Source organism: Neorhizobium phenanthreniclasticum (genome assembly GCF_040066075.1).
GTDB classification, from domain to species: Bacteria; Pseudomonadota; Alphaproteobacteria; order Rhizobiales; family Rhizobiaceae; genus Neorhizobium; species Neorhizobium petrolearium.
In genome coordinates this window covers 1-115,343 of record NZ_JBEAAL010000018.1, presented here as the reverse complement: position 1 = coordinate 115,343, position 115,343 = coordinate 1, and the positions used below count along the sequence as shown (strand labels likewise).

The window sequence follows — 115,343 nt, the reverse complement described above, 5'->3', positions numbered from 1 at the left end:
TCCGCCCATGTGGATGGTAGACGGTATGCCGGATTTCCCACTCGGCACTGACGACCAGGGTCGCAACCTCCTGACCGCCATGGCCTATGGCATGCGGACTTCGATCATCGTCGGCTTCCTGTCCGTCATCATCGGTCTCGTGCTTGGCGGCAGTCTCGGCCTGATAGCCGGCTTCGTCGGTGGCAAGGTGGATGCTTTCATCATGCGCTTCGCCGACGTTCAGCTCGCCTATCCAGCCTTGCTGCTCGCGATGATCATCGACGGGGCAGCTCGCGCCGCGCTTGGACAGGAGCGGAGCGTCATGACGGCGATCGCCATCGTCGTGCTCTCGATCGGCATCGCCTTCTGGGTCCAGTATGCGCGCACGATCCGTTCATCCGTGATGATCGAACGAGACCAGGATTATGTCTCGGCCGCCCGCATCACCGGCCGCAGCAGCCTGTCGATCATCATCCTGCACATCCTGCCGAACGTCATGGCACCGGTTCTGGTCATCGCAACCATCAATCTTGGCATCGCCATCATCACCGAGGCAACGCTCTCCTTCCTCGGCATCGGAATCCCGGTCACCTCGCCGTCTCTCGGCACGCTGATCCGCAATGGCAACAATTTTCTGCAATCCGGCGAATGGTGGATCTCCGTCTGGCCCTGCCTCGTGCTCGTCGCCTTCGTCGTGTCGGTCAACATCCTCGGCGACCACCTGCGTGACGTTTATAATCCGCGACTAAGGGGACGCTCGTGACGACACCGCTTCTCGACGTCCGCGACCTGACGGTCACCATCAACCGCGACGGCCGTCTGATCACAGCGCTCGACAAGGTCTCCTTCTCCGTGGATCCGGGAGAGGTGCTCGGCATCGTCGGCGAATCCGGTGCCGGCAAATCGATAACGGGGGCTGCGATCATCGACCTTCTCGTGCCGCCCCTGAAACGCACCGGCGGCACCATTACGCTTGCCGGGGAGCGTCTCGACCAGTTGTCACCGAAGGCGATGCGTCGCGTGCGCGGCGGCAGGATCGGCTTCATCTTCCAGGACCCTATGACCAGCCTCAACCCGGTCATCACTATCGGCCGGCAGCTCTGCGATACAATCGAGGCGCATCTGAAGATCGGCGGCGATCGGGCGAAGAAAAAGGCGCTCGAATGGATCGAACGAGTCGGCCTGCCGAACCCTGACACGCAATTCAAGCGTTATCCGCACCAGCTTTCCGGCGGCATGCGGCAACGTATTGTCATTGCGCTGGCACTTTGCGCCAATCCGGCGCTCGTGATCGCCGACGAACCGACGACCGCGCTCGATGTATCGGTCCAGGCCCATATCCTGCAGTTGATGCGCGACTTGCATCGCGAAAGCAAGACTAGCATGATGCTGATCACCCATGACCTCGGCGTCATCGCCAAGATGGCCGACCGCGTCGCTGTGCTTTACGCCGGCCGCGTTGCCGAGATCAGCCCTGTCGGCGAACTCTTCAACGCGCCGAAACACCCCTATACCCACGGACTGATCCGCGCGACGCCGATGCCATCGGCCAATGGCGAGGTGCGGCTCGATCAGATTCCCGGCGCCATGCCGGGGCTCGGCGCGGTTCCGCCCGGCTGCGCCTTCAATCCGCGTTGTTTCAAGGCCGAAGGCGATTGTTGCTCGGCAGCACCACCGCTGACCATGAAGGAAAGCGTTGCGTTTTCCTGTTTCCACCCGCTGGAAAAGGAGATTGCATGAGCGCCCGGGATTTCCTTACTCTCAACCACGTCAGCAAGGTCTATCGCCGCAATCAGAGCCTTCTGGAACGGCTGAAGAAGAACGACACTAGCGGCACCAAAGCGGTCAGCGACGTCAGCCTCGCTGTCCGGCATGGAGAAACTCTGGGCCTCGTCGGGGAGAGTGGCTGCGGCAAGTCGACGCTGGCCCGCCTCGTCTCCGGCCTCATGGAGCCGACCTCCGGCGCGATCGCCTTCCGCAGGGATGCAGCCGGCAAGACGCCACGCCTCCAGATGATCTTTCAGGACCCCTATTCGTCACTGAACGGCCGCTGGACGATCGAGGATATCATCGCCGAACCGATCCGCGTCCATAAGCTGCGCCGGGGCCGGGCGGCGATCCGCGCCCGCGTCGACGAACTGCTCGTTCAGGTCGGCCTGTCGCCGGCGGATGCCGAAAAATACCCTCAGGAATTTTCCGGCGGCCAGCGGCAGCGCATCTGCATCGCCCGCGCGCTTGCCGGCGAACCGGAATTCCTGATCCTCGACGAGCCGACTTCGGCGCTAGACGTGTCAGTCCAGGCACAGATTCTCAACCTTTTGCGCGACCTGCAGAAGAACTTGGCACTCACCAGCCTGTTCATCACCCACAACCTCTCGGTCGTGCGGATCATGGCCGATAGGATCGGCGTCATGTATCTCGGTGAACTGGTGGAGGCAGCACCGTCGGAAGAGCTGTTCCTCAGGCCTCGCCATCCCTATACGCGCCTCTTGATCGATGCCGCCCCGGATATGGATACTGGCGACCGCACGCTACATCCGATTGCTGGCGAACTGCCCAACCCGGCCTTTCCGCCCTCCGGATGCCGTTTTCACACGCGTTGTCCCTTCACGAAGGATATCTGTCGCAGCACGGTGCCGCCGAAGAAAACGACCGGAGCCGACAGCATGTTCCGCTGCCATTTCGATCTCGATCTGTCGAACGGGCAGGCGATCCTGCCGATCGCCAAAGCCAGAACCGCCTGAAATCCCGAGGATGCCCCAATGACGACTGCCCCTTCCCGCCAGGCGACGATCGAAAAGGCTGTGGGTTATCTCAACGACGGCTCCTTCGAAGCGGCGCTCCGCAAGCGCGTCGCGATCCCGTCGGCAAGTCGTGTCGCGGCCAACAGGCTGGACCTTTGGCGCTATGTAACTGGGGACATGCAGCCCTTCTTCGAACGCCTCGGCTTCGCGACGAAGATCTACCAGAACGACCTGGCTCCAGGCCCCTTCCTGATCGCCGAGCGGGTTGAGAACCCCAACTACACCACCATCCTGCAATACGGCCATGGCGACGTTGTCGCCGGTTTGGATGGTCAGTGGGAGGAAGGTCTATCCCCCTTCGAGATGGCGGAAAAAAACGGCGCCTGGTATGGCCGCGGCACGGCCGATAACAAGGGTCAGCACACGATTAACCTTGCCGCGATCGAGGCTCTGCTGGCAGTCAAAGGCTCGCTTGGCTTCAATCTCAAATATCTGATTGAGATGGGAGAAGAGTCCGGTTCGCTCGGTCTGGAAGAGATGTGCGCTGCCCACAAGGACGAGCTCAAGGCCGACGTCTTCATCGCTTCCGATGGTCCTCGCCTGGCACTGGAACGGCCGACGATCTTTCTCGGCGCCCGCGGCGGCATGTCCTTTCATCTGGAGATCAATGCGCGCGAAAGTTTTCAGCATTCCGGCAACTGGGGCGGCATCCTCTCCAATCCCGGCATAGAGCTCTGCCATGCGATTACGGCGCTGGTGGATCGGACAGGTAGGATCAAGGTCCGCGAGATGACACCTGGGAACATCCCGGAAAACGTCCGCGCGGCGCTGAAGGATTGCGAGATCACCCCGGCCGCCGACGATCCGCCGATCGAGCCGTGGTGGGGCGAGCCGGGCCTCACGCCCGAGGAAAAAGTCTTCGCCTGGAGCTCCTTCGAGGTCATGGAGATGGAATGCGGCAACCTCGCCCAGCCGCTTTACGCCATCCCGCCCAAAGCCCGCGCCCGCGTGCAGCTCCGCTTTCCGGTCGGCGTCGATCCGGATGAGGTCGTTCCGGCCGTTCGCAAGGCTTTGATCGATGCCGGTTACGACCGCGTCGTCGTCAAGGATCCCACCGACGCGATCTTCCTCGCCAGCCGCCTCGATCCCGACCATCCCTGGGTCAGACGTATCGTCGCCTCGACCGAGAAGACGTTGGGCGCTCCGCCGGCCATCCTGCCCAATCTCGGCGGTTCACTGCCGAACAACATCTTCTCCGATTTGCTCGGCCTGCCGACCATCTGGATTCCGCATTCCTATCCCGGCTGCCTGCAACATGCTCCAAACGAGCACCTGCCGGTCAGCATCGTTCGCGAGGGACTTGCCATGATGGCCGGTCTTTATTGGGATATCGGTGAAACAGCCGCTGACCGGCAGGCCGGTTAGATTGACAAAACGACCCGGTTTCGGCCGCTCGTTTTCGCCTTGTAGAGATTTGCGTCCGCAGCCTTGAGGCATTCCTGAGGATCAAAGCCAGGAACGCAATAAAATGCTCCGATGCTCGCCGATACGGAGATAATTGATCCGGAGGCTGAACGAAAATCCATGCAGTCGATCAATCCGCGAATTTCCTCACATCTTCGCAACATCGCTTCAGCCGTCAAATCACTCTGAAAAAGCGCAAACTCCTCTCCTCCAAGGCGGCCTGCAATGTCGAATTCTCCTTGATAGGCCGCAAGTATTTGTCCTGTCCGACGGAGAGCTTCGTCGCCCGTTGCATGTCCATGCCCATCATTGATCGACTTGAAATAATCGAGATCCAGGAACAGTAGGCCACCCGCCACGCCTTTGCGGCTGAAGGTTTCCAATTCTTCAAGGAATGCATTTCTGTTGAGAAGCCCGGTTAACCCATCCCGGCGTGATTGTAGGCGAAGCTCTTCATATGCGATCGCCAGCTTCTGGAGTGCCTCCGAGGCTGCCACTTCTGCGCGCCGAAGTTTTTCAGCCTGTCGGAAATGCACGGCCGAAGCTGGAATGGAGATAACCAGCGGGCAAACGATGGTCATTATGAGACCGGCTCCGGCCACCTCTCCACCGAGCATCGGAACGATGCTGAATGAGAGAATGAGGGAGGCAAGCAGCGACAGCAGACCGGTCAGCAATGACTTGGCGAGGACGATGCGCATCGAAAGAGCCGCGAGGAATGAATATCGGGGCCTCTCTTAAGCTTGCTGACTTTAACATAGGCTGAACCAATCCCGAAACATCCTAGGTTTTGACATGTCTTTAGGCGTCCTGAAGCGTCAGATAAGCGGTCGGCCAATGACAATATGGCTCGCCATGTGCCCAAACATCATTCGTCGCCCTGCCTGACGAATCCTTTTAGGATCTTGACGGACTCGCGATAAGTCATCAGTCGATGCAACGTTGCCGCTGACGGGTGGTCAGCAGTATACTCAACATCGGCAAGTTCGGGAAAGCGCCGCTCCAGGTCGTGGATCAGCGACTTATAAATCATGATCTGTTCGTGAGTGAATTGAGCATCAGGTGCACGAGACATTCTTTTGGTCCTTTTCTTACGGGACCTTACTTGCACGGCATCTAAATTGCTTTGAGGGAAATCAACGCTCGAAGCGCCGTACCGGCACATCCGACATCATAGGCGTGTCAGGATTTCGCCCGAAAGGACGACCTGAAAGTTTCCATCCGAAAGCGGTTCCACCAGATAGCCATCGGAGGTGTAGTAAACGAAGCGGGTGACGGTGCCAGTTTCTCTGCTCTCCCGATGCCCATCGCCGCGGCTCCGGATGGCCTTGAATACTGACACAGAGTTTCCCCTTTCATCCAGGCAATCGATACGCGCGCGCTCTTCACCGGACATTCTTACCGCCCCATCCATGACGTTCTGCAACAATATGAACGGCGAGCAAGGCAGGCAAGGGATTTGGTCGCAGGTTCGAGTGCACGCCAAACATCAAGGGCCAGGCGCACTACCCATCCCGATCGCTTTCGATCCTGCCAGCGGTCTTCGCAACATCCGCCGAAGCCTCCCGGAACGGCGCCCGGCTGAGTTCGTTACCGGCGGCGATCGCCTTGCGTAAAAGCCGCAGGAGTTCCTCCGACTCGTCTGCATTCAGGCCTCGCAGCATCATGCGCTGCGCCGCCTCAACCGCCGGCATGATACCGGAAAGCGTTTCCCGCCCTGCCTCCGTGATCTCCAGTTCGCGCGCACGCCTGTCCCTTTTGCTCGCACGGCGCTCGAGGAAGCCCTTCTGCACCAGTCGATCCACAACGCCGGTAATGGTCGTCCGGTCGTAGGCTATCAACCCGGCGAGCGTCACCTGATCAATGCCCGGATTCGCGCTGATCGCAGCCAGCGCCGCGTATTGAACGGGTGTCAGGTCATAGCCGGCGGCCTCTGCTTCCGCATGGAAGACGGCAACGGCAATCTGCTGGAACCGGCGGGCCAAGTGCCCCGGCATGTCATTGTTGTCTTTCACCGATCTCTCCATGACCGATCCTCGCCTTGACAGCATACATATAATCAGCATACTGATTAATTATCGTAACGACCCAGGCTCATCGTTCTGACATCGTCGCAACAACTTAAACCACGAGGCGGTTCAACCGTCGATACTGGCAGCCAGCAAACCGAAGCCTATGGCAGCCGCGGGGTACGGTTGCAGCCAGGATCAGACGGATACCCAGCAAGACACGCGGAGGAGGTACATCCATGCAATTTCACCTCAACGGGTTCCGGACCGGAGATCCGGCAATTTCGGAGCCATCCGGCCAGCACACGACGTCATCCGGTTCGGATCCGCTTCCCGAAGAAGTCGATGTTCTGATTATCGGCTGCGGGCCGGCCGGATTGACGCTCGCCGCCCAACTGGCGGCCTTTCCCGACATCAAGACTTGCATCGTCGATCAGAAATCCGGTCCCCTGCAACTCGGGCAAGCCGACGGCATTGCCTGTCGCACTCTGGAAATGTTCGAGGCCTTCGGCTTTGCCGAGCGCGTGCTGAAGGAAGCCTATTGGGTCAACGAGACGTCATTCTGGAAACCGGACGATGCCGAACGGGAAAAGATCGTTCGCCACGGCAGGATTCAGGACGTCGAGGACGGTCTCTCCGAGTTTCCCCATGTGATCCTGAATCAGGCGCGTGTGCATGATTTCTATCTGGATGTCATGCGCAGATCGCCAAACCCGCTGGAGCCGCACTACGCGCGGCGACTCCTCGACCTTCAGATTGATCCGCCGTCAGCCTCCCGCGATCAGCCTCCCGGCCATCCCGTGACGGCCAGGCTCGAGCGACTCGATCCTTCGCATGAAGGGCGGGGGGAGACCATCAGGGCCCGCTACGTGGTCGGCTGTGACGGGGCGCGCAGCGTCGTCAGGAAGTCACTCGGGCGGGAACTCAAGGGCGATTCGGCCAATCAGGCCTGGGGGGTCATGGATGTGCTGGCCGTCACAGACTTTCCCGATATTCGCCTCAAGGCGCTGATCCAATCCGCCAATGAAGGCAGCATCGTGCTCATCCCGCGGGAAGGCGGCTATCTGGTCCGCATCTATGTCGAACTCGACAAACTCAACGAAAACGAACGGGTGGCCAATCGAAACATCACCGTCGACCACCTGATTGCCGCTGCACAGCGGATTCTAAAGCCCTATACGCTCGAGGTGAAGGAAGTCGCGTGGTGGTCCGTCTATGAGATAGGCCAGCGGCTCTGCGACAAGTTCGATGACGTGCCCGAAGGGAAAATCGAGACGCGTCTGCCTCATGTGTTCATCGCCGGCGACGCCTGCCATACCCACAGTCCCAAGGCAGGCCAGGGTATGAACGTCTCCATGCAGGACGCGCTCAATCTGGGCTGGAAGCTTGCAGCCGTCCTTCAGGGTCGCTGCTCGCCCGAACTTCTGCACAGCTACTCGGCGGAACGACAGGCTATCGCCAAAGAACTGATCGATTTCGACCGCGAATGGGCCAAGATGTTGAGTGCCCCCCTGAAATCCTCACCGGATGGCGAAGGCGTCGATCCGGCGGAGGTCCGGGAATATTTCGTCAGGCACGGACGTTATACGGCGGGAACGGCGACCCATTACCGCCCGTCCATCCTCACAGGCGAATCGACCCATCAATATCTGGCGAAGGGGTTTACGATCGGCACACGCTTTCATTCCGCGCCGGTCATTCGCCTCGCGGATGCCAAGCCGGTTCAGCTCGGCCACGCCGCGAAGGCGGACGGCCGCTGGCGCCTCTATGCTTTCGCCGGCACCGGAGATCCCATTGCCGCCGGCTCCGGCATTCGGTCCCTATGCGAGTTCCTCGCCGACGCGCACGAATCCCCCGTCGGGAAATATACGCCGGCTGGCACGGACATCGATGCCGTTATCGATGTCCGCGCGGTCTTTCAGCATGGCCATCGCGAACTCGCCGTCGAGGCCATGCATTCCCTCCTCCTTCCGGCAAAGGGACGCCTGGGGCTTCGCGATTACGAGAAGATGTTCTGCCCCGACCTGAAAAGCGGCAATGATATTTTCGACATGCGCGGTATCGATCGGGAACAGGGATGTTTGCTAGTCGTGCGGCCGGACCAATACGTCGCGCATGTTCTCCCTCTCGGCGCGCATATCGAACTTGCCGCCTTCTTCGACGGCTTCATGATGCAGAAGAACTGAACGAAGTCTCAATGGGAGTGCCTACACCGACGTACGAAATGGTTCCGAGATCGGCAGAACCAACGGCACCAACGGCCCTCTCCTACCAGCGAAGCCAGCGCCGCCCTGAAATATAACCTAAGGAGGTCATGATAGCGATTGCTATCATATACCAACTCCCCACAAACAGGGGGCTGTCATCAGGACAATGCCAGGCATAAATGGCAGCCCCGATCCCTCCCGCTGCCAAACCCGCGACTGCTCCGGCGAGACCTGGGTTTTCCGGGGCGCCATGCTTCAACGCCCAAAAGAATGCCATGAAGGGTGCCAGCGACAGAAGCGGGATGAAGATCAGGCAGACGTTTGGATAACGTCCGATCATGCTCGCCTTCCAGGCATCCATGGGCAGAACGAACAGTTCGACAAGGATACCGGCCACAAGCAGGATAAGTGGCAGGAAAAATGCAAGCACGTGCGCCTTGATGTCAACGCCAGGTCTGCCGATCCTGAAGACCAGGTTGCACCCGACTATCGCAAGGATCAACGTCAAGGCGATCTTGAAATCGACGCGGCTCGTTTGAAGCGCCTCCACCATATTCGCGCGAATCCCGACGGTCGAGACGAGAACAATCGCGGACACCGAAGCTCCGATCACCAGCGCCGCCATCAACGCTCGCCCAAGGCGAACGCGGACTGGAGCATCCTGCGCCAGGAGATTGATCAAATCATCGGTATTCAATCCATTCACTCCACTCTGCCTCGTTATCAACGAACGACTTGATGCGCTCACAGCGGTCAAGATCCGCACCAGCTTCTTCTCACAACGCCGCAGCCAATCAGCAACAATGTAGCCAATCAGCGCCACAAGAGCCATGGCCCGATTGGGCGCGCGGATATCGTCATTCGATATATCCCTCTGCAGAACAATGCTCCGGCTATTGCTGGCAATGCTGAAGTGCAATTTCAAGCCTGAGACGTCTGATCATCTGCTGATATTCTTCGAGCCGACGCGCCGTCTGCCGCGCTTCGGCAGAGCCTGCCGGCCAAACCTGCCAGAGGATCAGGGCGAACCGCAGGTCCCTGGCCGGACTGGGTCGAAACCGCCCCCATAACTGAATGACGCGGCTTCCGCGATGACACTGCAAGACAGCAGCCCCTTGGAAATCCTCCACGGGATCGAGGGCATGGGAAGGACTGAGGAGTAAAGCCTTTCCGCCATCCGCTCCAAGAAGGACAAGTTTTCTCGCGGAATGACCGTCACCGGTGCCGGCAGGATCGCGCAGCCGCGCCTCCAAGGTCGTTCCGACGGGCAGCAGGATGGACAGTTCCGGCGTGATCATCTCATCCCATACCACGTCGTGCCCGCCGGAACGATGTTGCGTGTCGTCAACTCGGCGAAACGGAAAGTGCTCATCATTCTTCCTGACATCCATCCGATCGGCTCCTGTTGTTGATGCATGCGGCCGGAAGTCCGTTGAGCCTAGTTCGCCCAGGATAACCGCTTCGTTACATCCGCGTTCAAATTTTCCCTGGAGGGCCCGGCCGCGATCGCCCCAGCAGAAAAATCATCGCCTGATGTAACGAACTCGGTGGCCAACCCGTAAAGGCCGTTATCGGTGCCAATCCGACAGCCGTTGTTTCCGGAAATCCTCCCGTCCGCCGGCTTCCCCAAGGAGTCTGACATGAACTGCGATGCCTATGATCTGATCACCAGCAGCGACAGCGCCGAAGCCCGGCGAGCTTTCGAGCAAGCTGTCTATGGTCTTGCAACGCACCGTCCGAGTACGGGCGCATCGCTGCAGGCAACGCTTGCCGCCGATCCCGATCATGTTGCCGCACACGCGCTTACCGGTTTTGCAAACCTCATCCTTGCTCGCTCGGAACTGGCCGCCGGCGCCGAAGCAGCGCTCGCCGAGGCCCGAGCAGCACTGACGAGGAAGAACGGTGGAACGGCAGACGAACAGGTACTCGTGAAGGCCTTGGCTGCAGCCAGCGGGGGCTCATTTTCCGGCGCCATCGACACGCTTGATCGCGGCTTTGCCGATCGCCCGGCGACTTTCCTCCCTTTCAAGCTCTCACACGCCCTTCGCTTCATGCTCGGTGATGCCGCCGGAATGCTGACGGCGAGTTCACGAGCGGTAGATGGTCTTGATTCAGCAAGCCTTTCCGCCGGCTTCGCATTCGGCTGTTATGCCTTTTCGCTGGAAGAAACCGGTCGCTATGAGGAGGCCATGAAAGCGGGGCGGAAGGCGGTCGCCTTGCAGCCGGATGATTCCTGGGGCCTGCATGCGGTTTCGCATGTCTTCGAGATGCGCGGACAGACCCGGGAGGGCGTCGATTGGCTCGAGAACAGTCGAAGCGCCTGGTCACGTTGCAACAATTTCTCCTTTCACATGGCCTGGCATCTCGCTTTGCTGCACCTCGAACGCGGCGACCATGAGCGTGTCCTTCAGCTCTACGACGATGAAGTGCGTCCCCAGCAGACGGATGATTTCAGGGATATGGCAAATGCTGTCTCGCTCCTGTGGCGATTGAACCAGATGGGTGTCCATGTGGGATCGCGCTGGCATGACCTCGCCGGCATCGCCCGGGCAAGGCGGCGGGACACGACCCTCATCTTCGCAGCTCTCCACAATCTCGCGGCACTGGTCGCGATCGGAGATCGGGCTGGCGCAGCCGAACTCGTCACGGAGATAGAGGAGAAAGCCATGGGTATCGGCGACCAGGCACGGGTCGCAGCCGAAATCGGCGTTCCGATGGCACGCATGCTTGCGGGACTCGGCGCCCCGGCGGACAGGCAGATGCTCGATCGGGTGATTGTCAATCTACCAAAGATCGGCGGCAGCAACGCACAACGCGATTTCTTCGTCCTTGCGCTTGCAAAGGCGGTCGGCAGCCGCGGCGACAACGCAGGCATCTCCCGAATCCGTCATATGCGCAGGCATCTGAAAGCGGAGGACCGCCTGATCCGCTCGATCGAACAATCTGCCGGCATGAAGCTGTCGGCCTGACCTCAACGCAACATATGAGGGTGAATGAAATGACCATGATGGAAATGCAGAAACCGAGCATATTCCCGACAATCGAGCCCGGCCTTGGAAAAACTATCATCGTGTCCGGCCTTGCCGCGGACATTGCTTGGGAAATATGGGCGCGCCTGATTACGCCTTTGCTCGTCGGCGGCCCCCTGGAGCCCGCGGCACTTGTGCAAACGGTCTTCGGCTTCAACAATCTGCTTCTGGCCGAGGCGATCCATGCCACGGTCGGCATCGTGTTTTATCCGATCGGCTATCTTTTCATCGCCCGGCCTCTGCAACGAATCGTCTTCCCGCAGTTGCCTTTGCTCCTGACCGGCATCGGCTTCGGCGCCGGGCTATGGGTGTTTGCGCTCTTCGTGATGGCCCATCTTGTCGCCGGACTGCCGCCTTTTCTTGGTTTCATTCCGCTGACCTGGGCTTCGCTCGCCGGGCATATCATCTTCGGCGTCACAGTCGCCTATACCATCCGGGCGTTTGGAAGGTGACGGGACGCTTGCTCGATCTTTGCGCATCGATCTCGGGGAGACCGATGTTCCAGCGCTTGCTCGCGGCAGCCCTCTGTCTCGGCGCAGATCCGGGGCTTGCCGGCTCCTATTGCGGCGGAGACGTCGCATGCACGGTGGACGGCGGCAACTACCGCATCGAACTGCCGCAAGATGGCGACGTAAGGGGCGCCTACGTTTACTTCCACGGCTTCAAGAGTTCTGCGGAATTGCAGATGCGACAGCGCGCTCTCGTGGATACGACGCTTGCTCATCATCTTGCCTATGTCGCCGTCGATGGGCTTGCCGGCGGCTGGTCGTATCCAGGCGCACCACGGCGCGACCGCGACGAAAGGCGCTTCATCGGAAATGTTTTGAACGACCTCCAGAACCGACATGGCTTCGCGCCGGAAAAAGTGATCGTCGGCGGCTTCTCCGTCGGAGCTTCCATGGCGTGGTACACCGCCTGTGAACAGGGAGGCCGGGTGGCCGCCATGGTAACGTTTTCCGGTGTGTTCTGGGACCCTCTGCCCAAGGCAGCGGACTGTACCGGCAATCTGCCGCCGATGATCCACTTTCACGGAACGGCGGATAGAACATTTCCGTTAGCCGGCAGACCAATCGGCAGGACTTTCCATCAGGGCGACGCACTCAAGAGTGTCGCCATTTACCGTGAGAGGGCGCGATGCGACCTGCCCGCCGCTCACAAGAGCACGATCGACGGTATCGTCTGCGACGACGTTCCCGGCTGTCTGCGCGGCGAAAGCATTCTTTGCATTCATGACGGCGGGCATGAGGCCCGGCCCGATCTTCTCGATGCCGGGCTGACCGCCCTCGGCTACCCGAAATGAGCAACCTGCTCCGGGAAAGGCAAACAGTTTCGGGGCGAGGCCAATCCATTAAGCGTGAGATAGAGATGTCCGATAATCAGGCGAAAGGTGGTAGCACGAGGGTGGCGGACACCATCGCCCGCACCTTGCATAATCATGGCGTCAGGCACGCTTTCGGCATGCCGGGCGGAGAGGTTGTGACGCTGATAGACGGATTGCAGAAAGCCGGCATCGCGTTCCATCTTGCTCGCCACGAAACGGCGGCTGCGATCATGGCCTCCGGGGCGAGCGTGATTTCCGGCAAACCGCAGATGCTGGTGACGACGATCGGCCCGGGTCTTGCCAATGCGGTCAACGGCATTGCCGACTCCAACCAGGAGCGTGTCCCGTTGATCGTGATCTCCGGCATCGTCGATCGTGCCACGCGGGCTCGCTACACACATCAGGTCATCAATCACGCCCAATTGCTGCAGCCTCTGGTGAAGGCATCCTTCGAGGTCGAGCCGGAAAGCGCCGCCTCGACGGTCGCCCGCGCCATTGCGCTCGCAATGGCCGACCCCATGGGGCCGGTCCACCTGGATCTTTCTCCGGCCGTCGCGGAAATGGAAGCATTGGAATCGCCTCTGGTTGCACCTCCTCAGGTGCTGCGGCCGATGGTGACGACAACTGATCCTTCCATCATGGCGCTTTCAGACCGCTTCAAACGCGCCGAACGCCCCTTGATCGTCGCCGGCTTTGAAGCTGCCCGCAGTGGTGCGGGCACCGCCGTGCTTGCCTTGGCGGAGGCAACCGGGGCGCCGGTGATCACGACCTACAAGGCAAAGGGACTGATACCGGAAAATCACCACCTTTCGCTTGGTGGCGCAGGGCTCTCGCCACGGGCCGATGCCATTCTGTTACCGCTTGTGGCGAGCGCCGATCTCGTGCTTGCCATCGGCTACGATCCGATCGAGATGCGTCTCGGCTGGCTGGATTTCGTCAAGGATGCGACGACGCTCGTGGAAATCACCGGAACGGCACCCGATCATGCCATGCACCATGCCGGTACACGCGTGGTCGCGGATATCGCGCCGTTCGTTGGCATACTGGCGCATTCTGCGACGCGGCGGAGGACATGGGTACGGGACGAGCCGGCTTTCGCCAAAGCAAAGCTTCGTAGTCTCTTTGCAGCAAGGGACGACTGGGGTCCTCATGCGATCATTGAAACGCTGCAATCCGAAATCCGGGATGACACCGTCGTCACCGTCGACAGCGGCGCCCATCGCATCCTGCTCTCCCAGCAATGGGTGGCGCGTCGGCCGCTGACGCTGCTCCAATCGGCGGGTTTCTGCACCATGGCGGCGGCACTGCCACTCGCGATCGGAGCGAAGGTTGCTGATCCGGATCGTCGCGTGTTTGCCGTCATGGGCGACGGCGGGCTTGAGATGGGAATAGGAGAGCTCGCGACCCTGCGTGACCTCGGTCAGCCGATCACCATCGTGCTTTTCCAGGATCAGAGCCTTGCGCTCATCGCCCAGAAACAGGCCGCAGCAGGTTTGGCCCCCGCGGGCGTAGCTCTGGGGCTTACGGATTTTGCCGCAGTAACAAAAGGCTTCGGCGGATACGGTATCAATGTGGAGACTATCGATGACTTCCGTAACGAGCTTACGGCGGCAAGAACCCGCGCAGGCTTCACCCTCATTTGCTGCCGCTTCGCCGCAAGCGCATATGAGGACGCCTTCTAAGATCGCTTCTGCCGGTACGGCAGCGCCTCCGGTCAAGCGTGAGCGCGACCTGCGGCTGGATTTCTTCCGCGGCGTCGGCATGCTGATCATCCTGATAGCCCATATCCCCTACGATGGCTGGGCATTGTGGATTCCTGCCCGCTTCGGCTTTTCCGACGCAACCGAGATGTTCGTCTTCCAGTCTGGAATGGCCTCCGCGATCGCTTTCGGCACCACCTTTGATCGGGCCGGGACCATGGCTCTCATGGCAAGGGTCGCGCGACGCCTGTGGCAGATCTATTGGGCGCATATTTCGGTTTTCGTCACCGTTGTCGCATTGATGGCAATAGCGGGAACGCGCCCGGATGGCGTTTCCTATCTGGGCAGCCTGAATTTGCTGCCCTTCATCCAGGATCCGGGTTCCCTTCTGGCGGCGCTGCTGACCCTGCGCTACGTGCCGAACTACTTCGACATCCTGCCGATGTATATGGTCGTTCTGGCGCTCCTGCCGGTAATGCTGCTGGCAAGTCGTATCAACAAGATCCTTCCATTCGTGCTGATGATCGGGCTTTGGCTGGCATCGCAGTTTGGCTACGCCAGCCTTTCTGCCGAACCGTGGTCCGACCGTCCCTGGTTCTTCGATCCGTTTGGCTGGCAACTCATCTTCTTCACCGGCTTTTTTCTGATGCGCGGCACATTGCCCGCGCCCGGTTATGATCGGCGCCTCATGGTTTTGGCCGCAGCGATCGTCCTCATCACGATACCTTTCGCCTGGGTACATTTTTTGGAGATGCATCCCTTTTTCCGCAGCGTTGCGGACCTCATCACCCCTCTCACCGACAAGACCCGCTTCGGCATTCTGCGGTTCGTACACTTCCTGGCGCTCTGTTACATCGCAGTTCACATCGTTGGTGAACGAGGATCGCGGCTGCACGGTCCGGCCGTGCGTATTCTTGTCGTCGTCGGCCAGCAGTCACTTGCCGTTTTCGTCACCGGCATGGTCATCGCACAAATAATCGGGATTGCTCTTGATCAGACAGGTCGCACGGTCTTCACAGAAGCCGCCGCGAACCTGTTTGGCTTCAGCCTTCTGATCGCAACCGCCTATCTGGTTCGGTGGTTCAAGAATTCCCCCTGGAAGTCGTAAAAGCCGCATGCCCCCTTACCCATCCCGAAGTCTGACGAAACATCGCGCGCTGTACGACTCCGGCAGTGGCCGGCATCCAGCCGCTTTCGGCAATCATGACGTCGGTTTGAGCCGTTCAGCGCTGACGGTAAGCCCGGAGGAGGCGACAGTCGATCGCCCGGAACTGGCATAACCGGTGCCAGGAATGTTACGGTCTTCTCCCCTATGGCGAGAAAGAACACAGGCGCATTTTTCGCATACTTGCATTCATGTCTTCGAAATGCTGAATGTTGCCGAGGTCCTCAAGCAATCCACCGGAGGTTCCATGGACACGCCCGCGATCCGTCTGACAGAACTCGCCCACGGTGGAGGTTGCGGCTGCAAGCTCGCACCTTCGGTTCTGCAAAGCTTGCTTTCTGCCCAACCGGCCGTCCAACCTTTTGCTCAGCTCCTCGTCGGGAACGAGATGGCTGATGACGCAGCTGTGTGGCAGGTTGACGACAACACCTGTGTGATCGCCACGACCGATTTCTTCATGCCGATGGTCGATGACCCGCGCGATTTCGGCCGGATCGCAGCGACCAACGCCATTTCCGACGTTTACGCAATGGGTGGCAAACCGATTCTGGCATTGGCGATCCTTGGCATGCCGATCAACAAGCTTGCTCCGGAGATCATTGCGAAGGTCCTGGAGGGGGGCGCTTCGGTCTGCGCCGAGGCAGGTATCCCTGTCGCGGGTGGTCATTCCATCGATTCCATTGAGCCGATTTACGGGCTTGCGGTCATTGGCATCTGCCGCCCGGATCAGGTTCGCCGCAATGGTGGAGTAAAACCTGGAGACGCCTTGATCCTGACCAAGGGTATCGGCATCGGCATCTATTCGGCGGCTATCAAGAAGAACGCCCTGCCGCCCGGCAGCTATGAGGAAATGATCGGTTCCACAACACTCCTCAACCGCATCGGCGCGGACCTCGCCACCGACCCTGACGTCCACGCAATCACGGATGTGACCGGTTTCGGCATCCTTGGCCACGGGCTTGAAATGGCGCGTGCTTCCAACCTGTCCTTGGTCCTGAAGCTTTCCTCAATTCCTTTCCTGTCGCAGGCGAAGGCGCTCGCAGAACAGGGTTTCATCACAGGTGCCTCCGGCCGCAACTGGACAAGTTACGGCGTCGATATCGCACTTCCCGAGGGCCTGCCCGACTGGCAACGCCTGCTACTTGCCGATCCGCAGACCTCAGGCGGTCTTCTGGTCGCATGCGCGCCGGAAAAGGCTGAGGCACTGGTCGACAAGATCCGCCTCGACGGTTATCCGCTTGCGAGCATTATCGGAACCGCGGAAGCGGGTGCGGCCGGGATCAAGGTCGTTCCCTGATCGCGATCGCTGCCGGGAACAAGCGGACCCGAACGTCGTTGGTGAACGATGAAAAGGAGATCGCCATGCGAAACCCGACAATCGTCCCCTTTCCCACGCTTGCTATAGTCGCTTTCTGCCTGCTGAGTTCCATGTCAGAGCCGGCATCGGCGCAGATCGCAAATGAAAAGGCCAATTGCGCCACGGCTGCCGGCAAGGCGGAGCCGGCAACGGCACCCGATCGCGAGAGCGCCGACGGCACCGCGCCCGGCAACAGCGGATCGACTGGCTGGACCGGCGGCACGGGCGGCGCGTATATCGGCACGAATCCTCAAGGAGCGACCAGCGGTTCGACGACCTGGCAGCCGCCGACCGCGCGCGGCCTCGATCTTGCCATGGCTCCCGAAACCCCGGCACCGGCGGATTGCTGAATCCGGTCACGATTGCCGTGATGATTGTCAATTCTGTTGCAAGCAGCGAACATGGCTGTAATGCTTTTAAGGGAGTGAGTGATCGCGCCACGATCAAACGGGAGTTTGGATCATGCTGAACCGCCGCCGATTTCTGACAAACGCAGCGACTGCCACCTTGGCGACCGCCTGGATCACACGAGGAGCGGCGGAGGCCCGTGCCGAGGGAACCACCCGGACCGACGCCGGTTGGCGCACTTTCGAGGTTTCCACCAAGATCGACCTCCAGCGGACCGAAGGCCCGGCGCAACTCTGGCTGCCGGTCATCCAGTCCGCCGGTGATTACCAGAAGGCGGAGACGCCGCGTTGGGAATCGAATAGCAGCGACATCCGCATCGAGAACGATCCTGCCTCCAATGCCGACATCCTTCATGTCACTTGGAGCGGCGAACCGCAGCGCACGATCGACGTGATCCAGCGCGTCGCCACCCGCAATCGCGGTACGAGGGACCGGGTTTCCGCAACGGCGGAGGAACTCGAACACGAACTGCGCGGCACGCCCAGCATGCCGGTGGACGGCATCGTTAAGACGACCGCGATGCGCATCGTCGAGGGGCGCGACCGCCCCGAAGACCGCGCCCGGGCGATCTATGACTGGGTGATCGACAATACCTTCCGCGATGCCAATATCGATGGCTGCGGCGTCGGCAATGTCAAGGACATGCTGGAAAGCGGCTATTTCGGCGGCAAGTGCGCCGACATTTCCAGCCTGTTCGTGGCGCTGGCACGTGCTGCCGGCCTGCCTGCCCGTGACGTGTTCGGCATCCGGGTCGCCGATTCGACAGATTTCAAGAGCCTCGGCCGTTCCGGCGACGTTACCAAAGCGCAGCACTGTCGCGCCGAAGTCTATCTCGACGCCCATGGCTGGGTGGCGGTCGATCCGGCAGACGTTCGCAAGGTCGTGCTCGAGGAAAACCTGCCGCTTGACAATGCCTCCGTCCGGGCTTTCCGCGAAAAGGCCTATGGCAACTGGGAAATGAACTGGGTGGGATACAACACGGCCCGGGATTTCGTTCTGCCCGGAGGAGATCTGCAGCAGGGCTTCCTGATGTACCCTGCTGCGATCACCTCGCGTGGCGGACTGGATTGCCTCAGCCCGAAGACCTTCGCCTATTCCATCACCTCGAAAGAAGTGACAGCCTGAATATCGGATTGGCGATCGCGCGCGAGGTGAACCACCAGCAGCCGGCTCAGTGCGGCTGGATTTCCTCGATTGTCAGCCTCAACCCATCGGTGTTGAAGAACTCTCCATCACGGATCAGGGATCGGTCCTCGTTGAGCTTGCGGACCAGCGAGGAAAGCCTCGCTTTGGCCTCCCGGTCCTCCACGAGACCTTCTCGGCCGGCCCGATAGAAGACGGCGCCCGACCATTCGACGCCGGCGCTGCTGAAAAGCTGCACCATGTCCGGCCAGCGCAGCTCGTCTCCGACGACGTGAAGATAGGCCGAACGCAGCAGATCGACGCTGGTCTCTCCGACCCGCACCAGTACGAAGAGCATGGTGAAAGACCCTACCTCTCCGTAAGTCGCGACCACCCAATCGTCGAAGTCGGTTTCCTGGGACTTGAGGATCACGAACGACCTCCTGATGGCGGAAGAGAATGGGAGTCGAACCCACCCAAGACAGCCTCGCTGCCCCACCCGGATTTGAAGTCCGGACGCCCCACCGGGGACGAATCTCTTCCTTCAACTGCCTCAGGAACAGGCCCGCCATAAAGGTCGAGCCTGTGCGGATTGACGCGACGAATATCACCGCGCCGAAGCGTCACCCCTTGACGATCGAAGAACTCGAGGATTTCGATCGCGACCTTTCTACCGTTGTTGACGCGGTCGCGGAAGAGACCTGCGGAAAATTCCCCCCGCTCTACATTGGCCGCGACATCCTTGATGATCTCGACCATTTCTGCTGTCGCCTGACGGGTGAAAAAGTGGTCATGCCGGATTTCGTCGACGCGGCCAAGCCGCACGCAGAGCTTCAGGACGCGACGGACCTCCCGTTCGTCGACGCCAAGCATTTCGGAGAAATCGCGCACGCGAGGCGGACGGAACCTTTCCTCCCCTTCAAGATGCTGAAGGATCTGGGCGTAGAGTGCCTCTTCCTTTTCGCTCAGTCGGACTTCATGCCCGGGCAGCCGCACGAACGCGCCTTCCAGCACCAGGCGTCCCAGCGCCTGCTCGGCCCGGAGCGTCACCAGAAAGGCCGGCGCCGGAAGCCGTGGCGTCACCTGCAGCCGCAGGCGCTCGCGGCCAATCCCCTGCAGATCGGGATTCTCCGCATGGAAAGCGGTCAGTACCCGCTGAATATCATCGGAAAAGCCCGCACGTTTGTTCGCCGAGAGCGCATAACGTGCCGAAGCGCTTTCGATGACCTCAGCCGCCGCGAAACTGATCGCAGCCTGCAATTCCTCTTCCGACAAAGCCCTGTCGCGGGCAAAGACATCGAGTTCGACCAGAAAAGGCGGAACGTCGAGCAAAGCCGCAAGCGCACCACCTGCATGAGGCAGGGAGGCCGCCTTCAGGAAACCCAGTCGCTCGGGAGACCGCCGCTTGCGCAAGGGAGCCCTGAGATCGACAAGCCGCCCGCCGCCGATCGTGCGCTGGGCCGAAACATCCCGCAGTATGAAGCGGTCGCCGACAGCCGCGGCGATCGGACGGTCAAGGACGAGTTGGACCCTGCCACTCCCGCCCGGCGGCACCGGATTTTCGAGCGGCACGATGCGGACACCGGCCTCGGCGCTGCCGTGATGGAAACGGGCGGAAAACCATTCGCCGATCGGCTTCGGCTCGCTTTCAAGCACCGAAAGCTCCGCATCGATGCGATCGGCCGGCGCATGCAGATAGCGATCGACGACCATGTCGCCGCGAGTGATGGCATCCTTGGAAATCCCCTCTCCCGCAAGGTTCAGCGCGCAACGCTGCCCGGCAAAACCGCGCTCGGCCTGCTGGTTCTGGGCATGAAGGGATCGTATGCGCGCAGCAAGGCCCGATGGTGACACCACAACCTGATCGCCAATACCAACGGAACCCGAACGCACGGTCCCGGTGACCACGGTGCCTGCCCCAGAAAGCGTGAAACAACGATCAACGGCGAGCCGGAAGCGACCATCGGCGCTCGATGCGATTGTCGCCCCTTCGGCCTCCGCCAGCCGTTCCTTCAACAGCTCAATCCCCTGTCCGGTCGTTGCGGAAACGGGAAGTATCTCGGCCTCCCTGAGGCTCGTCGACGAGAGAATTCCCCGTATTTCCGCCGTCAGGCCCTCAAGGCGGGCAGGATTGGCAAGGTCTGCCTTGGTGATCGCGACGAGCCCGCGAGAGATGCCAAGCAAATCGAGGATCGCCAGATGTTCGAGTGTCTGCGGCTTGATGCCGTCGTCCGCCGCAACGACCAGCAAGGCATAGTCGATACCGCCGGCACCGGCGAGCATGGTATGGATGAAACGTTCATGGCCGGGTACATCGACGAAGCCGGTAACGGCTTCCCCTGCGAACCGGGCATAGGCGAAGCCGAGATCGATGGTGATACCCCGCGCCTTCTCTTCCTTGAGGCGATCGGTGTCGACGCCGGTCAATGCCTTGACGAGCGTTGTCTTGCCATGGTCGATATGCCCCGCCGTGCCGACGATCATGACGCCTCCTTCGAAAGCGGCTCTGAGGCACGACGTTCCGCTTCCTGGATTTCCGTTGGCGAAAGCCTGTCGCGAGCCGGCCCGATGAAGGGCTTTGCCAACGCGCTGCCCGCGTTCGTCGCCCGGATCAGCCAGGCCAGGGCTTCGACCCCGTCGCGCGTAGTCCCGGCTCCCATGTGGCAAGCGGCCCCCAGCATCGCCTGCGCATCGGCATCGCCCCTTTCCGCCCCCTTCCGCCACCAATGGACGGCCTTTTCGGGATCGCGCTCGACGCCCAGCGCATTATGATAGAGCATGCCGAGCCGCGTCATCGAAGACGCGATGCCGGCTTCCGCGGCGCTTTCCGCCCAGCGCCGCGCTTCGGCCGGGTCAGCGGTCATGACCTCGCCTTCCAGCAGCATCCAGCTCAGCATGTCCTGGGCCGGCGCATCACCTCTTTCCGCCGCGCGCCGGTAGTATTCGGCTGCGATGCCATAATCGGCATCGGTGCCGGTGAGCCCTTGCATGTGGAAGGCTGCGTAGTTGCGCTCTCCCACCGGATCGCCGGCATCGGCGGCCAATTCCAGCCATTTGAGCGCCAGTTCACGATCCCTGGGCACACCGAGCCCTTCGGCGAAACAGGCGCCGATATTGTTCTGCGCACGCGCCACGCCGGCACGCGCCAAAGGCTCCCAGATCCGCAACGCCGTTTCATAGTCGCCTGATTTGGCTGCTGCCAGCGCCTCGGCCATCGGATCGGCCTCAGGCGCCGCCTCGGACTTGCGGCCTCGAATACGGTCAAGCCACCGCATGGCCGGTGCCCTCGGACAGGCTTTCCAGAAGCGCAGCGTCATCGGACAGGCAGCGCAGGTCGAGGATCAGCGCGCCGTCCCGCAGCCGCCCCAGGATCGGGCGGGAGAGAGACCGGAACGAGGCCGCCAGCGCCTCAAGCGCACTTCCGCTGGACGCCGTGATCCTGAGTCCTGCGCTCGGGATCGTATCCACCGGAAGCGCGCCCGAACCGATCTGGCTCGCACAACGGCAGACCTCCACCGCGTAACCCTTGCGTGCCAAAAGCGCTTCGACTTGTGGAGCCAGCCGCTCCGCCTGCGACCGCACCTCCGGTTCCCGCCGCGACAACATGCGAAGCGTCGGCAGGCGAGAGGCCAGTCGATCCGGATCTCGGTAAAGCTTCAAGGTCGCCGCCGTGGCCGCGATACGGATCTTGTCGACACGTAGCGCCCGCTTCAGCGGGTTGCGGTTGATCTCGGCGATCAGGTCGCTACGGCCGACGATGAAACCCGCCTGCGGACCGCCGAGCAGCTTGTCGCCCGAGAACGTGACCAGATCGGCACCCTCGGCGACCGCCTCGCGCACCGTCGGCTCCTTGCCGAGACCGTAGCGGGACAGGTCGACCAATGTGCCCGAACCCAGGTCGTTGAGGAGCGGCACTCCCGCCTCATGGGCGATTGCCGCAAGCTCGGCACCCGGGACTTCCTTGGTGAACCCTTCGATCCGGTAATTCGACGTATGCACCTTGAGGATCAGGGCCGTTTCGGGGCCGATCGCCTTGATATAATCCTTCGCATGGGTGCGGTTGGTCGTGCCGACCTCGACGAGGTCGACGCCGGCGCGCTCCATGATGTCCGGCATGCGGAAAGCGCCGCCGATCTCGATCAGTTCGCCACGCGAGACGAGCGCCTGACGTCCTGCGCCGACAGAGTTGAGGGCGATCAGAACGGCTGCGGCGTTGTTGTTGACGATGGTCGCGTCTTCTGCACCCGTCAATTCGCAGAGCAGTTCCCGCAGATGACTGTCGCGTTCACCGCGCTTGCCGGTATCGAGGTCGAATTCCAACGCTGCCGCTTCCCGCATGGCGTCGATCGCAGCCGCAATCGCCTCCTCGGCAAGTAGCGCCCGACCGAGATTGGTGTGCAGTACGGTACCGGTCAGGTTGAAGAGCGGGCGAAGGTTGGAGCGGTCTCGATAGTCGAGGCGGCTCACCAAAGAGGCGAGGATGCCGTCTTCATCGGGCAATACACCGCCACCGCGCACGGCAATGCGGATTTCGCCGAGCACCGTGCGCAGCTCGTCCGTCACCACGGTCCGGCCATGCCGCTCGACTAGCGGCGAAGCGGCCGGCGCTTTCAGCATCTGATCGACGGAGGGCAAGGCTCGCAGATCGGCAGGTCCCGACATCGGATCAGTAGCCCATCAGGAATGGATCGAAACCTGCTCGCTTGTATTCGGTGTCCTTCATCAGCAGGTCGAGTCCGAGGCTTGCGACATCGTCAGCGACGACTTCGAGCGAAGGATTCCTGTTCTGGTAGAGAATCTTTACCCAGCTGTTGCAACTGTCGCAGACCTCCGCCTTGATGGTCGCCTCTTCATCGCCGGTTTCGACGGCACGATAGCCAATGCCTTTGGTGGAGCCACAGGCAAGGCATTTGATGCGGACTTCGTTCCACATCGTGGTGCAGAAGGAACAGCAGGCATAGCGCGCACCTTCCGCTCCATGGAAACCGATGACCATGGAAGCGACAGGTTTGCCGCCGCAGGCGGGACAGACGCCGATGCCGATCGGCACGAGCCTGCTTCCATCAAGGCCGGCGGCGAGGCGCGCCGCGTGGATCTGGATCGCCGCAGCAATGTAAAGATGATGGGCCAGGCTTTCGACCGGCAGGTTGTCGGCCACCACATTGCCGATCATCCAGCTGAATGTCTCATCGTCGGCAGCGCGAACCTGCGCAAGCGCTTCTGCGGCGACAGGAGGCTTCTCCAATCCTTCCATCCGTTCCAGGAATTGCTGAAGCACCTGCCGGCAATCCGGTGACGAGACCATCGCCAAACGATCGATCGCTGGCATGGCATTCGCACGCGCTCGCTCGACCTGATCGGCAGGGATCAGCTCAAGCGGAGACAGGGTGGATGCTAGCTCGCTCTGGATCTGTGCGATTCCTGCCAGGAATTTGAGATAGGGAGCGAGTCGACTGCCTTCGGCGAGAACCTCGAAACGATTGGCGCGCTCCTTGAAGAGGCGCACCGGGTTGGGCATCAAGGCAAACGGAGCCTTGGAAACACCACCGATCATCGAGGGATCGGGCTGTACTGGGGATACGGACATTTCACCTCGCGGGCCGACCGGCCACAGCTCTTGTTCTGTCACGCATATTGCCGAAAACCGCGTCACACTTTTCGAAATGCGCTTCCATGACTATTCTGCAGGATCAATTCGCCCGCGTCCAGCCAGTTCCCTGAGCCACTTGCGGTGGTGGCGCCAGGCCCATCCGCCAGTGACCGAACCGCGCGTCATCGCACGAATGGTTCCGCGGGTCCAAATCGCCGCATAGACATGGACAATGAACACGCAGATGATGAGCACGGCCGACACAGCATGGATCAGGACAGCGAAGCGCTTCGTCTCGATCGACGTGTAATCATAAAAGTATTGATCCCAGATAAGGATGCCGGTGGCGATCAACGCGATGATGAGCAAGGCCATCGCCCAGAAGATCACTTTCTGGCCGGCATTGTATTTGCCCATCTCGGGAAGACGCTCCTCGTGTCCGCCGATCACGTCACGGATACCCGTGAACCACCCCATGTCCGCCTTGGTGAAGAGATTGGCCTTCCAGAGCTGGAAGAAGAAGATGTAGAAGCTGACGAAGAGCACCACGCCGATCCACGGATGCAGCATGCGGGTGTTCTGCCCCCCGCCGAAAAGCCCAGTAAGGAAGAACAGCGACGGGTGGAACAGGGCCATTCCCGAGAGCAGAAGCAGGATCAGGCTGCAGGCCGTGATCCAGTGGTTGACGCGCTTGCCCGGCCCATAACGATCGACGGTGACCGGCGGTCCGCGATGGATGGCATCATCGGATTCAACATCCCACGGTTCGCTCATCAGGCTTCCTCCCTGCGGCCCTCGGCGCTATCGACGAGCTTTTCCGCATTCTCCTCGTCTTCGGGCTGCACGCGATTGGCCCGGCCGAAGACGCCGTGGAGAATCGCGCCGGCAGCCACAAGCCCCATTGCGGCAAGACCTGTGTATTTGGTCACGCCTTTCCAGGCCTGCACCACGCCGGAAATCTTGGGATCATCCGGCAGGTCGGCATAGATATGCGGCTTGTCATTGTGGTGCAGGACATACATCACGTGCGTGCCGCCAACCCCCGGCGGATCGTAGAGCCCGGCATTCGCGTAACCACGGGATTTGAGGTCGGCGATGCGGTCGTCCGCGTGCTTCTTCATATCCTCCTTTGTGCCGAACACGATCGCCTGGGTCGGACAGGCCTTGGCACAGGCCGGCCCCTGACCTACCGCGACACGGTCGGAACAGAGGGTGCATTTATAGGCACGGTGATCCACCTTGGAGATACGTGGAATGTTGAAGGGACAGCCCTTGATGCAATAGCCGCAGCCTATGCAGTTCTCGTGGACGAAATCCACGATGCCATTTGAATACTGCACGATCGCACCCGGCGCCGGACAGGCCTTGAGACAACCGGGATCCGCGCAATGCATGCAGCCGTCTTTGCGGATGAGCCATTCGAGATTGTCGGTCTCGGGATTAACCCATTCCGTGAAGCGCATGAGCGTGAACATGTCCTCGGTAAGATCATGGGGGTTCGTATAGTACCCCACGTTTGCACCGATTTCCGGATGCGTATCGTTCCACTCCACGCAGGCGGACTGGCAGGCCTTGCAACCGATGCACTTGGAGACATCGATCAGCTTGGCGACTGGCGTGAGCTGCCGCTCAGGCGGCGGCAGTTCGCTGGTGGCCGAGCGGCGGATGAGGTCCCGCTCGGTGAGGTTGCTTTCCATCGGCTGGACCGGCGGATTGCTGATGGCGGTGCGAGGACTGTCCATCATACTGTAGCCTCCTGCGGTGCCGTCGATGGCTCGATATTGACGAGAAACGCCTTGTATTCCGGCGTCTCGATGTTGGCGTCACCGACGAAGGGCGCCAGCGAGTTCGGACCGAAGCCCTTCTTCGCTGAACCGGTGAAACCCCAATGAAGCGGGATACCCACCACATGAACCGGCTTGCCGTCGCACATGAGCGGCCGGATGCGCTTCGTCACCACCGCCTTTGCCTTGACCGAACCGCGTTTCGACCAGACCCGGACCCAACCGCCATTCTCGATGTTCTTCTCCTTGGCGAGTTCCTCGGAGATTTCGACGAAGAATTCCGGCTGCAGTGCCGAGTTCACGCGGTTGTGCTTGGTCCAGTAATGGAAGTGCTCCGTGAGCCGGTAGGAGGTCGCCGCATAAGGAAACTCGTCCGAAAGCCCCATCTGCGCCACGTCCGTCTCAAACACACGGCTGACGGGATTGCCCCGCATTTCCGGATTGAAGACGTTGGCGACCGGAGACTCGAAAGGCTCCATATGCGCCGGGAACGGACCATCGCGCATCATTCCGCGCGTGAACAGACGCGCGGTTCCCTCCTGGTTCATGATGAAGGGACCGACGTCCTCCGGCTTGGCCGTCGGCGCGATGTCGGGGATATCGTAGCCCGTCCATTTCGAACCGTCCCATTCGAGCAGCTTGCGGCTCGGATCCCACGGCCTGCCCTGCAGATCGGCCGAAGCGCGATTGTAGAGCGTGCGGCGGTTGAGAGGCCAGGCAAAGGACCAGCCGAGATAGGCGCCTGTATCGTCCGGATCGTGGTTGTCGCGCCGAGCCATGTTGTTGCCCTGCTCGTTGAAGTTACCGGAATAGATCCAGCAGCCGCACATCGTCGATCCGTCGTCGCGCAATTGCGAGAAGTTCAACACCTGCTTGCCGGCGGCAACCTGGACCTTCGTCGGATCGGTCGGGTCCATGAGGTCGGTCAGTGCACGGCCGTTGATTTCCTTCGCCAGTTCCTCCGCCGTCGGCTCGTTCGGATCAGCATAATCCCAAGACATGTTCAGGATCGGATCGGGGAAGGCACCCCCTTCCTTGCGATACAACTCCCGCATCCTCAGGAATATCTGGGCGATGATGTAGGTGTCGTGCTGTGCTTCACCGGGGGGAGTTCCGCCCGCCCAGTGCCATTGCAGCCACCGGCCCGAATTGGTGAGCGAACCGTCTTCTTCGGCAAAGCAGGTCGTGGGCAGCTGGAAGACCTCGGTCTGGATCGAGACCGTATCGACGGGATTAAAGTCGCCGTGGTTTTCCCAGAACCGCGCCGTCTCGGTTTCAAGCGGGTCCATGGTGATGAGCCATTTGAGCTTTGACAGCGCCTCGGTGTTCTTGTCCCGGTTGGGGAAGGCAAGAAGCGGGTTGAAACCTTGGCAGATGTAGCCGTTGACCTTGCCTTGATACATCAACTCGAACATGCGGAGCACGTCATAGGACGGCACGTCGAGCTTGGGGATGTAGTTGAAGGCCCAGTCGTTGTCGGCGCGCGCAGCATCGCCCCACATGGCCTTCTGGAAGGAAACCATGAACTTCCTGTAGTTCTGCCAATAGCTCGTCTGGCCGGGACGCAACGGCTTGAACTGACGGGTCGACATATAGGTCGTGAAATCCACGTCCTTTTCACTCGGCATCGTCAGATAGCCGGTTAGCAGATGCGACATCAGGCCGAGGTCGGTCAAACCCTGGATGTTGGAGTGGCCACGAAGCGCATTCATGCCGCCGCCACGCACCCCGATATTGCCGAGGATGAGCTGCAACATGGCCATGGCTCGGATATTCTGCGAGCCATAGGAGTGCTGCGTCCAGCCGAGTGCATACATCGACGTCATTGTCTTCGTCGGAGATGAGCATTCCGAGATCATCTCGGCGACCTTCAGGAACTTGTCCTTCGGCGTGCCGCAGATCCGTTCGACCATTTCCGGCGTGTAGGGGGCCAGATGCTCCTTCAGCAGATTCCAGACGCAACGCGGGTTCTGAAGCGTCGGGTCCGTCGTGACGAAGCCGTCATCGCCGAGCACATAATCCCAGGTCGACTTGTCATAGTCGCGCTTTTCCGGATCATAGCCCGTGAAGAGGCCATCCTTGTAGCCGAAGCCGTCCTTGACGATGTAGGAGGCGTTGGTGAACGCCTTCATGTATTCCCACTGCACCTTGTCGTTGTCGATGCAGTATTTCATCACTCCGTTCAGAAAGGCGATATCGGTTCCCTGTCGGATGGGGGCATAGTAGTCCGAAACCGACGCCGTACGGGTATAGCGCGGATCGACCACGATCAGCTTGGCGCCGCGATTGGCCTTGGCCTCGGTCACCCATTTGAAGCCGCAGGGATGCGCTTCGGCCGCATTGCCGCCCATGACGACGACGAGGTCGGTATTCTTGATGTCGGTCCAGGAGTTGGTCATTGCTCCACGGCCAAAAGTTGGGGCGAGACTCGCCACCGTAGGGCCGTGTCAGACGCGTGCCTGATTATCGAAACCGACTATTCCCAGCCCCTTGGCGAACTTGAAGGTCGCCCAGGCCGTTTCATTGGTGGTCGCCGACGCAGCCAGCATGCCGACGGTCGTCCAGCGATTGACCGGAACACCCGCGGCATTCGTCGCTACGAAATTGGCGTCGCGGTCATCCTTCATCAGGCGCGCAATGCGATCGAACGCCTCATCCCAGGAGATGCGCTCGAACTTGTCCGAACCCGGCTTGCGGTGCATCGGGTATTTGAGGCGGGTCGGGGACTTCACGAAATCCTTGAGCGCCGCCCCCTTGGGACAGAGCGTACCGCGGTTGGTCGGATGATCGGCATCGCCTTCGATATGGACAATGTCGGCAGCCTCACCCTTGCGAAGGTCGCCCTTCGAATAAATGATGACGCCGCAGGCGACGGAACAGTACGGACAGGTGTTGCGCGTTTCGGCGGTCGTCGTCAGCTTGAAAGGCCGGACATGCGCGACTTCGGCGGCTTCAGCCTCGCCAAAACCCATCGCACCGAGAGACGTTGCCGCAACACCTGCTCCAGCCAGCTTCAGAAAGCTGCGCCGCGAGAGGTCGACATTCATGGGTAGCCTCCTCCATTCGAGATATGACCAGTTGAAACTGTATGTTCAGGTATTATGAAGTCAAGTCACGATTATAGCTTATAAAATTTGATCGGTCTTCACTCGATTCTATCCCGGGAGACGTTGATCGCCGAAGTGGCCGGACCCGTCGTAAAGACTGGGATGCATCGCGGGCCGGCTTTCGAAATAGCAACGGGCACGGACAAGATCGCGGAGGGATGGAAACGCTATCACATGAGCGCTTTGATCGAACTCCATTTCATGAGCAGGATGGCGAGCGGCCCTCCCAAAAGCGCGCCCAATATAATGGCTGACAGGAAATACCTGGCCACGAAGCACAGAATAGGTTCGAGATAGCTCACTGTTTTTCCAGACCATATAATTCGCTATTGCGAGCCGCCGACGTTCGATGGGCGGATGTCTTGTTTGGTAAGCTTCGACAATTGCGGCTGCATTACCTGACTGCCTTTCAAGCTCCGTAATGCCGCTGCAACCTTTGCAGCCGACAAGAGGCAGGACGAGAGGCTAAGGGGCGATGAGAATTCTGCTGATAGAGGACGAGAAGGAGCTGGCAAATGCGCTGTCGGTGGCACTGACCAAGCACGGCATCCTCACCGACCATACAATGCATCTCGCAGACGCCGCCGAACTGACGCGGCAGCACCCCTATGATGCAATCCTGCTGGACCGGCGCCTGCCCGACGGCGAAGGGCTGACGCTCATTCCGAAATTGCGGCGATCGGGAACCGACACACCGATCATCGTGCTGACGGCAAGGAATGAACCATTGGAACGCGTCGAGGGATTGGAGATCGGCGCAGACGACTACCTCGGCAAGCCTTTTCTTGTCGAAGAGCTTTTGGCGCGTTTGCGTGCGGTCCTTCGAAGGCCGTCCAATCTCGCAGAGCCCGGCATCGCCGCCGGTCGGATGACGATTGATCCCCTGCATCTGAATGTCACGATAGACTCGATGCCGCTCGATCTTCCAAGGCGCGAGCTCCTGGTTCTGGTGACGCTCGCCAAGCGGAAGGACAAAACGGTCCTTCGACCGACGCTTGAGGCCGCAGTCTACAATTATGAGGAAGAAATCCAATCCAATGCACTCGATGCACATATTTCCCGATTGCGGAAGCGACTGCTGGATGCCGGTGCCGGTGTGACGATCCACAACATCCGAGGCGTCGGCTATCTGCTGAAGGAAGAATAATGCGCGCGGCAAACAGGCCTAACCCATCCTTATGGTGGAAGCTGAGTTGGCAGCTCAATCTCGTCATCATCGCCGTGATCGCCGCAGTGATCATCGGTCTTTGCATCTGGGCCACCACCATCATGTCGCCGAACATCGCCATGGAGGAAACGATTGGCTCGGTGATAGCCGGAGCTGCGGCACGCGATGGACAGGGACATCTGGAGCTGCGGGAAACGCTGGAGCTCAAGGCGCTGAAGGAGCAGAACGGCCAGCTATGGTATGTCGCGGCCACCACGGATGGCGCTTTCGTATCCTATGGCGCCATCCCCCCTGCCTATGCCGAACTCGCCCGCCTGGTTCATCTGTTCGATGACGCGGACATACGGGGGTCCGCAATGACAAACGAGATCGCAACTGTCGAAACCGCCGAAGCGGCAGTGGGTGAAGTTAGAATTCTGTTTGGCGGCGTCGCGGACAAGGGCTGGCCCGTCCTCGCCCTTCTGAGCAGGGCCTACCCGATCTACATTTCGTTGCTCGCGCTTGCCCTGCCTGCGATCTTTCTTGCCGTTCCTCGAATTGTGGGCCGCGCCCTTGCGCGTGTGAGCGACGTCGCTCGAAAGGCATCGCAGATCGAGCCGCGTCGGCCGGGAACACGCCTTCCGGTGGATGGCATCCCAAAGGAGGTCACTCCGCTGGTGATCGCATTCAACGATGCGCTTGAACGGCTTGAGAGTGAATTCAGGAAACGCCAACGCTTCCTGATCGATGCGGCACATGAGCTCAGGACGCCGATCGCCATCATGCAGACGCGGATCGATGGAATGTCCGAAGGCCAGGAACGCAGGCGGTTGTTGCAAGACGTGGCGCGCCTAGCTGAGACTGCTGAGCAGCTCCTCGATTTCGAGCGTAACGACCAGGCGACGGATTTGCACGAAGTGGTCGATCTTGTCGACAATGCTCGAACAGTCGTGGCGGACCTTGCGCCCTTGGCAATCACGGCCGGGTACCAGATTTCCTTTCAGAGTGAGGTGGAAAGCCTCACACGCGGAGGCAATTCTTCCGCATTGTCGAGAGCGGTCAGCAATCTCGTTCGCAATGCAATCGACCACGGAGGCAATGCCGGAATGATCACGGTTTCGGTCTCGGCCGACGGGCGGATCGATGTGGCCGATGAAGGGCCTGGCATACCGGCTGAACATCAGGAACTCGTTTTCGAACCGTTCTATCGCGTCACCCCCAAGAGCACAGGCGCGGGCCTTGGTCTGAGCCTGGTGAAGCAGGTCGTTGCCAATCACGGGGGCCGGGTCAGCATGAAAAGCAGCTCTGCGGGAACGCAGGTCGCAATGCAGCTTTGAGTTCGTAATGCTGCGGCAATTCTTCGCTCGCACTGTCCTCCCAGTATCACCGACGGAGGCCAGAGAGCGTGCACAGCAACCCCCATCCATTTCGCCGATTTTTCCACAACCCGCCGAGACCGCCTTTATTCGCGTGTCTGGCACTGCTCATGGCCATGGTGATCAGCGGATGCACTTCGGTGCCCATAAAGGAGACCGGAACGCTGACCTCCTACAGCAATCTCGGCCCTCCCAAGGGAACGATTGCCAAGAAGCGGCTCTATGTCGATGGGCAACAGCTCGCCCGGGTGAAGACGGTTCGGATCGTGCCGACAACCTTCTCCTTCGGCGCCGCGGTGCGGATCAAATCGGAGACCGATCGCGCATTGGTGTCGAACGCTCTCGACCGGGCGCTTTGTGTATCGCTGAGCGATAAATATCAAATGGTCTCAGCCGGTGAACCAGCCGATCTGACGGTCCGCTCGGTCGTCGCTGACATTGTTCCAACCAACAAGGCGATGGCGGGCGCTGCGACTGTCGTCAGTGTCGGGACAGGCTTCATCCTGCCCGTCAGCGTGCCACGCCTGCCTTTCGGCCTTGGAGGATTGGCCGTCGAAGCTGAAGCGGTGGATAGCAATGGCGTCCAGAGCGCCGCGATGTTGTGGGCGCGCGGGGCGAACTCGATTCAGAACAACCCGCGCGTTTCCGAAGTCGGCGACGCCTATGGTCTGGCGACGAAGTTTGCGAGCGACTTCTCGCGAGTGCTGATCGCCGGCAAGGAACCGAAGGGATTGGATATCTCGCTCCCGTCCAGGCAGCGCATGCAATCCTGGTTTGGTGGCAAGCCTAAATATGCCGCCTGCGATGCCTTCGGCCGGGCACCTGGCCTGATCGGAGCCGTGGCCTCCAAATATGGCGCGCCGCCGCAATGGACCGAGAAGAAGCCCAAACCGATCGTGACACATTGACCGATCATACACGCAGGCGGCGGTGCGGAGGCGTATCAAATCACAATTGGCCAAGTGCCATCGCCGCTGAACTCGCAACCCGTCTCCTCGATCCGCCTAACCGGCAACGGCGCTTTTGGCGATCCGTTTCGCAATCTCGGACAACGGGCCGATATACCGCACCACAGTCTCTTTAAGAGTCATGGCAGACCGGATCCAGATCATCGAAACGCAAACGACCGTTGTTCCGGACACGATCACCGGCACGGCAATGGAAGAGGTGTGCAGACGGAATTCTCCAGCCTCGCTTCGCGCAGCTTTCCTTTAGTCACCGTCATGGTGGAAGATTCGGACGATCTGGCGGCCGATCTGCTCCGGTGTCATCCGGCCTGGCCTGTACCAGCCGCTGACATTGTTGAGTAGCGTGAGCAGCAAGAGGCGATAGACGCCGCGATCGAGTGACGGATCGAGCGGCAGGTCCGCTATCAGATCGCGGAAAATCAACTCGAAGGCATCGCGCTTTTCGACCAACCGCCCACGGATCTCCGGCGGCGCGGAGGCGAAGTCGTTCATCAGTGGCATGGTGAGCGAATTCGGATCGAGTTGGATCTCCAGCATCGTAACGCAAGCCGCTTCCAGCCGCTCCCAGGGATCGGAGAGCTTCGAAACGGCGGCAAGAATGCGATCCCCGGCCACTTGCAGCGCAATATCGTGGATGCGGACGAACAACGCTTCCTTTGACTTGATGTAGTGATAGAGCGAGCCGCCGAGCAGCCCCACCCGCTCGCCGATATCGCGAACCGAGGTCGCAGCATAGCCGCGCTCGGCAAAGAGGGCCGCAGCGGCTTCCAGGATGTCGCGATGCCGCTGGCTCAGACCGCTTTCCACCAAAGCATCGGCCAACCGGCTCCGCGGCGCCGCTGCTGCTTCCCGGCTGCTCTCGTCGGTCATTACTCTCTCATTATCCTACTGCAGGCATAGCTCTCGTCACGCTCTTAGCGCAGACACGCGCTTTTCCCAAATGTCGCTCGAAAAGCTCTCCACAGGGCTCCGCCGCAGTCACGCCGATTTTCGCACTTGCGAACTGTAACAATCGTTTGATACAAATGCCACCGTCAGTTGGAGGAGGAGAGATTGAGCGACACCCGAGCCGGCCCGGCTATGCCGCCGACGTCGACGAGCAGGCGGGGACTAATCCCCATTTCGCGATCAACGAGCAGAACTGCGTGCTTCAAGACCTGCGACATCACGGGGATCCGTCGAAGAACATCACCTGGGCCCCGCCCGAAGGCGGCGGTGGCCCGAACTATCCCAACATGTGACGCCCGTTCCGGACAGGAAAAAGACCATGACCGCAATCTACATCGTCGACTACCTGCGCAGCCCCTTTGCGCCCGCCTATCGCGGCGCGCTTGCCGGCGTTCGCCCGGATGATCTCGCAGCCGGCGTCATCAAGGCGCTGGTCGACCGCTCCGGCATCGACCCGGCGGAAATCGAGGACGTGAACCTCGGCTGCGCCTTTGCCGAGGGAGAACAGGGCCTCAACATCGCCCGCTGCGCAGCGCTGATCGCCGGACTTCCTCAATCTGTCGGCGGCTCCACCGTCAACCGCTGGTGCGGTTCTTCCATGCAGGCGATCCAGATGGCCGCCGGCGCAATCGCCATGGGCGCGGGCGACGCCTTCGTCGCGGGCGGCGTTGAAAGCATGAGCCGCGTGCCGATGATGGGCTTCAACCCCATGCCGAACCCGGCCTGGAGCGACGCCCAGCGCATCGCCTTCCTCAACATGGGGCTGACCGCCGAAAACCTCGCCGACCGCTACGGCGTCTCGCGCGAGGAGCAGGACACCTATTCGCTGGAAAGCCAGAAGAAGGCGCTCGCCGCCCGCGCCGATGGCCGGTTGGCCGCGGAGATCGCTCCCATCGGCGATGTCACCGCCGATGGCTGCCCGCGCGACACCGATGCCGAAAAGCTCGCGGGCCTCAAGACCGCCTTCAAGGCCGGCGGCTCGGTCACGGCCGGCAATTCCTCGCCGCTCACCGACGGCGCATCCGCCACGCTGGTCTGCTCGGAAGACTTCGTGAAGCGCCATAACCTTGAGCCCCTCGCCCGCATATCGGGATATGCCGTCGCCGGCTGCGCGCCTGAAATCATGGGCATCGGCCCGGTGGAAGCCAGCCGCAAGGCGCTGAAGCGCGCCGGCATTTCCGCCGCCAACCTCGACGTGATCGAGATGAACGAGGCCTTCGCCGTGCAGGTTCTCGCCTGCTGCCGTGACCTCGACATCGATCCCACCCGCCTCAACCGCGACGGCGGCGCGATCGCGCTCGGTCATCCGCTCGGCGCCACCGGCGCCCGCCTTGTCGGCAAGGCGTCCCTACTCCTGAAGCGTGACGGCGGACGCCATGCGCTCGCCACCCAGTGCATCGGCGGCGGTCAGGGCATCGCCATGGTTCTGGAGGCCGCGTGATCATGACCACGATCAGGAAAGCCGCCGTCATCGGCGCGGGCGTCATGGGTTCGGGCATCGCCGCCCATCTCGCCAATGCAGGGCTCGACGTGGTGCTGCTCGACATGGAGAAGAAATTCGCCGATGGCGGCGTCGCCCGCCAGCTCAAGGCCAACGGCTTCATGGACCCGGCATTCGCGGCCCGCATCACCACTGGCTCGACGAAGGACGACCTTGCGCTGATCACCGACGCCGACTGGATCGTCGAGGCTGTCGCGGAAAAGCTGGAGATCAAGCAGACGCTCTACCGCGCCATCGACGGCGTCAGGAGGAAGGGTTCCATCGTCTCTTCCAACACTTCGACCATTCCGCTGCATTCGCTGGTCGATGGACTGCCGGAGGGTTTCGCCGCCGACTTCCTCATCACTCATTTCTTCAATCCGCCGCGCATCATGCGGCTGCTGGAGCTCGTCTCCGGCAAGGCGACGAAGCCCGAGGTCACGGCGACGATCCGCGACTTCGCCGATCGCGGGCTCGGCAAGAGCGTCGTCATCTGCAAGGACACGCCCGGCTTCATCGGCAACCGCGTCGGCAATTACTGGATGGTGGTGGCGCAGAACGAGGCCATCGAACTCGGCCTCGACGTCGAGGAAGCCGACGCCATCATCGGCAGGCCGTTCGGCATTCCGTCGACCGGCATCTTCGGCCTGCTGGACCTCGTCGGCATCGACCTGATGCCGACGATCCTGCGCAGCCTGCAGAACGCGACGCCTGAAGGCGATGCAGTGAAGGATTATGACGCCGAACCGGCGCTGATCGCCCGCATGATCGCGGAAAACCGCCTCGGCCGCAAAAGCGGTGCGGGCTTCGTGCGCCTTTCGCCCGACCGCAAGTCGCGCGATGTGACCGATCTCAAGACCGGTGACTACCGGCCGCAGAAGGCGGTTTCCTCCGAAAGCCTCGATGCCTCGGGCGGCGATCCGCGCGCTCTGATGGAGCATCCCGGCCTCGGCGGTCGCTATGCCTCGGTCGTCATGGAAAAATCGCTCGCCTATGCCGCCTTGCTGGTGCCGGAGATCGCCGATACGCCGGATGCCGTGGATGAGGCCATGCGCACCGGCTACGGCTGGAAGCAGGGTCCGTTCGAGCTGATCGACCGGCTCGGCGCCGGCTGGCTGAAGGCGCGGCTCGAAGCGCGCGGCGTTACTGTCCCCGCCTACCTCTCGCTCGCAGCCGAAAAGGGCGGGTTCTATTCGGTCGTGGACGGCCGGCGCGCGAACCTGCTTCCGAACGGCAAGGTCGAGCCTGTCGCCAAGGGTGACGGCGTGCTGCTCCTCTCCGATCTCAAGCTCGCCGGCAAGCCGGTGGAGGACTGGGGTGCGGCGAGCCTCTGGGATCTCGGCGACGGCGTCGCCTGCCTCGAATTCCGCACCAAGATGAATACCTACAATCCGGCCCTGCTCGACGCCATCAACAAGGCGGTCGAACGCACGGCAAAGGATTTCAAGGCGATGGTGATCGGCAGCGATGCTGCCGTGTTCAGCGCGGGTGCCGACCTGCGGGTGTTCCTCGACACGATGGAAAAGGGCGGCCGCGAGGCGTTGGGCGCCTTCATCGACCATGGCCACCGCACCTTCAAGGCGGTGAAATACGCCCCCTTCCCGGTGGTCGGTGCGGCAGCCGGGCTGGCGCTCGGCGGCGGCTGCGAGATCCTGCTCCACTGCGACGCCATCCAGGCCCATGCGGAGCTTTCCATCGGCCTCGTCGAGACCCGCATCGGCGTGGTGCCGGGCTGGGGCGGCTGCAAGGAGATGATGCTGCGCTTCTCGGCCTCCACCGCCGCCCTGCGCGGGCCGGTCGCTCCGGCGATTGCCGCGTTCAACCTGATCGCGCCGGCCAGGGTTTCGACAAGCGCCTTCGACGCCCGCAATCTTGGCTTCCTCAGGGCATCCGACGGCATTACCATGAACCGCAGCCGGCTGATCGCCGACGCCAAGGCGAAGGCGCTGGCGCTCGCTGAAAACTATGTGACGCCGGAGCCGCCGGTGATCGCCATGGCCGGCTCGTCGGGAGCATCCGCCATCGGCAACATTCTCGACAGCGAGACGATGGCCGGACGCGCCACCGCCCATGACCGCGTCGTCGGGCTTGCGCTCGCCAACGTCCTGACCGGCGGCCCTTCCGCCGATCCGCTGAAACCGCTCACGGAAGACGATGTGATCGCGCTGGAGCGCGAGGCCTTCATCGACCTGCTCGCAACGCCTGCAAGCGTCGACCGCGTCAAGCACATGCTGGCGACCGGCAAGCCGCTGCGCAACTGAACAAGAAGAGGCAAGGAAGAACCCATGGCTGGCTATATCCCCCCCGTTGACGACGTGACGTTCCTGCTCGGCGAGGTCTTCGACTTCGACGCCCGGATGGCGGCATTGCCCGGTTACGAAGAGGTCAACACCGAACTGGCGACAAGCGTTCTGGAAGAAGGCGGCAAGTTCTGCGCCGAGATCCTCGAACCCCTCAACCGCCCCGGCGACGAGGAAGGCTGCAAGCTGGAAAACGGGCTGGTGACGACGCCGAAGGGCATCGCGGCGGCCTACAAGTCCTTCGTCGAGGCCGGCTGGGGCGGGCTTTCCGGCGACCCGGACTTCGGCGGACAAGGTCTGCCGCGCGTGCTGCAGATCCTCTTGGACGAGATGCTGTCGTCGGCCAACCTCTCCTTCGGCCTGTTCCCGGGGCTGACGCGCGGCGCGGTGGAGGCGATTTCCCACCATGCAAGCGACGAGCTGAAGCAGACATATCTGCCGAAGATGATCTCGGGCGAATGGACGGGCGCCATGGCGCTCACCGAATCCTCAGCCGGCACCGACCTCGGCCTGCTCACCACCCGCGCCGAGCCGGTGGGGGACGGCTCCTACGCCATCAAGGGCACGAAAATCTTCATCTCCTCCGGTGACCAGGATTTCGGCGGCAACATCGTGCATCTGGTGCTGGCACGGCTGCCCGACGCGCCGAAGGGCGTGAAGGGTATCAGCCTGTTCCTGTCGCCCAAGTTCCTCGTCAATGAAGATAGCTCGCTCGGCGAGCGCAACCGCATGTCTGTCGGCTCGCTGGAACACAAGATGGGCATCCATGCCCAGCCGACCTGCGTGATGAACTATGACGGCGCCATCGGCTGGCTGGTGGGCGAACCCGGCCGCGGTCTCAACGCCATGTTCACGATGATGAACGCCGAACGCCTGTTCGTCGGCATCCAGGGTCTCGGCATCGGCGAGGCCGCCAACCAGAAGGCCGTTGCCTACGCCCGCGAGCGCCTGCAGGGCCGTTCCGCCGATGGCGCGCGTGGCCCCGTGCCGATCATCGAGCATGCCGACGTGCGCAAGATGCTCCTGACCGGCCGGTCGCTGACCGAGGCGGGCCGCGCGCTCGCCGTCTGGACCGCCTTGCAGATGGACATCGCCGATCGCCATCCCGATCCGGAAACCCGCCGCAAGGCCGATGGCCTCGTCGCGCTCTTGACGCCGGTGGTGAAGGCCGCCTTCACCGATTTCGGCTTCGAGATCGCCGTCCAGTCGCAACAGGTGTTCGGCGGACACGGCTATATCCGCGAATGGGGCATGGAGCAGTATGTGCGCGACGCCCGCATCGCCCAGATCTACGAAGGCACCAACGGCGTGCAGGCCATGGATCTCGTCGGCCGCAAGCTGCCGATGGAAAACGGCAATGTGGCGCGCGGCTTCTTCGCACTGGTGCGCAGCGAGCTTTCGGCAACGAAGGGTTCGGCCGAACTCGAGGCCGTGAAGGACTCGGTCATCGAGGCCCTTGCCCGGCTCGAGAAATTGACGGAAGACTTGCTGGCCAGGGGCGCCGATCCGGTGGAGGCCGGAGCGAGCGCCACCGACTACCTGCGCTTCTTCGCGCTGGTGAGCTTCGGCTGGCTCTGGGTGCGCATGGCCGAAAAGGCCGCAGCCGATGCAACGACGCCGCTGAAGCAGCGCAAGCTTGCGCTTGCCCGCTTCTTTGTCGCCCGCCTGCTGCCGCAGACCGTGAGCCTCGACGCGGCCGTCCGCGCCGGCGCATCTGACATCATGGCGCTCGACGCCGACCTGTTCTGATTGAACCGTTCCCTGGGAGGAGAAGACCATGCTTGGCATGATGATGAATGCACCGCTGCTCGTGTCATCGATCCTGCGTCACGCAGCGACCTATCACGGCGGCACGGAAGTGGTCTCGAAGACCGTTGAAGGCCCCATCCATCGCTACACCTACGCCGATCTTTCGAAGCGCAGCCAGAAGCTCGCCAACGCTCTGCAGAAGCTCGGCCTGCAGCATGGCGACCGGGTGGGCACGCTTGCCTGGAACGGCTACCGGCATATGGAGCTTTACTACGGCGTTTCCGGATCGGGCTTCGTGTGCCACACGATCAATCCGCGCCTCTTCCGCGAGCAGATCGGCTACATCATCGAACATGCCGGCGACAGCGTGCTCTTCTCCGACCTCACCTTCCTGCCGATCCTCGAAGCGCTGGCCGACCGACTGGCGCCGCTGACGGCCGTGGTCATCATGACCGATGAGGCGCATATGCCGAAGTCGGAGGTTCTACCGAACCTCATCTGCTACGAGACACTGATCGCGGGCGAACCCGACGAATTTGAATGGCCGGTGTTCGACGAGAACACCGCATCCGGCCTGTGCTACACCTCCGGTACCACCGGCGATCCGAAGGGCGTGCTCTACAGCCACCGCTCCAGCGTACTGCATGCCATGGCGATCAGCTTCCCGGACGTGCTGAACCTCTCGGCGACGGATGCCGTGGTGCCGGTCGTGCCGATGTTCCACGTCAATGCCTGGGGCCTGCCGTTCGCCGCCCCCATGGTCGGCGCGAAGCTGGTCATGCCCGGCCCGAACCTCGACGGTGCTAGCCTGCACTCACTGTTCGAAAGCGAGGGCATCACCTTTACCGCCGGCGTGCCGACGGTCTGGCTCGGTCTGCTCGACTGGATGGACGCCCACGGCCAGAGCTTCTCGACGCTGAAGCGCGTCGCCATTGGCGGTTCCGCCTCGCCGCCGATCATGATCAGCCGCTTTCACAACATGGGGGTCACGGTTCGTCATGCCTGGGGCATGACGGAAACAAGCCCGATCGGGCTTGCGGCAACGCTTCTTCCGAAGCACCAGTCGCTTTCGGCGGAGCAGAGGCTCATGCTCGAATCCAAGCAGGGCCGTCCGCTGTTCGGCATGGAGTTCCGCGTCGACGGCAGCGACGGCAAGCCGGTGGCGCGCGACGGCAAGGCCTTCGGCGCCATGCTGGTGCGCGGCCCCTGGATCGCCGCCGGATACTACAACACGCCGGAGAGCCCGGCGCATGCCGTCGAAGGCTGGTTCGACACCGGTGACGTCGTCACCATGGACGCTGACGGCTTCGTGCAGATCGTCGACCGGACCAAGGACGTGGTGAAATCCGGGGGCGAGTGGATCAGCTCGATCGAGCTCGAAAACATCGCGCAGGCCCATCCGGCGATCAAGGAAGCGGCCGTGGTCGCCGCGCCCGACGCCCGCTGGGGCGAGCGTCCGGTCCTCGTGGTGGTGGTGAAGCCCGGCCAGACCTTCACCCGCCACGACATGCTCGACGTCTATACCGGCAAGATCGCCAAGTGGAGCATTCCCGACGACGTGATCGTGGTCGAGGAACTGCCGCATACGGCGACCGGCAAGCTGCTCAAGACCGCGATCCGCCAGATCGTTCTCGACGAATACGCCAGGCGCTCCCCGGACGGGACGCTGGCCGGCTGAGGAGAAAAGCGAAATGACCGACGATGCGCAGACGGTGAAGCTCTATCTCAACGACCTCGAACTCGGACAGCGTTTCACCAGCCCTTCCCATGTGATGGAACTTGACGAAATCCGTGAATTCGCCGGACGCTACGATCCGCAGTTCTTCCATCTCGACGAGGAACTGGCGCGCAACAGCCTGTTCGGCAAGCTTGCGGCCAGCGGCTGGCATACGGCCGCGATCACCATGCGGCTCTTGGTGCAGAGCCTGCCGCTTGCCGGCGGGCTGATCGGCGCGGGCGGGGAAATCTCCTGGCCGCGCGCCACATGGCCCGGCGACCGTATCCATGTCGAAAGCGAGGTGGTGAGTATCGCGCCTTCGCGCTCGCGGCCCGAGCGCGGGCTCGTCACCTTCCGCAGCGAGACGATCAACCAGAAGGGCGAGATCGTACAAGTCTTCACGCCGAGAATCGTAGCGTGGCGGAAATGAACCTGGCTGAGCTTAAAGCCCTGCTTCGGCGAACACCTTGACAATCCAGTCGATGAAGACGCGCACCCGCGGCGAAAGCTGGCGGTTCTGCGGGTAGAGCGCCGAAAGCAGTGTCGGCGGTGGCGGAAAGCTGGCGAGAACCTCGACCAAGGCGCCCTCGTCGATATCCGGCTGCAGGCGGTAGCGCGGTGCCTGCATGAGGCCATAGCCCCGTCGCGCGAGATCGATCAGCGTGTCGGAATTGTTGACCGTCAACCGGGCCGGCAGGGTGACATAACGCACTTCGCCCCCAACCATGAATTCCAATGGCATGATCTGCCCGGTGCGAGACGAGATGAAACCGACCGCTGCATGCCCGGCCAGCGCATCGGGCGACTGCGGCATGCCGTGCCTTTCGATATAAGCCGGGCTGGCGCAGGTGATTTCGCTGATCGTGCCCAGCCGCCGCATGATCAACCCGCTGTCGGCCACCTCGCCGGCGCGGATGACGCAATCGACTCCTTCGCGCACAAGATCCACCAATCGGTCGCCCTGGCCGATCTGCAGTTCGAGCAGCGGATAACGGTCGAGGAATTCGTGGAGCCGCGGCAGCAGAAACGTACGGGTGAGAAATCCGTGCGCATCGACCCTGAGCAGGCCGCGCGGCTGGGCATCTCGAAAAATGTTCTCCGCCTCGTCGACTTCGGCAAGGATCGCCAGACACCGCTCGTAAAAGGCGCGGCCATCCAGCGTCGTCGTAACGTGGCGGGTCGTCCGCTCGAGAAGCCGCACGCCGATATCATCCTCCAGTTGCTTGATCGACTCGGTCACGGTTGAGCGGGCAAGGCCGAGATCGGAAGCGGCAGCGGAAAAGCTACGCCGTTCCACAATTCGGGTGAAGAGCTGCATGCGGTCGAGACGATCCATGGCTTTGTTCACCACAGACGAATTCTCATGTCAATTCGCTCACAATTGTTCTCGATTGGTGTCAGCAATATCTCTTGCTCATCAACGAAGGAGAATTTGCCATGACTACCAACGGACAACGCGTCGCGATCGTCACCGGCGCATCGAAGGGCATCGGCCGAGCCATTGCGCTCCGGCTCGCAAGAGACGGCATCGCCGTCGTGGTGAACTACGCGACAAGCCGCAAGGCTGCCGACGCGGTCGTCACCGAGATCGAAAGGAGCGGCGGCAAGGCGGTTGCCGTACAGGCGGATATCGGTAGTCCGACCGCTGCCGCCGATCTGTTCGACGCCGCGGAGAAAAGCTTCGGCGGTGTCGACATCCTCGTCAACAACGCTGGCATGATGAAGCTCGCGCCGCTTGCCGACATGGATGACGCAACCTTCGAGCAGCATATTGCCGTCAACCTGACCGGCACGTTCCGCGGCATTCGCGAAGCGGGCCGCCGGCTCCGCGACGACGGCCGCATCATCAACTTTTCCTCCAGCGTCGTTGGCGTTTATGGGCCGGCCTACGGCGCCTATGCCGCCAGCAAGGCCGGCGTCGAAGCCATGACCCATGTCGCCTCCAAGGAACTCGGCCGGCGCAAGATCACCGTCAACACGGTCGCACCGGGCCCCGTGGAAACCGATATGTTCATGACGGGCAAGTCCGACGAATTGGTGCAGAACATCACCCGGACAATTCCGCTCGGCCGTCTCGGCCAACCGGATGACATCGCCTCGGTCGTCGCCTTCCTCGCCAGCCCGCAAAGCGGCTGGATAAACGGTCAGGTGATCCGCGCCAATGGCGGCATGATTTAATACCTCAGGAACCAGGAGAACCCCATGCCATTCGTGAACATCAAGACACCGGAAGGCGCCCTTAGCCGCGCACAGAAAGAAGAGATCGTGCATCGCGCAACGGACATGCTCGTCGAATATTTCAGCGAGGCAGCGCGACCGCATACGATGGTCCTGATCGAGGAAGTCAAGGACGGTGGATACGGCCGCGCCGACGAAATCTTCATCCTGCCGGACATTTATCGCAGCAAGGAAAACAGTTAAGCGGCCGGATGCCGGTATGGCGAAACGATCCTCTATTTCACGGCGGGTTGACGACCGTTGGAATAGCGAAACTTTGCCATGCCTGCTTTCCGCCTGTGCGGCGTCTCTCCGGCTCCTGTCTAAGCACTTGCCTCAACGCCGCCAGGACGAGCCAGCGCCAAGCCCGATTGATCGAAGGCGTGAAGATCGGCCGGATCGGCGGTCAGGTGCAGGACCTCCCCTTTCTTCAAATCCCGTGTACGCTCGAACTTGACGGTTACGGAAATATCGTCGGACAGCCGCAGATAGGCAATCGTCACCTCTCCCAGATGTTCGACCAGATCGACCGGTCCGGAAATCAGCGCCTGCTCGGCCGTGCCGATCCGCATATGCTCGGGCCGGATGCCGAGGATGCCTCGCTCGCAGCCTGTCCGGCCACCGGCCGCGAAGCGAACGAGCGGAAGAGGCTTGCCACTGCGCGCAATGCGCGCGACATCGCCCTCGAACACCAGATCGACCGGCAGGAAGTTCATGGCCGGCGAGCCGATGAAACCGGCCACGAACACGTTCCGGGGGCTGTCGTAGAGCTCGACGGGCCGGCCGACCTGTTCGATGCGGCCGCCGTTCAGGACGACGATCCGGTCGGCCAGCGTCATCGCCTCGACCTGGTCGTGGGTGACATAGATCATCGTCGTGTCCGGGAGCCGTTCTTTTAACCTGGCGATCTCGATACGGGTGGCGACCCTCAGCGCCGCATCGAGATTGGACAGGGGTTCGTCGAACAGAAAGACCTCGGCCTCGCGCACGATGGCGCGGCCGATCGCGACGCGCTGGCGCTGGCCACCGGATAGCTGGCGCGGGCGGCGCTTGAGATAGGGTTCAAGCTGCAACATCTCCGCGGCGAGCCGGACGCGGCGGTCGATCTCCGCCTTGTCGACATGAGCGATCTTCAGACTGAACGCGAGATTGTCGTAGACATCCATATGCGGATAGAGCGCATAAGACTGGAAGACCATGGCGATGCCGCGCTGGGAAGGAGGTACGTCGTTGGCGCGCACGTCTCCGATCATAAGGTCGCCCGAGTTGATACCTTCGAGGCCCGCGATCATCCGCAGCAGCGTCGACTTTCCGCAACCCGACGGTCCAACGAAGACGACGAACTCTCCCCGTTCGATATCGAGGTCGATACTGCTGATCACCTCCAGCGAACCGTACGACTTGCGGATATCCTTGAGGCTGATTGCGGTCATTGCCCTGCTCCTGCATTATCGCCCAGCCAGTACCAGCCGTGCCTGGCGACTTTGGGGATGTATTTGGCGCGCGGGAGGCTGTCCTCCGTGCGTATCGCCCAGGCGAGGAGGGCCTCGAGCATCTCCGCCTTCGTAGCAGCATGGCTCGGATCGCCGTAAAGATCGTGGAGCTCGCCAGGGTCCCGGCTGAGATCGAATAGCTCGGCCCGGCCCATCACATCGAAAGTCAGCTTGAAATCGCCCTTGCGGACCATCTTCAGGTTCCCGCTCTGTGTCGCGGCATTCAGTTCGTCGAGCTTTCGGCCCTCATAGGGAAAATGGAGTTCCGGCCGTTCGCCCGGCTCGTAAGGCAGGTCGCCTATTCCCAGCTCGGAATAGATGCTGTCGAATTCGCGCTTCGGATATTCGGCCCCCGTCAGCATCGGCCAGAGGCTGCGGCCCTGGACGCCGGCAGGAATCGGCGAACCGATCATCTCGCAGATGGTCGGGAAGATATCGACAAGCGAGACGAAGTCGGTTCCGTTCTCCTGCGCGACGATGCCGGGTCCGCTGAACAACATCGGCACGCGGATCAGGCATTCCGGCAGGCCCGCACCCTTCCGTTGCAGACCGTAGTCGCCGGCATAGTCGCCATGATCGGAGACGAAGATCAGGACCGTATCGTCGGCGAGACCCTTCGCATCGAGATGATCGAGAAAACGGGCTATCTGATCGTCCAGCATACGGATCATCCCGGCATAGACCGCACGATAACGCCGCCATTCGGCATCATAACCGGGGCGCTTTTCCTCGAAGAGATCGGCGAGCCATCGCCACTGACCTCCGCGTGTAATGGCGGTTTCGCGCGAACCGTAACGGCCGGGCATCTGCTCGGGCGGGAACATGGAAAAGTAGGGTTCCGGCGCCTGATAGGGATTATGGGGTTCCGGCAGGGAAAGCCAAAGGAAAAAGGGCTTTTCCCTATTGTCGTCGACGCAACGTATGGCGTCGTCGACAATGCGGGAGCAAAGCTGGGTTGCCAGCGGGAACGGTGTCGGCTCCGCCGAGACATGATGGTCGAGATCGAAGAGCCATTTGTCGAACTCCTTCGCAAGCGGCATTGCACCGTTCGTGGGCCCGTCCGTGTGGCTATAGGGACCGCCATAGAAATCGAAATCCTCAGGAGCGAGATAACTGTGGTTCTTGCCGGCCAGATTGACCGTATAGCCGGCCGCGCGGAGAACCTGCGGCAGATCGACGGCATAGGTGACATTCTCTTGCGGCGACCAGTTCTGCTTGACACGCGTCGCCTTGGGAAAACGCCCGGTCATCAGGCTGGTGCGGGCGGGCGTGCAAGTCGGCATCGGTGTGTAGGCGCGGCGGAAGCGCATGCCCGACCGGCCGAGCGCCTCGACACGCGGCATGGTATCGACGGGAAAACCTTCAGAGGCGAAGAAGTCAGCCCGTTGCTGATCTGTCATGATCAGCACGATATTGGGTTTGCTATTCACGGACATGCTCCATTGATTAGGCGACGGCGGACGCGTCGCCCGCCGTCATCACGTCATCTGAGGATAGAAACCGCCTGCGAGAAGAACTCATCTGCAGCGTCCTTGGGCGTCGTCTGGGCAAAACCGATCGACTCGTTGAGGCGCTTCAGGAGTGATTCCAGCTCCCCATGGCCGGCGATCCATCCCGGTGTCTTCTTCGACGCATGAGCCCGCAGGCCCTTCAGATAGTCGAGAACCATGCCGCTCGTCTTGTCGACGGACTTCGACAGAATATCGGAAGCCTTGTCAGAGGCGGGACCGCCGAGCGTCAGCCCCAGGATTTCGATTGCTTCCTCGTCGTTCAGCAGGAAATCGATGAGCTTTGCTGCTTTGTCGACGTTCTTCGAACGCGCCGGCACGGCCCAGAAGTCGAGCGCGCGGATGAGATGGCCATTGTCGGGGCCTTCCGCCGGGCTTGGGCAGGCGTGAATGCCGAGTTCCTGCTTCATCAGCGCCTGGAAGAAGACGAGTTGCTGGCACCAGCCGGTCTGCATAGCCGCCATGTCGCGCACCATGGGCGCGTTCTGAAAGCCGGTGCTTTCCGAGGTAATGGCAGGCGGCGGAGCGCCCTGCTCATCGCGCATGGATTGCCAGAATGCAAACCAGTCGACGAGATCCTGCTGTTCGAAGCCAAGTGCGTTTTCGGCATACAGCGACTTGCCACGCTGGGTTACGAACAATTCGAGAAATGCCAGCACACCGCCGCTGTCATTGGTACCATAGTGTCGATTGCCGCCGGCCTTCCCGAGGGCGATTGAAATTTCGCGGAAGCCATCCCACGTCAGATTGTCGAGCTTGCCGGTAACACCAGCCTTGTCCAGCTTTTCCCTGTTGTAGAAAAGCGCGAACGCGATCTGATTGTTGCCGATTGCATTGGTCTTGCCGTTCATTGTCCCGATATCGACAACACCGGGATAGAGCTTGGAGATGTCGATGGTCGAGCCGATATAAGGAGCAAGATCGGCAAGCAGCCCGCGCTTGATATAGCTGTAGAGATAGGTCATCGAGTGCCGGTGCATGTCCGGCGCCCCGCCGCCCGCATATTGCACCGGCAAGCGGTCCCAGAACTCGTTGAAAGGCGCGAATTCGACCGTAGTCGGGATGTCGGGATTTTTCTCGGTAAACAGCTTGAGCGCTTTCTGCATGCGCTCATGAGTATCCTGCCCCCCATACCAGGACACCTTCACCCCGCCATTCGCGGCAAGAGCCTGCTCGCCGAGCCCCAGCCAAAGGGCGGCCGTGCCGCCGACGCTGACTTTCAGCAATTGCCGCCGGTCGAGGGAAAGGCCGTATTTCCTTGAACTCATTTCACTCCTCCTCATTATTTCATTCCTCCTCATAATCACGCGTTCCGCCGGACCTAGCCCTTGAGGCCAGTCGTCGCGATGCCCTCAGCGAGCTGCCGCTGGAACAGCATGAACAGCACGAAGAGCGGCAGCAGGGTTATCACCGACATCGCAAAGAGCATGCCCCAGGCGGATTCGCCGCTCGTCGCATCGATGAACAGATTGAGAGCCAGCGGCGCCGTGTAGTTCTCGGCCGAGCTCAAGTAGATGAGCTGCGAAAAGAAGTCGTTCCAGGTCCAGAGGAACGAGAAGATGGCAACGAGGACCAGAGCTGGCCGACAGACGGGAAAGATGATGTACCAGAAGATCTGGTACTTGTTGCAGCCGTCCATTTCAGCCGCATGGTCCAGATCGCGTGGAATGCCGCGAATGAACTGGACCAGCAGAAAGATGAAGAAGGCGTCGACCGCGAAGAACTTCGGCAAAACCAGAGGCAGAACCGTATTGACGGCGCCGACGCTCTGGAACGCGATATATTGCGGCAGGATGGTGACATGCATCGGCAGCATCAGGGTCACCAGCATGATCGCGAAGGCCGTCTTGGAAAAGGGAAACTGCAGCCTGGCGAAGGCATAGGCAGCGAGCGAACAGGAAAAGAGGTTCCCGAGGATTGCAAGCAGGCAGATGAACGCCGAATCCAGCATGAAGACGCCGAACGGCATTCCAAGCTTGGCCCAGCCTTCGATATAATTCTGGAGGGTGAAGTGGTTGAGATCGAAGCCCGCGTCGCTGAAGATGATGCTTTCCGGTTTGAAAGAGCTCGATACCAGCCAGAGCAGCGGATAACTCATCAACAGTGCAACAGCGGCGAGCAGGCCGACGCGGAGGATGCGGCGGATCGGAACAGCGGTGTTAATATCCGTGATCGTACTCATCTCTGTCAGCTCTCGTAATGGACCCAGAAGCGCGAGGCGTAGAAGGAGATCGCGGTGAAGACGGCGATGATCGCGAGCAGCACCCAGGCCATTGCCATCGCGTACCCCATACGGAAGTTCCGGAAGCCCTCGACGTAGAGGTAGAGCGTATAGAAAAGCGTCGAGTCGATCGGTCCGCCGGTGCCGTCGCTGATCACGAATGCCGGTACGAAGGCCTGGAAGGCGTTGATCGTCTGCATCACGAGATTGAAAAGGATCAGCGGGCTCAGAAGCGGCAACGTGATACGGAAAAACCTCTGCACGGGGCTTGCACCGTCCATGATGGAGGCATCGACGATCTCCTTCGGGATCTGGCGCACACCCGCAAGAAAGATCACCATGGGCGCACCGAACTGCCAGACGTGGAGAATAATGAGTGTCCACAGCGCGTAGCGCGGATCACCGATCCAGCTGGTGGTCTGGAAACCAAGGCCGCCGAGCATCATGTTGACGAGCCCGTTGCCGCCGAAGATCTGGCGCCACAGCACGCCGACTGCGACGCTGCCGCCGAGCAGCGAGGGCAGATAGAAGATGCCGCGAAAGAGATTGGCGGTGGGTGTCTGTTGCGACAATGCGACCGCAATCACCAGCGCCATTGCGATGGAGAGTGGCACCGAGACGAGCACATAAGTCGTCGTCACCTCGAGGGATTTCAGATAGCGGGGATCGTGTGCGAAGAGACGCTCATAATTCTCCAGCCCGATCCACTGTGGCGGAGAAAGAAGGTCGTAATGGCTGAAGCTCAGGACGAAGGAGCCAACCATCGGAAGCGCGGTCAGAAAGATCAGCCCCAACAGCCACGGCAGAAGAAAGACGAACGCGGTGCGAGCCTCGCCACGGTGAGACGGCGCGAGTGCATCGACCGGCACCGGCTTGCGCCTGAAAAACAATCGGGATGTCTGTACCGTCTCCATCCTGTCGCCTCCCGCAACATCTATTCGGCTATTCGTGACCGGCGGCCTTGCGCGCCACGCGACGGGCGTTGTCGACCTTCTCCTGCGGCATGATGGCGGCAGGCATGGTGGTGATGTCACGAATGGTTTCCAGGGGAAGTTTCGGAACGCGGGCGGCGGTCAGCAGTCCGTTCGCCTCCTGCTCCGTATCCGTTACCTGCGTGTAGCAGTAGCCGGCCAGATTGGGGCTTGCGGCAATTGCCAGGAACAGGTCGCGCAGGCAAGCCTCGAACTCCTGGGGATCACTCACGGTGGAATAACCATGCCAGTTGTCCCCTTGCTTCGGGGTATAGCTCAGCCCGCCGAACTCGGTCAGCATGACCGGCTTGTCGCCGAGTTCCCGTCCCCCGAGAACAAGACGACGGCGCGCTGGCCCCATCCCCTTCAGCATGGCCTCCATGTCCTCCCGATTGTGGAAACGGCTGCTCAGCCCTTCGCCGTCGGGGGCATAGTCATGAACCGACCAGATGTCGCTTTCGACCAGTTCCCAACCGTCATTGGAAATCGCGGGGCGGCTCGGATCGAGCGCCTTGGTCATATGATAGAGCGCGGATGCAAAATGGGCCTGATCCTCGCGCGTGGCGATATGAGAGACGCCCCAGCTTTCATTCAGCGGAACCCAGGCGACGATGCACGGGTGGCTCTTGTCGCGGCGGATCGCCTCCATCCACTCCTGAGACAAGCGCTCCATCATGGAACTGGAGAAGGCATAAGCGCTCGGCATCTCCTCCCAGACAAGCAGGCCCAGCACGTCGCACCAATAGAGGAAACGCGGATCTTCAATCTTCTGATGGACGCGGACGCCGTTGAAGCCCATGGATTTGATGAGTTCCACCTCCTTGCGCAGGGCGGCGGCATCGGGTGCAGCGAGATGCGATTCCGGCCAGTAATTCTGCCCGAGTACGAGGCGCAGGTAATAGGGATGCTCATTGAGCAGAAAGAGGTGATTGCAGACGCTCACGCTGCGCAGGCCGAGATAACTCTTCACCCGGTCCGGCATCTTTCCTTCGAGAGTGATCTCTGCGTCAACGAGGTTCGGCTTCTCCGGCGTCCAGAGAAGGTGATCGCGATAAGTCCCGTGCTCGATCTGCGGAATGGAGATATCGAAGCACAGTTCGCTATCGGCCAGCATGACGCTCTGTTCGGCGAGAGACTTTCCCTTCACGCCGAATTTCAACGTCAGCCGGGTCGGCTCGATCGGCGCGGCATTGAGCCGGACCTCGCAACGGACCCGGGCGTTGATGAGGTCGGGGACGAAATGGATATCGGTGAAATGCAGGGCCGGCACTATACTCAGCCAGACAGGCTGCCAAATCCCGCTGGTGCGGTGATACCAGATGGCGTGGGGGTCTTCGAGCCAGTCCTGCTTGCCGCGCGGGACCCGGACGTCCCGCGGCTGATCTTCCGCCCGGACGACGACCGTCTGCTCGCCTTCACCATTCAATACACCGGTGATGTCGGCGGAAAACGGCACATGGCCACCGCGATGGGTCGCAACGCATTGGCCATTGACCCAGACGCTTGCAGCATAATCGACAGCTCCGAAATGGAGAAACAGGCGCTCATCGCGTGCAAGCTTTCGGGTTTGGAAAGTGCGATGGTACCAGATCACCGGATGAAAGCCGGGAGCACCGATCCCGGAGAGTTTCGATTCCGGCGGATAGGGGACTGTGATGGCCTTGTCGAAGACATCGGCTCGTTTCCACCAGCCTTCCAGCATGCCGAGATCGGCGTCGTCAAAAGCAAAGCCCCACTGGCCGCAAAGATCGATCAAACCCTCCCGATGAAATTGCGGGTTGGGCGCGAACTCGGCCATGACAGGCGACTGAATCGTCACGATACATCCTCCTCCGGTTCCCGAAGGACAAACGAAACCCTCCGCGCAAACACTTGTCTGCGTCGTCCGTTCGCCCAGCGAGAAGATATGAAACCGCCTTCAGGAGCGGTTGCTAAATTTGTTTAGCAACCTGCTTGACGAAAATCCTGTTGTCAAGGAGGTTATGCAAAACAGGGGTTGGAATGAAAAAACGAATCAAAATGGTTGATGTAGCGCGGGCAGCGAATGTTTCGCGCACGACCGTATCACTCGTCCTGAACGGCATTCCGGGCGTGCGGATCGCGGAGGCGACGCGTCAGCGTGTGCTGCAGATCGCACGCGAACTGGGTTATTCGCCGGGTCCGCTGATTGAAAACCTTGATCCCGAGCGAAAGCGGCTCTTTGGCGTGTTGATCAACGAAATCTCTGCAGCTTATCCAATCGACTTGATCTATGGCCTGCAGAACTGGGCCGATGCGCAAGGGCTGCAGATTGTTCTTCAAGTGACCGACAGCGTCGCCGACCGTGAAATTGCGGCCCTTGAAAACTTTGCCCGTTTCGGGGTCGAGGGCGTCATCTATGCCAACACGTTCACGGCCATCGTTTCGCCGCCGGCCTCGCTCGGCAATTTTCGCCACGTCTTGGTCAATTGCCGCCGTGAAGACAGCAGTGGTTTTGCCATCCTGCCGGCTGAACGCCATGGCGGCATGCTTGCGACCGATCACCTGATCGAGATCGGCTGCAGGCGCATCGCCACGATCACCGGCGACCCCTGGCAGATCGCCAGTATTGAGCGCCTGGCCGGTTATCATCGTTCGCTCAACCGGGCCGGCCTGAATCTCGGCACCCAATTCGAGCGGGTCAGCGATTGGGGCCATGCCAGCGGCTATGCCGCAGCACGCGACCTGTTGGCGCTTTCAGAGCCGCCGGACGGCATTTTTTGCCACAACGACATCGTCGCACGCGGCGCCATGGCAGCGGCCCGCGATATGGGACGGAAGGTGCCGGAAGACCTCGCTATTATCGGCTATGACGACCGCGAGTTCTCGCGGGACCTGGGAATCTCCAGCGTGACACTGCCCTTTGCGGAAATGGGGGAGCGAGCCTTGGCCGAACTGGCAGGCAACGCTGACCTGGCAGACAAGACGGTGACCATCCAGGGCCGGCTCGTTGCGCGCATGAGCACCAACAAATGAACAGGTAGAAGATATCTACCTCTCCTGATCAATCGTATCTTTGATTACTCCGGCGAGAAAGAGATCGTGGTGGGAGGCCTGCTTCGAGCAACAAATCTTCGGCAGGCAGTACGGATTATGTCGATGCCGGCGGCCGCATATACCGATATGGAAACAGGCCATCCACCTAAAATCATCTCGCTCTGAAAGCCGGCTCCACAAACGCGAAAGAACAGCGTCGAACGCGACATCGCGCGCAGTCGCACACGTGTAGCCGGGACAGCCCGCGACCCAGCGGCATTTTTTTCCGGAGCTTAACCTCATTGAACAACGGTCATGGCGCTGCAGCGGTAAGGTTCACTTCGCCAGCGGCATCATTTTAATCAGCCGCAATCCGAAATGAAATGGGTCACGCCTCAATGCTCCTCATGTGGCTACTCCTTCGAACCATGACGCACGCCCTGGCGCGGATCAGGCCTCCACGATGGAAACGACGATCTTGCCCGCAGCCGTCCGATCGCTAATTGCGGCATGGGCCTCGGTCACAGTGTCGAACGAGAAGACCCGCGGATCAAGGCGCGGAACGAGCTTGCCGGCCTCGACCAGTGCCGCAGCGGCCTTGAGTATCTCGCCATGATGGGCGCGGCCAACACCATCGAGAAGCGGCGCAAGGGTGAAGACGCCCGAATAGGTTCCGGCCTTGAACGAAAGCGGTGCCAGGGCATGCGTGCCCCAGCCAAGGCTGCTCACCACATGGCCGAAACGCTTGACCGCCTGGAACGACGCATCCAGAATGGCGCCACCGCCGGTGTCGTACACCAGATCGAAACCTGCGCCGCCGGTATGGCGACCGACATAGTCCTCAATCGACTCGCTGGCATAGTCGATAGGCGTTGCACCCATCGAGCGGATAAAATCTGCCTTGGCCGCGCGGTCGGTCGCGAATACCGTCGCGCCGAGCGCGAGGCCGATCTGGACCGCGACATGGCCGACGCCACCGGCGCCGCCCTGCACGAGGAGCGTCTGTCCCGACCGGACCTTTGCGCGATCGACGAGGCCTTCCCAGGCCGTGATAGTGACGAGCGGCAAAGCGGCCGCCTCGCGCATGGTCAGATTGGCCGGCTTGATCGCCAGCAGGCTGGCGTCGACGGAGGCATACTCGGCCAGCGTGCCCTGAATGCCGCCGACACCGCCGATCATGCCATAAACCTCATCCCCGGGGCGGAAAGCCGTGACATCGGCAGCCACCGCCTCCACTACGCCGGCCAGGTCGAGGCCCAGCACGGCCGGCAACGGATGGCGGGCGTGGGCTGCGGCACCCGCTCTGATCTTGGCGTCCAGTGGATTGACGCCGCTGGCATGAATACGGACGAGAATCTCGCCGGCATTGACGGTCGGGCGAGCAACTTCGGCAAGGCGGAAGGGGCCGTCGTTTGTCTCAACGAACGCGGCCTTCATTCTCTGCGCAGGATTGGTCATGGGACATGTCTCCTTGTTGATTGCCCAGATATGTGCTCAACTCAATTGCATGACCATCATAAATATCGCACGAAAAGCATGCGAAAATGTATGGGTAACGCGATGCGCACTCTTGAATGGAACGATCTGCCCATCTTCCTCGCGATCGCTCGAGAGGGCACGCTTGGAGCGGCCGCCCGTCGCCTGAAACAAACGCAGCCGACCATGGGCCGGCGGCTCCGCGCGCTCGAAGAAGCGGTCGGGTTGGTGCTGTTCCAGCGCACCAGCGATGGTTTCGTCCTGACCGACGAAGGTGAGGCGATGTTTGCGCATGCAGTCCGCATGGAAGAAGAGGCGCTTTCCATGCAGCGCAAGCTGGCTGGCAGTGTCGGCGGGCTCGAAGGCTTGTTGCGCGTGTCATGCTCCGACTGGTTCGGCGCGACCATGCTCAGCCCCGTGCTTGCGGAGTTCGCTCAACTCCATCCGAAAGTCACCGTTGAACTACTGACCGATCCACGTCTCTACAGTCTCGCCCGCCGCGAAGCGGATATCGTCATGCGCATCGCGCCCTTCGACGAGCCGGAGGTGATTGCGCGCAAGCTGGTTACAATTCCCTACGGTCTCTATGCCAGGTCAGATCACCCGAATGCGCGAAGAGGCGACGGCGCGGGATGCCCGTTGATCCTGATGGACACCGCTTTCGGCGGTATGCCGGATGTCGCATGGGTGACGCGGGCTCTTCCGAACGCGACGATCGTGTGCCGAAGCAACAGTCGGGAGATCCAGGCACGACTTTGTGCCCTTGGCGCCGGGCTGGCGGTGCTGCCCCGCCCGCTGGGGGATGCGACCGCAGGCCTCCGACTGATCGATTTGGGTGAACAACCTCCATCCCGCGACACCTGGATCGGCTATCATCGGGATCTCAAGAGATTGCCGCGCCTGCGCGCCTTGCTCAATCTCATCCTCAAGAGGATCACCAGAGGGTAGCCTGCCGACGGCGCAAACTGAAATCTAGAAGCGAATCTCTGGGAATCGGATCATTTGTCCGGACCGGTGACCCGCCACGGAGAATTTCCTCCAGAATGGATGAGAGTCTGGCGGGAGTACTCCCCATTTCACCAGACAGCCGGCTAGGTTGATTTTGCCCGGATGAACTGCCGAGGGGAAGCCATCTTGAGCGCGAAATGAGGATGGATTTCGGTGTGATCCTTGATCCATCCATCGATCTGCCGGAGCGCGGCTTCAGCGTCCGGACGTATTGAGATGCGGATGTAGTCCCGTTTGATCGTTTTGACGAAGGCTTCGGAGATGCCGTTCGACTGCGGACTGGCGACGGGTGCGAAGCATGGCGTCAGATTAAGAGCCGGGGCGAACAATCTGGTTTCCCGCGCCGTGTAAGGCGAACAAGTATCAGAAAGATGCTCGATGGCATGCGGCGCTCGGGTTGCGCCGAAGTGTTTCTCAACAGCCTCCGGCGTCATGTCACGGATGTCAGAGCCGGACGCCATCGAAACGAGATCTGTGATGGGGAACTGGTTGCAGGGGCTCGCAACACCCGATTCCTGCAATTGGTAGACGTCGCCATACCGTGATTGAAGACCTATCCTGCGGTGAGCTGCCTCGACCACGTAAACGACCCTGCATCCGGCAAACGGCATCACCGCACTGCAGAAGTTGAAGGCGCTTCAAAACCTGCCGAGCTTACGACGAAACAACCGTAGGGCGGAGAAAGATCGAAAATTAGCCTTGACGGGGCCGCGATTAAGCAATCCATCGCAGTGCTTCAGCGCCTTCGCAAACGGGTTCTTGGATGCGGGCCAAGGATTGTCGCGTTAGCTTCTCCACTGCGCTCAGGTGCTCCTACCATTTCGTCCAGATCTCAGACCCTTGGCTGTCCAACAGCACTACGCCGTCAAATGCGGCAGACAAAGACACGAACAGGTGCGGCCAGGAGCAAAAAACCCTAATTGCGAAACAGTCCGAAACATTTCAGACCAATCACCGAAACGATTACCTAGTATTTGAAAGCCCCAGTTCAGAAAGAGGGCGAAACATCAAGGTATCGCAGATTGATCATCAACCGGCCATTTGGCTCGGCATTTGTTCGAGTGCAGGAGACAAGAAGCGGCTTGATCGCGTCCGGAACGCATCGGAGGGAACATCGCTTCAAAATCTCAATCCGGCGCAATGCTCGGATCACAACAGCCGACAATAGAAGTTATCCGGCTTCAGTGGCAACACTGATTGTTCAACAGGGACGGCAGATCGTACCGCCGTCATCGCTGATCTTATTCTCCACTTAATCGGGATCCCTGCGCAAGAGACATGCAGTCAACTGGCGCCATTCTTGATTGAGCCCGACGTGCACGGCTCGTAGGGAACAAGGCGTTTGGGCTGAGCGACGTGGGGTACTCCGGCCGATAGGGGTCAGGAAAGGTAAGAATTGAAAATGAAGGCGGGTTTAAGGTTTCTGAACGCAATGTCCTCGTTCGGGCTGTCTGCAGTTCTTGTGTCTGGCGCAGGTACGCTCGCTACTCCTACGCTTGCCGAGGCGGCCGTCATAGGCAGTGTACAGGTTTTTGGCGCTCAGCGAGCCGGCGAGGAAGCCGTTCGCTCCAATCTGACGATCCGCCCAAACGTTTCCTTCTCCGACAGAGATGTCGATGAGTCGGTGAAGAAACTTTACGCCACCGGCTATTTCTCCGATGTCAGCATCGTTGTTTCCGGAAGCGCGCTCGTCGTCACAGTCAAAGAAAACGAGCTGATCAACCAAGTCGTCTTCAACGGCAATCGTAAGATCAAGGATGACAAATTGCAGGGCATCGTCAAGAGCCAGCCGCTTGCCCCCTATGATACGGCAATGATCAAGGCGGACGTCGAACGCATTAAGGAGGCCTATAGCGCCATCGGCCGCAGCGATATCCAGATTTCGTCACAGACAGCGTCGGTGGGGCAAGGTCGCGTGAACATCGCCTTCGTCATCGATGAGGGTGAGCGTACGAAGATCGCGGACATCAAATTCGTTGGCAACAACGCCTATGGCGATCGCCGATTGAAGGCTGTCATCCAGACCAAAGAATCCAGCCCATTGTCCTTCCTGACCCGAAAGGATGTCTATTCCGAAAATAAACTACGCGCCGACGAAGAGGCGCTCCAAAAGTTTTATTACAATCACGGCTACCCGGATTTCCGCGTAATTTCAACAAATGCCGTGCTCGATGAGGCGGGCAACAAATACGATATCACGTTCACCGTCGATGAAGGTGAACGCTATCAGTACGGTGACATCGACATTGGGTCGACAGTGCCGGACATCCGCGCCGACGATCTCAAGGGACAGCTCGAGACAAAGAAAGGTGACATTTACGACGCTCGCCAGGTTCAGAGCACGATGGATGCGATCTCCCAGAGAGTCTCCGCCGCGGGCTATCCGTTCGCCCGTGTGAGGCCTCGCGGCAATCGCAACCTCGAAAACCATACGATCGGCGTTTCTTACATGATCGACCAGGGTGAGCGTGCCTATGTTGAGCGAATCGATGTTCGCGGCAACACGCGTACTCGGGACTATGTTATTCGTCGTGAGTTCGACTTCAGTGAAGGCGACGCCTTCAATCAATCGATGATCTCGCGTGCCAAAAAGCGCCTTGAAGCACTCGGTTTTTTCAGCTCGGTCAATATTACGACAGCCCAAGGCAGCGCTTCGGACCGTGTGGTGATCATTGTCGATCTTGAGGATCAAGCAACGGGATCGTTCGGCATCGGTGTAGGCTACTCCGGCGACGACGGAATCGTTCTCGAAGCGTCCGTTGAAGAAAAGAACTTTCTCGGCCGCGGCCAGTATATCCGCGTTGCAGCGGGTGCAGGAGACGACGATGCACGCACCTATAACATATCGTTCACAGAGCCCTACTTCCTTGGCTATCGCCTAGCCGCCGGTTTTGATTTGTTCAAGACGCAGACGTCATCGGACGACTATTACACTTATAACGAGCATGGCGTAACGCTACGCCTGATTGCACCAATCACCGACGACCTGGCAACAACGTTCCGATATACATACAAACAGATCACATATGACGAAGACGGCGCCTATGGTGACGACGGCGTCGCGTACACGTCTGACGATGAAATGTCGACGCCCTATATCGCGATGATCGAGCACGGCACCTACGTTCAGTCGTCCATCTCCCAGACGCTGACTTACAACACGCTGGACAGCCAGATGATGCCGCGGGAGGGCTTCTACGCGACGGCAACACAAGAATTTGCCGGCCTCGGTGGCGACTCCAACTTCTATAAGCTATCTGCGCGCGCGCGCTACTATCACACCCTGTCGACCGAGGCAGACCTCGTCGGCTCATTGGCTCTCGGCGCAGGGCATCTCTTCAGCACCGATGGTGAAGACCTAAACGTCTTTGATCAGTTTACCATCGGTCGTCAGATTCGAGGCTTCAAAACCTCCGGCATTGGGCCACGCACGGTCGATGATGGCGACCCTCTTGGTGGCACGACCTATTTCACGGCCTCTGCTGAAATGTCGGCACCCTTGCCAGGCGTTCCGGAAGATTTCGGTCTGCGTGCTGCCGTTTTCGCTGACGCCGGTACACTTTATGGCAACAGGGTTGATGGTCTCGGCGATACGATCGAGGGAACTAGCATGTCCTGGCGCGCATCGGTGGGCGTAGGGCTCACATGGGATTCGCCCTTCGGCAGCATCCGTATCGACTACGCGGAACCCATCCTCAAGGAAAGCTTCGACGAGGTGCAGCAGTTCCGGTTCAGCATGTCGAACCCGTTCTGACCATGTCTGAAAGCGTTTTGCCGTGGGGCAGATAATGACAACGGATACATGGGACGGTTTCCAATGGAAGGGAAAAATTCGATCTATTGGATTGATCCTGTCGTTTATCTCTTTCCTGAACGCGTGCGTAGTTGCCCGAGCATCCAATCCAACCGAACCATTGACTGATGATCGGTGGCATCACAAAATCACGATGGAGCAGGTTAAACATGATCATGCGTCAGAGCCAGACAAGAAGGCTAAGCCGCGCATTAATGAACTTCCGTCTCTGCCTATCGGTACCACTACGCTGAAGGAGAAGTTCGACGATTGGGCCGTGGAATGCAGGACACACGAAGCGACAACGAAATGCGGCGTTGGGCAATACCAAAAAGACTATAGAACAAGTAGGACAATTGTCGCGATAATAGTAACCCCACCGGCTGAGGGTGTTGTAAAGGTGGTTGTTCTGCTCCCGTTCGGCCTCGCGGTCACAGACGGGATCCGCATAAGGCTCGATAATGAAGTTGCAGAGCAACACGGAGAATTTGCGACCTGCATTCCCGCAGGCTGTTTGGTATCTTTGATTTTATCGGCAGCGACCATCGATGCCGTGGAACATGCGGATAAAATCCAAATATTCTCCAATGGTTATGAATCTGGATCGCCTTTGCCCTTCACGATTTCTCTTCGCGGGTTCTCCGCGGCATTTGCTCGACTGAAGAACTTGCAACAAGCCATGAAGTGAAAACGAAGCGGGCCGGTCAAGCTCTGTCGAGCGAAAATTCGCATTTTTCAAGTTTGACGCTTCGACCCGGTTGGCACAATCTGCAAAGAAGAGCGGATTGCCATTCGCTCCTTTGGCTAAGCAGCAATCTTTTGAAAAACATTGCATTTTTCGGAAACGTTAGGGCCGAATTTTGGTCACGTGACCTGCCTATGACTTGAGCTGCAACTGGTGCTCTCGATTCAGGGGCACGAAAACCCCGCTGGCGAACGTTGAACCTCAAATCCGGTTTTGGGAAGCCTGCAATCAGCTTGCTGGTTTGAAAATAAAGACTCGCGATGCTCCCGCCTTCATTGCGAATCCATTCTGCTGTCCATGATGAGCAACGATTTCCTCCGGTATATTCATGAAACCAATTCTGCGAACTGTTCATTCGACTATACCCCTCGCCGTCTTCGCACTAACCCTGACGAGTTGCGTGGATATTGCCTATGAACCACCGAAACTGGACGCTCCCACTCGTTTCGTGGCCGCTACCAAGAATGAGAACGCGGCTCCGGTTCCCACCGAATGGTGGAGAGCTTTCAAGGATCCGCGCCTCGATCAGTTGATGCAGGTGGGGCTGGCGCAGAATCTCGATGTTCGCCAGGCCGTCGAACGTATCGAGGAGGCGCAGGCCAATGTCGGGGTTGCGAGTGCCGGGTTATTCCCGACGATCACTGCCGGCGGTGGGCTTCGCCGGGGAGATACCGATGGGGACGGTACATATTCGAAAGGCTATTCAACATTGACTGCTTCTTGGATGGTCGATCTGTTTGGCAAGCAACGCGCCTCCAAACGGGCCGCGGAAGCGAAACTGGATGCGGCCTATCTGACTGCGGATGTCGCCCGACTTACAATCTTGAGCGCGATTGCTTCAATATACATCGACCTGCGGTATTATCAGGCAAGCATCGCACTGACCAAAAGAAGCATCGAAGGTCGCAAGAAAAGCCTCGAACTGACGCAAATAAGGAAGACGGCAGGCGACGCGACACAGCTGGAAGTCGTTCAATCTGAGCAACTTGTTGCAAAAGCCGAAGCTGGATTGCCGGAATTGGAAGTCAATTTCGAAAGCGCAGTGGACCGGCTTGCGACGTTGACAGGCCAGCCTGTGGCCATGATTCGCCCGAAGCTGCAATCCGGTGCGCCGCAGCCTGCAGCGAGATTTCGTGTTTCCGTTGGCCTGCCCGCTGAGGTTTTACGCAATCGTCCAGATGTCAGAGTAGCCGAGCGCAATCTGGCTGCCGCAGCGCAGTCGGTCGGGATAGCGAAAGCCTCTCTCTATCCGACACTCGAACTCTCGGGTTATCTGAGGCCCACGTATGTGGTGGATGTCGGGCATGTGCAGATCTGGAATGCCGCGGCCGAAGCCGCGTTGACTGTCTTTGACGGCGGAAAAAGGCAAGCGAATCTTTCGGCGGCACAATCGCAAATGAAGCAAGCTCGTCTTGCCTGGGAATCGGCGGTTCTGGATGCAGTCGAGGAGGTCGAAAAAGCTCTTGCTGCGTACAATCGGGATGATCGCAACATCGCGGCCCAACAGAAGCTGGTATCAACCTCGAGACAGGTCCTGGAACTGGGCCGGGACAGCTATGGACTGGGTGCGGGAACCTTCATAAACATACTTGATGCCGAGCGCAATTATCTGGAGGCGCAACAATCGCTCGCTCAGGCCATCCGTCAGCAGGCCTCGAACTATGTGACACTATGCGTAGCCGCGGCGGGGGATGTTGAACAGCCGGACAAAAACTCCAGGCAAAAACCGAGTTCTTAGCTGCCCTCGACGGCGCCCGAGCAGGGGGACCCGAGGGCCCTTCGACATCCGTGCTGCCGGCAGCCAGCCACGCCTTCACGTCAAGCGGTACCCATAATCGTCCACCTTTGTGTTTCCTGCCTCAATAGCCGAGCCGCCGTTTCAATCCGATCGCAGAGCGATAGAACTGGAGTGCCGATGGGAAAGGCAAGCCGTTCATTCTGCGCGGCATGGGCCTGGGCGGATGGATGATCCAGGAAGGCTATATGCTGGGTTTGCCGAACTTGGGCACTCCGCAGATGATCCGCAGCCGAATTGCCGAGATCGTCAGCGTTCAGAAGACTGATCAGTTTATCGGGCGTGGCGCGACAACGCCGTGACAAAAGCCGACATCGATGCTTTGGCCGGCTGGGGCTTCAACCGTGTCTTATCCTCAAAGGCAAGTCGCTTTTTGAAAGGTTATGGCTGCCGGCGCTGATATCAGTGACCAACAAGCGACGGAAAACGCGACTGGCGTTGCTCGTGACGGCAGGCGATAGGCTCGTGCAACCGAAAAAAGGCTCAACCCTATGCCGCGAGGTGCGGGATCAAAACCAAGTCCCCTCGCCGGCCTCGAACGCAAGACCGTCGCTTGTCCCCCCGAACCGAGACGACAATGATACGATCCATGTTTATCCTTTTGCCAAAGCCGCAACCGGATCGAGTTGCGAAGCGTTGTGGGCGGGAAGATAGCCGAACATGACGCCAATGATGCAAGAGCATAGGAAAGACACCACGATGGAGGCGGTCGAATAGACGAGGCTGAAGCTGGTGCTGAAGACGCTGAATACGACACCGAAGCCGAGGGCCGCGATAATGCCGAGCACGCCTCCAATCAGGCAGACGAGAATGGCTTCAATCAGGAACTGCTGGAGAATGTCGCTCCGGCGCGCTCCGACGGCCATTCGCACGCCGATCTCGGAAACCCGTTCGGAAACGGAAACCAGCATGATATTCATAACGCCGATGCCGCCAACCACGAGGGAGATCACCGCAATTGCGGCGATCAGCAACCTTAATGTCTGATTGGTACTGGTGATTGTTTGGCGGATGTCGTCGGTATTGAGGATGTAGAAATCCTTCGTTCCGTGTCGCTGGGTCAGGAACTCCGCCACGGCTTGTTCGGCAAGCCCGGTATCGATCTGGTCCTTGACCTGCAAGGTAATGCTACGAAGCGAGGTATTACCCAGAAAACGGGCCTGCACCGTCGTATAGGGAAGATAGAGCGAGAGGTTCTGGCTGGAGCCGAAGCCGCCCTGCTGGGTTTGGATTACCCCGACAACACGAACTGGCACCTTGCCAACCAGAATCACCTGACCAACGGGGCTATTTCCGTCAACGAACAGGGTTTTCCGAGTGTTCTCGTCTATGACTACATCCTGCGCTAGCGTGCGCACGCTGTCGGCATCAAAGAGACGTCCTTCGGAAAGCTTCGTGCCCTTTGCGAGGAAATATTGCTCGCTGACACCATTGACCAGAGCATTTGCCTCCGTAGAGCCGAAGCGGACGGTGCTGGACGTCGATACCGTCGGCGTGACGGCCGCCACGTAAGGCTGCTTGGCGAGTTCCGTCGCATCGGAGACTACCAGCGTGGTGATCTTGCCGGAGCGAATGTCGCCAAAATCCTTGCCCGCGAAGATCTCCAGGGTATTGGTACCGAGACTGGAGATATTCGCCAGCACACGTTGCTGCGATCCCTGGCCGAGCGCAACCACGCTGACGACCGAGGCAATGCCGATGATGATGCCGAGCATGGTCAGGAAGGTGCGCAGCTTATGTGCCCTCATGGAGAAAAGCGCCATAAGAAAGGCCTCTCGCACCGAGCCGATCCTGCCGAACAGTCTGAACTGGCGTGCGGGCGCGATCTGATCGGGAGCAGAAGGAGCTGAATTTTCGACTGCTTGCGGCCGTTCCATCTTGCGGTCCGAAATGATGCGTCCGTCGCTGATTTCAATGATTCGCTCGGCCTTATTGGCGATGGCCATGTCGTGCGTGACGATAATTACGGTGCGGCCTTCCGCGTGCAGTTCCGCCAAGATGCGCAACTTCCTCGCCACTATGGCTGTCGAGCGAGCCTGTGGGCTCGTCGGCGAGGATGACGCTCGCATTGTTCACCAGTGCCCTCGCGATGGAAACGCGCTGCTGTTGCCCCCCAGACAACTGGCCCGGCCGATGATGTGTGCGGTCGGCCATACCGAGGCGCTTCAGCAGGGCGGTGGCACGCTTTGTGCGTTCGTCGCGGCTGCGGTCTGCATAAATCGCAGGGATCTCGACATTGCCAAGGGCAGTCAGCTCGGCGAGCAGATGGTAGCGCTGGAAGATGAACCCAAAATGCTCTCTTCGTAGGGCCGCCAGTTCGTCGAAGTCCAGTAAGGATACTTGACGCCCGCAAATTTCGTAGCTTCCCCCTGTCGGCCGGTCGAGACAGCCGAGGATGTTCATCAGTGTCGATTTGCCCGATCCGGACGCGCCAACGATCGCCACCATCTCGCCAGCCTCGACGGTCAGATCGATATCCTTCAAAACGACGATCGTGCCTTCGCCCGACGGATACTCACGCCTGATGCCGGAAAGCGCGATGAGCGGTTCGGCCATGTTCAAAGTCCCATCGGCGGTCCGCCAGGGCCGCGCGAGCTGATCGTAGGTGCCCGTGCCGACGTCTCCCCGGTCACCACGGTTTCCCCGGCTACGAGACCTGAACGCACTTCCGCGGTGACCTTGTTGTTGAGGCCGATTTCGACCTTACGATTTGTGATCTGTCCATCCTGCGCGATGACGCGAACCGTATAACGGCCATCAGTATCGGCTGAGCCGAGCGCTGCAGAGGGAATGATAAGAACATCCTTTGCCTGACCGAGAATGATGTGTACCTCAGCCGTCATATAAGTTCTGAGATGACTATCTTCGTTGGGCACCTTGAAGACACCAATGTAATAGATCGCCTCCGAGGAAGAAGAGGAGCTACTGCTGCTGCTCGAACTCGAAGAGGACGATGAGCTCGAAGAACTGAAGCTGCTATCGTTCTTGATCGATTCGGGTGCTGGTTCGATCGATTCAAGGATGGCGTCATAACGGCGCCCTGGCTCGCCGAGCGCCGTGAAATAAACCGGCAACCCCGGTCTGATCTTGGTGATGTCGGCTTCGGAGATCTCCGTCCGCACGATCATAGTGTCGAGCTGTCCGAGGATAACGATCGTCGGCGCCGATTGTGAGGAGTTGACGGTTTGTCCTTCCTGGCTGACGATCGAAAGCACCGTACCGTCAATTGGAGCCGTGATTTTCGTATAGCCAAGATCGACCCGAGCGGTCTCGACTTCGACCTGGGCTTCCCTGATTTGGGCCTGGAGAGATTCGATCTGGGCTTGCGTTACATCGAGATCAGCGACTGCGCTATCATAATCGGCTTTCGAGACGGCGTTCTTGGCGACCATTTCTTTCTGGCGTGTCAGACTTTGCTGGTTGAGCACGAGCGTCGCCTGCTTTTCGACGAGCTGCGCCTTCACATTGGCGAGTGCTGCTTGCGCTGTACGCAGGTCGTTCTGCTGGGTGACGGAATCGATCTCTGCGATCAGGTCTCCGGCCTTGACCGCCTCGCCGAGTTTGACCTTCACCGAGGTGATCCGTCCGGAAGCTTGGGCGCCCACGGCGACCAGCCGGGCGGGTTTCAGCGTGCCGGTCGCAAGGACTGTCTCCTCAATGTTCCCGCGAGCGACCGCGACCGTCATGAGGGCAACACTTTGCGAAGCAGAAAACTCCAGCCAAAGCCAATAGCCGCCGATTGCCATGCCAGCAAAGATAGCGACAGCCGCGAATAAGGATTTGCGTTTCATGGACGAGTCCAATTTCCAGGAAACCGGACAAGCTCGACAAGTTTATTCACAGCAGCCTGCATCGTGTCTCATTTCTTCATGGCAATCGGTCTGGATTGACCGCTTGGAAGAGCAAGTTGCGGGCCGGTATTAACATCGACAATCTCTGGCCTTGAGCTATCGACTAATCCGTTCCATCCTCCGCCAAGCGCCTTGTTGAGGGCGATATAGTCCGTGGTGATGGCGACCTGGCTCTGGATCAGCGAGTCCTCGGCCGAATACAGCGACCGCTCTGCCTCCAGAAGATCGAGGAAGCTCTGCGACCCAGATTGATAGAGTGATCGGCCCAGCGAGGCGGCATCGCGATAATGTTTGACCGAGATGGCCAGTTTGCCGCTCTTGATGCGCTCTTGGTGAAGGGCCACGATGGCGTTTTCGACATCCTCTAGCGCGGTCAGGACGGCCGTGCGGTAGGCGACAAAATATTGATCACGTTGCGCCTGGGCGATTTCGACGGCTGCTTTCAACTGACCGCCCTGGAATATCGGAACCGAAAGGCTCGGCCCGAACGACCAACTGATGGTCGAACCCTTTCCGAGGTCGCCGATCCGGGTTCCGGTCGTCGCGACATCGCCGGTCAGGCTGACGCTTGGATAACGGGCTGCCTCGGCCTCGCCGACCTTGGCCGTATATTGTGCATACTGCCTCTCAGCGAGACGGACATCCGGGTGGGTCATCAAAGTGTCGGCGGGAATCCCCGTCGGGATCGGCAGCTTCGGCCTTGGGATCGGCCTCGATTTCTTGAGTCGGTCCGCCAGTGTGGCAGGCGGTCGACCGGTCAGGACGGAAAGCCGGTGGACGGCCTCGGCATAGGACGTTTCCAGGTCGGGGATGTCAGCTTCGGTGGTGGCCGCCTGGCCGGCGGCATTGGCGACGTCGACGGCCGACGATGCGCCTGCCTCGAATTTGAGACGGGTCAGCGCCGCGGTCTCCTGTTGCGAGGCGGCGGTCCGCCGGGCAAGTGCGATGCGCGCCTGATAGCCGCGCGCCTCGACATAATAGGACGCGACATCGCCGAGGAGCGTCAGAAGTGTCGAACGAAGCTCCTCTTCCGCCGCGTCCATCCCGTAGCGCGCAGCTTCGACGGTACGGCGATTGGCCCCGAACAGATCCAGCTCCCAGCTTGCGTCAAAACCGGCCTGGAACTCGTTGCCGGTGCTTGCGCCGTCAGTTCCGGTCGAGGCGGTCCTGCTGCGAGTCGCTGAAGCCGCCCCATCAACAGAAGGAAGCAGAGCCCCGCCAGCCTGCCGATAAGTGGCACGCGCCTCGCGGATTTTCGCCTTCGATGTGGCGACATCGAGATTGCCGGCCACGGCCTCCTGGATCAACTCGTCAAGCATGGGATCGTTGAGACGGCGCCACCACTCGGCCAGCTCAGGTGGTTTCGACGGTTTCGCCTGCTTGGCATTTCCCCAGCTTACCGGAAGTACCAGGAAAGGCTTCTGGTAGTCGGGGCCAACGACGCAACTGGCGAGCGAAGTGGCCGTGAGGAGCAATGCGATCATCCGAGCGCAGGCACCATTCGGCCGTAGCATCCCGACCATTTCTCTTATTGTTGACATGCGTCCCTCTCGCTCGTTCTGCGTCAGTTTTTGTCAATAGAGGCTGTAGCCGCTGCTTCATCGACAGAAGCGTTCTCAGTCGACGTTCCCTTGAAAAGGCGTCGGACCGTGACGAACAGCAGCGGCACGAAGAAAATGCCGAGGACGGTGGCGGCGATCATGCCGCCCATGACACCGATGCCGATGGCGTTCTGCGCGCCGGACCCCGCACCACTGGCGATTGCCAGCGGTGTGACGCCGAGGATGAAGGCAAAGGAGGTCATCAGGATCGGCCTCAATCTCTGACGGGCCGCCTGCAGCGTTGCCTCGACAAGCTCCAGACCGGCAGCCTGGCGCTCGAGCGCGAATTCGACAATCAGAATGGCGTTCTTGGCGGCCAGGCCAATGGTCGTCAGCAGCCCGACCTTAAAATAGACGTCGTTGGTCTGGTCGAAGAGTAAGGCTGCGGCAAGCGCCCCGAACACACCGATCGGTACCGAAAGCATGACGGCCAATGGAATCGACCAGCTTTCGTACAGTGCGACGAGGCACAGGAAGACGACTAGGACGGAAATCGCGTAAAGAGCGGTCGCCTGGTTTCCTGACAGGCGTTCCTGATAGGACAGCCCCGTCCATTCATGCGCATAACCTGAAGGCAGTTGCGCGACGAGATTGTCGATCTCGTCCATCGCAGCACCTGAGCTGACACCCGAGGCAGCTTCGCCCTGGATCTCGATAGCCGACGAGCCGTTGTATCGCTCGAGACGAGGAGAACCATAGGTCCAGTGGCTAGAGGAGAAGGAGGAGAATGGTACCATTACGTCGTCGGAGTTGCGGACCTGCCACTTCCAGAGATTTTCCGGCTGCATCCGGAAATCTGCATCCGACTGGAGATAGACCGGCTTGATCCGGCCGCGGTCGATGAAGTCGTTGACATAGTCGCTGCCCCAAGCCGTCGACAGCGTGTCGTTGATGTCGGAGAGGCTGACCCCAAGTGCGCTCGCCTTCTCCTGATCGATGTCGATCGAGAATTGCGGCGTGTCCTCCTGTCCGTTAGGCCGGGTATTGGCAAGCTGTTTGCTTTTGCCGGCAAGAGCCAGAAGCTGATTGCGGGTTTCGATCAGCTTCGCATGACCGGCGCCATCGACGTCTTGCAGGTAAAAGTCGAAGCCGTTCGAATTCCCCATGCCCTGGATCGCCGGCGGCGCCAGTGCGAACACCCGGCCATCCTTGATCTTCGAGAACGCCGCCATCGCCCGACCGGCGACCGCCGGAGCAGAAAGATTGGCGCTCGTGCGTTCATCAAAACTTTTGAGTCGGACGAAGGCAAGGCCAACGTTCTGGCCCTGTCCGCCAAAGCCGTAACCGACGATACCCAAGACGCCCTCGACAGCATCCTTCTCCTCATTCAGGTAATAGTCCGTGACCTGCTTCATCACCCGTTCGGTGCGGTCCTGGGTGGCGCCGACCGGCAGTTGTACACTGGTCAGAAGAATGCCCTGGTCCTCCTGGGGAAGGAAGGAACTCGGCAGACGCGTGAACATCCAGCCCATGGCCATGACGATGGCCAGAAAAACGACAAGAAACCGAAGGCCGCGGCGGATGATACCCCCTGTGCCATTCCGATAGGCAAAGGTGCCACGGTCGAGCGTCCGGTTGAACCAGCCGAAAAGGCCACGCTTGTCTGCATGTGCAGTCGGCGGCTGGAGCAAGGTGGCGCAAAGCGCCGGTGTCAGGATCAGCGCAACGATCACCGACAGGATCATGGCTGAAACGATCGTGACGGAAAATTGCCGATAGATCACGCCCACCGAACCGCCGAAAAAGGCCATCGGCACGAACACCGCTGAAAGCACAACGGCGATGCCGATCAGGGCGCCGGTAATCTCCTTCATCGACTTGCGGGTTGCCTCTTTCGGCGGCAGTCCCTCTTCCTGCATCACACGTTCGACGTTCTCGACCACTACGATCGCGTCGTCGACGAGCAGACCGATGGCCAGCACCATTGCGAACATGGTGAGCGTGTTGATCGAATAGCCGAAGATGGCAAGCACGCCGAAAGTGCCGAGCAGCACGACCGGCACGGCGAGCGTCGGGATTACTGTAGCCCGGATGTTCTGTAGGAACACGAGCATGACGATAAAGACGAGCACGATCGCCTCGATCAGCGTCTTCACCACCTCCTCAATTGACAGGCGAACAAAAGGCGTTGTGTCGTATGGATAGACGACCTCGACACCCTGCGGGAACGTGCCAGAAAGGCGTGAGATCGTCTCCTGCACGGCCGTGGCTGTACTGATGGCGTTCGCCCCGGTGGCGAGATTGATGGCAAGGCCGGCGGCTGGCATGCCATTATAGGTTGATGTGTTGGTGTAGCTCTCCGCCCCCAATTCAACACGAGCAACGTCGTTGAGACGCACAAGCGAACCGTCGGTCGTGCTCTTCAAGATGATGTTGCGGAACTGCTCAGGCGTCTGCAGCCGGCTTCGGGCGGTGACGGTGGCATTGAGCTGCTGTCCTTGGCGTGCGGGCTGCTGGCCAAGCTGTCCGGCGGAGACCTGCGTATTCTGGGCCTCGATCGCCGAGGCGACGTCACTTGGCATCAGCGCGTATTTGGCGAGCTTGTCGGCATCGAGCCAGATGCGCATGGCATAGCTTGAACCGAATAGCTGCGTGTCACCCACACCGTCGACGCGCTTCAACGTGTCATTCAACGTACTTTCCACATAGTCGGCCAGATCTGTGGCGCTCATCTTGCCGTCAGTCGAAACGAAGCCGATGACCACCAGAAAGCTGTCGGATGATTTGGTGACCGTGATGCCGTTGCTCTGGACGATCTCGGGGAGCTGTGACTCGACAAGCTGGAGCTTATTCTGCACCTGCATCTGCGCGACATCAGGGTCTGCTTCACTCGTAAATGTCAGGGTGATCGATGCCGAGCCCGTCGAGGTCGACGTCGCGGTCATGTAGTCAAGGTTGTCAATCCCGGTCATGCCCTGCTCGATGACCTTGGTCACCGAATTCTCGACGGTCTCGGCATCTGCGCCGGCATAGGTGGCGCTGATGCGTACCGTCGTCGGCGCAATCTGCGGATATTGGGAAATCGACAGATTATTGAGCGCCAGCAGACCGCCTAGCATGATGACGATGGCGATGACCCAGGCAAAATTCGGTCTGTTGATGAAGAAGCTCGACATCGCAACCTCAGTTCTTTACCGAAGCATCGGCTTCGATCTTGCCAAGACTTTCATTGCTCGCGACATTGCTGACCGCTTCCGTCGAAGGAAGTGCACCTTGCTTACGCTCTCGCACTTCGCCAGTCGTATCGTCGATGATAACCTCGACCGCGTCCACGTCCTGACCGGCCCGGACGAGTTGTGAACCCTCCACGACGACGCGATCGTCATCCGAGACGCCGGAATTGACGAGCCAGTTGTTGCCAACGCTCTGTCCGACATCAAGCACCCGTTCTTCGATCTTGCCTTCGCCGTTGACGAAGAGCGCTGTCGGCTCTCCCTTGGCGTTGCGGGAAACAGCCCGCTGCGGCATCAGAAAACTGTTGTCGGCGACCCCCTCCTCGACCAGCGCGCGCACATACATGCCAGGCAGAAGCAGGCGATCGGGATTGGGAAACTGAGCTCTCACCGAATAGGTGCCGGTGGTCTCACTGACAGCGGATTCGGCAAACTCCAGTTTCCCGGTCAAGGGGTAGATGGTTCCGTTCTCAAGCTTCAACTTCACCGAAACATTCGACCCGGAAATCTTGATGCGCCCGGCATCGATCGCCTGGCGCAGATTAAGGAGATTGGTGCTCGATTGCGTGACGTCGACATTGATCGGATCGAGCGTCCGGATCGTTGTCAGCGCAGTATCCTGGCTTGCGGTGACCAAGGCACCGGGCGTCAGCGTCGATTTGTCCACTCGCCCCGAGATTGGCGCGGTGATCGTCGTATAGGCGAGATTGATCTTTGCAGTCTCGACCGCCGCCTTCGCCGCGGCCACATCGGCGTAGGCCTGCGCCAGTGACGCCAGAGCATCGTCAAGATCCTGCTTGCTGACTGCATTCTGATCGATAAGACCCCGATAGCGCTCGACCTTGGCCTCGGCACTCGGCAAGGCCGCTTCTGCCTTCTGCAAATCCGCCGCAGCGCTGTCATAATCGGCCTGATAGGTTGCCGGATTGATCTGGTAGAGAGCATCGCCCTCCTTCACCTCGCCGCCCTCCTCGAACAGACGCTTCTGAATGATGCCACCAACCTGCGGGCGGACCTCGGCTTCCAGCGACGCCGTTGTCCGACCCGGTAGTTCCGCGGTGATCGCCACCGATTGCGGGTGCAGCGTCACCACGCTAACCTGCGGCTTCGTCGCCGGGGGTGAGCTGATATTGGAATTCTGCCCTGAATCGCAGGCCGGCAGCATCGCTGCCATGATCAGGCATATGGTCAACCTTGCCAGGCCAAGCCTGCCTTCTGCAAACGGGTGGCGGCATGACAGCATCCGTAAAGTGTTCGCGGACGAGGAAGAGCCAGTGAATTCATAACGACCCAATTTCGACATGGTCTCTTCCTTGAAAGTGGATTTCAAAGGCGTCATTCATTTCTCCCTTGTCGTCTCAAGCCCATCAATCGGGCATGTGCGGCGGCAAGTCCCTTGAGCGAGATGGTGAAGGCCGGGCCTGTGGCTGAGCCATAAAGCGTTGCGGTGATGGTGAGGGTTTTGGCCTGCTTCAGGGTTTCCATGCTCGCGTTGGAGAAAGCGATCAGCACGAGGCAACCATCGGGGATGCAGGTGGCAAATTGGGCCACGTGATCCGTGGGCCGACTGTCCAGCTTCAGCCGAATGCCGTCCGCGAGTGCGAGCCCGAACGGCATCAGGATCATGATCCTTGTCGATCCGTTCTCCGGCGGAGAGATCACCATTGCGATGATCTTCTTTCTCGTTTTCGCATCTTCCTGAAACAGACCCATCGAGCATGCTCTTGCTGTGCCGACGATCTTGCATTCAACCGCCCAGTCGCCAAAGCTTTCCCGGAGGGCGTCGGCACCGTTGGGAAGCACTGGCTGGCCGTTCTCCTGGACAGCAGGAGTCTCCTTCATCTCGCCTTTCGTCTGGGGTTTGCTGTCGGACTCGAGCTGCGTAAACTTGCCGCGCTGCAAGAGTTCATCGACAGCCTGCGCGCCGACCGAACTGTGAGCGGCGCTATTCTGCTCAAGAAGCACGGCAAGCGTGTAGGTTGCCGTTTTCCAGAATGTGGTCCTGTCTGCCATCTAAGACTCTTGTTTCTCCGTGATGGGCATGCGCGAGGGCTGTCAGGAATTGGCTTTGAGCCAGCGGACCAGGCTGCCGGCTTTCACATTCCGCACAGCACCGGCGACGATCCTGGTTGAGGCAAGCCAACTTGTGAGACCCGCGAACCGAGATCGCGCCAAGCCGACCGTCTGCGCCTCGCTGGCATCTTCCCGAGTGCCGTTATTGCCGTCGGCGACTGGAATGACGTTCTCGGCAGCGGCTACGGGCAGATGGGAAGCGCCGGCTTGGGAGGTGAGCACCGGAGTTTCGTTCTCTGCCCTTCTTACGCAACGGCCTTCCAGAAGCGGATAAGACGCTTCTGCCGCAACGATCCGCCTCTCGATATCGGCTTCGCATGCCTCCACGCTGACCCAGTTCGAGGAAACCGTGTCAAGGTAGCGGCACTGGACCGCCTCGCAGTCGCACCCGAGAAGCATCATCACGACGACAGCGGACTTCATGTACTCACTCCTTTCCTGGTGGTTTTCGAGCAGAACAATCGGTTCTGTTTTTTCGCCCTGCCCTAAGGCGGTGAACGATCAGCCGGGGTGGCAGGGCGTTAACGAATGCGAACAGGATGGCGGCTGAACGAAACAGCAGAAGGACGTCGAGCATGGCTTTCCTTTCCGACCGGCTCCGCAGGTCGTGCCGATCTGCGGCGGCAATCCATTCGCATCGTTCCCAGAATCGGCAATTTGGGAAACGCAAGGAGGAGTATCCCTCTTTGCATTGAGCGGCCGTGACCCACCCTTCTCCCCGCCCCCAAGCGAAGTGCATTGTTTGCGATCAATCGCGCCCATCCATTTCAATCAGCCGGGAGACGCGCCAGCGCGGGTCGCGCCTCCCGGCCGAACACCGTTGATGGCTGCATCGCCCGCATCTCCGGGGGGGCGGTGGAGATGGGCGGGCGAAGGGGCCATCATTCGGTATGACGTAATTTGTCCGTCCCGCCGCTGACGATCGACGCGATGATGCCCGTGCTTGTCGCGATCAGAACGAAATCGTCACCGTCGCGGACCCAGCGGTGGCCTTTCGGCGGAGCTTTCAGATTGTACCGGCTGTAATTGGAGAGTATCGAACCCTGACCGCTATACTTGCCGCCCTGCTTCCATTGCCGCTTCTTGACCTGTTGGTTCTCGGATTGCTGTTTCGGCTGAGACTGCAGAGCCTGTTTTCCGCCGGGCGAGCCGCTCTGGGTCTGCGCAAGGCCGGTAAATGGCGCCAGGCTGAAAAGGGCGATCATCGTGGCGACTAGGATTTTCTTCATCCTGAATTCCTCGTACTGGGAGAGGCTTGGTTTAGTGGGGCGCACGAAGGGAGATTCGTGCGCCCGGCTGCAGCCATTCGCGGCAGCCTCCGCCGCTCACCTGGAGAGCTGAGGTTCGGGGAGCAGAGAGCGGTCAATCTCGCTTCGGTGCGGCGGAAGACGTTCATCGGCCGGCCCGTGGCGATCCGCCTCCTGCTCGATCGGGCCAGGGAAAGGAGGATAAAGAGGATGCCGACCAAATGGCCGCTCGGTCCTTGTCAGCCTGTCAAGCTGCTCAGTGCTGAGCGTCGACCGCAAGGCGTCTATGGCTTGTTTCAGCGCTTTCGCCTTTTCAGCTCGTACAATGGCGGCATCGGCCAGCCGCTCGGCGAAGAATGGAGCAGCATCCTGTGACGGCCTTGTTGCATCCTCCGGACGAGGCGGCGGCGGCTCGCGATCCACATCGCGTGGCGGTTCAGGAGACCCCAGGAAATCGATCAGCGAGGATGTATACGCGCGCCAGGCATCAAGCTGCGCACTGGTGATCCCGACATAGGTCTCCAAAGCCGAAAGCCGCGCTGCAAGGTCCAGATCGAGATCATGGTGGCCGCGCAGTTCGCCAGGTGGCGCTACCTTCGGTGGGCGACCCGCGTCCTCCCGACTAAGCGGACGCGGAAAAATCCCCTCGTCCCCGCGAGGTCGAGGCGGGCGCATGGCATGAGCTTCGTCGCCGTGATCCGCCCGGGCAATGCGCAACAGTCCCTCGTTAGCCGGACCGCCCTTCGCCGTTGCACCTGGATTCTCCCTGATGACCCGAATGCCCGACTGCTCGTCTCGCGATGGGTTGGCGCTTAGATCTCCCGAATAGGAAGGGGAGACCATTGATGCCAGCACGGTTGCCGACAAAAGCCCCATAACAACGAGGGAACGTCTCATCCGATTTCCTTTCATGTCGTTTTTCACGATCAAGAAGGTAAGCGACAGGCGTGTCCCGAGTTGGTCCTAGTATGTCCAAAGGTTTCTGGAATCCGGTTTTTTGTAAATGAAGATTGCTGGATATAAGATGGCAAAGCTTGATTACAAAATTGTCGGCTGCGAATGGGCGCGACGTCTATAATCGCGCCGTGCAATAAGGCATAGCGGAAACATGAACATCCAAACCCACATACTGATCGTCGATGATGATCCCGAAATACGTTCGCTGCTTGGGCGCTACCTGGGCGGACAAGGCTTCCGCGTCTCGGTCGCTTCCGGCAAACGTGAATGCGAACGCCATATTGACAATGGCAATCCCGATCTCGTTGTTCTGGATGTCACGTTGCCGGACGGATCGGGCCTCGACATTTGCCGCTCCTTGCGCGATCGCCGATCCCGCTTGCCCGTCATTCTGCTGACGGCGCTAAAGGAGGACGTCGACCGTATCATCGGGCTGGAGATTGGCGCGGATGACTACCTTGGCAAACCATTCAATCCCAGGGAATTGGTCGCCCGTATCAAGGCCGTGCTGCGCCGAACGGGTCACGACGACACACAGGAATGCGAGTCCAAAATCTACAGTTTCGCCGGGTTGGAAGCCGACCCCGAACAGCGCCGGGTGTCGCGGCAAACCGGAGAGGCCATTGATCTAACTGGCGCCGAATTCGACCTTCTCAGGGTGTTCCTCGAACGACCTGGCCGACTGCTGTCGCGTGATCAGCTTCTCGATCTCACGCAGGGGCGCGATCGCGATCCGATGGACCGCTCGGTCGACGTATTGATGAGCAGGCTGCGGCGCAAGCTCGGCGAGAGCGATACCGGCTTGATCTTCAAGACGATCCGCAATGGCGGCTATCAACTGACGGTGCCGGTGAAGGTGTCGACGGTATCCCGATGAATTCTCTACGCAATCGCATCGCCGCGCTGCTGATCCTGGCGATCGTAACGGTGGTTGGCCTGGCGACATTCGCGGCAAGTCGCGCTCTGCAGCCCCCCCCGCTGGAAGCAACGATGGAACCGATTGCCCGGCAAATCCAGGTCCACATTTCGATGGTCGAGCGCAATCGCGCGGACGCAATTGCCTCGGGGGTTCGCCTGCAATCTGCGCCAGAGGCAGGAATGGAGAACGAAGGGCTTTCGCGCTTTCTGACGCGATCACTGGAGAAAATTGGCGAGCCAAGAACGGCCATCGTCAGCGAAAGCGCGAACAATCTAGCGCTGACCGCATCCATCGGCCTTGGTAACAACACCTGGCTCATCGTGGAAATACCCAATCACAGACCGCCGCAAAGCGGATGGATGGTCCTTGCAGAGTGGATCGTTCTGATCGTCATCGGCAGCACGATGGTTTCCGTCTTCGCAGCCTCCAAGATCACCAAACCCTTGCGCCTTATCGAGAGCGCTGTCGGACGAGTCGGATCGGACGGAATATTACCATATATTCCGGAGACGGGCTCCGGCGAGCTTCGTGCGACCGCACAGGCTCTCAACCGTTTGTCGGCGCGCCTGAAATCCGCCATGGAAAGCCGCATGCGGCTGGTCGCGGCTGCCGGCCACGATCTACGCACGCCGATGACGCGCATGCGGCTGAGGGCCGAGTTTGTTGCCGACGACGAAGAGCGTCAAAAATGGTTGGCCGACCTGGAGGAACTGAATTCGATTGCCGATAGCGCCATCCGGCTTGTTCGTGAGGAAGCGAGCCCGGGCGGTCGTGAGATCGTGCGCCTCGATCGTCTAGTCGGCGAAGTCGCCGATGAACTTCGCCAGCTTGGGTATCAGGTGACGCTCTCGACGGCTATGCCCCAATCCATTGCCGCAGGCCCGATCGCACTCAAGCGAGGTCTGCAAAATCTGATCATCAACGCCGCAACCCATGGCAAGGGAGCAACCGTCGAAGTCGCCGGAGAAAATGACAAAGCTGTCGTAACAATTGCCGACGAGGGACCGGGTATCCCGGAAGAGCTTCTGGGACAGGTGTTCGAGCCCTTCTTCCGGGTCGATGCCGCCCGTCGGAAAACGTTGCCTGGCGCGGGCCTTGGCCTTGCCATTGCCAATGAGATCGTCGAGCGGTTCGGCGGCACCATCACCATCGCCAATCGGAAACCTTCCGGCCTCCTGCAGATCGTCAAATTTCCGCGTGCCGTAGCGGCCTTGGAAAGCTGACGTCGGCCTCCGTCTTTTCATGCCGCCTGTCATCGTCAGGTTTGATCAAAACGTCTTGGTGATCGATAACTGTTGGGGACGTTTCAGCAATAAAATTGTGGCATAACTGCCATCCGGAGGGATGCGGTTGCTCCCTCCTTCGGAAAAGTGTCGACACGCTCTGGCACCTCGACATCCCGGGATAGGAGTGGCAGCGAACAACTGGCACGCCGACGCAAAGCGTACCGGAGTATTAGTCGCGGTCGAAATAGCCAATGCAGCGATCGTAAATGGCGCTTGCCCCCGTTAAGCTAGGCGTCGTCCGAGCGAAATAAAGCCGTCAACCCTGACGCTTGCTCGGAATTGCCAAGTGCCAGATCAAGGAGCGCCAACAGAACTTGTTTTCGATCCCACCCCGCCTTTTCCGCCTCGGTCACCAGACTAATAAAGGATGGCTCGATGGCGAAAACGCACTCAGCATGGCAACTGCCGCGCGACGCACGCCATGAGGGTGGATTTATTGATGCCTTCAACCGACGACCCGCCCTTGTCTCGTAAATCAGCGGATCATATCCGCGGCGCGTTGCTATAATAATTCCAAAAGATTTCCGAATGTTTCCTCGCCGGGATTTACTCTCAAATGTTATGGAAATCCTAGTAAGCATCGCCAATAGCCAAGTCAGAGAATCGCTCTGGGCACCAATCCCACAGCAGCTCCCATGGAAACGTTAGGAAACAAACCGGAAATATTACGACAATGTTATACTGGTACATTAACTGCAGTGGTTCGACAAACAGGCATCCATATTGATGCGATCAATAAGCCCCCCATCATATCCCATCGATAACGAAAGCTACAATGAAGAATGCTATCTTGTGCTTCAGCCTTGCATTGATGAACTCGTAGCCGACGCGGAAAAGGCGGGATGGGATTGCAGGCACGTTCTGATGGCCATCATTGCCCATGCTCTCGGAGATCCGGTGACGGGTTCGGGATTATCCGGAAGGCTGGGACTGGATGACGAATAGGGCCGAATTTCAAGATATGTGCTTGGCGCCAGGCGCACCGTTACCAGGCAAGACAAAGCGATCAAGCTCCGGAGTATGACATTTCGCATAACTGTCATGGGGCGTTTCTTGCGCTGCCGGCTGATGCCACGCACTGGTCTATCCACTCGATGGCAGCCGACAGCGGGCTGTCGCACACCACCATACGTCGGATATGGACCGCCTTTGGTTTGCAGCCGCATCGTTCGGAGACATTCAAGCTATCTTCCGATCCGCTGTTCGTCGACAAGGTGCAGGACATAGTCGGCCGTTACATGGCGCCGCCGGACCGGGCAGTCGTGTTATGCGTGGATGAGAAATCGCAAATCCAGGCACTGGATCGCGAGCAGCCCGTTCTGTCCATGGCGCCGGGTATCGCCGAACGGCAATGCTGCGTCGGAGCCCTGAGGAATTCCGCGGCGGATTCTGGCCGACTTTCCTGCCGAACATATAGATGCGCCGGGAGGTGCGGGCTAAGGCATCCGCGATCGAGGGATCCGCGACGAGGATGTCATGCGCATCAGCCGGCAGGTTGATGATCACCGCCTTGTTCAGGCCCAGCATGACATTCTTGCTGCCGCCGAGGGAAAGTTCCCCTGAATTGATAAGGCCTTCGTCCTTGCCGCCGGCCTCCGCCACGGGAGCGCCGAGGCAAACGGCGACGCTCAAACCACGGGCAAGATGAAGAAGAAAGGCCTTCGGGTGCTGCGATTCGCGCAATACTTTCATCGAAATCTCCGCAGTTGAAATTGCCGCGGAAGCGAGACCGGCGCAGCGGACGCATCGTAGCCGAGAGACGGTAAAGCGCTGTTAAGACATTGTTAAGTTAGGTAAATTTTACGTCGTACGAAATCTTCACGCTCGTCGCAGGTCGAACTGCAACACCGTGAAATCGAGGCAGGCTGCCCCTCCGAAAGAAAGCGGTCCTGCCTTCATTCAGTGAGAAGCGCAGGCGCCGAGAGAAAACGCTTCATTGCGAACGACATCGAATTCGGGTGTCGAGCTCCAGAGCTTTTGGCATTTCATCCTGTCGTAGCCATTGCGGTACACCGCCCTCATATACTGCGTGCTGAAAGGCTTGCTGTAGCTGTAGGGAACGGACACATTGATGGCCGCCACCTTCATCTGAAAACCAAAGCGTCTCGAAAATTGATACAAGGCCATGATCGAGCTCTTGGTTTGCGATTTGACCAAGGTCGCATAGGCCCTCATAGCCACAGGAAAGGTTGCGCTTTTGGTCAGCTGAAATTCTGGCCCCAACGTGTTGTTGACGAGAACATAAATCTCGACCTTACCGGCCATGGCGGGAAAGAGCGTTCCCATCCGTGTCATGATTACGTCTGGAAGCGACAGGATCTGGGCGGAAGGCCCGCCGTCGCTATGAAGCTCTGTGACAGGCTTTCCGTTGATCGTCGTCGCGATTCCGACCGCCGGATATACGCCTGGTATGCTCGCCGAAGCGATCAGGATGCTGCGGAACAACGTCAGGGCATCGGGCTGGCCGCTCGCCGCGATAGCCCCCAGGTCCCAGACCACCGTCCGCTGGCTGTCGAGATTCGTGGTCGAAACGAAAAGATTGCGACCTTTTCGATATTCCGCAGCCACGGCCTGAAGCAATTCCCCGGTGACATAGCGCTCCACCAGGCGCCTCAAGGGGTCCTGTTTAAGCAGGCTCTCGCCAAACAAACCGCTCAGGATAAAGCGTTGCTCGACCAGCTGATTGGCGATTCCGCTAGTGTAGAGCTGCCTGAGCTCGTCGTCATAGTCCGGTCCGAGGAAGGCAAACGGCGCGATGATCGCGCCGGTGCTGACGCCGCTGACGATATCGAACATCGGCCGCCGGCCTGTCTCGGTCCAGGCGTTGAGAACGCCGACAGAGAATGCTCCGCCGGCCCCTCCCCCCGAGATGGTCAGATAGCGGATGGGGGTATTCCGGGCCGATGGCCGGAATCGCGCCAGCTCTGGCGGCTGAAGATCGTCGAAGATGAAACGAACGTGACTATAGCCGGGTATTTCGGCCCGTTCCGCATCCATGGCGGTATAGGGCATTCTTGTCGTGGTGCACCCCACCAACATGCAGAGCAGCAGAGCGGGAATCCAGCGCAGCGACAAGGCATTCCGCTCCTTGGTGAGAACTGTAAGTCCTAGAAGTATAAGACCGCGCGGTTTGTTTGCGTCCGGGTCTTGGGCGAGCGGCATCAAGCCTCCGGTCCGTGCCGGGGAAAGGGTCTTTGGATCGAGCGGCTGCAATTGCCGCTCAGCTAATCAACGAAAGGGGAATGGCATTGGCGGCGTGGTCCCTTGTGAGGCTGGAAGGTATTGTCATAGGCCCGATACGATCGGTACTTCTGCGCGCACCAGGTATAGTGCTCGGGATCGAACCACACGGCCCTTGGGGATGGCGGCGGAGCCTCATCCGGATGCGGCGGCGGGCGATCGAAAGCGGCTCCCATGCCGAGCAGGGAACCCGCCGCAAAAGCGCCGATCGGATACCACCAGCCATTGCTGTGACGTCGATAGCCCGGGCGCGGCTCCCTCACGCCCCGAAAGCCATGCCACATCATCTCCGGACCGTCGTCCACGGGCATCTGCGCCAAAACGATATCGGAGGCTTCCACCAGGAGCGGCAGTGGAAACGGCGCTGCATCGGCCTCCCATGCGCTCAGCGGCAAGGAGACGATCAGACCGGCCGCAAGGGTAACAAGCTTGGATATTCGCACGTGAACCTCCGGTCCAACAAACACGACCGGATTAGATCAGCGGAATATGTCGAGCTTGGAGCCGCATGGTTACAAATGATTTCCGATTCCACATGATTTGTTTCTGGCAAGATCGGCATTGAGCGAGATCGATGCCGGCCAGCCAAAAAGCCGCCAGGAACACCGCAAGGGGCGGCGAGAACACTGTTCCAAAACCCCGTCCACGAGGTCCGGTCACCGATTGCCGCACCCACCCCCCCCGCGGACTTCACGGAACCCTCCAGATTCAAAGAATGCCTATCCTGATTGTCATTATCGCGCGGCTACGATCGAACGCCGGAACAAAAGCAGGCTTGCGGCGAGGAACGTCACGCCCATCATCAACACGGTGGCGAATTCCTTCCAGACAATCGTGAAGTCGGCGCCCCGATAGACGATCGCCTGCATGAAGCTGATATAGTGGCGGGAGGGTAGGAACCACGTCAAGTATTGCACCCATTGGGGCTGACTTTCGACCGGAGACATGCCGCCGGAGAGCATCATCATAGGCATGACCGCCATGATCATGAGCAGCGCGAACTGGGCCATGGTGCGCGCGAGCGTGCCGAGGAAGATACCGATGGCGGATGCCGCGAACACGTAAATTATCGTGCCGAGAAGCAGCAGCGCACGCGAGCCGGCGATGGGAACGTCGAGCGCGCCCTCGATCACGAAAAGAAGCGAGCAGACAAAGGCGACGATGATGACCAGACCGTTCGACCACACCTTGGCGAGCGCGATCTCGAACGCGGTGATCGGCATCACCAGGAGATGTTCGATAGTGCCGCGCTCGCGCTCGCGCAGGAGCGCCGCGCCGGTCAGAATGATGACCAACATGGACAATTGATCGGCAAGGCCGGCGATCGCCCTGAACCACGCCTGTGTCCCGTTGGGATTGAAGGCGCGGCGGATGACGAGATCGGAAGAAAGGCCCGTTGTCTCTTCATAATCATTGCGATAACGGCTAATGACATCCGACACATAATTCTGGATGTAGCTGGCGCCGAGCCCAGCTTGTTGCGAGGCCGTCGCATCCACGAGCAGTTGGAGTTCGGTATCGCGCCCCCTTATCGTGTCCTTTTCGAAACCCGGCGGAATGACGAGGATGAAGGTGTAGTGCCCCTCGTCCATCGCCCTATCGATGTCGGAGGCGCTGATCGTTTCGACGGACTGGAAGTAGGGCTGAGAGAACTGCTCGGCCATGGCGCGGGACAGGCGCGACTGATCCTCGTCGACGAAGGCGATCGCCGCATTGTTGACGGTCTCTCCACCGCCGCTCGCCTGGGTATAGACGCTGAAACCGAAGGACCAGACGATGAAGAGGATCATCATCAGATCCTTCGAGAGGGTCCTCAGTTCCTTGGTTCCAAGCCAGAAGACGGTGGACGGGCTGACCATGCTCATTTCTCTTGTTTCTTCAGGAGGAGCAAAGAGAGCACCATGAACGCAGGAGGAAACAGTGCGAGCGCGATCAGGTCTGTCGCCATGTCGCCGAAACCAAGTCCCTTGGTGAAGGCGCCTACGCTGATGTGCATGTAGTAGGAAGTCGGCCACAGGTAACCCATTAAGCGCGCGCCGCCCTCCAACGTCGAGACCGGCTGCATCATTCCCGAGAACTGCATCGTCGGCAGCATGGACAGGACTGCTCCGGCGAACACCGCGGCAACCTGGCTCTTTGTGAAGGTCGAAATGAAAAGCCCATAGCCGGTAGCTGCCATCGCATAAAGCAGAGCACCAATGGCGAGCGCTATGCTGCTCCCCTTCAGGGGCACCTCGAACAGGAACCAGACGGTGGCCGTCATGATCACGAAGTTGATCATTCCGACGCCAATGTAGGGCAATTGCTTCCCGATCAGGAACTCCAGCCGCGTCGTCGGTGTCACGTAGAAGTTCGCGATCGTGCCGATCTCCTTTTCCCGTGCAACGCTGACCGCCATGAGGATCGCGAGGAACATCATGAGCAGCATGGCGGGAACCGACGGTCCCATAGCATAGATGCTCTCGTTGGTCGGATTGTAGCGATAGCGGACCTCGATCGAGTTGCTTCCTGCGGATGACGAAGGCGTGCTCGACTCGCGTTCCCGCTGCTCGGAAAAGAGGTCGTGCGCTTGCTGTACGTAGCCTTCGATGGTCGCGGCGCGCGAGGTGTTGGCGCCGTCGATCCATGCTGAGACCTGCCAATCCGAGTCGCGCTTGACCATCCGGCCGAAGTTCGGCGGGATCTCGATGGCGAGCGTGATATCGTTTGATCGCAGGCGGTCTTCCATCTCTTGGAGGCTGCCGATCGGCGACTTTTCGGTGAAGTAGTCGGAGCTTGAGAAATTGACGAGATAGGAGCGGCTTTCCGGCGTGTTGTCATGGTCGAAGGCGGCGAAGGTGAGATTGGTCACGTCGCTCGACAAGCCGAACCCGAAAATTAGCAACATGACGAAGGAGCCAAGGAAGGCGAAAGCGAGCCTGATTGGGTCACGCATAAGCGACCGTGTCTCGCATTGCGTATAAGCCAGGAGGCGGCGAAGGGGCATGAGCGCGGTCTTCGCAGTAGAGACAGGTGCTACGGTTGCTGCAATCGTCGAGGATTGGTTCGCTGCCGATTTGTCGGGCTGCGACGCCTCCGCCTCCTCGATATAGGCGATGAAGGCTTCCTCGAGGTCGGCGCCGTTCCGAGACATAATGACCTTTTCGGGTGTGTCGCAAACAAGCACCCGGCCGGCATGCATCAACGAGATGCGATCGCACCGCATCGCCTCGTTCATGAAATGCGTCGACACGAAGATCGTGACACCGCGATCTCGCGACAGACCGACGAGCAGTCGCCAGAATTCGTCCCGCGCCATCGGATCGACGCCGGAGGTCGGCTCATCCAGGATGAGGAGCTCGGGATCGTGCACGATCGCCACGGCCAACGAGAGGCGCTGGCGCACGCCCAGCGGGAGCGAACTGGCTTCGGAATCGGCATATTCGGCAAGGCCGACTTCCGTCAGCAACTTGTCGGTGCGGTCGTTGACCGCGGCCGCAGCCAGATGGAACAGGCGCGCATGGAGAAGAAGGTTCTGCCGCACTGTCAGCTCGCCGTAGAGCGAGAAGGACTGCGACATGAACCCGACGCGCCGGCGGATCGACAAGTCGCTGGCATCGACAGGTTTTCCGCAGACCTCCGCTTTTCCTTCGCTCGGGGCCAGAAGCCCGGTCAGCATCTTCATGGTCGTGGTCTTGCCGCAGCCGTTCGAGCCCAGGAAGCCGAAGATTTCTCCCCTTTCTATCGTGAAGCTGACTCGATCGACCGCAGTGAATTTTCCGAAACGGCGGGTCAGGTCCTTTGCCACGATAACAGGCGGCTCCACGCCGGAGGGACGTGGCGGGATGACCAGAGGCGCCCGGCCGGTCCGTTGGCCCGACTGGAGGGCGGTGAAGACCGCTTCGAGGTCCTCTTTTCCCGTGGCCGCGCGCAGTTCGTCAGGGGTGCCGGAAGCAAGAGTGCTGCCCTGGTGCATGGCGACGAGCCAGTCGCACTGGGTCGCCTCTTCCATATAGGCGGTCGAGACGATCACACTCATTGCGGGCCGGGCGCGGCGCAGGTCGGCAATCAACGTCCAGAATTGGCGCCTCGAAAGTGGATCGACGCCTGTCGTCGGCTCATCGAGGATGAGAAGATCGGGATCATGGATGAGGGCGCAGCAGAGACCGAGCTTTTGCTTCATGCCGCCCGACAGCTTGCCAGCCGGACGGTCAAGAAAGGCGAGCAATCCCGTCGCTGCCCCGAGCCTCTCAATGCGGGCGTCGCGCTCCGAGCCGGACAGACCGAACAGCGTGCCGAAGAACGCGAGGTTCTCCGCAACGCTGATTTCCTGGTAGAGGTTCTTGCCGAGGCCTTGCGGCATATAGGCGATACGCGTGCAGACCGCCCGACGATGACCGGAGTCGGCCATGCTACCGCCAAGGACCTCGATGGTCCCTGCCTGCATTTTGCGCGCGCCAGCAATCAGGCCGAGCAGTGTCGATTTGCCGGCCCCATCGGGGCCGATGAACCCGATCATCTGGCTTGCTGGCAGTTCGAGCGACGTGCTGTGGAGCGCCAGGACCTTGCCGTAGCGATGGGTCACGCCGGAGATCCGTGTGATCGGATCGTTTGCCGCCGCCATTGTCAATCCTCCGCATCGAGAGGATCGTCCTCAAGGCGCTTTTGGAGGAAGTCGGGCCACTCCGGAGGATTCGGATCGAGGCGGACGTAGCCGACGCCACGTGCACCTGTCTTTATCATCTCGATATGACGATCGAGAAGGCTTGGCGGAATACGCAACTTGACCCTGAAGACAAGTTTGTCCCGTTCGCTGCGCGTCTCGACTTGCTTCGGTGTGAACTGGGCCTCGGGAGAAACAAAGCTCACCTTGGCAGGTATTGCGAAATCGGCGCCATCGAACTGAATACGGGCCTGAGAGCCGATCGGAAGGCGCATTGCCTGCTCCAGGGGCAGGTAGATCTCCATGTAGATTTCGGCAAGATTAACAATGGTAAGGATCTTGCCACCAGCGCTGACGACCTCTCCGGGATTCGCCAGCCGATAGAGCACGCGTCCCTTCACGGGCGTGGAAAGGGCTGTGTCGGCGATCTGGGCGTCAATCTGGTCGATCAGTGCCTGAGCTGCGTCGATGGAGCGGTCACTCGCCGTTACGCTCTTTTCCGCAGCGTCAAGGATTGCTTTTGCGGAATCGCGCTCACTCTGCGCCTCGTCACGTTCTTGTTCACTGACTGCGCCGGTTCTAATGACGGTGAGTGCTCTGCGAAGGTTGGATTCCTTAAGGGTGAGCTCCGCCTGCCGCTGGGCGACCGTCGCCTTGGCTTCAAGCATCGAAGCTTCCTCGGCCGCCAGATCGGCCGCGTATTTTGCTCGTTCGGCCTGCAATTCCGTGGTGTCGATGTGAGCAAGTACCTGGCCAGCCGAGACCAGATCGCCTTCCTGAACCAGCACCTCTCGAACACGTCCGGCTGACTTGGCGGCGATATCGACCTGATCGGATTCGATACGCCCATTGCCGGATACAAGCCCTTCCGGCAATTGGCCCTGCTGGCTCTGCCACCAATACCAGGCGCTGCCGCCGCCGGCTGCCGCCACCAGCAGGATCAATATCAAGACGGTTGTCTTCCTCGGGCGCGGCGTTTTCATAGGCGAGTATTCCTTTCCGGGACAAGGATCTTAGGCGGTATGCTCGGAGCGAATTCCTTGATCTGGCTCAACGTTGCGACCTATGGGTCGCGAACAACTGCTGAAGACGCCTGATTCGCTAACTCACAAAGACCCTGCCCTCCACGGATTGATCTCGCGATCTCCAAAGAGACGGCCAGACCACCCGCCTCGGAGATAGAAGCGGCAACGCATCCGCCGTGACGTTCAATCGCCTGTTTGGTGATGGCGAGCCCGAGACCGTAACCGCCGAGTCCGCCGACATCGTTTCCACGCGAGAATGGCTGGAAAATCCGTTCCAGTTCTGATTCTGGCACCCCGAGGCCTTGATCGGTCACGAGGACCCGAAGTCTGTCGCCGTTCACCTCGGAGCGAACGGCAACCACGGAATTGTCAAGTGTATATTTGAGCGCATTGCGGATGACGTTCTCCAACGCGCGATAGATCAGTTCACCATTTACTTCTGCGACGAAGGTCTGCACTCCCTCGTGCAGCACTCGAATTCCGCGCGCTTGAGCTTCGAAGGCCGCGTCGGCAACAATGTCATTCAGAAGATCGATTACGTTGAGCGTTTGCATCTCGATTTCATCAGCTGTCCGATCCGCCAGACGGGCGAGCGTGAGGATCTCGCCAACCAGACCGTCAATCCGGTCAATCTCGCGAACCAGCCGATCCATCATGGCATTCAGCTTGCCAGGATTTTGTTGCAGCACGCCAATTGCCGCTTGGAGTCGCGACAGAGGTGAGCGCAGCTCGTGCGATACGTCGTGAAAAAGCCGCTGCTGTGCCTTTTGGAACTGCTCCAAACGCTCAGCACTGGCGTCGAAATCGTGCGCGAGCGCTGCGACCTCATCCTTCCGCCCATCCATCCGGTCGCCGATGCGGATGTCGAAGCGGCCACGAGCAAGCGCGTTCAGTCCACTGCGAAGATGAGCGACGGGGCGAATGAGATATCGTGCGAGCCAGTAGGCCGCGACCGCGGCAGTCAAGAGGGCAGACAGCCAGGGAACTATCCTTAGCCAGGTTTCCGAAACAAGGTCAGCCTCCTGCCTCTGAACAACGAGCTTATAACACGCACCCTCGTTCTGAACGTGTCGTTCATCATTGGCTGTTCCGGCAGTGCAGTTTTCGGAAGGATCGAGCAAGGAAATCGACAGGTGGACCGGCGCACGGGCCCTGGCAGCTTCAATCACAAACGTAAAGGCGGCGTCCCTTCCCTCCCGCGCCAGGAGCTGTGATGCGACATCGAGCGCGAAAGCCTGCTGTCCACGTTCGACTTCACGGGAGAACGGCGTGATTTGAAAGAGAGCGGTGACTGCGAACAGTACAGCGATCGAGGCCGCCGTGGTAAGCCATATGATGGTAAAGAACTTCCAGAACAGACGCTGCATTATCGGTCCTGCAGAAGCTGATAGCCCTGCCCCCGTACCGATTGGATCCAGGACTGACCGTCATCTCGTGCCCCGAGCTTGTGGCGAACGCTGCTGATGTGAACGTCGATACGGCGATCGAAAGGCGTTAACGATCTGCCGAGGGCTCGTTTCGAAATGTCTTGCTTTGATACGAGCTGACCAGCACTGCGCGCCAGCACCTCAAGCAGACTGAACTCTGTTCCGGTGAGATCGAGTGGCTTGCCTTGCCACTCGGCAACCCTGGTTCCGGGATGCATGACAAGATCGCCGGCCTGGACTATTTCCGAGGCCGAACCAGCCGCCCGCCGGGTCCGACGAAGGATCGCACGCAACCGAGCTGCCAGTTCACCGGGAGAACACGGCTTTGGCACGTAGTCATCGGCGCCGAGATTGAGCCCTGCGATGCGGTCGGCGTCATCTCCCTTGGCCGTAAGCATCAGTACAGGGATAGCGCTCGTGCGCCTGATGCGTTGAAGGAGTTCGATACCGCTCATGTGCGGCATCATGATGTCGAGCACGATGATATCGACCGAACTCGATGAGGCCATCCCGATCGCAATACGTCCGTCCTGCGCGATCGACACCTCAAAGCCCTCCTCCACGAGGTATTCCTTGAGGAGCGTGGTGAGTTCCACATCATCATCGACCAGAAGAACTTTTTCCATGTTGACCGCCGATTACTCCCAGGACGACGACATACACAACGGACCTAGGTTAGGCACTGGATTTTACCTACCTTAACCGTAACTTAACAGCACTTTACGCTGGATCGGATAAAGCCGGCATCCACATAGTTGATCGTAAAGGCTGTAATAATGGCGACGAATGGCAATATTTTTGGCTACGCTGCCGTCGCTATCGGTTTTGTTCTCTCCGGCTGCTCGAGTTTCACCGAACTTCGATCCGTCGACCTGAAAGTTGCAAATGTCTGGCACGCTACCCTGCCGCACGATGGCCAGACGCCCAATCTCGTGTCCTGGTGGTCGACGTTTAACGATACATCGCTCGGCGGGCTTATGCTCGCGGCGCAGCAGGAGAACCCGGATATCGCCTCGGCGACCGCTGACATTGAAAGCGCACGCGCAACGCTGGCTTCCGCGCGGGCGAGTTTGTTTCCGGGGCTGGACGGCTCGGCCTCTGTGGAGCGCTCGGGGACGAATGGCGCGATGGCTAACCGTATTGCTGCCTCGACGGCCTCGAGCAGCGGCCTCGACGCCTCCTGGGAAATGGACCTGTTCGGCAAGGCGCGGCAGACGAGCGAGGCGGCCCGTCTTCGGGTCCACGAGCAGATCGCCAACTGGCATGATGCCCGCATCTCGCTGGCGGCCGAAGTGGCCGACTATTATGTCCAGTACCGGGCCTGCCGGCAGCTTGAAAATTCCTACAGCATCGAACTCGCCTCGCAACGGGAAACAATCCGTGCGACGGAAACGGCCGTAGCCTCGGGCCTGACCTCCAGCGCGGACCTAGCTCTGGCGCGGGCAAGTGCGGCGTCATCCTCGTCAAGCCTGACGGCGCAGCGCGCCGAATGCGAGATCCTGATCAAATCGCTGGCTCAACTGACCGGCGGCGATGAGACACGGGTCCGACAACTTCTGTCCAAGGGCAAAGCTGGCATTCCAACCCCGAAAACCTTGCGGATTACGTCCGTCCCAGCTGAAACGTTGCGGCAGCGTCCGGATATTAACGCTCTTGAGCTGGAGCTTGCGGCATCCATCGCCGACGTCGGCGTGGCGAAAGCCGATCTCTATCCGAGTCTGAGTCTGGCTGGTTCGGTGACGATCAGCGGCTCGACCCTGACCGGGACGTCGCTGCCGTGGTCTTTTGGTCCGGCGTTGTCTATTCCGTTATTTGACGGCGGATCGCGGCGTGCGGCGGTCCAGAGCGCAATCGCCGACTACGACAAGGCAGTCGCCAGCTACAAATCCAACGTCCTGAGCGCGATTTCTGAGGTTGAAACCGCCCTTGTGCGTGTGGACAGCACCCGCAGGCAGATCGGCGATGCGGCCACGGCGGTTCGCAACTACCGCATTTACTTCAACGCGATCGATGCCAACTGGAAGGCCGGTGGTGCCAGCCTGCTCGACCGTGAGGAGGCTCGGCGCTCGGCGCAGTCGGCGGAAGTCACACTCATCGAAACTCAGCGCGATGCCGTTCGATACTGGATCGCGCTTTACAGGGCCCTGGGCGGAGGCTGGGACGCCAGGATGGCTTTCCCGGCACAGGGCCAGACAAAGACACAAGGAAACCTTCTCTGATGCGATCCGCCTACCTTCTGGCTGTCCTCCTCAGCGGGACATGCCTGTTTTTTGTTAATCAACCTTCCCGTGCGCAGCAGAACGAAGCGACCGCCCTCACCGTTGCCGTTGTCAAGCCGACGGAACGCCGATGGGCGGAGACGGTGCCGGCAAACGGCTGGCTGCAGCCGTGGCATGAGGCAATCATCGCATCGGAGACGAGCGGCCTCCGCATTACCGATGTTCTCGTCGACGTCGGATCGGTCGTCTCGAAGGGCCAGCCTCTTGTTCGCCTTTCGCAGGAAACCGTTCTTTCGGATCTGCGCAAGGAAGAGGCTGCGGTTGAAATCGCGAAGGCCGATCTCGCAAAGGCCAAGGCGAATGCGGACCGGGCGCGGCAAGTGAAAGGCAGCGGCGCGCTTTCAGACGAGAAGGTCACAGAATACCTTATCGCAGAGCAAACCGCGACTGCCGACCTCAAATCCGCTGAAGCAGCATTGGAAAGCCAGAAGATAAAGGTCGACCAGACGACGATTACAGCGGTCGACGACGGGCTGATCACGTCGCGCTCGGCCCAGCTTGGTGCCGTGGTCTCGTCCGGCACCGAACTTTTCCGGCTACTGCGGCAGCAGCGTGTCGAATGGCAGGCGGAGGTGTCGGCCCGTTACCTCCCCAGCATCAAGGAAGGCCTTACCGCTTCAATCTCGGGTCCTAACAACAGTCGCGTTGAGGGGAAAGTGAGATTGGTCGGACCGACGGTAAGCACCGAAACCGGCCGCGCAGTCGTTTACGTTGCGCTTCCGACAGAGGCGCATCCGCCTGTGGGCATTTACGCAAGCGGGCAGGTCGAGCTTCAGACAACGCAGGCGCTCACCGTACCGGAGACGGCGCTCGTATTCCGCGACGGCATCAGCTACCTTTTCACTGTCAACAAGGACCGGCGCGTTACGCGCCAGCGCGTCGAGACAGGCCGCCGCAATGACGGCGAGGTGGAAATCCTGTCGGGCATCGACCTATCTGCGAGCGTCGTGAAGTCTGGCGGCGCATTCCTTTCCGACAACGCCCTGGTGAAGATCGAAGGAGATGCGCAATGAACCTCTCCGCCTGGTCGATCCGCAATCCGGTTCCAGCGATCCTGCTCTTCATCCTGCTGACCGTCGTTGGTCTTCTCGCCTTCGACCGGCTAGCGGTCCAGAATTTTCCTGACATGGATCTGCCGACGATAAAGATCACCGCCACGCTCGAGGGCGCTGCACCGGCGCAATTGGAGACAGAAGTCGCTCGAAAGATTGAAGATAACCTCGCCTCGCTCAGCCTTCTTGATCACATCACCACGACGATCACAGACGGGTCAGTATCCATCAGCGTTTCCTTCCAGCTGGAAAAAAACAGCGAAGAAGCCCTGAACGAAGTCCGCAATGCTGTCGATAGTACAACAGACCTGCCAAGCGAGATGGAATCGCCGAGCGTGACGAAGGTCACAATCCAAGACTCTCCGCTCCTGACGTATGCCGTGCGTTCAACACGGCTCAACGAAACTGAACTCTCCTGGTTCGTCGATAACGACATGACGAAGGCCTTGCTTTCCGTATCCGGGGTCGGCGAGGTCAGCCGCGTCGGGGGTATCGATCGCGAAGCGCATGTTGATCTCAACCCGCAAGTCATGGGGTCGCTTGGGATAACCGCCGAGGCTGTCTCCTCGCGCCTGAAATCGGTCCAATCGGACACATCGGGTGGCCGCGGTGAGATTGGCGGCAACAGGCAAACGATCCGAACACTCGGCGCCGTCTCCTCGCTGGAACAGCTCAAGGCTATCGCGATCCCGCTTTCGAATGGCAAGTTGGTGCGTCTCGAAGAAATCGGCACGGTGACGGACAGCTTCTCCGATCGCTCGTCGATCGCATATCTCGACGGGCAGCCGGTGATCGGCGTTCAGGTCAAGCGTTCGAACGGCTTTTCGGACACGGGCGTCGCCACGGATATCGAAGCTGCGATACGAGAATTCGCAGCCGCTAATCCAGACGTGGAGATCATAGAAGCCTACGGTACGGTCGGGCCGATCATCGATAATTACGACGGCTCGATGCACACGCTCTATGAAGGGGCAGTACTCGCTGTTGTGGTGGTCTGGTTATTTCTGCGCGATTGGCGAGCGACCTTCCTTTCCGCGGTGGCCCTTCCCCTGTCAGTCATTCCGACCTTCCTCGCGATGTATCTGGCCGATTATAGCCTGAATACGGTGACATTGCTTGCGCTCTCCTTGGTGGTGGGTATCCTTGTGGACGATGCGATCGTCGAGATCGAGAATATCGCGCGTCACCTTCGCATGGCCAAGACGCCAATGGACGCTGCGCTCGAGGCCGCTGACGAGATTGGTCTTGCCGTTATCGCCACGACCTTCACCTTGGTCGCAGTGTTTCTGCCAACTGCCTTTATGAGTGGCATTCCTGGTCTTATTTTCCGCCAGTTCGGCGTAACTGCGGCCGTAGCAGTGCTGGCCTCATTGCTGGTCGCCCGTCTGCTCACGCCAATGATGGCTGCTTACATGATGAAGGCTCATCCGGTCGATGAGAAAGATGGCCGGGTGATGCGTGCCTACATGGCGACTGTAAAGGCTTGCCTTCGCCATCGCAAGCTGACGGTTCTCGGTGTCTGCGTGTTTCTCGGCCTTTCGTTGTCGGCGATCCCCTTGTTGAGTTCAGGGTTCATGCCTGCATCGGACGATTCGCAAACGAAGGTTACCTTAACGCTTCAGCCGGGCAGCACCATCGAGCAGACGGACGTGATCACGCGCCAGGCCATGGAAATCATTGCAAAGGTGCCGCACGTCACCCGTGTGTTTGCTGCTGTCGGAACCGCGTCTACCGGTGGTGGCCTCAATTCATCCACGACAAGCGACGTCACATCCGCGACGCTTGTCGTCGACCTGACCAACATCAGCAACCGCAATCGCAAACAATCTGAAATCGAGAATGATATTCGACAGGCCTTGTCCGTTTTATCTGGTGTGAGAGTTGAAGTCGGCACAGGGGGCAATGGAACAACGCTCGAGATCACGCTCGCCAGTGATGATCCAGACGCTCTCGATCAGGCGGGAAATGCTCTCGAGGAACAGACGCGGACCCTCCCGGGGATCGGCGCCGTGACTTCCAGTGCGTCGCTTCAGGCCCCCGAAATTCAGATCGTGCCCGATTTTATGCGGGCGGCAGCGCTTGGCGTCACGTCGGAGTCAATCGCCGACGCTGTTCGTGTCGCAACAAACGGCGACTATTCCTCGTCCATGGCGAAGCTCAATCTGCCGCAGCGGCAGATCTCAATTCGTGTGCGGTTCGATCCCCGGAGGCGGACAACGCTGGATGGCATCGCAGGTCTCCGCGTGAGCGGCACGAACGGAAGCGTCGACCTCGGCTCCATCGCGGATATCCGTATCGGCGGCAGCCCATCCGAGATCAACCGTATCGACCGTTCGCGCAACATCACGCTATCGATAGAACTCAACGGCCGAATTCTCAACGACGTCTATGCGGAAGCTCAGGCTCTCCCGGCACTGCAGAACCTGCCGAAAGGAGTTCGGCTCGTCGAGCGGGGCGGGGTCTGGGTTGTTGAGCAAGGTGAGTTGCAGCGCAGCTCCGAATTGTTCGAGAGCTTCGGCATAGCCATGGCGATCGGCGTCTTCTGCATCTATGCCGTGCTGGTTCTCCTGTTTCACGACTTTTTGCAACCCCTGACAATCCTCATGGCGCTGCCGTTGTCACTCGGTGGAGCCCTCCTCCCGTTGGTCCTGACTGGTACGAGTTTCTCCATGCCGGCGGTAATCGGATTGCTAATGCTGATGGGCGTGGTGACGAAGAACTCGATCTTGCTGGTCGAGTACGCGATCATGGCGCGGCGGGCCGGAATGTCGCGATTTGACGCCCTTGTCGATGCTTGTCATAAACGAGCACGCCCTATCGTAATGACGACGATCGCGATGGGATGCGGCATGCTACCTGTGGCCTTGAGCCTCAGCGGTGGCGACTCAAGTTTCCGGCAGCCCATGGCGATCGTCGTGATCGGCGGGTTGCTAGCCTCCACCTTCCTCAGCTTGCTTGTAATCCCCGTGATATTCACTTTCGTCGATGACTTCCTGCGCATCCTCAAACAGCGGCTAGGACAGAAACGTACAGCGGATGCTGCTCGGCAACCAGCGGAGTAAGTTGAACGCATCCACCGCTCACAATCTTTTTGCTACAGAAGCGTCAGCGTCACTCCCTCGCGCCCGGAAGGCAAAGCATCAGCTTCCGCTCGACTTTCTTCTTTCATTCGATAACGTCCACCGTCGCCTTGTATTCGTGACCGTCTTCGGTAGTCGCCATTACCTCGTAGGGCGTCACATCCCTAATGGCTTCTCGCGCGTCGACCTCCTCGCCGTCGTAAATGATGCGAAATGAGGGTCTTCGTAGAGTTGAAGGGCGAAAACGTCACGCACCTGCTCTGCAAAGCCGTCCTCGGCCCAAATCTCAAAATCGCGGACGACATTCTCAATTTCTACGGTGCAGCCGGTGTTTGCTTCTGGCACGCTGTCGGAAATCGCTTCAGGTCCGATTTGTCGCCACTGATTGAAAACTTTTCCCGGCATGGCGCGAAACCCACGTCACGCGATCCCCGAGCGCAAACGCTTTGAAGCGGCCTTGACCCTTTTCCCCGTGGATCGAACGGCCACTTTTGGTTTTCACGGTGCGCTTTTTCCAGGAGCCGCCCAGCGACTGAAAACACGTCTCCACCTCGTCGGCAGGAATGCCCGTACCGTCATCGACAATTCGGATTACGCCAAGTCTCGTGAGTTGACCTTCTTCGAGTTCGACTTTTATTTCGCGCGCATCGGCATCATAAGCGTTCCAGATTAGCTCGGAAATGGTTGAAATGGGCTTTGCGGTAGTAATCCGCTGAATGTGGTCGTTTTCGACTTTGACTTCAATTTGCTGCACGGATGGGGCCTCAGTGAGCGTTCAATTCTTGAAGTAGTCCCATGTGCGGCAAACATTTTCAACTGGAAAGGGTGCCGTATCTATAGAGGTTCGCGAGCCGTCCTGCCTCGTTGCACATGATACAGAGGTCCGCTTTCAAGGTTTCACCGCGGTCACCATGTTCCAACTCTTGGTGGCAATGCCCGGATATCCGAAGAAGTTGAGACGCAAGGCAGTTTGCGGAGGTGGAGCCGGGAAACCGTACCGTTCGGATGGGCCACCGGAAGAAATGTGGAACTTTCTAGAATCCTCCCGGGAAAAAGAACAGCAATCCTGCGACAGGCCGCGCAATTGCGAGAGGCCATCGAATTTCGCTCTCCGATAAGACCTCCACGTGGATGCTTCAAACACGGAGAAAGCCATGACCAGAAATTCCTTCCCAGACACCCCGAATGCCAAAGAACATCTTTTTGCACAGCCGGTGCCATACCGGCGCGATGTCCTGATTGCCGGTCTTTCGGCCACGATTTTTGCCGCAGCGCCTGAAGGTGCCGCAGCAAAAGCCACCCCCGCCAAAAGCAGTCAGTCCAACAAGGAAAACCACGACATGAACCACGTAACGACCGCCGACGGCGTCGATATTTTCTACAAGGACTGGGGTCCGAAGTCAGCCAAGCCGCTTGTCTTTCATCATGGTTGGCCACTTACCGCCGACGATTGGGATGCCCAGATGCTCTTTTTCCTCGGCAAGGGATATCGCGTCATCGCGCATGATCGCCGCGGCCATGGACGTTCGAGCCAGGTCAGCGATGGCCACGACATGGATCACTATGCCGCCGATTTCGCTGCGGTCGCCAAGCACCTCAATCTCCGCAACGCCGTCCATATCGGGCACTCTACCGGCGGCGGCGAGGCCGTGCACTACGTTGCCAGGCATGGCCAACCAGACGGACGCGTCGTAAAGCTGGTGCTGATTGGCGCCGTGCCGCCAATCATGGTCAAGACCAAGGAAAATCCCGGCGGTCTGCCGATTGAAGCTTTCGACAACCTGCGCTCGCAACTCGCTGCAAACCGCGGGCAGTTTTACCACGATCTCGCAAGCGGTCCCTTTTATGGGTTCAATCGAGAAGGCACAAAGGCGATGGAAACGATCGTCCAGAACTGGTGGCGCCAGTCGATGATGGGCGCTGCCAATGCGCAATATCTCGGCATCAAGGCATTTTCCGAGACCAATTTCACTGAAGATCTGAAGATGATTGCGGTACCGACACTTGTTCTGCATGGCGATGACGACCAGATCGTGCCAATTGCCGATTCCGCACCGCTTTCGGCCAAGCTCCTGAAGAATTCCACACTCAAGATTTATCCCGGCCTGCCGCACGGCATGTGCACGACGCATGCCGACATCATTAACGCCGACCTGCTCGCATTCATCGAGCGCTAGTCGGCCGGGAAGCGGCGTCATCCGCCGCCGGCGCCGCTTCCCAATCCCTTGAAGAACAACCTTCCATCTTTGATAGGACGTACTATCCGCATGCATAGGGCGCGCCGTCAATCAGCCCGTGCCGTACTTCCTTTGGTGCTGATATCCGAGTCCCTGGAACAGGTCAGGATGGTCCAGCGGACGATATCGCCGACCAAGCCCTAGATATTATCCTCCTTCCACGTTCACGAGCCGCTGGAAGGAACCGGGTATGGCTCCCTTTGAGATCAAACCAAGCATCCCATCCAGGGCCAATGGCATTAGACCGGTCAGCGAAATGCAGCGGGTGCTGCGGACTGTTCCCGTTGAATCCTTCTGCTTCGAAGACCCTTTCGACACCCGACTCGCCCGTTGGAAGCATCAGCCGTTCCACGAGACCGTGCAGCCTATGTCGGATCATGTGATCATGACCTATCTCGGAGCGATGCAGCGCCTGGAGCGCCGGTCTGGACAGGAATATTCGACGGGAATGGGTCGGCGCGGCAGTATTACGTTCATACCTGCAAATTCCAGTTCACGCTGGGATATTTATGGACCGATGGATATCCTACAACTCTATCTCTCACCGGAATTGCTCGATCGCGTCGGCCGGGAATCCCCTGGCCCGGCAAGGCCATTAATCGAAAGCACAGCGCAGCCCGACAATATTTTGGCAGGCCTTCTTGAGTTGACGCTTCAGACCTTCGGCGAACCGGCATATCTTGAAGGCCTATATCGCCAGCAATTGGCGAGCCTAATCGCTATCCATATCGTGAAGACCCATAGCGGCGTGGCTGAAACGACCGAGAAGGCCTCGGGCGGTCTCTCGCCTACCATTCTCCGCATGACACTGGAGCGGCTCTCCTCAGAAAATCAGGAGGACTTTTCGCTGGCTGCGCTGGCAGATGCCGCCAACCTCTCGCGCTTCCACTTCTGCCGCTCGTTCAAGAAAAGCACCGGCCTTACCCCGCATGAATGGCTACGCCAGAGACGGATGGATCAGGCCATGGCGATGCTTCGCGATCCGGGTCTACAGGTAACCGATATTGCCGGGATATTGGGCTATGCGACCCTTACCGCTTTTTGCGTCGCCTTCAAGCGCCATACCGGATCGACACCCGGCGAGTGGCGCCGGACGGCTCCCTGAGGAAGATGAGACGCGATCTATATCGTAGGAAAAAGTTGCGGCAGCCAGCCCCTCAAGAGCCGGCTGCATCTTTTGCTGATTTTTTGTGGCGCGTAACGCCTTGGCCTTCAATGCTCTCGCGGCGGCAGGAAGCCTTTGATGGTGGCGAGATCCGGCCAGGGCAAAACGGTTTCGCCCGAAACCCGCCAATTGCCGTTTACCCGCCGCAGCCGCAATTCGTAGAAGGCCGGCGATGCGCGATCGCTCATGCGGCGATAGAGAACAGCGGTCGCTTCATCATCCTGTTCCTCGATATGCAATATTCGCTTTTCGGTCGAAAGCGGCCTCTCACCGGCATCGCGCCGGGCGCGGAACTCCGCAAACATTTCCGCTTTGGAGAACCTGGCAATCTTGCCGTCCCCGGTCAGCACGAGGAAGCCAAGATCTTCCGTGTAAAGCTCCTCCATTTCCGCCATCCGATAGTTGCTGCCGGTTTCCGCCAGACGATCGATAAAGGCGACAATCTCGGGATTGTATTGCTCAGTCATGTTCCTGCTCCTTCAGGCCAACGTCATGCCGCCATCGACATGCAATTCGATACCGTTCACGAAGCTCCCTGCGTCAGATGCGAGAAACAGGGCGGCGCGGGCCAATTCGTCCGGCTGCCCCATCCGTCCTGCCGGGATGAGGGATGCCATATAGTTTTCGAATTCCGGGCGATCTGCCTCCGAAACGCCGAGCTTCCCGAGGATGGCTGTCACGACCGGGCCGGGGCTCAGAATGTTTACCCGGATCTTCCGCGGCTTGAACTCGATCGCCCAGTTCTTGGCGAATGCGGCAACCGCCGCTTTAGATCCGGCATAGACGATGTGGTCCGGGAGAACCTTGGTGGCGGCGAGCGAACTGGTGACTATGATATTGCCACCATCGCGGATCAACGGAGCGAGGGTCTGCACACCGAAGAAGACACCGCGGGTATTTGTGGCGAAATGGCGGTCATAGTCCCCCGGCGTAACATTGCCGGAAGCGGTGAGGTTGATGACGCCGGCATTGGCCATGTAGATGTCGAGGCAGCCAAACTTGGTTTTCACCATGTCCGCCAGTTCTTTATGATGGTTGAGTTCCGCCACGTCGCCGACGACGCCGATCGCGCCATGGCCGATCTCGGTGGCCGCCTGATCGACAATGTCCTGACGCCGGCCGGTGATGATCACCTGAGCGCCCTCTTTAGCGAAGAGGCATGCGGTCGCCTTGCCGATGCCGCTATTGCCGCCGGTTATCACGGCGATCTTGTCCTTGAGATGCTGCATTTGTTTTCTCCGTTTCTTTCAACGGTGGAGATAGACCCTCGCGGTACACGCGATTAGATCAATGTCAGGCACATGATCTGTGCCACGGAGAGGCCAATGCCCAACATGCTTGGAGAAACGTCGGGACTGATGGCTTTCGTGCGGACCGTGGAAGCCGGATCTTTTACGGCAGCGGCGCGCGATCTCGGTACGACGCCGTCGGCAGTTTCGAAAAGCGTTGCGAGGCTGGAGAAGAAGATCGGAACTCGGCTTTTCCTTCGCTCCACCCGTACCCTCACACTGACGCAGGACGGAAAGGTATTCTTCGAACGGCTTGCCCCGCTCTTGCGTGAACTCGACGCGAGCGACGACGCCATCCGGCAACAGGCCCCGCCACACGGCAGATTGAGGATCAGCATGCCGGGCGAACTTGCGCCGCTGCTCCTGCCGCGACTGTTCGGCATTTTTGCGAAAGCCTATCCGGACCTGCAGCTCGATATCGGATTGACCGACCGCTTCGTCAATCTGGTTCGTGAGGATTACGATGTCGCCTTGCGTGCCGGTTCCCCTCTGCCGGAAGATCTCATTGTCCGCCGGCTGGCAGATCTGCCGATGGTGATGGTGGCGTCGCCAGATTTCGTTGCGGCATGGGGTGACCCGGAGTCCGCGGAAGCGTTGGCGAGACTGCCTTTCGCACGTTACGCGATGGGCGGTGCTGTACAGCCCGTCCGCCTTGTCGGCGGCGCAACCTTCATGCCTAACGGGAGGATCGATTGCGACACGGGAACGGCTCTGATCCACGCCGCGCTTAACGGGCTCGGTGCCGCCTACCTATTGCGATGCCTTGTCAAGGAAGAGCTGCGAGCCGGCAGGCTTGTCGAACTTGCCCCGGAAATTACACTCCCGAAGCTGCCGCTCAGTGCCCTGCATGCCTTCGGACGGACCGTTCCGGCGCGAGTGAGGTTGTTTTGCGACTTCATGGCCGGCGAGGCAAAGGCTCTCGCTCAACTTTGAGCCTACTTGCCAGTTCGTCCTCTACTCGTCAAAAGGAGCGGCCTCCACAAGATCAACAGACGACGTAGCCCTGTAACCGGGCACCAGGCGCTCTCCGAAATCCCGAACGAAATTGTCGTAGGTGGTTTCCGGCTGCGTCTTGGCGATGTGGCAGAAGCACTTGGTCATCTTGCGCTTCATACCAAGCCGCGGAAATTCGGCAACAATCGTCCGCACCTCGGACGAAGGGATGACGCTGTATTTCAGGCCGACGACATCGAAGCAGATGCCGATGGTGCAAAGCGCGACTTCGGCCTCCTTGTAGAGGCCGATCGACGGCGTGGAATTAAGTGCCACGCTGTCCCAGATCAATTGGGCTCGATGGCTGTCGAGCCCGGCTTCGGTTGCGAAATTCCGTGCGAGTTCGGCAGCCTCCACCTCGAAGCGGCGAGGTCCAGAAAATCTGTCATTAAGGGTGATGTCATGCAGCAGAGTGCCGACCGCGACGACTTCGGCATCGTGCAGGATGTTCTGCAGTTCGGCGATCCGCGCGGCGAACAGCCAGGAGCGCATGACGTGATTGAAAAGATAGGGTTCGCACGTCTTTCGGGCATAATCGATCGCCTTGTCGACCAGCGGTGTTTTAGGAACTGAAATGCCGGCAAGCATGCGTGTCTCTGTCGCAGTCATGTCGTGACCCTTTGATCATTGGATAGATTTGGCGACCCCGGCTGACCGGGATCGCAGTACTCCTGGCTGGAACCTCAGCTATTCATAGTCAGTAGTCCCAGAAAACCGGTACCCAGCGGAAGGCGTCGCCATCCACGGCAACATGTCCGACCGAAGGGAACGGCATATGGGTGGCCACCAGCAGCTCGCCGGTCGCCGCCAATTCCTTCAAAAGCCGGACTCGAACGCGGGCCGCCTCTTCGGGGTCATGTTCGAAGCCGTTGAACCAGTTGGGGTGTTCGAAACCGACGGCAAATACGGCATCGCCTGCAAACATAAGCCTGTCGTTGCCGGATGCCACTCGGACCACGCTGTGGCCGGGAGTATGACCGCCGGTGCGGGAGACGACGACACCCGGAGCGACCTCGAATTCCTCATCGAACAGTCGCAGTTGGTTGTGATACTGCTTGCTGAACCGCTTGGCCGCCGCCCGAAGCGCGTCCGGGAAACCGGGAGGCATGTTGACATGTGTGAAATCGGGATCTTCCCAGAACTTCACTTCGGCAGCAGCAACGTGAATCCGCAGATCCGGACGCAGTTGTTCCCTGACGCCATCGACGAGCAGTCCGCCGACATGGTCCATGTGCATGTGGGTCAGCACGACGTCGGTCACGGATCCGAGATCGATACCGGCGCTCTCGAGCCGCTTTACCAACTGCCCTGCCCGCGGCAGGTTCAATTCCGGGTCTAGTCCAAGCCCGGCGTCAATGAGGATGGTCTGCGCGCCGCTGCGTACCACGACAGCGTTCAGCGCCCAGTCGAACGCGTCCGACGGCAGGAACATGTGATCCAGCCAAGCCGCGCGTTCTGTAGCGTCGACATTGTGTCCCAACATCTTGGTCGGAAGGGGCAGAACCCCGTCGCTGATCACTAGTACTTCGATCTCGCCGATCCGAACCGCGTAGCGCGATGGGACGAGTTCTTCGCGCGTCGATCCGTTGGCGTTCAAGGTATTCTCCAAGCTCATGTCGGCCTCCTGCATACCGTTTGTGTAGAGATTTCTGTCTGCCTGCGTCAGGATGCTCTCCTGCCTCGCGGGCTTGGAACGTGCGGTGCACGGACCATGCGGCGGAGTGTAGGTTGAAGCGTTTTGACGGTCGATCAGGCCAAGGAGGAGGGAGAGCTACACCTGAGGACAGGGTGGATTGTACCGCCGGTTTACGACGATGGGGATTTGGCGATGAGCACGCTGGTGTTTGATCCCAGAGTTTGATGGTGCGATCTTTTCCCGCGAATGGAAGGGAGCACTATGGGACAGGTTTTACACGGCAGTGCCACGACTACGCACACAGTCCGAGCTGCAATACAGTGATCGCAGGCTTCGGCTGCGGAACCAAGGGAGCTATGGGATCAATCCGAAGATGGCTCTGAAGTGGCACGAACGGGTAAGACCGAAGGCATCAGGCTTACTTGTCGTCCAAAGCCTCGCGGAGGGCCGCAAGCAGGGCATGACCATCGAAAGGTTTGCGCAGAAAGCCGCCCTTGCCACGGGAATGTCTCTGATCGGTAATCTCGTGCCGGCCGGTGATCAGAAACACCGGTAGTTCCGGAAATTTCCGCCAGACCCTGTCACGAAGCTCGAATCCGTTTGCTCCCTGCATGCCGATATCGGTGATCAAGATGTCGACGCCCTTGAGCCCGTGAGCAAGCAATGCCTCTGCCGAGACGAAGCAGATGGTTGCGTACCCTGCCGATTCCAGCAGCTCATCCAGAGAAGCAAGCACCCTCGCATCATCGTCGACGATTGCCACAAGAGGCTTGCTCATGCCATGCTCCTCGTCATTCGTCCTGCCACGCATGGATCATGCGGCTTCCGTCATTTCAAGCGGCAATGTGAAGACGAACCTGGCACCGCGTGGTTCATTTTTTTCCGCCCACAATTGCCCTCCATGCGACTCGACGATCGAGCGCGAGATCGCCAATCCCATGCCCATCCCCTGATCTTTAGTGGTGAAGAAGGGTTCGAATATCTTGTCAGGAAACTGTATGCCCCGGCCCCGGTCAGCGACCTCGATCCTGACCATACCATCCGCGCGATAGGCGCGAATTCGAAGGATCTTCTCGTTCGGGACGGACGCCATAGCATCCAAGCCGTTGCGCATGAGGTTGACCAGTACCTGCTGTATCTGCACGCGGTCGAAGGGCACGAGCCTCAGCCCGCTCTCGCCCTCGATGTCCATTCGGATGCGCTGGCGCGATGCCTGTTCTGCGAGCAGATCGCGTGCTTCCCTGACGACGGCGCCAAGCTCGGTACTGTCCCGCTTGTCCGTCGATTGTTTGAACAGCGCACGGATGCGGCTAACGACATCGGCGGCCGAAGTTGCGCTTTGAACGATTCGCTCCAGTGTCTTTTGAGCTCGTTCGATGTTCGGCGGCACCGCCGTCAGCCAACGCTGACAGGCGCTCGAATAATTCATCACCGCCGAAAGCGGCTGGTTCACCTCATGCGCGATCGAGGCTGACAGTTCGGCGAGGCTTGCCGCCTGGTTCGCCCGGGAGAGATTTTCCTGGACGCGGCTCAATTCTTCCTGTGCATGGACCTGATCCTGGATGTCCAGGCAGATGCCGTTCCACTGCACGATCGTGCCTTCGGCATTGCACATAGCCGAGGCTCTGGTCTCGACCCAGCGGTACACGCCATCGAAGCGCCGCAAGCGATGTCTCAGCGCATAGGGCTGACCAGTGGAGAGCGAATGGCTGTAGTGCTCCTTCACGGTCGCCAGATCATCGGGGTGGATCACGGCATCGAGCGTACCGTCCAGCCGGGATTTTCCCAGATTGTCGGTGTCCTCGAGGTTGAAGCCGAGGTATTGGCGAAGCCGCTTGCTTCGATATATCGGCTTGCCGTCCGGCAAGGCGCAATAGATGAGCGCGGGCAGCGTCTCGACAAGCTGCTGAAGGCGCCGTTCGCTCTCCCGTGGCGATTCTTGGGCTTGTCCCACGTTCGGGGGATCGTCCGGGTGTATTGCCGCAAAGGAATGAGGTGCTGCGCCTGTGACGTTCTGGACAGACGGGTCGCCTGAATTCTCTGCCGGCCTCTCGCCGGGCCGCGACCGACTGTCTTCATCGATCACCGTGCCATACCAGCCAACGACTGTTTCCGTTGCATCGCGTATCGGCTGCCCCGTACTGCGTGCCCAGCCATAGCTGCCGGTCGCCCGCAACATTCGGTGCTCGACGCTGTAATGCTCGCCGGTCTGCAGGCAACGGTGCCAGGCGGCCGCAGCAGCATCGTAATCTTCCGGATGGATGACTTGCCGCCATCATAGATGCCCGCGTCGGTTGGCGAATTCAGTTCGTCGAGCGTAATGCCGAAGAATGCAAGCGCCTCCGGCGTCACATAGATGAACCTGCCAGCGGCATCCGTCGCCCATGCATTGCCCGTGATCCGCTCGACGATCTTCGCAGATTGGACGACATCGATATCGGGCGGTTTTGTCCGCCCATCATGATCTGACTTTGACGTTCCGGCGGAACTCGACATTCCTCACCCGATCCCATTGCATTCGAGATCACCGTGGTGCTCCAGAGATGGAGCACAACACAGCCCTTCCACTTGGCAGCCTATATGGGAGTTGGCTGTGATAACACCTGTTCCGAAGGATAGGGCGAGGATTCGCAACGCAAATTCAGCGCTCGAACGCGCTTAGGCTCTCAGGACGACCCGAAATTAGGCGACGCCACCTCGCAAACCCGCCATCGCCTCTCTGAAAGCCTTTCTGGACATGGAAAGTGGCGGGTTCTCAGGCGGCGGCCAGTCCTTCGCTCCTCAACGCGGCATGGACAGAGGGCCGCGCCAGGAGGCGCCCTTGGATTGCCAGTAGCGGCACCGGAATTTCGACGCCGAACATCGTGGCCCATCTCATCATCACGAACAGGTAGAAGTCCGCGACGCCGGGATGATCGCCGAACAGATAATCGTTATGCAGGTGGTCGGCGAGGTATTGAAGGCGACGGGTGATATTGGCTGCTATCTTGGCGGATTGCTCGGTGCCCGCACCGAGGAAAAGCTGCTCGAAGCCCTTGTGCACTTCAGTGGAAAGATAGGCCAGCGCTTCGAGCAGCCGAATCTGGCCGAACTCCCCTAGAACTCCCAGCCGAGGAATTTCCTTGGCGATATAGGCAAGCACAGCCACGTTCTCGGTGATTACCTCGCTGCTATCCAGCATTAATGCCGGCACGTAGCCTTTGGCCGTGATCGTGCGGAAGTCTTCACCCGACGCGGTGACCTTGGTTTTCAGATCGACCCGCTCCACCTCAAATTGCCCTTCCCCTTCGATCAGGCATATGTGACTGGCAAGGCTGCAGACTCCGGGTGCGTAGTAGAGTTTCAGGGCCATAATTTCTCTTCCTTCTGATATTCAGATTGATTGGATGGGCGTGGTTCAGGTCGTGAACATCGTCCTGATCGCTTTGAGGAACGCGGGAGCGCTGCGCTCGTGCCTGGCCGCCGCCAGTGCCAGCTCGCCGGGGTCGCCTGCACGGACCGACAACATGTCCGCTATTTCCTCGGCTATGGCGGGGCGCCCGGCAAGAAGCTGTGCAAGATTTTCCTGGTCGATTTCGTAGACAGTGACGCGCGTCAGCGCGTGCAACGTGTAGGCTTCACCCATGCCCGCAAACAGGCCCGTCTCACCGAAGAAATCCCCGGTCGAAAGGCGTTTCCTTTCGTGATCGTCGTGCAACATCGAAACGACGCCGGTTCGAATGATGCTCATCGAAGGCAGCGTCTGCCCTTGAGAGACGATAACCTCGCTCTTCTGGTATTCGCGCTCCGTGCTCGATTGGGCGAGCTTTTCCTTCTCGATTTGTGTCAGCCGGGAAAAGATCGGATTCTCTCCAATGAACTCCGACAACGTTGCCCGGGGGATGCCGGTGGGCTCGTCTCCCGGCATCGCGTTCATCATGACTATCGCCGAGGGCGGCATTGCGAACTGCAGGCCGGATGACCTGCAATGGCGATAGAACCGGTCGATCACCTCGTTCTGCGCTTTCGTCCGCAACGAAGGATTGATAACCCGGAAAAACAGATGGATTTCCAGTGCAGTAGCGTCGAGACTGGTCATCGTGACGATCGGTGGCGGTTCCCTCATGATCGCATTGCAGCCTGCCAGCACGGTCAGCATGGCCTCCTCTATGATCGAGGGCGCATGTGTCGGTACGATCCGCACGGTCATCTTGAGCAGATGCGTCTCATCCGGCCTGCTGACATTGGTCAGCTTCAGCTTGGCGAGAACGCTATTGGGCAGAACGACGATGTTGTTTGCGTTTGTCAGGATTTGCGTCGAACGCCAGGTGCTCGCGATTACCCGGCCCTCGGTACCATCCTCAAGAAGAATCCAATCCCCAAGCGTATAGGTGCGCCCGAGGTTGAGGGCCACGCCGGAAAACACATCGCCCAGGGTATTTTGAAGAGCGAGCCCGAGCGCGATTGCGATGACACCGGAGGTCGCGATCAGCGTCCCGACCGGGACCGCGAACACGAACGCAAGAGCCGAGAGCGTGACGCAAATGTAGACGACGCCGACGACGATATCCTGCAACAGGCGAGCCTCGCGCGGCCTGCCCTCCAAAACAAGGTAGATGCGGACGAAGCCGATGACGGCCCACGACAGATGAAGCCACCACAAGACCTCGGCGAGGATCACGAGAACCGCATGCGCGCTATCAACCCGCAGACCCGACGATTGACCGAGCGGAATATCCCCGAGAATGAGAACGGACGTCATGGCGGTAAAGAAGATAATCTGCACGACAAGCCGCAGATTGGAGCGCATGGAGCCTATCAGCTTCCATACGATCATTCCGGCAAGGCCGAGAACGATCAGCCAGTTCAGCGGTGCGGCGGCAATGTCAGCCAGATATGTCTGGAGCATGAGAGCGTCTTGGCTGTCAGTAGCCGATGCCGGCGATGTAATTTGCCAGCATGTGTTCCTGTAGCTGCTCCTGTTCGAAGAGCACTTTCAGCGCATCGCGGATATCGAGAACGCCGAGTGGCTTCACATCGGAACCAAGCACCGGCATGTTCTGGAGACGGTTCTCCACCATGACCTGCCACGCTGCCTGCAGATCATCTACCGGACTGCAGGAGACGATGTTTCGGCTCATCAGCGCCTCGACTGTTGCCGGCTGCTCGCTATCCGTCAGATGGCGGACGAGGTCGGATTTGCTCAGTACACCGGCGGCTTTGCCGTTTCGGGCAGTTACGATAGCAAGCCCGATACCGGGATTGGACAGCGTAACAGCCGCCGCCTGCAGGGTTGCGGCAACATCGATCACCATCAGGCGGGCCGACGTCATGGGATAGAGCTTCTCGATGCGCATGAAATCCTCCTGGCGGCGCTCAAAGGCCAAGCCGGGCATGTCGAAATGAGTTGAATTAAACCGTGATGGCGCCAGAGGCTGGCACCATCACGTCGCTGTCGTCAGACGGTCGGCGCCTGCTCCAGGCCGAGCCTCAGTTTGGCGAAGCCCGGCACAGTCTTGTAGGCGGCGTCGAAAGCCAGAAATCGATCCTACTTCTCGTAGTTCGTCAGGTTGGTTTCGTTCGTATCGACCACGAACACTGCGAGCAGCCGGGCACGCTCCGTCTTGCTTGCGTTCTCGCTGACGGCGTGGTGGTCGCCCGGAAACTCGGAAAAGCTCTCGCCGGCACGATAGGTGGTCACCGGCCCGCCATTGACCTGGCTGCGGATCGCCCCTTCAAGAACCGTCGCATAGATGAACGCGGAATCCGGATGCGTGTGAGCGGGCGAGGTGCCGCCGGGCGCATATTCGACGAGCACGCCCTTCATGCTCTTGCCCGGTACGTTCGGCAGCGGCTGGTCGTAAACCAGGGTCACCTTTTCATCGTTATCATCATGGGCCGCGACCGCGACCACGGAAGCAGCCACAAATGCTGCCACGCAGAGAAGTGTCTTGATCATATTCCATCTCCTTCTTGAGCAAGGGCCGCCGGCCGGACAACCGGCGAACCCGCGGAATTTCGGGAAAAGCCGCTTACCTCCGGGCGGCCGGCGATTTCAGCCAGTCGTCGAAGCGGATTCCGCCGAGGCGAGCATCGGTATCGGGAACCAACGTGTGCTGATCGATCTCGACCTCGAAGTAGCGGGCATAGGGATCGGCGATGATCGTGCGCGGATCGTTGTTGGCCTTCAGGTAACGGGCGACGAATTCATTCATCGGCCCACGTTCCGGACCGGCGATCTCGATCATGCCGTTCAGTGGCTCCGACACCGCCACATCGGCCATGGCATCGGCAACGTTGTCGGCGGCGATCGGCTGGAATGCGCCCGTAGGTACGCGGACATTCGTTCCTTCGGTGGCCGATTGCGCGATCGCCCCCACGAACTCGAAAAACTGCGTCGCATGGACGATCGTGTAATGAATGCCGGAATTGCGGATGTGTTCTTCCTGACGCAGCTTGGCACGGAAATAGCCCATGGACTGCATACGATCGGTGCCGACCACCGATAGCGCCACGTGATGGCGAACGCCCGCCATCTTTTCCGCCGCAAAAAGGTTGCGTCCGGCTGCCTCGAAGAAGTCCATGGCGGCCTTTTCCTCGAAGGACGGCGAATTGGCGAGGTCGATCACCACCTCAGCGCCAGCAAGCGCTTTGTTAAGCCCCTCACCGGTAACGGTATTGACGCCGGAATTTGGCGAAGCCGGCAGCACATCATGCCCTTTCTTGCGAAGCCGTTCGACGGTCTTCGAACCGATTAGGCCGGTGCCTCCAATGACGACGATTTTCATGTCCAATCTCCCGTTCAAGTTGATATCTGAGGGTAATCACACGCCAGCATTCAGCGCCTCGCTCAGTTCGCCGACGCGGCTTCCTCGATCAACGAGGCGACTTCCCTGGGATGGGAAACCATCAGGGCGTGCGAAGCGCCCTCGATGACTACAGTCTTCACCGCATGCGAGCGCTTCGCCATGAAGTTCATGACCGCCGGCGGGATGTTGCGATCTGCGGAACCATAGATCGCGTAGGAAGGCAGCGTCTTCCACGAGGCCGCACCCGAGGGTTCGGCCAGTGCGGCCTGCGCGACCGGCCGTTGCGTGGCCGCCATCAGCCGTGCTTCCTCTTCAGAAACGTCGGCGGCAAACTGATCGTGGAAACGCTCGGGCCGGATATAGAGATCCTGTCCGCCCCCCGGCAGCGCGGTCGTGACGAGTGCTTCGCCTAGCGTGCTGCCCGGGAATTTTCCCGTAAGACTCAGGCTGGACTCGCCGGTCTCCGGCGTAAAGGCCGCGACATAAACCAGTGCCTTTACGTTAGAATTTCCATTCGCCGCCTCGGTGATGACCGGTCCGCCGTAGGAATGCCCAACCAGCACGATCGGTCCGGGAATCGAGCGGATGACGGCGGCGACGGCCGCTGCATCGTCGGCAACGCTGCGGAGCGGGTTAGCCGCAGCAAGCGCGGTATAACCATCCTTCGACAATTCGCCGATAACACCATTCCAGCTCGCCGATTCCGCAAATGCGCCATGCACGAGTACGATTGTCGGCCTTGTCTGTTGATCTGCGGCCTGACCGATCGCCCCGCAGGACATGCCGGTCGCAACAGCGAGCATCGCTGTTTTGATGATATTACGCATCCGGTCTCTCCTCTGCGTCGTCTTGACCGGGAGGAGAATGCTTCAGGCCGGGGCGGCGGCCAATCGAACATAGGCATCGGCCGTCTAGTACCAGAGTACAGGTAATGCAGATCGGATGATTAGGCGCTCTCGCCTGGACCGACTCACTGCCAATGCCCTGAGGGCCGAGGCTCTTCTTCTTTCATGGGCAATGGGCGAAATGGGGTGTAGGCCGAGAACATAGTCCGCAAGCGGATCGACCTTGAGCCGTCCCCTCGGGTCGGTTCAAAGCCGGATACTAACCAAGAATGCGAAGAATGAGGCTGTGCCGGTTGCGCCGAGACTCAGACCTGAGGCTTTTCGCGGAGACTGGAAGGCAGCGAATCCCAGGCGCGAATAAGTTCACCAATCGAAATGGTCCGCATCTTGCGCATGACATTGCTGCGGTGGAGCTTGACGGTGATCTCGCTGATACCGAGCTCGAAGGCAATCTGCTTGTTGAGCCGCCCGCGCGCAACCTCGCGAAGCACCTGCCGTTCGCGTGGCGTCAGGGTCGCAAACCGCGTTGCGTGCTGGTGGATGTTTTCAGCCTGCGCCCGCTGCTCCACATCCCGCTGGATACCGGCTACCACGGCGTCCAGCAATGTCTGATCCCGTACAGGCTTCGTCAGGAAGTCCACGGCTCCGGCCTTCATGGCTTGAACCGTCATCGGTATATCGCCGTATCCTGTCAGGAAGACGATAGGTTTCGTAACCCCGCGGGCCGAAAGTTGATGCTGCAGATCGAGCCCGCTTGCTCCCGGCATGCGGACATCGAGAACGAGGCAACCCGGTCGATCGGGTAGGCCAGCGCTAAGTAGGTCCCGCGGCGACGGAAAGCAGACGACGTCGAGGCCGACAGATTCCATAAGCTCTTGGAGGGAATTGCGAACGCCCTCGTCATCATCGACGACGAGAACCAGCGGACCATCTGCAACGGCGGCTGAGGTGGTCATCAGCTCACCTCCCGAAACCGCGGGCTGTTAACGCCACGATGCCGGTCCCGCTCGCGTTACCGACGAAGATGAATGCAAACTTCATCATCCTACATCCCCATCTGACAAAGCGACCGCATGTTCAGCCCCGCTTCGCAGCAAATTGATGTCCCGACGCGCCAACGGTTCAGGACAGTTCCGCATCATCCGCTCCCGAACCACGGCTCCGGCTTCTAGTCCTGTCCGCGAGCCATTTGCTGACATCCTCGGAAAATTCCGGAGGCGCCTTGCGATCGAAGACGCCGGCGATATCGGCCAGCGTCTGACTCTCCAACGAATCTCGCATCGCCTTCTCTGCACGCAGCATCACGGCATGGATCGCACAGACGCCCTTCGTTGCCCATGACGGCGGTCGTTCACGGAACACAGCACAGCGACCGCGAATCTCCTGGCAATCGAACAAAGGTTTCCTGCCTTCGATCGCATCCACGACCGCCAAAACGGTAATGTCCTCCGGTCGCCTTGCGAGCAGATAACCACCTTTAATTCCCTCGGACGCGGACACGATCCCCGCCTTCTCCAGCTTCGGAAATATCTTCGCCAAGAAGCTCGGGGAAATCCCCTGAAAATCGGCCAGATCGCGACTGCTCAACGGTGCGCCGGGCGAACCCGCTAGCCACAGGAGACAATGTAACCCGTATTCCACACCTGCCGTCATATGCGCCATAACACGGACTATAATTGTCCGCGTTATAAATGACAAGCGCCAATTTGAAGCGTGTGAGGCAGCGCGCTTCTCAGCGGTATGACCGCCATCGAGGGTCCTAAATCGGAAGGCACAAAATCACTCGCGTGCCCGTACCGAGTCTGCTTTTGACCGTGACATGCCCGCCGATATCCTCCACGAATCGTTTCACGACCGGCAGACCAAAGCCGCCGAGACCTGTTGCTCTCGTCGTGAAAAACGGCTCAAAGGCACGCTGCAGCGTGTCCTGGCTCATGCCGACGCCTTCGTCCATGACCTCTATCTCGACGGCCACGGTGTGTCCGCTCTTCGTGATAGGTCGGGCGGCAAGGGAGATCGTCCCACCGCCCGGCATCGCATCACGTGCATTGGTGAGCAGGTTCATGATTGCTCCCTGCAGATTGATTCGGCTGCAGGTCAGCGCCGGCAAGTCCGGCTCAATTTGCAGGTCGAGCCGAATTTCCGGCTGCGAGATATTTTCAACCAGCGCCCTAAGCTCCATTAGGCAGACAGCTACTCGGACAGTTTCCAAAGGCGTCCCGCCCTCACGCACCAGACGCAAAGTCTGCTCGACAAGGGTTCCGGCACGGCCAAGGGACATTCTGGCGCAGGCGACGATCGGCGGCAGGCTCGGATCGCCCTCCACTTGAGGGTTGCGCGACAGAATGTTCAGCGCCGATGCCGCAACCTGGATAAGGTTGCCCAGATCGTGGACCGCGCTGGGCAACACGTCTTGCAGATTGTCGGCCCTCGCCGCTTTGGCAGCGGAAAGGGGACGGGACCTCCGTCACGACCCATTTGCTTTTGTCGTTGAGGCGCGAGGTGCGGCGTTCGGTCTCGGGGTTCTTGCGGTAGTTCTGCTTGTTCCAGACGATTCGGCCGACATAGAGCTCGTTGTGGAGAATGCCGGTCTGGCGCTTGCCATCTCCGCGGATCGTGTCGTCGCGCCAGCACTTGTGCTGCGGCGCGGGAACGCCACGGGCGTTGAGGCTCTGGGCGATCGCCGCCGGACTGACCCCATTGGCATACTGCTCGAAAATCCAGCGTACGATCTCGGCTTCGGCCGGCTCGATCTCACGCAAACCCCTGATCCGGTCGCCGTTGGCGTCGCGCTGCTGGCCAAGCCGATAACCGTAGCAGAGGCGGGTCGTTGCCTTGCCCTTGCGCGCCGCCGTCTTCATACCTTCCCGGGTACGGTAGCGAATTTGTTCCACCAGTTCGTGGCTGAGTGTCGAGCGCAGATGCAGTTCCATGTTGCTCACGGGCTGACCGGCCTGGACTGTTCAGATTGTGGTGTCATGGTAGGCGAGATCCTTGAGGATCTTGGAGCTGTGCTCGACGTCGCGGAAGAGCCGGTCGACGGTTACGCACAGGACCACATCGATCCGCTCACGCTTTACATGCGCGAGAAGCTGCTGGATGCCGGGTCGGGAGGTAAACGAGGTTCCGCCGATTGCGGAGTCAGAATAGATCTCGACCAGCTTCCAGCCCCTGTCGGCGACAAACGTCTTGCCGAGTTCGATCTGTCTTTCGATCGGCACCTCGTTCTGGCGATCGGTCACGCTACGCGCATAGAACAGTACTCGCTTGGTCATCCTGGTCTCTTCATTCGAGATGAAATTTGGGGAACATGGTAGCGGCGGCGCGGGGCTTGAGAGCCCCCGCCTGGCTGCCAGGCCATCATGGCCCGGCGGTCGGAGTGCCGGTCAGCGCGTCAGGAAATCCGTCGCCAGCCAATGGGCGGTGGTTTCCATCTGGGCGATATACTCGGGCAGGAGGTTGTCCAGCGTGCCAGCGGTGGTCTTGCCGGTGTGTAGATGATGTCGCAGACGCGCAGGGCAATACGGATGCGCATCGCCGCAACGGCGAATGCGATAATGATGGCCGGTGTGCCGTGCAGACCCGGATGGCGAGCCTTGAGCATGAGGTCACGCTTGACCTGCGCCCAGAACCGGCTTCTGTTTGGGGGCCTTACGCGACAGAGCCACCGTCTCCGCATCGATGGTCATATAGACCGGCTCAGCAAGGACATGGCAGCCATCGATCATGGCTGCCGGTGCCTTATCGAACACGCCGGAAAGGTGATCGAGGAGGTCCACCACCTCCACGGAGAAACCCTCGGGGTCGGACGAGAAGCCAAAGGCTTCCGACAGTGACAGCAACGGGCGCTGGAAGAAGGACAAACCGTCAGGTGCCGAAGTGATCCAGCCGGGGATCCTGCCGACACCCGCCGAACTCGGCAGCAGGTCACCGGTGACCGTCGAGACCCTTTCCGGATACGACAAGGCGAAGGATTGGGCGCTCGATCTCAAAGCGGACCTGGACGATTACCGCGGCAGCATCCTCACCTGGTCGGAGATGAGCACCAAGCTGTTGCTGTCCGGCCCCGCCCAGGAGATGCGGCAGATCCTACGCTATCATGGCCAAGGGACGCTACGGCTGCTCCAACCAGAAGACCATTCTGCGCAAGAACCTGGAGGATCAGGTTCTGTCCTGCCTCCCCGCCGCGTTCTTCGGCGTGGGCGTATTCGACGACGTCGCCGGACAGGCGCGCCGCAACCTCGCAGCGTCCGTCAAGAATGAACCCGACGAGCGCCAGCGCATTTCGGAGGAATTGAAGGCGGTAGAGCAGGAACAGCGCCAGATCATCCGGCAGATCAGCGATCGTGCGGCCGAGGGCCGCCCTCGTCTGGCAGCACTCGATGATATGCTCGACGGGCTCGAAGAGCCTCGTGCCGGCCTCGGGGCGCGGCTGAGGCAAGCACCGACCGAGGAGGATTTCGGGGAGAAGATCAGGAAGCTGAATGCGGGTTTCGGTAATTCGCGGACAGGGATTCCATTAAATCCCGGACAGCGATTTCACTAAATCCGGGACAGCATTTCCGCTAATTCGCGGACAGCGATTCCGGTAAATCCCGGACAGTCTTTCGGGATAAAGAGATCGACTTTCGCACGCGCCGTTTTGCCATTCTGGACCTCGATTTGAACGAGGGGCTGATGAATGGCGAGACGGAAGCAGGCGAGACTTACTGACGTGAAGGACATTCGATCGATATTGCGACTGACGTACGAACAGGGGCTTTCGGTTCGTGCGATATCGGAACGGCTGAAGATCAGCAAAACGACCATTTCGACCTACCTGCTGCGGGCGCGTGAGGCCGGGCTGACAGGCTGGCCGTTGCCGCCTGGGCTGGACGATGATGGCATTCTGCAGCGCCGCCTGTTCCATCGTCGCGGCCGTCCGCCCCAGGACATGCACGAACCCGACTGGGGCAAGATCGCCAGTGAATTGAAGCGGAAGGGCGTGACACTGACGCTGTTGTGGCAGGAATATCGCGAACGGCACCCCAACGGTTACGGATACACGTGGTTCTGCGAGCGGTTCGCCGCTTTCGAACAGCGCGCCAACGCCACCTTCCGCAATCGCCACACAGCCGGCGCGGCGATGCAGACCGACTACGCCGGCCAAACCGTCCCGGTGATCGATCCGGTGACGGGCGAAATCCGGCTGGCGCAGATCTTCGTCGCGGTTCTGCCAGCCTCCTTGTACACCTTCGCCTATGCAAGCTTCACTCAACGGTTGCCGGACTGGATCGAGGGTCAGCAGCGGGCGCTGGGTTTCTTCGGTGGTGTGACGAAAGCCATCGTCTGCGACAACCTCAAGGCCGGCGTTGCCAAGCCCTTGTGGTTCGAGCCGACCATCAACGCCACTTTTGCGGCATTCGCCGAGCATTACGACACGACGATCCTGCCGACCCGTCCGAAACGGCCGAAGGACAAGGCTAAGGTCGAAGGCAGCGTTCTCATCGTCGAGCGCTGGATCCTGGCGCGGCTGAGAAACGACCGTTTCTTCAGCCTTGTCGATCTCAACGTGCGGATCAGCCAGCTTCTCGACGATCTCAATAGCCGGCCGATGCGCCGGGTTGGCAAATCCCGGCGGCAGCTCTTCGAGGAGATCGAGCAAGACGCGCTTGCGCCCTTGCCGGCAACGCCATTCGAATACTCCGAATGGAAGTCGGCAAAGGTTCATCCCGACTACCATGTCGAGGTCGACAAGGCCTTCTATTCCGTGCCGCACCGCCTGATCGGCCGCAAGGTCAATGTCCGGCTTACAAGCCGGATCGTCGAGATCTTCCATGATCACCAACGCGTCGCCAGCCACCGCCGGACGTCGCAGCGGGGCGGTCATGTCACCGTCAACGAGCACATGCCGAAGACACATCAGCATTATGCCAACACGACACCTGCGAGCCTCATCAAGCAAGCTGCAAAGATTGGCCGCAACGCTGCAATCCTGATCGAGCGGCTGATGCGCGATAGACCTCATCCTCAGCAAGGATACCGCGCCGCTCAAGGCGTTCTATCGCTTGCGCGCCGGTACGGCCCCGAGCGTCTGGAAGCGGCGTGCGATCGGGCACTGACGATCAATGCGCTCAGCTATTCCTCCGTCAGCACCATCCTCAAATCCGGTCTCGATCAGACCCCGCCTGGTGTTGAGCCGGTCAAGCCCACCCCGGTGCATGGCAACATCCGCGGCAGCTCCTATTACCAGTGAAGAAAGGAAGATACTCACATGCTCACACATCCAACCCTCGACCAGATGCATGCGCTCGGCCTATCCGGCATGGCGGCAGCATATCGCGACCTTGCCAATCAAACTGAGGGCATCGATCTCAACCGTGATGAATGGCTCGGCCTGATGCTCGATCGGGAGATGGCCGTGCGCGGCGACAAGCGCCTGACCAACCGGCTTGCAATCGCCAAACTGCGTTTCCCCGACGCTTGCATCGAGAATATCGACTTCGCCGCCCATCGCGGCCTCGACCGCCGACAGCTCCTCTCGCTTGCCCAAGGCGAATGGCTCAAAGCCCATGAGCACTTGATCCTGACCGGACAAACGGGAACGGGCAAAACCTGGCTCGCCTGCGCCATCGGACGGCAGGCGGCCCGCCTCGATTATTCCGTTCTCTATGTCCGCATGCCCCGTCTCTTCGAGGATTTGGCGCTGGCGCGCCTCGACGGGCGGTTTCCCCGATTGGTCGACAAGCTCGCGCGTGTTCAATTGCTCATCCTTGATGACTGGGGAACCCACGCGCTCAGCGATCAGCAGCGGCTCGATCTCCTGGAAATCTTCGAAGAGCGCTACCGCCGGAAATCCACTCTGATCACTGCCCAGCTTCCCGTCGCGCAGTGGCACGAGATGATCGGCGAACCAACGATCGCTGACGCCATCCTCGATCGTATCGTCCATAACGCCCATCGAATTGCGCTCGAGGGAGACAGCATGAGGAAGCAAAAACCAAGACCGCTCTTGACCGAAGCGCAAAACGCCGAAATCAATAACCAATGACATCAACCAGGCGAACGAAAGTCGATCCCGCCAGACTGTCCGCGATTTAGTGAAACGACTGTCCGGGATTTACCGGAATCGATGTCCCGTTAATCCGAAATCCGCAAGCTGAAGGCGGAAGTGAGCCCGCAGGCCGTCGAGCTGATCATCAACTCCGCCTTCTATTAAATGCGCGAGCACGCCGATACAGAGACGAAGCAGCCCTTCATCAACATCGTGCACCAGTTCGTCCAGAAGGTCGTCATCGGCAACACCCCGGGTTACCAGCCCGCATCCTTAGAAGTCCACGGCCGGATCGCCTCGACCCTTGCCGCCATGGAAGCCGCGACGATCATGAAGAAGCAGTCCGATGCCTTGAAGCGGTACGATTATCTGGAAAAGCTTCTCGCCAGCGAGCTTGATACGGCGCAGAAACAAAAAAGCTCCTCGACGCTTACGCGGAGGAGCTTTCTGTGAAGCGACTTGAATGGGCAAATATTCAAATTTCAGTGGTTGCGGGGGCAGGATTTGAACCTGCGGCCTTCAGGTTATGAGCCTGACGAGCTACCGGGCTGCTCCACCCCGCGCCAAGCGTAAATCCCTTTGGGATTTATCGCGGTGATGTAAGCGCGAAGCG

101 protein-coding genes, 2 tRNA genes and 5 pseudogenes (1 of these 108 running past the window's edge) are annotated in these 115,343 nt (G+C 59.8%); 43 read left to right on the top strand and 65 right to left on the bottom strand.

Annotation, left to right across the window (positions count from 1 at the left end):
- The 4 genes in view from ABK249_RS21375 to ABK249_RS21360 are tightly spaced (at most 18 nt apart) and all read left to right on the top strand, a layout consistent with a single transcriptional unit that may run on beyond the window.
- Positions 1 to 742 carry the 3' portion of an ABC transporter permease gene (locus tag ABK249_RS21375; protein ID WP_037156388.1) on the top strand. It extends 203 nt beyond the left edge of the window, so the window shows 742 of its 945 coding nt (coding positions 204-945); the start codon falls outside the window, past its left edge; it ends in the stop codon at positions 740 to 742.
- Positions 739 to 1,719: an ABC transporter ATP-binding protein gene (locus ABK249_RS21370; protein WP_348863924.1), complete on the top strand. Its 981-nt coding sequence runs from the start codon at positions 739 to 741 to the stop codon at positions 1,717 to 1,719. Before ABK249_RS21375 ends, ABK249_RS21370 begins: the two co-directional genes overlap by 4 nt.
- On the top strand, positions 1,716 to 2,723 hold the full coding sequence (locus ABK249_RS21365) for an ABC transporter ATP-binding protein (RefSeq protein WP_227704499.1): 1,008 nt from the start codon (positions 1,716 to 1,718) through the stop codon (positions 2,721 to 2,723). Before ABK249_RS21370 ends, ABK249_RS21365 begins: the two co-directional genes overlap by 4 nt.
- An 18-nt stretch (positions 2,724 to 2,741) precedes the next feature.
- A complete protein-coding gene (locus ABK249_RS21360) occupies positions 2,742 to 4,148 on the top strand; it encodes a M20 family metallopeptidase (RefSeq protein ID WP_227704500.1) in 1,407 nt (468 codons plus the stop codon).
- Here ABK249_RS21360 and ABK249_RS21355 read toward each other — a convergent pair.
- The 4 genes from ABK249_RS21355 to ABK249_RS21340 all read right to left on the bottom strand — a co-directional run bounded on the left by ABK249_RS21355 (position 4,145) and on the right by ABK249_RS21340 (position 6,202).
- Positions 4,145 to 4,888, bottom strand: a complete 744-nt coding sequence (locus tag ABK249_RS21355) for a GGDEF domain-containing protein (protein ID WP_037156379.1) — start codon at positions 4,886 to 4,888, stop codon at positions 4,145 to 4,147. The genes ABK249_RS21360 and ABK249_RS21355 overlap by 4 nt on opposite strands.
- 167 nt (positions 4,889 to 5,055) lie before the next feature.
- A complete protein-coding gene (locus ABK249_RS21350; protein ID WP_152601244.1) occupies positions 5,056 to 5,262 on the bottom strand; it encodes a hypothetical protein in 207 nt (68 codons plus the stop codon).
- 96 nt (positions 5,263 to 5,358) lie between these two features.
- Positions 5,359 to 5,529, bottom strand: coding sequence for a hypothetical protein (locus ABK249_RS21345; protein ID WP_161784793.1), 171 nt, complete (start codon positions 5,527 to 5,529; stop codon positions 5,359 to 5,361).
- Between the two features lie 163 nt (positions 5,530 to 5,692).
- The gene (locus ABK249_RS21340) at positions 5,693 to 6,202 is read right to left on the bottom strand and encodes a MarR family winged helix-turn-helix transcriptional regulator (protein WP_348863922.1); all 510 of its coding nucleotides are present in this window, start codon (positions 6,200 to 6,202) and stop codon (positions 5,693 to 5,695) included.
- 233 nt (positions 6,203 to 6,435) lie between these two features.
- On the opposite strand from ABK249_RS21340, the gene ABK249_RS21335 reads away from it, so the two are divergent.
- The gene (locus ABK249_RS21335) at positions 6,436 to 8,382 is read left to right on the top strand and encodes an FAD-binding monooxygenase (protein WP_348863921.1); all 1,947 of its coding nucleotides are present in this window, start codon (positions 6,436 to 6,438) and stop codon (positions 8,380 to 8,382) included.
- 82 nt (positions 8,383 to 8,464) lie between these two features.
- Here ABK249_RS21335 and ABK249_RS21330 read toward each other — a convergent pair whose 3' ends face one another.
- Both ABK249_RS21330 and ABK249_RS21325 read right to left on the bottom strand, forming a co-directional pair.
- Positions 8,465 to 9,328, bottom strand: a complete 864-nt coding sequence (locus ABK249_RS21330) for a DUF1109 domain-containing protein (RefSeq protein WP_320443043.1) — start codon at positions 9,326 to 9,328, stop codon at positions 8,465 to 8,467.
- Positions 9,297 to 9,794: a hypothetical protein gene (locus ABK249_RS21325; RefSeq protein WP_348863920.1), complete on the bottom strand. Its 498-nt coding sequence runs from the start codon at positions 9,792 to 9,794 to the stop codon at positions 9,297 to 9,299. The genes ABK249_RS21330 and ABK249_RS21325 overlap by 32 nt, the downstream gene beginning before the upstream one ends.
- A gap of 249 nt (positions 9,795 to 10,043) precedes the next feature.
- On the opposite strand from ABK249_RS21325, the gene ABK249_RS21320 reads away from it, so the two are divergent.
- The 8 genes from ABK249_RS21320 to ABK249_RS21285 all read left to right on the top strand — a co-directional run bounded on the left by ABK249_RS21320 (position 10,044) and on the right by ABK249_RS21285 (position 18,508).
- Positions 10,044 to 11,372, top strand: coding sequence for a tetratricopeptide repeat protein (locus ABK249_RS21320; protein WP_348863919.1), 1,329 nt, complete (start codon positions 10,044 to 10,046; stop codon positions 11,370 to 11,372).
- A gap of 29 nt (positions 11,373 to 11,401) precedes the next feature.
- Entirely contained in the window at positions 11,402 to 11,884 is a 483-nt protein-coding gene (locus tag ABK249_RS21315) for a hypothetical protein (protein WP_227704506.1), read from the top strand.
- 44 nt (positions 11,885 to 11,928) lie between these two features.
- Complete coding sequence (locus tag ABK249_RS21310) at positions 11,929 to 12,732, top strand: CE1 family esterase (RefSeq protein WP_348863917.1); 804 nt, start codon at positions 11,929 to 11,931, stop codon at positions 12,730 to 12,732.
- A 65-nt stretch (positions 12,733 to 12,797) separates the two neighbouring features.
- Complete coding sequence (locus ABK249_RS21305) at positions 12,798 to 14,435, top strand: thiamine pyrophosphate-binding protein (protein ID WP_227704508.1); 1,638 nt, start codon at positions 12,798 to 12,800, stop codon at positions 14,433 to 14,435.
- A complete protein-coding gene (locus tag ABK249_RS21300; RefSeq protein WP_227704509.1) occupies positions 14,419 to 15,561 on the top strand; it encodes an OpgC family protein in 1,143 nt (380 codons plus the stop codon). Before ABK249_RS21305 ends, ABK249_RS21300 begins: the two co-directional genes overlap by 17 nt.
- Positions 15,562 to 15,865: 304 nt before the next feature.
- Positions 15,866 to 16,915: a selenide, water dikinase SelD gene (gene selD, locus ABK249_RS21295; protein WP_348863915.1), complete on the top strand. Its 1,050-nt coding sequence runs from the start codon at positions 15,866 to 15,868 to the stop codon at positions 16,913 to 16,915.
- A gap of 65 nt (positions 16,916 to 16,980) precedes the next feature.
- Positions 16,981 to 17,325, top strand: a complete 345-nt coding sequence (locus ABK249_RS21290; protein WP_348863913.1) for a hypothetical protein — start codon at positions 16,981 to 16,983, stop codon at positions 17,323 to 17,325.
- A 112-nt stretch (positions 17,326 to 17,437) separates the two neighbouring features.
- A complete protein-coding gene (locus ABK249_RS21285) occupies positions 17,438 to 18,508 on the top strand; it encodes a transglutaminase-like domain-containing protein (RefSeq protein WP_348863912.1) in 1,071 nt (356 codons plus the stop codon).
- A gap of 46 nt (positions 18,509 to 18,554) precedes the next feature.
- Here the strand turns inward: ABK249_RS21285 and ABK249_RS21280 are convergent, their stop codons facing one another.
- The 9 genes and pseudogenes from ABK249_RS21280 to fdnG form a co-directional block, all read right to left on the bottom strand.
- Positions 18,555 to 18,938: a hypothetical protein gene (locus ABK249_RS21280; RefSeq protein WP_227704513.1), complete on the bottom strand. Its 384-nt coding sequence runs from the start codon at positions 18,936 to 18,938 to the stop codon at positions 18,555 to 18,557.
- A 14-nt stretch (positions 18,939 to 18,952) separates the two neighbouring features.
- Positions 18,953 to 19,048: transfer RNA gene (locus ABK249_RS21275), tRNA-Sec, on the bottom strand.
- A gap of 114 nt (positions 19,049 to 19,162) precedes the next feature.
- Positions 19,163 to 20,989: pseudogene (gene selB, locus ABK249_RS21270) on the bottom strand (selenocysteine-specific translation elongation factor); the annotation flags it as partial.
- Positions 20,986 to 21,780, bottom strand: a complete 795-nt coding sequence (locus ABK249_RS21265; protein ID WP_348863911.1) for a tetratricopeptide repeat protein — start codon at positions 21,778 to 21,780, stop codon at positions 20,986 to 20,988. The pseudogene selB and the gene ABK249_RS21265, both read right to left, overlap by 4 nt.
- Positions 21,767 to 23,167, bottom strand: a complete 1,401-nt coding sequence (selA, locus tag ABK249_RS21260; protein ID WP_348863910.1) for an L-seryl-tRNA(Sec) selenium transferase — start codon at positions 23,165 to 23,167, stop codon at positions 21,767 to 21,769. Before selA ends, ABK249_RS21265 begins: the two co-directional genes overlap by 14 nt.
- 4 nt (positions 23,168 to 23,171) lie before the next feature.
- The gene (gene fdhE, locus ABK249_RS21255) at positions 23,172 to 24,092 is read right to left on the bottom strand and encodes a formate dehydrogenase accessory protein FdhE (RefSeq protein WP_348863909.1); all 921 of its coding nucleotides are present in this window, start codon (positions 24,090 to 24,092) and stop codon (positions 23,172 to 23,174) included.
- Between the two features lie 90 nt (positions 24,093 to 24,182).
- Entirely contained in the window at positions 24,183 to 24,869 is a 687-nt protein-coding gene (locus ABK249_RS21250; protein WP_227704547.1) for a formate dehydrogenase subunit gamma, read from the bottom strand.
- Positions 24,869 to 25,840, bottom strand: a complete 972-nt coding sequence (fdxH, locus tag ABK249_RS21245; RefSeq protein ID WP_348863907.1) for a formate dehydrogenase subunit beta — start codon at positions 25,838 to 25,840, stop codon at positions 24,869 to 24,871. The genes ABK249_RS21250 and fdxH overlap by 1 nt, the downstream gene beginning before the upstream one ends.
- Positions 25,837 to 28,926, bottom strand: a complete 3,090-nt coding sequence (gene fdnG / locus ABK249_RS21240) for a formate dehydrogenase-N subunit alpha (protein WP_227704548.1) — start codon at positions 28,924 to 28,926, stop codon at positions 25,837 to 25,839. Before fdnG ends, fdxH begins: the two co-directional genes overlap by 4 nt.
- A 535-nt stretch (positions 28,927 to 29,461) precedes the next feature.
- Here fdnG and ABK249_RS21235 point away from each other — a divergent pair.
- From ABK249_RS21235 to ABK249_RS21225, 3 genes are all read left to right on the top strand, one after another.
- Positions 29,462 to 30,133, top strand: a complete 672-nt coding sequence (locus ABK249_RS21235; RefSeq protein WP_037156347.1) for a response regulator transcription factor — start codon at positions 29,462 to 29,464, stop codon at positions 30,131 to 30,133.
- Positions 30,133 to 31,470: a sensor histidine kinase gene (locus tag ABK249_RS21230; RefSeq protein ID WP_348863906.1), complete on the top strand. Its 1,338-nt coding sequence runs from the start codon at positions 30,133 to 30,135 to the stop codon at positions 31,468 to 31,470. The genes ABK249_RS21235 and ABK249_RS21230 overlap by 1 nt, the downstream gene beginning before the upstream one ends.
- Before the next feature lie 149 nt (positions 31,471 to 31,619).
- Positions 31,620 to 32,417, top strand: a complete 798-nt coding sequence (locus ABK249_RS21225; protein WP_227704551.1) for a DUF3313 domain-containing protein — start codon at positions 31,620 to 31,622, stop codon at positions 32,415 to 32,417.
- A gap of 303 nt (positions 32,418 to 32,720) precedes the next feature.
- On the opposite strand, the gene ABK249_RS21220 is transcribed toward ABK249_RS21225, so the two are convergent.
- Both ABK249_RS21220 and ABK249_RS21215 read right to left on the bottom strand, forming a co-directional pair.
- On the bottom strand, positions 32,721 to 33,347 hold the full coding sequence (locus tag ABK249_RS21220; protein WP_348863905.1) for a TetR/AcrR family transcriptional regulator: 627 nt from the start codon (positions 33,345 to 33,347) through the stop codon (positions 32,721 to 32,723).
- Between the two features lie 164 nt (positions 33,348 to 33,511).
- Positions 33,512 to 33,643 carry a hypothetical protein gene (locus tag ABK249_RS21215; RefSeq protein ID WP_348863965.1) on the bottom strand — a complete coding sequence of 44 codons (132 nt, stop codon included), beginning with the start codon at positions 33,641 to 33,643 and terminating at the stop codon, positions 33,512 to 33,514.
- Between ABK249_RS21215 and ABK249_RS21210 the strand changes: the two genes are divergently transcribed.
- Genes ABK249_RS21210 through ABK249_RS21185 form a run of 6 tightly spaced genes read left to right on the top strand, consistent with a single transcriptional unit; the run spans position 33,623 to position 41,101 of the window.
- Complete coding sequence (locus ABK249_RS21210) at positions 33,623 to 33,718, top strand: 4Fe-4S dicluster domain-containing protein (protein ID WP_348863962.1); 96 nt, start codon at positions 33,623 to 33,625, stop codon at positions 33,716 to 33,718. The two genes, ABK249_RS21215 and ABK249_RS21210, sit on opposite strands and share 21 nt — an antisense overlap.
- 26 nt (positions 33,719 to 33,744) lie before the next feature.
- Entirely contained in the window at positions 33,745 to 34,866 is a 1,122-nt protein-coding gene (locus tag ABK249_RS21205) for a thiolase family protein (RefSeq protein WP_348863904.1), read from the top strand.
- Between the two features lie 2 nt (positions 34,867 to 34,868).
- The gene (locus ABK249_RS21200; protein ID WP_348863903.1) at positions 34,869 to 37,166 is read left to right on the top strand and encodes a 3-hydroxyacyl-CoA dehydrogenase/enoyl-CoA hydratase family protein; all 2,298 of its coding nucleotides are present in this window, start codon (positions 34,869 to 34,871) and stop codon (positions 37,164 to 37,166) included.
- A 24-nt stretch (positions 37,167 to 37,190) separates the two neighbouring features.
- Positions 37,191 to 38,954 carry an acyl-CoA dehydrogenase C-terminal domain-containing protein gene (locus ABK249_RS21195; RefSeq protein WP_348863902.1) on the top strand — a complete coding sequence of 588 codons (1,764 nt, stop codon included), beginning with the start codon at positions 37,191 to 37,193 and terminating at the stop codon, positions 38,952 to 38,954.
- Between the two features lie 28 nt (positions 38,955 to 38,982).
- Positions 38,983 to 40,632: a long-chain-fatty-acid--CoA ligase gene (locus ABK249_RS21190; protein ID WP_348863901.1), complete on the top strand. Its 1,650-nt coding sequence runs from the start codon at positions 38,983 to 38,985 to the stop codon at positions 40,630 to 40,632.
- Between the two features lie 13 nt (positions 40,633 to 40,645).
- Entirely contained in the window at positions 40,646 to 41,101 is a 456-nt protein-coding gene (locus tag ABK249_RS21185) for a MaoC family dehydratase (protein ID WP_037156332.1), read from the top strand.
- A 12-nt stretch (positions 41,102 to 41,113) separates the two neighbouring features.
- Here ABK249_RS21185 and ABK249_RS21180 read toward each other — a convergent pair whose 3' ends face one another.
- Entirely contained in the window at positions 41,114 to 42,007 is an 894-nt protein-coding gene (locus ABK249_RS21180; protein ID WP_227704557.1) for a LysR family transcriptional regulator, read from the bottom strand.
- A 101-nt stretch (positions 42,008 to 42,108) separates the two neighbouring features.
- Here ABK249_RS21180 and ABK249_RS21175 point away from each other — a divergent pair, with 101 nt between their 5' ends.
- Together ABK249_RS21175 and ABK249_RS21170 are read left to right on the top strand one after the other, a co-directional pair.
- A complete protein-coding gene (locus ABK249_RS21175) occupies positions 42,109 to 42,849 on the top strand; it encodes an SDR family oxidoreductase (protein ID WP_227704558.1) in 741 nt (246 codons plus the stop codon).
- A 24-nt stretch (positions 42,850 to 42,873) separates the two neighbouring features.
- Positions 42,874 to 43,092, top strand: a complete 219-nt coding sequence (locus ABK249_RS21170; protein ID WP_037156329.1) for a tautomerase family protein — start codon at positions 42,874 to 42,876, stop codon at positions 43,090 to 43,092.
- Positions 43,093 to 43,211: 119 nt separating this feature from the next.
- Here ABK249_RS21170 and ABK249_RS21165 read toward each other — a convergent pair whose 3' ends face one another.
- Genes ABK249_RS21165 through ABK249_RS21140 form a run of 6 tightly spaced genes read right to left on the bottom strand, consistent with a single transcriptional unit; the run spans position 43,212 to position 50,900 of the window.
- Positions 43,212 to 44,321 (bottom strand): ABC transporter ATP-binding protein, encoded by a 1,110-nt coding sequence (locus ABK249_RS21165; protein ID WP_037156328.1) that lies wholly within the window; start codon positions 44,319 to 44,321, stop codon positions 43,212 to 43,214.
- On the bottom strand, positions 44,318 to 45,811 hold the full coding sequence (locus tag ABK249_RS21160) for a sulfatase family protein (protein WP_348863899.1): 1,494 nt from the start codon (positions 45,809 to 45,811) through the stop codon (positions 44,318 to 44,320). Before ABK249_RS21160 ends, ABK249_RS21165 begins: the two co-directional genes overlap by 4 nt.
- A gap of 53 nt (positions 45,812 to 45,864) precedes the next feature.
- Positions 45,865 to 47,157: an ABC transporter substrate-binding protein gene (locus ABK249_RS21155; RefSeq protein WP_227704560.1), complete on the bottom strand. Its 1,293-nt coding sequence runs from the start codon at positions 47,155 to 47,157 to the stop codon at positions 45,865 to 45,867.
- A 53-nt stretch (positions 47,158 to 47,210) separates the two neighbouring features.
- Positions 47,211 to 48,071: a carbohydrate ABC transporter permease gene (locus ABK249_RS21150; protein WP_348863897.1), complete on the bottom strand. Its 861-nt coding sequence runs from the start codon at positions 48,069 to 48,071 to the stop codon at positions 47,211 to 47,213.
- A 5-nt stretch (positions 48,072 to 48,076) separates the two neighbouring features.
- On the bottom strand, positions 48,077 to 49,024 hold the full coding sequence (locus tag ABK249_RS21145; protein ID WP_037156324.1) for a carbohydrate ABC transporter permease: 948 nt from the start codon (positions 49,022 to 49,024) through the stop codon (positions 48,077 to 48,079).
- 28 nt (positions 49,025 to 49,052) lie between these two features.
- The gene (locus tag ABK249_RS21140; RefSeq protein ID WP_348863896.1) at positions 49,053 to 50,900 is read right to left on the bottom strand and encodes a glycoside hydrolase family 2 protein; all 1,848 of its coding nucleotides are present in this window, start codon (positions 50,898 to 50,900) and stop codon (positions 49,053 to 49,055) included.
- Between the two features lie 134 nt (positions 50,901 to 51,034).
- Between ABK249_RS21140 and ABK249_RS21135 the strand changes: the two genes are divergently transcribed.
- A complete protein-coding gene (locus tag ABK249_RS21135) occupies positions 51,035 to 52,075 on the top strand; it encodes a LacI family DNA-binding transcriptional regulator (RefSeq protein ID WP_152601241.1) in 1,041 nt (346 codons plus the stop codon).
- Between the two features lie 450 nt (positions 52,076 to 52,525).
- Here the strand turns inward: ABK249_RS21135 and ABK249_RS21130 are convergent, their stop codons facing one another.
- Positions 52,526 to 53,533: a zinc-dependent alcohol dehydrogenase family protein gene (locus tag ABK249_RS21130; protein WP_037156321.1), complete on the bottom strand. Its 1,008-nt coding sequence runs from the start codon at positions 53,531 to 53,533 to the stop codon at positions 52,526 to 52,528.
- Positions 53,534 to 53,635: 102 nt separating this feature from the next.
- Here ABK249_RS21130 and ABK249_RS21125 point away from each other — a divergent pair, with 102 nt between their 5' ends.
- A complete protein-coding gene (locus ABK249_RS21125) occupies positions 53,636 to 54,499 on the top strand; it encodes a LysR family transcriptional regulator (protein WP_037157195.1) in 864 nt (287 codons plus the stop codon).
- A gap of 143 nt (positions 54,500 to 54,642) precedes the next feature.
- Here ABK249_RS21125 and ABK249_RS21120 read toward each other — a convergent pair.
- Positions 54,643 to 55,014, bottom strand: a pseudogene (locus tag ABK249_RS21120) (integrase core domain-containing protein); the annotation flags it as partial.
- 947 nt (positions 55,015 to 55,961) lie between these two features.
- Between ABK249_RS21120 and bamA the strand changes: the two are divergent.
- Complete coding sequence (gene bamA / locus ABK249_RS21115) at positions 55,962 to 58,313, top strand: outer membrane protein assembly factor BamA (protein ID WP_348863961.1); 2,352 nt, start codon at positions 55,962 to 55,964, stop codon at positions 58,311 to 58,313.
- Between the two features lie 34 nt (positions 58,314 to 58,347).
- A complete protein-coding gene (locus ABK249_RS21110; protein ID WP_348863895.1) occupies positions 58,348 to 59,040 on the top strand; it encodes an invasion associated locus B family protein in 693 nt (230 codons plus the stop codon).
- 16 nt (positions 59,041 to 59,056) lie between these two features.
- On the opposite strand, the gene ABK249_RS21105 is transcribed toward ABK249_RS21110, so the two are convergent.
- On the bottom strand, positions 59,057 to 59,452 hold the full coding sequence (locus ABK249_RS21105; RefSeq protein ID WP_348863964.1) for a hypothetical protein: 396 nt from the start codon (positions 59,450 to 59,452) through the stop codon (positions 59,057 to 59,059).
- Between ABK249_RS21105 and ABK249_RS21100 the strand changes: the two genes are divergently transcribed.
- Together ABK249_RS21100 and ABK249_RS21095 are read left to right on the top strand one after the other, a co-directional pair.
- Positions 59,426 to 60,835: an efflux transporter outer membrane subunit gene (locus ABK249_RS21100; protein WP_348863894.1), complete on the top strand. Its 1,410-nt coding sequence runs from the start codon at positions 59,426 to 59,428 to the stop codon at positions 60,833 to 60,835. The genes ABK249_RS21105 and ABK249_RS21100 overlap by 27 nt on opposite strands.
- 227 nt (positions 60,836 to 61,062) lie before the next feature.
- Positions 61,063 to 61,194, top strand: a complete 132-nt coding sequence (locus ABK249_RS21095) for a hypothetical protein (RefSeq protein WP_348863892.1) — start codon at positions 61,063 to 61,065, stop codon at positions 61,192 to 61,194.
- 291 nt (positions 61,195 to 61,485) lie between these two features.
- On the opposite strand, the pseudogene ABK249_RS21090 reads toward ABK249_RS21095, so the two are convergent.
- The 9 genes and pseudogenes from ABK249_RS21090 to ABK249_RS21050 all read right to left on the bottom strand — a co-directional run bounded on the left by ABK249_RS21090 (position 61,486) and on the right by ABK249_RS21050 (position 73,734).
- Positions 61,486 to 63,448: pseudogene (locus ABK249_RS21090) on the bottom strand (MacB family efflux pump subunit).
- Between the two features lie 2 nt (positions 63,449 to 63,450).
- On the bottom strand, positions 63,451 to 64,683 hold the full coding sequence (locus tag ABK249_RS21085; RefSeq protein ID WP_348863891.1) for an efflux RND transporter periplasmic adaptor subunit: 1,233 nt from the start codon (positions 64,681 to 64,683) through the stop codon (positions 63,451 to 63,453).
- A gap of 68 nt (positions 64,684 to 64,751) precedes the next feature.
- On the bottom strand, positions 64,752 to 66,284 hold the full coding sequence (locus ABK249_RS21080) for an efflux transporter outer membrane subunit (RefSeq protein WP_415926465.1): 1,533 nt from the start codon (positions 66,282 to 66,284) through the stop codon (positions 64,752 to 64,754).
- Positions 66,285 to 66,307: 23 nt separating this feature from the next.
- Positions 66,308 to 69,460: an efflux RND transporter permease subunit gene (locus ABK249_RS21075; RefSeq protein WP_348863890.1), complete on the bottom strand. Its 3,153-nt coding sequence runs from the start codon at positions 69,458 to 69,460 to the stop codon at positions 66,308 to 66,310.
- A 7-nt stretch (positions 69,461 to 69,467) separates the two neighbouring features.
- Positions 69,468 to 70,682, bottom strand: coding sequence for an efflux RND transporter periplasmic adaptor subunit (locus ABK249_RS21070; RefSeq protein ID WP_348863958.1), 1,215 nt, complete (start codon positions 70,680 to 70,682; stop codon positions 69,468 to 69,470).
- 170 nt (positions 70,683 to 70,852) lie between these two features.
- Positions 70,853 to 71,530 (bottom strand): invasion associated locus B family protein, encoded by a 678-nt coding sequence (locus ABK249_RS21065; RefSeq protein ID WP_348863889.1) that lies wholly within the window; start codon positions 71,528 to 71,530, stop codon positions 70,853 to 70,855.
- A gap of 42 nt (positions 71,531 to 71,572) precedes the next feature.
- The gene (locus ABK249_RS21060; RefSeq protein ID WP_348863887.1) at positions 71,573 to 72,013 is read right to left on the bottom strand and encodes a hypothetical protein; all 441 of its coding nucleotides are present in this window, start codon (positions 72,011 to 72,013) and stop codon (positions 71,573 to 71,575) included.
- Between the two features lie 458 nt (positions 72,014 to 72,471).
- Complete coding sequence (locus tag ABK249_RS21055; protein WP_348863886.1) at positions 72,472 to 72,819, bottom strand: RcnB family protein; 348 nt, start codon at positions 72,817 to 72,819, stop codon at positions 72,472 to 72,474.
- Between the two features lie 96 nt (positions 72,820 to 72,915).
- Positions 72,916 to 73,734 carry a hypothetical protein gene (locus ABK249_RS21050; protein WP_348863885.1) on the bottom strand — a complete coding sequence of 273 codons (819 nt, stop codon included), beginning with the start codon at positions 73,732 to 73,734 and terminating at the stop codon, positions 72,916 to 72,918.
- Between the two features lie 211 nt (positions 73,735 to 73,945).
- Between ABK249_RS21050 and ABK249_RS21045 the strand changes: the two genes are divergently transcribed.
- The 3 genes and pseudogenes from ABK249_RS21045 to ABK249_RS21035 all read left to right on the top strand — a co-directional run.
- Positions 73,946 to 74,671 (top strand): response regulator transcription factor, encoded by a 726-nt coding sequence (locus ABK249_RS21045; protein ID WP_348863884.1) that lies wholly within the window; start codon positions 73,946 to 73,948, stop codon positions 74,669 to 74,671.
- Positions 74,668 to 75,936 (top strand): ATP-binding protein, encoded by a 1,269-nt coding sequence (locus ABK249_RS21040; RefSeq protein ID WP_348863883.1) that lies wholly within the window; start codon positions 74,668 to 74,670, stop codon positions 75,934 to 75,936. Before ABK249_RS21045 ends, ABK249_RS21040 begins: the two co-directional genes overlap by 4 nt.
- A 1,124-nt stretch (positions 75,937 to 77,060) precedes the next feature.
- Positions 77,061 to 77,349, top strand: a pseudogene (locus ABK249_RS21035) (IS630 family transposase); the annotation flags it as partial.
- Positions 77,350 to 77,388: 39 nt separating this feature from the next.
- On the opposite strand, the pseudogene ABK249_RS21030 reads toward ABK249_RS21035, so the two are convergent.
- The 8 genes and pseudogenes from ABK249_RS21030 to ABK249_RS20995 all read right to left on the bottom strand — a co-directional run.
- A pseudogene (locus ABK249_RS21030) lies at positions 77,389 to 77,529 on the bottom strand (pilus assembly protein N-terminal domain-containing protein); the annotation flags it as partial.
- 369 nt (positions 77,530 to 77,898) lie between these two features.
- Positions 77,899 to 79,161, bottom strand: coding sequence for a patatin-like phospholipase family protein (locus tag ABK249_RS21025; protein ID WP_348863881.1), 1,263 nt, complete (start codon positions 79,159 to 79,161; stop codon positions 77,899 to 77,901).
- Positions 79,162 to 79,223: 62 nt separating this feature from the next.
- Complete coding sequence (locus ABK249_RS21020; RefSeq protein ID WP_348863880.1) at positions 79,224 to 79,682, bottom strand: BA14K family protein; 459 nt, start codon at positions 79,680 to 79,682, stop codon at positions 79,224 to 79,226.
- 291 nt (positions 79,683 to 79,973) lie between these two features.
- Complete coding sequence (locus tag ABK249_RS21015; protein WP_348863878.1) at positions 79,974 to 81,104, bottom strand: ABC transporter permease; 1,131 nt, start codon at positions 81,102 to 81,104, stop codon at positions 79,974 to 79,976.
- On the bottom strand, positions 81,101 to 83,842 hold the full coding sequence (gene rbbA / locus ABK249_RS21010) for a ribosome-associated ATPase/putative transporter RbbA (RefSeq protein ID WP_348863877.1): 2,742 nt from the start codon (positions 83,840 to 83,842) through the stop codon (positions 81,101 to 81,103). The genes ABK249_RS21015 and rbbA overlap by 4 nt, the downstream gene beginning before the upstream one ends.
- Positions 83,843 to 83,844: 2 nt before the next feature.
- Positions 83,845 to 84,825 (bottom strand): HlyD family secretion protein, encoded by a 981-nt coding sequence (locus ABK249_RS21005; protein WP_348863876.1) that lies wholly within the window; start codon positions 84,823 to 84,825, stop codon positions 83,845 to 83,847.
- A 119-nt stretch (positions 84,826 to 84,944) separates the two neighbouring features.
- Entirely contained in the window at positions 84,945 to 86,273 is a 1,329-nt protein-coding gene (locus ABK249_RS21000) for a HAMP domain-containing sensor histidine kinase (protein WP_348863875.1), read from the bottom strand.
- Positions 86,273 to 86,959 carry a response regulator gene (locus tag ABK249_RS20995; RefSeq protein WP_348863873.1) on the bottom strand — a complete coding sequence of 229 codons (687 nt, stop codon included), beginning with the start codon at positions 86,957 to 86,959 and terminating at the stop codon, positions 86,273 to 86,275. Before ABK249_RS20995 ends, ABK249_RS21000 begins: the two co-directional genes overlap by 1 nt.
- Before the next feature lie 150 nt (positions 86,960 to 87,109).
- Between ABK249_RS20995 and ABK249_RS20990 the strand changes: the two genes are divergently transcribed.
- Genes ABK249_RS20990 through ABK249_RS20980 form a run of 3 tightly spaced genes read left to right on the top strand, consistent with a single transcriptional unit; the run spans position 87,110 to position 92,726 of the window.
- Positions 87,110 to 88,552, top strand: coding sequence for an efflux transporter outer membrane subunit (locus ABK249_RS20990; protein WP_348863872.1), 1,443 nt, complete (start codon positions 87,110 to 87,112; stop codon positions 88,550 to 88,552).
- Entirely contained in the window at positions 88,552 to 89,625 is a 1,074-nt protein-coding gene (locus tag ABK249_RS20985; RefSeq protein ID WP_348863871.1) for an efflux RND transporter periplasmic adaptor subunit, read from the top strand. The genes ABK249_RS20990 and ABK249_RS20985 overlap by 1 nt, the downstream gene beginning before the upstream one ends.
- A complete protein-coding gene (locus ABK249_RS20980; protein ID WP_348863870.1) occupies positions 89,622 to 92,726 on the top strand; it encodes an efflux RND transporter permease subunit in 3,105 nt (1,034 codons plus the stop codon). The genes ABK249_RS20985 and ABK249_RS20980 overlap by 4 nt, the downstream gene beginning before the upstream one ends.
- Positions 92,727 to 93,105: 379 nt before the next feature.
- Here the strand turns inward: ABK249_RS20980 and ABK249_RS20975 are convergent, their stop codons facing one another.
- The gene (locus tag ABK249_RS20975; RefSeq protein ID WP_348863868.1) at positions 93,106 to 93,498 is read right to left on the bottom strand and encodes an ATP-binding protein; all 393 of its coding nucleotides are present in this window, start codon (positions 93,496 to 93,498) and stop codon (positions 93,106 to 93,108) included.
- 586 nt (positions 93,499 to 94,084) lie between these two features.
- On the opposite strand from ABK249_RS20975, the gene ABK249_RS20970 reads away from it, so the two are divergent.
- Together ABK249_RS20970 and ABK249_RS20965 are read left to right on the top strand one after the other, a co-directional pair.
- Entirely contained in the window at positions 94,085 to 94,921 is an 837-nt protein-coding gene (locus ABK249_RS20970) for an alpha/beta fold hydrolase (protein ID WP_348863957.1), read from the top strand.
- 463 nt (positions 94,922 to 95,384) lie between these two features.
- The gene (locus ABK249_RS20965; RefSeq protein ID WP_348863866.1) at positions 95,385 to 96,086 is read left to right on the top strand and encodes a helix-turn-helix transcriptional regulator; all 702 of its coding nucleotides are present in this window, start codon (positions 95,385 to 95,387) and stop codon (positions 96,084 to 96,086) included.
- A 107-nt stretch (positions 96,087 to 96,193) separates the two neighbouring features.
- Here the strand turns inward: ABK249_RS20965 and ABK249_RS20960 are convergent, their stop codons facing one another.
- Positions 96,194 to 96,613, bottom strand: a complete 420-nt coding sequence (locus ABK249_RS20960) for a hypothetical protein (protein ID WP_348863865.1) — start codon at positions 96,611 to 96,613, stop codon at positions 96,194 to 96,196.
- Between the two features lie 12 nt (positions 96,614 to 96,625).
- Complete coding sequence (locus ABK249_RS20955) at positions 96,626 to 97,375, bottom strand: SDR family NAD(P)-dependent oxidoreductase (RefSeq protein ID WP_348863864.1); 750 nt, start codon at positions 97,373 to 97,375, stop codon at positions 96,626 to 96,628.
- A gap of 96 nt (positions 97,376 to 97,471) precedes the next feature.
- Here ABK249_RS20955 and ABK249_RS20950 point away from each other — a divergent pair, with 96 nt between their 5' ends.
- Entirely contained in the window at positions 97,472 to 98,368 is an 897-nt protein-coding gene (locus ABK249_RS20950; protein ID WP_348863863.1) for a LysR family transcriptional regulator, read from the top strand.
- A 21-nt stretch (positions 98,369 to 98,389) separates the two neighbouring features.
- On the opposite strand, the gene ABK249_RS20945 is transcribed toward ABK249_RS20950, so the two are convergent.
- The 17 genes from ABK249_RS20945 to ABK249_RS20860 form a co-directional block, all read right to left on the bottom strand.
- Positions 98,390 to 99,037 (bottom strand): HD domain-containing protein, encoded by a 648-nt coding sequence (locus ABK249_RS20945; protein ID WP_348863862.1) that lies wholly within the window; start codon positions 99,035 to 99,037, stop codon positions 98,390 to 98,392.
- Positions 99,038 to 99,125: 88 nt separating this feature from the next.
- Positions 99,126 to 100,043, bottom strand: a complete 918-nt coding sequence (locus ABK249_RS20940; RefSeq protein WP_415926464.1) for an MBL fold metallo-hydrolase — start codon at positions 100,041 to 100,043, stop codon at positions 99,126 to 99,128.
- A gap of 439 nt (positions 100,044 to 100,482) precedes the next feature.
- Positions 100,483 to 100,842: a response regulator gene (locus ABK249_RS20930; protein WP_348863859.1), complete on the bottom strand. Its 360-nt coding sequence runs from the start codon at positions 100,840 to 100,842 to the stop codon at positions 100,483 to 100,485.
- 36 nt (positions 100,843 to 100,878) lie between these two features.
- The gene (locus tag ABK249_RS20925; protein ID WP_463139872.1) at positions 100,879 to 102,279 is read right to left on the bottom strand and encodes a PAS domain-containing sensor histidine kinase; all 1,401 of its coding nucleotides are present in this window, start codon (positions 102,277 to 102,279) and stop codon (positions 100,879 to 100,881) included.
- Between the two features lie 540 nt (positions 102,280 to 102,819).
- Positions 102,820 to 103,416 (bottom strand): glutathione binding-like protein, encoded by a 597-nt coding sequence (locus tag ABK249_RS20920; protein ID WP_348863857.1) that lies wholly within the window; start codon positions 103,414 to 103,416, stop codon positions 102,820 to 102,822.
- 45 nt (positions 103,417 to 103,461) lie between these two features.
- Positions 103,462 to 104,952 carry a mechanosensitive ion channel family protein gene (locus ABK249_RS20915; RefSeq protein WP_348863856.1) on the bottom strand — a complete coding sequence of 497 codons (1,491 nt, stop codon included), beginning with the start codon at positions 104,950 to 104,952 and terminating at the stop codon, positions 103,462 to 103,464.
- Positions 104,953 to 104,968: 16 nt separating this feature from the next.
- The gene (locus ABK249_RS20910; protein ID WP_348863854.1) at positions 104,969 to 105,400 is read right to left on the bottom strand and encodes a CBS domain-containing protein; all 432 of its coding nucleotides are present in this window, start codon (positions 105,398 to 105,400) and stop codon (positions 104,969 to 104,971) included.
- 191 nt (positions 105,401 to 105,591) lie between these two features.
- Complete coding sequence (locus tag ABK249_RS20905) at positions 105,592 to 106,002, bottom strand: cupin domain-containing protein (protein ID WP_176952214.1); 411 nt, start codon at positions 106,000 to 106,002, stop codon at positions 105,592 to 105,594.
- 73 nt (positions 106,003 to 106,075) lie between these two features.
- Positions 106,076 to 106,831: an SDR family oxidoreductase gene (locus ABK249_RS20900; protein ID WP_348863852.1), complete on the bottom strand. Its 756-nt coding sequence runs from the start codon at positions 106,829 to 106,831 to the stop codon at positions 106,076 to 106,078.
- Positions 106,832 to 106,893: 62 nt separating this feature from the next.
- On the bottom strand, positions 106,894 to 107,679 hold the full coding sequence (locus tag ABK249_RS20895; RefSeq protein ID WP_415926463.1) for an alpha/beta fold hydrolase: 786 nt from the start codon (positions 107,677 to 107,679) through the stop codon (positions 106,894 to 106,896).
- A 323-nt stretch (positions 107,680 to 108,002) separates the two neighbouring features.
- Positions 108,003 to 108,653, bottom strand: coding sequence for a response regulator transcription factor (locus ABK249_RS20890; protein ID WP_348863850.1), 651 nt, complete (start codon positions 108,651 to 108,653; stop codon positions 108,003 to 108,005).
- A 166-nt stretch (positions 108,654 to 108,819) separates the two neighbouring features.
- A complete protein-coding gene (locus ABK249_RS20885; protein WP_348863955.1) occupies positions 108,820 to 109,350 on the bottom strand; it encodes an RrF2 family transcriptional regulator in 531 nt (176 codons plus the stop codon).
- A gap of 106 nt (positions 109,351 to 109,456) precedes the next feature.
- Positions 109,457 to 109,879, bottom strand: coding sequence for an ATP-binding protein (locus ABK249_RS20880; protein ID WP_348863848.1), 423 nt, complete (start codon positions 109,877 to 109,879; stop codon positions 109,457 to 109,459).
- A 43-nt stretch (positions 109,880 to 109,922) separates the two neighbouring features.
- The gene (locus ABK249_RS20875) at positions 109,923 to 110,630 is read right to left on the bottom strand and encodes a recombinase family protein (protein WP_348863846.1); all 708 of its coding nucleotides are present in this window, start codon (positions 110,628 to 110,630) and stop codon (positions 109,923 to 109,925) included.
- A 30-nt stretch (positions 110,631 to 110,660) separates the two neighbouring features.
- Positions 110,661 to 110,972: a recombinase family protein gene (locus ABK249_RS20870; protein WP_348863844.1), complete on the bottom strand. Its 312-nt coding sequence runs from the start codon at positions 110,970 to 110,972 to the stop codon at positions 110,661 to 110,663.
- Between the two features lie 119 nt (positions 110,973 to 111,091).
- Positions 111,092 to 111,301, bottom strand: a complete 210-nt coding sequence (locus ABK249_RS20865; RefSeq protein ID WP_348863842.1) for a hypothetical protein — start codon at positions 111,299 to 111,301, stop codon at positions 111,092 to 111,094.
- Positions 111,302 to 111,305: 4 nt separating this feature from the next.
- A complete protein-coding gene (locus ABK249_RS20860; RefSeq protein WP_348863840.1) occupies positions 111,306 to 111,662 on the bottom strand; it encodes a hypothetical protein in 357 nt (118 codons plus the stop codon).
- Positions 111,663 to 111,796: 134 nt separating this feature from the next.
- On the opposite strand from ABK249_RS20860, the gene ABK249_RS20855 reads away from it, so the two are divergent.
- The 4 genes from ABK249_RS20855 (at position 111,797) to ABK249_RS20840 (ending at position 115,183) form a co-directional block, all read left to right on the top strand.
- Positions 111,797 to 112,243, top strand: coding sequence for a hypothetical protein (locus ABK249_RS20855; protein WP_348863838.1), 447 nt, complete (start codon positions 111,797 to 111,799; stop codon positions 112,241 to 112,243).
- A 135-nt stretch (positions 112,244 to 112,378) separates the two neighbouring features.
- Positions 112,379 to 113,932, top strand: a complete 1,554-nt coding sequence (gene istA / locus ABK249_RS20850; RefSeq protein ID WP_227704227.1) for an IS21 family transposase — start codon at positions 112,379 to 112,381, stop codon at positions 113,930 to 113,932.
- Between the two features lie 18 nt (positions 113,933 to 113,950).
- Positions 113,951 to 114,727 carry an IS21-like element helper ATPase IstB gene (gene istB / locus ABK249_RS20845; RefSeq protein ID WP_227704226.1) on the top strand — a complete coding sequence of 259 codons (777 nt, stop codon included), beginning with the start codon at positions 113,951 to 113,953 and terminating at the stop codon, positions 114,725 to 114,727.
- Between the two features lie 168 nt (positions 114,728 to 114,895).
- Complete coding sequence (locus tag ABK249_RS20840; protein WP_348863836.1) at positions 114,896 to 115,183, top strand: hypothetical protein; 288 nt, start codon at positions 114,896 to 114,898, stop codon at positions 115,181 to 115,183.
- Between the two features lie 33 nt (positions 115,184 to 115,216).
- Here the strand turns inward: ABK249_RS20840 and ABK249_RS20835 are convergent.
- Positions 115,217 to 115,293, bottom strand: a tRNA-Met gene (locus tag ABK249_RS20835).
- Positions 115,294 to 115,343: the final 50 nt, after the last annotated feature.

What these genes read in the sequence shown, in the direction of transcription:
- ABK249_RS21365 (WP_227704499.1), top strand. Translation starts at nt 1,716, where the DNA reads ATGAGCGCCCGGGATTTCCTTACTCTCAACCACGTCAGCAAGGTCTAT.
- ABK249_RS21360 (WP_227704500.1), top strand. Translation starts at nt 2,742, where the DNA reads ATGACGACTGCCCCTTCCCGCCAGGCGACGATCGAAAAGGCTGTGGGT.
- ABK249_RS21355 (WP_037156379.1), bottom strand. Translation starts at nt 4,888, where the DNA reads ATGCGCATCGTCCTCGCCAAGTCATTGCTGACCGGTCTGCTGTCGCTG.
- ABK249_RS21350 (WP_152601244.1), bottom strand. Translation starts at nt 5,262, where the DNA reads ATGTCTCGTGCACCTGATGCTCAATTCACTCACGAACAGATCATGATT.
- ABK249_RS21335 (WP_348863921.1), top strand. Translation starts at nt 6,436, where the DNA reads ATGCAATTTCACCTCAACGGGTTCCGGACCGGAGATCCGGCAATTTCG.
- ABK249_RS21325 (WP_348863920.1), bottom strand. Translation starts at nt 9,794, where the DNA reads ATGGATGTCAGGAAGAATGATGAGCACTTTCCGTTTCGCCGAGTTGAC.
- ABK249_RS21320 (WP_348863919.1), top strand. Translation starts at nt 10,044, where the DNA reads ATGAACTGCGATGCCTATGATCTGATCACCAGCAGCGACAGCGCCGAA.
- ABK249_RS21315 (WP_227704506.1), top strand. Translation starts at nt 11,402, where the DNA reads ATGACCATGATGGAAATGCAGAAACCGAGCATATTCCCGACAATCGAG.
- ABK249_RS21310 (WP_348863917.1), top strand. Translation starts at nt 11,929, where the DNA reads ATGTTCCAGCGCTTGCTCGCGGCAGCCCTCTGTCTCGGCGCAGATCCG.
- ABK249_RS21305 (WP_227704508.1), top strand. Translation starts at nt 12,798, where the DNA reads ATGTCCGATAATCAGGCGAAAGGTGGTAGCACGAGGGTGGCGGACACC.
- ABK249_RS21300 (WP_227704509.1), top strand. Translation starts at nt 14,419, where the DNA reads ATGAGGACGCCTTCTAAGATCGCTTCTGCCGGTACGGCAGCGCCTCCG.
- selD (WP_348863915.1), top strand. Translation starts at nt 15,866, where the DNA reads ATGGACACGCCCGCGATCCGTCTGACAGAACTCGCCCACGGTGGAGGT.
- ABK249_RS21290 (WP_348863913.1), top strand. Translation starts at nt 16,981, where the DNA reads ATGCGAAACCCGACAATCGTCCCCTTTCCCACGCTTGCTATAGTCGCT.
- ABK249_RS21285 (WP_348863912.1), top strand. Translation starts at nt 17,438, where the DNA reads ATGCTGAACCGCCGCCGATTTCTGACAAACGCAGCGACTGCCACCTTG.
- ABK249_RS21265 (WP_348863911.1), bottom strand. Translation starts at nt 21,780, where the DNA reads ATGCGGTGGCTTGACCGTATTCGAGGCCGCAAGTCCGAGGCGGCGCCT.
- selA (WP_348863910.1), bottom strand. Translation starts at nt 23,167, where the DNA reads ATGTCGGGACCTGCCGATCTGCGAGCCTTGCCCTCCGTCGATCAGATG.
- fdhE (WP_348863909.1), bottom strand. Translation starts at nt 24,092, where the DNA reads ATGTCCGTATCCCCAGTACAGCCCGATCCCTCGATGATCGGTGGTGTT.
- ABK249_RS21250 (WP_227704547.1), bottom strand. Translation starts at nt 24,869, where the DNA reads ATGAGCGAACCGTGGGATGTTGAATCCGATGATGCCATCCATCGCGGA.
- fdxH (WP_348863907.1), bottom strand. Translation starts at nt 25,840, where the DNA reads ATGATGGACAGTCCTCGCACCGCCATCAGCAATCCGCCGGTCCAGCCG.
- ABK249_RS21235 (WP_037156347.1), top strand. Translation starts at nt 29,462, where the DNA reads ATGAGAATTCTGCTGATAGAGGACGAGAAGGAGCTGGCAAATGCGCTG.
- ABK249_RS21230 (WP_348863906.1), top strand. Translation starts at nt 30,133, where the DNA reads ATGCGCGCGGCAAACAGGCCTAACCCATCCTTATGGTGGAAGCTGAGT.
- ABK249_RS21225 (WP_227704551.1), top strand. Translation starts at nt 31,620, where the DNA reads ATGGCCATGGTGATCAGCGGATGCACTTCGGTGCCCATAAAGGAGACC.
- ABK249_RS21220 (WP_348863905.1), bottom strand. Translation starts at nt 33,347, where the DNA reads ATGACCGACGAGAGCAGCCGGGAAGCAGCAGCGGCGCCGCGGAGCCGG.
- ABK249_RS21215 (WP_348863965.1), bottom strand. Translation starts at nt 33,643, where the DNA reads ATGTCGCAGGTCTTGAAGCACGCAGTTCTGCTCGTTGATCGCGAAATG.
- ABK249_RS21205 (WP_348863904.1), top strand. Translation starts at nt 33,745, where the DNA reads ATGACCGCAATCTACATCGTCGACTACCTGCGCAGCCCCTTTGCGCCC.
- ABK249_RS21200 (WP_348863903.1), top strand. Translation starts at nt 34,869, where the DNA reads ATGACCACGATCAGGAAAGCCGCCGTCATCGGCGCGGGCGTCATGGGT.
- ABK249_RS21195 (WP_348863902.1), top strand. Translation starts at nt 37,191, where the DNA reads ATGGCTGGCTATATCCCCCCCGTTGACGACGTGACGTTCCTGCTCGGC.
- ABK249_RS21190 (WP_348863901.1), top strand. Translation starts at nt 38,983, where the DNA reads ATGCTTGGCATGATGATGAATGCACCGCTGCTCGTGTCATCGATCCTG.
- ABK249_RS21185 (WP_037156332.1), top strand. Translation starts at nt 40,646, where the DNA reads ATGACCGACGATGCGCAGACGGTGAAGCTCTATCTCAACGACCTCGAA.
- ABK249_RS21180 (WP_227704557.1), bottom strand. Translation starts at nt 42,007, where the DNA reads ATGGATCGTCTCGACCGCATGCAGCTCTTCACCCGAATTGTGGAACGG.
- ABK249_RS21175 (WP_227704558.1), top strand. Translation starts at nt 42,109, where the DNA reads ATGACTACCAACGGACAACGCGTCGCGATCGTCACCGGCGCATCGAAG.
- ABK249_RS21170 (WP_037156329.1), top strand. Translation starts at nt 42,874, where the DNA reads ATGCCATTCGTGAACATCAAGACACCGGAAGGCGCCCTTAGCCGCGCA.
- ABK249_RS21165 (WP_037156328.1), bottom strand. Translation starts at nt 44,321, where the DNA reads ATGACCGCAATCAGCCTCAAGGATATCCGCAAGTCGTACGGTTCGCTG.
- ABK249_RS21155 (WP_227704560.1), bottom strand. Translation starts at nt 47,157, where the DNA reads ATGAGTTCAAGGAAATACGGCCTTTCCCTCGACCGGCGGCAATTGCTG.
- ABK249_RS21150 (WP_348863897.1), bottom strand. Translation starts at nt 48,071, where the DNA reads ATGAGTACGATCACGGATATTAACACCGCTGTTCCGATCCGCCGCATC.
- ABK249_RS21145 (WP_037156324.1), bottom strand. Translation starts at nt 49,024, where the DNA reads ATGGAGACGGTACAGACATCCCGATTGTTTTTCAGGCGCAAGCCGGTG.
- ABK249_RS21130 (WP_037156321.1), bottom strand. Translation starts at nt 53,533, where the DNA reads ATGACCAATCCTGCGCAGAGAATGAAGGCCGCGTTCGTTGAGACAAAC.
- ABK249_RS21125 (WP_037157195.1), top strand. Translation starts at nt 53,636, where the DNA reads ATGCGCACTCTTGAATGGAACGATCTGCCCATCTTCCTCGCGATCGCT.
- bamA (WP_348863961.1), top strand. Translation starts at nt 55,962, where the DNA reads ATGAAGGCGGGTTTAAGGTTTCTGAACGCAATGTCCTCGTTCGGGCTG.
- ABK249_RS21110 (WP_348863895.1), top strand. Translation starts at nt 58,348, where the DNA reads ATGACAACGGATACATGGGACGGTTTCCAATGGAAGGGAAAAATTCGA.
- ABK249_RS21100 (WP_348863894.1), top strand. Translation starts at nt 59,426, where the DNA reads ATGAAACCAATTCTGCGAACTGTTCATTCGACTATACCCCTCGCCGTC.
- ABK249_RS21105 (WP_348863964.1), bottom strand. Translation starts at nt 59,452, where the DNA reads ATGAACAGTTCGCAGAATTGGTTTCATGAATATACCGGAGGAAATCGT.
- ABK249_RS21095 (WP_348863892.1), top strand. Translation starts at nt 61,063, where the DNA reads ATGATCCAGGAAGGCTATATGCTGGGTTTGCCGAACTTGGGCACTCCG.
- ABK249_RS21085 (WP_348863891.1), bottom strand. Translation starts at nt 64,683, where the DNA reads ATGAAACGCAAATCCTTATTCGCGGCTGTCGCTATCTTTGCTGGCATG.
- ABK249_RS21080 (WP_415926465.1), bottom strand. Translation starts at nt 66,284, where the DNA reads ATGTCAACAATAAGAGAAATGGTCGGGATGCTACGGCCGAATGGTGCC.
- ABK249_RS21075 (WP_348863890.1), bottom strand. Translation starts at nt 69,460, where the DNA reads ATGTCGAGCTTCTTCATCAACAGACCGAATTTTGCCTGGGTCATCGCC.
- ABK249_RS21070 (WP_348863958.1), bottom strand. Translation starts at nt 70,682, where the DNA reads ATGCTGCCGGCCTGCGATTCAGGGCAGAATTCCAATATCAGCTCACCC.
- ABK249_RS21065 (WP_348863889.1), bottom strand. Translation starts at nt 71,530, where the DNA reads ATGGCAGACAGGACCACATTCTGGAAAACGGCAACCTACACGCTTGCC.
- ABK249_RS21060 (WP_348863887.1), bottom strand. Translation starts at nt 72,013, where the DNA reads ATGAAGTCCGCTGTCGTCGTGATGATGCTTCTCGGGTGCGACTGCGAG.
- ABK249_RS21055 (WP_348863886.1), bottom strand. Translation starts at nt 72,819, where the DNA reads ATGAAGAAAATCCTAGTCGCCACGATGATCGCCCTTTTCAGCCTGGCG.
- ABK249_RS21050 (WP_348863885.1), bottom strand. Translation starts at nt 73,734, where the DNA reads ATGAGACGTTCCCTCGTTGTTATGGGGCTTTTGTCGGCAACCGTGCTG.
- ABK249_RS21045 (WP_348863884.1), top strand. Translation starts at nt 73,946, where the DNA reads ATGAACATCCAAACCCACATACTGATCGTCGATGATGATCCCGAAATA.
- ABK249_RS21040 (WP_348863883.1), top strand. Translation starts at nt 74,668, where the DNA reads ATGAATTCTCTACGCAATCGCATCGCCGCGCTGCTGATCCTGGCGATC.
- ABK249_RS21025 (WP_348863881.1), bottom strand. Translation starts at nt 79,161, where the DNA reads ATGCCGCTCGCCCAAGACCCGGACGCAAACAAACCGCGCGGTCTTATA.
- ABK249_RS21015 (WP_348863878.1), bottom strand. Translation starts at nt 81,104, where the DNA reads ATGAGCATGGTCAGCCCGTCCACCGTCTTCTGGCTTGGAACCAAGGAA.
- rbbA (WP_348863877.1), bottom strand. Translation starts at nt 83,842, where the DNA reads ATGGCGGCGGCAAACGATCCGATCACACGGATCTCCGGCGTGACCCAT.
- ABK249_RS21000 (WP_348863875.1), bottom strand. Translation starts at nt 86,273, where the DNA reads ATGCAGCGTCTGTTCTGGAAGTTCTTTACCATCATATGGCTTACCACG.
- ABK249_RS20995 (WP_348863873.1), bottom strand. Translation starts at nt 86,959, where the DNA reads ATGGAAAAAGTTCTTCTGGTCGATGATGATGTGGAACTCACCACGCTC.
- ABK249_RS20990 (WP_348863872.1), top strand. Translation starts at nt 87,110, where the DNA reads ATGGCGACGAATGGCAATATTTTTGGCTACGCTGCCGTCGCTATCGGT.
- ABK249_RS20985 (WP_348863871.1), top strand. Translation starts at nt 88,552, where the DNA reads ATGCGATCCGCCTACCTTCTGGCTGTCCTCCTCAGCGGGACATGCCTG.
- ABK249_RS20980 (WP_348863870.1), top strand. Translation starts at nt 89,622, where the DNA reads ATGAACCTCTCCGCCTGGTCGATCCGCAATCCGGTTCCAGCGATCCTG.
- ABK249_RS20970 (WP_348863957.1), top strand. Translation starts at nt 94,085, where the DNA reads ATGAACCACGTAACGACCGCCGACGGCGTCGATATTTTCTACAAGGAC.
- ABK249_RS20965 (WP_348863866.1), top strand. Translation starts at nt 95,385, where the DNA reads ATGCAGCGCCTGGAGCGCCGGTCTGGACAGGAATATTCGACGGGAATG.
- ABK249_RS20960 (WP_348863865.1), bottom strand. Translation starts at nt 96,613, where the DNA reads ATGACTGAGCAATACAATCCCGAGATTGTCGCCTTTATCGATCGTCTG.
- ABK249_RS20955 (WP_348863864.1), bottom strand. Translation starts at nt 97,375, where the DNA reads ATGCAGCATCTCAAGGACAAGATCGCCGTGATAACCGGCGGCAATAGC.
- ABK249_RS20950 (WP_348863863.1), top strand. Translation starts at nt 97,472, where the DNA reads ATGCCCAACATGCTTGGAGAAACGTCGGGACTGATGGCTTTCGTGCGG.
- ABK249_RS20945 (WP_348863862.1), bottom strand. Translation starts at nt 99,037, where the DNA reads ATGACTGCGACAGAGACACGCATGCTTGCCGGCATTTCAGTTCCTAAA.
- ABK249_RS20940 (WP_415926464.1), bottom strand. Translation starts at nt 100,043, where the DNA reads ATGAGCTTGGAGAATACCTTGAACGCCAACGGATCGACGCGCGAAGAA.
- ABK249_RS20930 (WP_348863859.1), bottom strand. Translation starts at nt 100,842, where the DNA reads ATGAGCAAGCCTCTTGTGGCAATCGTCGACGATGATGCGAGGGTGCTT.
- ABK249_RS20920 (WP_348863857.1), bottom strand. Translation starts at nt 103,416, where the DNA reads ATGGCCCTGAAACTCTACTACGCACCCGGAGTCTGCAGCCTTGCCAGT.
- ABK249_RS20915 (WP_348863856.1), bottom strand. Translation starts at nt 104,952, where the DNA reads ATGCTCCAGACATATCTGGCTGACATTGCCGCCGCACCGCTGAACTGG.
- ABK249_RS20910 (WP_348863854.1), bottom strand. Translation starts at nt 105,400, where the DNA reads ATGCGCATCGAGAAGCTCTATCCCATGACGTCGGCCCGCCTGATGGTG.
- ABK249_RS20905 (WP_176952214.1), bottom strand. Translation starts at nt 106,002, where the DNA reads ATGATCAAGACACTTCTCTGCGTGGCAGCATTTGTGGCTGCTTCCGTG.
- ABK249_RS20900 (WP_348863852.1), bottom strand. Translation starts at nt 106,831, where the DNA reads ATGAAAATCGTCGTCATTGGAGGCACCGGCCTAATCGGTTCGAAGACC.
- ABK249_RS20895 (WP_415926463.1), bottom strand. Translation starts at nt 107,679, where the DNA reads ATGCGTAATATCATCAAAACAGCGATGCTCGCTGTTGCGACCGGCATG.
- ABK249_RS20890 (WP_348863850.1), bottom strand. Translation starts at nt 108,653, where the DNA reads ATGACCACCTCAGCCGCCGTTGCAGATGGTCCGCTGGTTCTCGTCGTC.
- ABK249_RS20885 (WP_348863955.1), bottom strand. Translation starts at nt 109,350, where the DNA reads ATGACGGCAGGTGTGGAATACGGGTTACATTGTCTCCTGTGGCTAGCG.
- ABK249_RS20880 (WP_348863848.1), bottom strand. Translation starts at nt 109,879, where the DNA reads ATGGAGCTTAGGGCGCTGGTTGAAAATATCTCGCAGCCGGAAATTCGG.
- ABK249_RS20875 (WP_348863846.1), bottom strand. Translation starts at nt 110,630, where the DNA reads ATGGAACTGCATCTGCGCTCGACACTCAGCCACGAACTGGTGGAACAA.
- ABK249_RS20870 (WP_348863844.1), bottom strand. Translation starts at nt 110,972, where the DNA reads ATGACCAAGCGAGTACTGTTCTATGCGCGTAGCGTGACCGATCGCCAG.
- ABK249_RS20865 (WP_348863842.1), bottom strand. Translation starts at nt 111,301, where the DNA reads ATGCTCAAGGCTCGCCATCCGGGTCTGCACGGCACACCGGCCATCATT.
- ABK249_RS20855 (WP_348863838.1), top strand. Translation starts at nt 111,797, where the DNA reads ATGGCCAAGGGACGCTACGGCTGCTCCAACCAGAAGACCATTCTGCGC.
- istA (WP_227704227.1), top strand. Translation starts at nt 112,379, where the DNA reads ATGGCGAGACGGAAGCAGGCGAGACTTACTGACGTGAAGGACATTCGA.
- istB (WP_227704226.1), top strand. Translation starts at nt 113,951, where the DNA reads ATGCTCACACATCCAACCCTCGACCAGATGCATGCGCTCGGCCTATCC.
- ABK249_RS20840 (WP_348863836.1), top strand. Translation starts at nt 114,896, where the DNA reads ATGCGCGAGCACGCCGATACAGAGACGAAGCAGCCCTTCATCAACATC.